This window comes from Paenibacillus sp. FSL K6-1558, from assembly GCF_038002565.1.
In the GTDB taxonomy this organism is placed as follows: domain Bacteria; phylum Bacillota; class Bacilli; order Paenibacillales; family Paenibacillaceae; genus Paenibacillus; species Paenibacillus polysaccharolyticus.
In genome coordinates this window covers 3,517,958-3,633,300 of the sequence record NZ_JBBOCV010000001.1, presented here as the reverse complement: position 1 = coordinate 3,633,300, position 115,343 = coordinate 3,517,958, and the positions used below count along the sequence as shown (strand labels likewise).

Here is a 115,343-nt window from a genome sequence, read left to right as displayed (position 1 = left end):
CAAGGCGGTTGGTATCCCGAATGAGCTACCGGAGCTTGACGAAGCTGTTTGTCAGGAAGTGGTGCAATTATGCGAGCAGGCCCTGATTACACGATTCGCTGAATTCCCTTCGCTCGGGAAGACGTATGTCGATGAGCAGTTGCAGCATTATCTGGTGCCTTTTTCACAGCGTTCCGCGAGCAAAGCCTTACGAACGATTGTGAGAGGAAGCCGTATCCCGATGGGGGAGGGCGACACAATTCGTTTCTTCAGCTGGTGGAAAGAAGGCGAGGTCGATGGTACACCTACAGGGCGTGTGGATATTGACCTGTCTGCGATCATGTATGACAAGAACTGGAACTATGTTGAACATATTTCATATACGAATCTGAAGTCTGTTAAATATAAGGCTGTCCACAGCGGCGATATTGTGACTGCACCTTATGGGGCGAGTGAGTTTATTGATCTGCATATCCCTTCGATTGTGAATTATGGCGGAAGGTATGTGGTGACCACACTTCACTCCTTCACCAGTCATCCGTACTGCAACTTGCCGGAATGTTTTGCAGGCTGGATGATGCGTAAGAAACCCGGCTCGGGCGAAATCTATGAACCATCCACGGTGGAGAACAAGATTGATATTACGGCTGATACGCAGATCGCAATTCCCGTCATTCTGGATCTGGTTGATCGTATGATCATCTGGACGGATCTGGCGCTGACAAGGTACCCGGACTATTACAACAATGTGGAAGGCAATCGGGGAGGCATCGTGCTGATGGGGAAAGCAATGACTTCATTACGCAAACCTCACCTGTATGACTTGTTCATGATGCATGCCAAGGCGAGAGGTGAACTGGTGGATACGAAGGAGCAGGCCGATACCATCTATGCGGTCGATGAAGGTGTGACACCGTATGATATCGAGCAGATTATGGCGGAATATCTGGCTTGATCTGTACAAGGACGGCATGATTTGGAGTGGATTGGGTAATGTGAGGTACTGTGTTGTGTTGGAAGTCCATGAGTATGTATGTGCAAGCACAATTAGCACAACTGGTGAAGAAGGAGCAGTCATAAGGCTGCTCTTTTTTAGGCTGGTTCAGAAGCTATGCAGGAACATATCAATGGGAGAGTCATGTTAACATGACTTCATTTGACGATGAGTTCCATTTTATAGTAACCTTGGCGTGACTATAAGGGGTTGTTGCTTTCTTTTTCAAAGAAATGCTCAAAGGAGTGATCTAGTCTACATGAATAATAATACAAGTCACAATAAAAGCCTGGATGCCATTCTCGACCAGTATGCATTTAACGAGCAGTCATCTTCCACTGAGTTGATCGAGTTCACATTAAAATCATTGCAGAGCTTGTTGCCACTCGCTGGCTTCAAGATTGTCAAATCCCGCAAAGCCCTGGAGATGAGAACGAAGGAATTGTTGATATCCATCTATTTGCAGGCCAATAGACATAATACAGCAGGAACGAGCATAGAAGTTATGCTGCACTGTAAAGTTACGCATATCAAGCATAAGTCCTACACAGGACTGCCGGAAAGTTACTATGAGCATTCGGAGATAAAGTGGTATGAATTATTGGGGAAAGAGGCATTCGAGGGCAGCCTCTTATCGATGATGGAGTACATTACACAACACGAGATTCCATTAATCGAGCAGCTTATATCTGATCCTCAAGGTGTGATAGGGGCAAAATATAAGGAACATAAAGAACATGAGGAATATAAGAACGATGCAAAGTTAAAAGACAAGATATTCAGCCCTTATTTTTACTATCGCTATGGGACAGATGCGCAATTTGAACAGGCGAGGCAGCGATACGTTGCGAGTCTAAGTGAAGTGCAGAAACAGCATTATGAAGAGGCCTTCATCAAGTTTCAAGAAGATGTAAACTGTCCGATTAAGCGTGGAGAAGATTGGGCATATTTGACGGTGGCCAAGAAGGAGGGGCGTGAAGTATGACTATTACCCCTGTCATTTTGGTGTTGTTTGCGTTGGTTAGCTATTTCTTTATTTACTTTATGTGTAAAGTGATTAATCCTCAGGCACCCAAAGGATATGTTATGTGGGCTGGAGTTTGTTTTGCAATTCTGACGGTGATGTTGTGTATTCTATTGCTTCTTCTCCATCAGCTGATCTAGAGATGCATAAGTTAGCTAAGATCCAGTCCCCGAAGCTTTGGACAGCGGCTAACGATCACAGATGACGCTATTTGCGTTTTTTCAGTGGAAAATCATCGTCTTTAATGCATTTTGGCCGAAATAGCGTCGCTGGAGATCGTTAGATTTCTAAATGTGTGAAAATCAGCCTAATAAGGTCACTGGTGATCGTTAGAGTTGAGCGTGTTGCCTTGGTTGTGTCTTAAACCTCACTGATATGGATTTTTTCACCTTTCAATCCTGCTGCGTCACTTTCCCTTCACAAGCTGCCCCGGCACGCCTGCGAGAAACTTCCTCCTCATTCCCCTACTGCTTCCACGCATTCGCTTCTTTCACCACTTCTGCACCGCCTGCAGACATGAACTCCTGTACAAACTCATCGAATTCACGGAGTGGTCGCTCACCTGTAATAAATGAGATATAGGCTTTGTTCTTCAATCGGATCAACGAATCGCTATATTTAGACAGTGCGGGTGTGGCGACCTCCAGCGCATTATAAATGCCGTTCTGATCGAGGTGTAACGTCGAAGCCCATTGTTCCCGTTCTCCCGTCTCTTTCAGCGGAACCGTCATGCCGATATTGGCACCAATCGTATTCTGATACCCGAACATGGTGTCATATGGCGGCATAATGACGATGTTTTTCGGCTCGCCCGGTGTCCAGACCCAGTGTTTATTTTGCACGCCATAGGTCATGCTTGTTGCTTTATCTGGATCAGGGCTTGCACTAACCTCATCCAAAATACGCAGGATCATCTCCAGCTTGCCAGGCTCTTTGACCGCATCCGCTCCGATGGCAGTGAAGCTCATTAACATGTCATTTCCTTTGGAGCCACGTTGTCCGTGAGGTCCCATGAAGGGTTGGCCTAATGTGACCCCAGCTTCAGGGAACTTGGCCGTTAATTCTTTTACATTAAAGGTTGCTTGGACTGGAATTTTCACCACTTTACCGTCACGTTCAACATGCCAATCCTCATAATCGCCATCCTGAATCCAGTGGTAGTAGTTACCCATCGAGGTCATCCCGATTTTACCGTTAATAAACGCATGAGACAGATGTTTGTAACCGCCTTTATTCTCGCCAGTGACAAACTCGGGATCGATTACACCGTCCTTGTACCATTTCCGCAGGTAGGTCAGTGCTTCCTTCATATCGGGCTGCAACGCACCAATAACTTTCTTCCCATCCTTCGTGCCGAAGTATAGTTGATCTGCAAAAACAATCTGACCGAAGGCTCCGAATACCACATTCATGCCTTCACTAGATAAACCATACGTGTCCTGGATGCCGTTGCCGTCGGGATCATCAAAGGTAAATGCATAGATAACCTTCTCGAATTCCGCCAGCGTCTGCGGAACGGACAAACCCAGCTTGTTCAGCCAATCCTGCCGATATACCACCGGTGTACGGTAGATGTTCGTTGGATTGATGACAGGAATGCCGTAATACTTCCCGTCTATAACTCCTGCATGTTCATAGGCCGGTGCTTGTTCATGGATAATACGCATGAGATTTGGGGCATATTGTTTCAACGTCTCTACCGGAATCTCGGCAAGCACCCCTTGCTGCTGATATTTCAACAAATCCTGCGGCTGACGGATACGGAAGAGGTCGGGAATGTTACCTTGAGCTAGCTTCATATCAAGAAGCGACTCATATTTGTTGTTTTCCATATTCCAGATGTCCAGATCTACATCAAATTGCTCTTCCACCTGTTTCAACATCTCGGCATCTTGCGGAACGGGCAGATTCTGATGCAACGTCCACGAGATGTGATATTTGGCTTTGCCCGAAGGAGAGGATGGCGTGCCGTTCAGTTCTGATTCGACTACAGCACTGGGTCCGGTCAGCAGATTACAGCCGCCAAGAATAACGCCCGCCAACGTCAGCAGTGCCGTAGTCAGAAACACTCGATAGCGATAAGGAACTTTCGCTCCTGCCTGCTGTTCCTTCACCTTCATCCGATCCATCCTCCTCATCCTTATGATCCGGCCTCGGATATTGCTGCCGAAGAGAGATTGCGTACATAGTTGCCCGGTGTACATCCGTACATTTCTTTGAAACGTTTAATGAAATAGGCGGTTGTGCCGTAACCAACCGAGCTTGCAACCCGGTCAATGGTCATGTTGTTGTTTTCAATCAACAGCTTGGCCTGCTCCATCCGCCTTGATGTTACATAGTCGGTGTAGGTGACACCCATTTCTTCCTTAAAGAGCTTGCTCAGATACTTGGGACTAAGGAATACTTTGCTTCCAACAGCCTCAAGTGAGAGGTCATCCGAAAGATTGGCTTCAATATATTGCTTCGCCAGCTCGATGGTGGAGACGGCTCGATCACTGTTACGATTCTCGGTTTCTTCTATAAATGTAGTGATTGATGCTGTCAGCCAGTTGCGGTATGCCAATATATCATGCAGATTTGTATATTCGTGATACAGATCAGGGTGTCCGAACTGCAACGGGTGCTTATAACGAACGTTTTTGGCTGCATCTGAGTAGATAAACACCATATTTGACAGGATAAAATGGCAATAATCCGCAGGGAATTCTCCTTCCCGCATAAGTTCAACCACTTGTTCGATGGTGCTTGCAGCCTCATCAAGTTGCCTGCTCTGAAGTTTGTCTCTGAACTTGGCAAGCAAAGTCTGCGGAATTTCATCCAGGCTGTGCTCACGCTGAAGCAGGGAGTGATCTTTCAGAATGTGCAGCTCTGGCAAAAGATAAGCATATTTCATCAAAGCTTGCGCTTCGTTGAAGCTCTGATGAATATCACGTAGATCCTGGACCCAACAGCCTGTAGACAGTTGAATGTCTGGTTGTAACTGCTGACGTGTCTCTGCGAGCAGCAGCTCGGCGAACTTGTCCAATAATGCTTCTGAAGCCACATCCGTACATAGAATGACGGCAAATCGCTTATCTGGCAGTTCTTCTGCAATGAGACGGCTATCTTGCAAGGACAAACATTCCAGCCCATGCATCAGTTTGGCAATGGTCTCAGGCTGTTTCGATGAGCCACTTTCAGCAATCGCTGAACCGGTATTCATCAGCATGCAGCAGTATTCCTTGTATTGTCTTGCGATACCGAGAGCAGCACGTTCCTCTTTCCATGGCCTGTGTTCCGGATTACCTTGCAAAAGGTTAAGCACAGCTTTGTGCCTTACAGCCGCACTGTTCGCATGTACAGTCTCTTCGAGATGATTCACTTGTTCTTTGAGATGAAGAAAGGCATTATCGATCATGCGAAATTCATTGGTAACCTGATGAGATGTAGTCCCAGAAAGATCCTTAATGCGGCTCACCAGTCGTTTGATCGGACTATAATTCGCGCGTACAAGCACAGCGGATAAAATCAGCCCAATTAACAGCGCAATGAGACAGATCCCAAGAATAAGTTTCTGGATCATGATGGACTGTTCATAGTAGTAGCTGGATGGCGTAGCACTGTAGATCATCCACTGAGTCGATGGTAACGTTTGATAGGAAACCACATATGGTGCATCGCCAATCTTCTCGTCGAAGCTACCTTTGGCGTGGCCTAGCTCAAGCGTCTTCTTCAGACTTGCGGTGTACATATCAGACTGTCCGGCACTTTGTTCTTGCAATCGACTCACTGCATTCCCGGCAGCGTTGACGATTACGGTATGTTGATACTGGGAAGGCATCATATTCTCAATGATTGCATTCACGGCTTCTTCTTTGACATCTATGGCGATAATGACATCACTGGTTTCTCCTGTTGAGCGAAAAGGATAGCTGTGCGCATACGTAAACAAACCATTGGTATTCTCGCTTGTCTGACTGGAGAAAATGTCCTTTGGAATATGACGTACTGGCGTCCACAGGCTGTTATGTTTACTGGTGCGCATCTCCTGAAGCCAGTCCGCATAATACACAGACCCTTCGCTCTGATCTGCTTTATAGCGCAGTCCATAGAGCGAGGAGAGCATAATATTACGTGCAGGATAATAGAGATGAATGCCTTGAACAATATCGGTATTGGCAGCAACCTTGGCTTTGAGCAGTTCTTGCAGGTCTACCACCTGATTTAATCCATTTCGATCCTCCTGATCGGCAAAGAGACGAATATTGGCTGATTTATTAAGAGAGAGGTCAACATACATCTGTTGCACCCGCTTGAGTACGGTTCCTTCAATAGTACGTGCTGTATTTTCAAGAATCAGCTGATTCTTATTTCTTAATTCTTCATTGTAACTGCGTGAGAAATAGATATAGAAAAATGAGCAGATCAGCAGCACAATAACGATGACGATTGAACCATAAGACAGGGCTAGTCCCGCCCATGCAGAGCTCCACTTTTTCATCAAACATTCCTCCCGGCCCAAATTATACACTACCCGAATTCAGTAAGGTTCACGATTTATATTAACTTGATGTAAAATGTTGAGGATTTATGATATTGCGTCGAAATTGATACAATGACGAAATTGTTTTATTGCTGGTTTTGCGGCCCCAATGCTACATTGAGACCGTACCGAGACCAACTATTAAACGATGGGAGTCGACAAATTTGAAAACGAAAGTGATCAAACGCAACAAGAAGAGATTGTTCGCCGCAGCGATGGGAGTCGTTCTTTTATCCAATACCTTTGCCGCAAGCAACGTGCTCGCTGCATCAGATGAGACAACCATTCCATTGCCACCTCAACCAGAGTGGGGATATTTTGTAGACACGTACAAAAATAACACGGGTGCAGGCATGACGATTAATGGCAACCCAGCCATAGGTACTCTCTCGGAGTTTCTTAAACTATGGACACCGGGAACGTCTTGGGACAATGGCATAGAGCAAAATAAATTGGTATTGGACCACAATATTGATTATGTTGTACATCGTGCTGAAACCCGCACAGCAAAAGATGAAGAAGATGCTTATTATACAGATCGAAGAAACCAGACGTATGGAGCAGTAGAAGGGCTGGGTGCTTTAACGGATGTATATCGTGAGATGTCGGGAACGGTCACTTCTATTACGTATATTCCACAAGAAGCATTAGCAATGAAGTTTACAGATACGAATGATTCCAACAAAGGAGGAGACTCCGACTCTGAGCTTGGTAGTATGGTAGATTTGATTGGTAAAGTGCGGGGGAACTATGCATCAACACAACAAGCAAAGATGTTTTACCAATATAAGCGACCTTTCCGTTGGAAAGATGAGTCTGTGATCGTGCCTACATTGGTTAAAGTACAAAGTGACACTCCAGCCAAAGATGGCGGATTCCCGAGCGGTCACACCAATGCCTCCTACCTTGCAGCAATCGCACTGGCATATTCTGTTCCTGAGCGATTTCAGGAATTAATGACACGTGCATCTGAAATGGGAGATGACCGGATTGTAGCCGGCATGCACTCACCGCTTGATGTTATGGGAGGACGTGTACTGGCGACGGCATTTGCAGCTTCGGCTTTGAATGATCCAGACAATCAACAGTTGAAACAAGATGCGTACAAGCAGGCACATGATATCCTGTTGAAACAAAATGGAACAGCAGAAGATCGGTTCACGGATTATCAGAAGAATAAAGAAGAATACACTCAACGTTTAACATATGGATTCCCGCAGATCGATTCAACGAACGAACCTGTTGCTGTACCTAAAGGTGCAGAAGTGTTGCTTGAAACAAGACAGCCTTACTTGTCCGACCAGCAACGTCGTGCAGTACTGGCGACAACAGCTATTGCTTCCGGTTATCCGGTATTGGATGATCCAGAAGGCTGGGGACGTCTTAACTTGTTTGCTGCTGCAGATGGATACGGCGCGTTCAATCATGACGTGAAAGTAACAATGGATGCGGCTAAAGGCGGATTCAATGCACAGGATGTGTGGAGAAACGATATTTCCGGTACAGGTAAATTGACGAAAGAAGGCAGCGGTACCCTGAAATTAAGAGGTAACAACACGTATTCCGGTGGTACAGAGATCAACGGAGGTACATTGGAAGGCGACACGCCTTCGGCATTTGGTACAGGTAACGTTACAAACAACAGCGGTACAGTGACCGAAAGTGTATACGGAAAATGGAACATTGATGGAAACTTCACTCAAGGATCAACAGGGGTGTTGGAACTGAATGTAGCGACAGCTTCAGATGTACTTGATGTGAAAGGTACGATTCAAGCAGCTGGGGAGCTGGATGTGAATTTTGGTAACGGTTATGTACCGGGTGCAGGTACGTTCACACTAGTTACTCATGGCACGAACCAAAGAACGGGTCAATTCTCCTCCGTTAACGTCCAAGGACTACCGTCAAAATACAGCACACAAGTTGTATATGAAAACAATCGTATTGCTTTAGTGATCACAGATACAACCAACACAGGAACTACACCAGGAAATGGTGGCGGCAGTTCTTCGACTGCACCATCAACAGGCACACAGCCTAGCCCAGGTACAACGACACCATCGACAGGAACACAACCTGTACCAGGCACAACGACGCCATCGACGGGCACACAGCCTAATCCAGGTACAACGACAAGTCCGTTCAAGTCTGGAGTTGTTAACCCGGATAGTTTGCTGAAAACAGTAAGCGATGCTATTGCGGCAACCCAGAATCAACAATTCGCCGTTCGTGATATCGCGAGTCACTGGGCTAACGAAAATATTAACATTGCCCTGAAACTGCGTGTCGTTAACGGTTATGAGAACGGATCGTTTAAGCCGAATGCTCCTGTAACACGAGCTGAATTTACAGCAATGATTGCACGTGCTTTTGGACTTAGTGAGAATAAAGCAGCAAATAGCTTCAAAGATGCAGGTTCTAACTGGGCTGCTGGATATATCGGGGCTCTCGCAGATAAGGGTGTAATCGGTGGATACACAGATGGCTCCTTCAAGCCGAATGCAACGATCACTCGTGCCGAGATGATTGCTATCATTGCCCGTGTTCTCGATCTGAATGCGCTGGCTACGGATGCTCCGACTAAATTCAGTGATGTAAAAGCCGGAAACTGGGCTGCTGAAGCGATTGAACTTGCTTCATCCGCGAAGCTGGTTAATGGATTGACAGCTTCCGAGTTCGCGCCAAACGGCAAATCAACTCGCGCTGAAGCGGTAACGATCATCATCCGTGCGCTGGAAAGCGACAGCACAATCAAATCACTGATTGCAGGTCTGTAATTCAAATCTCATCCCATCTCATCCTACTATGATCGATCAAGATTGCCGGGGCGGTTCGCATATGCGAGCCGTTTCGGTTTTTTTGTTGTGAATGATGCTGTAGACATCTATGTCATCCGAGTTTGTAGTAAAATATGGATTAGACGGATTTTTGCTCAATACGAACTTGTAATGGATACCAATAAGAAAAAGAAGTATTCATAGGGACGGGAAGCTTATCATTGTATGGATATGTAATATAATGGTATTATGGTAATGTAACTGTAAGAAAATCGTATCAAAAGGTGTTTTGGGAAAGGAGGTTAATACGGAAGTATTGCAACTATGAGGTACACATCAAACGATGTGGCACATCACAATCCACCGTAGAGGTTGAGCATACATCAAAATGTAAGCGCTTCATAATGTGATGATAAACAGGAGGGATATTGACGTGACTCAACGTTTCATTAAAAAGGGAATGAGTATGCTACTGTTCATCGCCATGGTTGCTTCCGTTTTTGCTTTTCCTGCTTCAAAGAGCCATGCAGCCACCATCCAGGTGACAGACAATGGTTCCCGAATTGAGGTGAATACCGGGTCCGGGCTTGTGTATGTGGTCAACAAAACAAATGGAGATATCATCTCGGCCAAGATGAACGGAACGGAGCTGAATAGCAATAGAGGCTCACACATTGGTTCAGGTTTGGGGTCTTCCGCTAATGTAACGTGGAATAAATCACCCTCGGGTTCAACGGTGTTGATCACCGTTTCAACCAACACGCTGACTCATTATTATGCTTCGCGCGGTGGTGAGAATATTATCTATATGGCTACCCATATTACGGCACAGCCGTCTATTGGAGAGCTTCGTTATATTTTCCGCGGCAATGGGAGTGTACTGTCCGGTGTGCCGGTGAACTCGAACAACCGGGGTAATACGGGGGCGATTGAAAGTCAGGATGTATTCGGATTCGCGAATGGACAGTCAGCTTCTAAATATTATGGTAATGATCAGGCGAAAGACCTGTCTGTTCGAGGGGTAACGGGCAACGGAGTTGGTGTATTCATGGCTTACGGCAACCGAGAGAAAAGCTCAGGCGGGCCTTTCTTCCGTGATATTCAGTTCCAGAGCGGTTCTGAGACGGAAGTCTATAATTATATGAACTCGGGACATGCCCAGACGGAGAACTGGCGTCTTGGTCTGCATGGGCCGTATGCCCTTATTTTTACAACTGGTGGCACTCCTGCGGCACCTGATTTTAGCTGGATGTCAGGATTAAATCTGCAAGGATGGGTGACCAGCCGAGGGAATGTGGTGTTGAATGGACTTTCTGGCATGGATGCAGGTTATGCTTATACAATTGGATTTGCGAACAGCAACGCTCAGTATTGGGCAAATGCATCATCGAGTGGGTCTGCAACCAAGTACGGCATGATTCCGGGAACATATGCCATGACGGTGTATAAAGGTGAGCTTGCCGTATACACGGAAAATGTGAACGTGAATGCGGGACAAACGACAACGGTGAACACCCGCACCATCAACAATGATCCGAGCAAAGCCTCCAGCATCTGGCGGATTGGGAACTGGGACGGGACACCGCGGGAATTCCTGAACGGACAGACGATTCCGATTCGTCATCCTTCGGACAGTCGCAACCCAAGCTGGGGGCCGGTAACGTATACTCCGGGCAGTGCAACGAATCGTTTTCCGGCTATTCAATTCCGGGGTCAGAACTCGCCTACAACGGTGAATTTTAACTTAAATGCAGCGCAGGCATCCTCCTCACATGTGCTGAATATCGGTATCACAGCTGCTTACAATAATGGCCGACCAAGTGTAACTATTAATGGACGCACATTAAGTAATCCAGCGCCTTCTGCTCAGCCGAACTCTCGTAGTTTCACCATCGGCACGTACCGGGGCAACAATACCACCTTTAGCTGGAATATTCCCGCATCACACTTTGTTAACGGTGCCAATACAATCACCATTACACCGATCAGCGGCTCCAGCGACCTAGGTAACTGGTTAAGTGCTGGTTGGGTTTACGATTGTGTGGAACTGCTGAATTAACGAAGGAAGCAATAGCTTGAGTAGCCTGACTGAATGGATAACATGGGGTCGGGCTACTTTTTTAGGCTTTTCAATGTTAAATGCCATTGCGATGTAGACCGTTTCCCTCTTCGCTGGAGAAGCGGTTCCGTATAGTGGTATAATTTTCAATACATAATGATGAGAAGAAGGAACGGAGGCACGATGATGAACGAAGAGTTATTGGAGCAACTGGAAACTTGGCATGAGCAAGATGAGTACGAGAAAATTGTAGAAGCAGTGCAGGAGATTCCTGCAGAAGAGAGAGACTACGAGCTGGTGAATCACTTGGGCCGGGCCCTAAACAATCTGGAACGATATGAAGAAGCTGTGGAGCAATTCCTGACCGTGGCCGAAGAGGGAGCAGATGACCCGCTCTGGCAATACCGGATTGGACTGGCTTATTACTATCTGGAACAATACGACAAGGCAGAGCAAGCTTTTGAACGATCCGACGAACTGGAACCGGGGGATGAAGATACGCTGGAGTTTCTGGAATGGATTCGAAACCGGGACGATGAGGAAGAAGAGGATGAGGACGCGGACGAGGGCGAGGGCGAGGGCGTAACGGGTGAAGATGACGAAGACGGTGAGTTGGAAAAAATAACAGCCAAAGAGCAACCGGTGGTGATCTCTTCTATACCTTTAGTCCATGATGATCCAGTACCCGTATCCGGTGAATTCTGGAATGACAGTGAATTGGCTCTGGAGCAGTATGTGTCTGATCTGCCAAGCGATGGCTTGATTGAATCGGTGGAAGAACAACTTGTATTCCGCTTGCCTGCCTCTTACATTGAGATGATGAAGGAACATAACGGTGGCATTCCGTATAACCGCTTTTTCCCCGTGACAAACGAAGAGTCTGGAGAAACCGGACATGTCGAGATTGAGGGGATATTAGGTATTGGCCGTGAGAAACGCCATTCGCTGTGTGGTGAAGAAGGAAGCTGGGCTGTGATTGAACGTGATGGTTATCCCGAGATTGGGGTGGTCATTGCCAAATCACCTTCTGAAGCAGGAGTTGTCATGCTGGACTACCGTTCTTTCGGCAATGATGGTGAGCCGGAGGTCGTGTACGTTGATAAAGAACAGCGTAAAATCATTCCCCTCGCACCGAACTTTGAGACGTTTATTCAAGGCTTAATGCGACCGGAGGTTTAATGCCTTTTATGCAATAATGTTATATAGAAGAGAAGCCGCAAGGGCTTGACCCTTGCGGCTTCTCTTTTGTAATGAAGAATAGCTCCACATAAATCTGCGCTGCACTTTTAAACTACTACGCCGGGAATCCGCCGCCTGGAGGCGGCCATGCGCCATAGAAACGGCGAAGCAGCACAATCTCGCCGAGATGATAAGAGTTATGTGAGGCGATATTGCGCAGTAATCCACCTTTGGTTTCGTCTGGGAAAAAGAGAAGCGGATCATTCAGTTGTGCGGTTTCTGCGATGGATACGGCTTGATCAATTCCGCCCAGGAATGCCTGAATATCCTCTTGCCAAGTTGCTTCATCCTGTGGGCCTGTCTCTACCGGCCAGCTCTCGCTTACGTTGGCTGGCATCTGCGGCTTGCGCCCCTCAACATGCTCCAGCATGAAATTCTGCCAGTAGTGCATATGTTTAACCAATTGATAAATGGTATAGGGCATAGCCTCATGCGTACGTCCCGCCAGCTCCACATCAATATCGGGCAGTGCTTTGGTTATGCGAATATGTCCGCGCTCCCCTACGAGGGATTTAACAAGGGCTTGTCCAAAACTCTGATTTACATCTGACATGTGTGATCTTCCTCTCTATAAGAACAGGCTCTGGCCTGTCATTATGTCCATTATACAATTAAATTGCAGAAAATTAAAAAGTGGAAACAGGGACCTGATTTGGAAAACACGTATGATATAATAGTATAAATAAAAATTAAGACCTCTGGGTCGAGGAGGAAGCTCCTGTGAAGGTCATTCTGGTTGATGATGAACGTCTTGCGTTGATCGGACTGCAAAAGTTATTAGAGAAAGAAGTAAGCGGCATTCAGATTGCTGCCAGCTATATGAATCCGGCTGAGGTGATGGCAGGTGTTGTGCTGCATCGGCCGGATGTGGTATTTCTGGATATCCATATGCCAGAAATAGATGGAATGGACTTGGGGCGGCGAATTCAGGTCGCGGTGCCCGGTACTGAGATTATTTTTGTCACCAGCTATGATCAATATGCAGTTCATGCCTTTGAACTTCAGGCATTGGATTATGTGATGAAGCCCGTGCAGACGGAACGTCTCAAGCGGACGTTGCAACGTGTGCGGGAGAAGCTTGCCGTCAGATGTGAACAGCGAGTGATGGATACAGAAGTTCCCTTGATCTGCTGCTTCAATCAAATAAGCTTTAAACTGCCAGGCAAAGAGCCGCAGATCGCCAAGTGGCGTACCAGCAAAGCTCAGGAGTTGTTTGCCTACCTTCTACATCATCGGAACCGGGTTATTTATCGCAGTGTGCTGCTGGACCTGATGTGGCCGGGAATGGAAGAAGAGAAGACAGCGCATCAACTCTATACTACGATGTATCATGTTCGTCAGACATTGAAGGCTTGTGGTATGGATATGATTACAATTCAAAGTGCGCATCTGGAAGCGGGCTACAAGCTTGAAGTGGGGGATGCTCAGCTGGACAGTGAGCAGTGGGAGCAGGAGATGAAAGCATGGAGGGAAGTGCAGCCCGGAACGGTTCAAGCTTATGAACAGGCATTATATCGGTACAAGGGCACCTATTTTGGACAATACGACTTTATTTGGGCTGAACCTGAGCGGGAGAGATTACGTTACCTGTGGTTGTACCATATGAGACAACTCAATCTCTATTATCTCAAGCAGGATGAGAACGAACGTGTAGTCGAGAACATGCAGCAGATTCAGCAGATGTTACCTGACGAAGAAGAAAGCTACTTCATGCTCATGAAACTATATGATGAGATAAATCATGACCTTGGTGTAGAAGAGCAATACCGGCTCTTAATGAGCAGAATGGAGCAGGACTTGGGCATTCCAATTAGTGAAGAGATTCGTCATTGGTATCGTGACTGGAAGCTGGGCTTAACTGAGCCGGGGCAAACGATGGGATGAAGGCACAGGATAAAGGATGGGTAAAGCGTTATCACTACATATGGATAATGTTGGTTATTTTTGCTGTATTGCTAGGTACGCGTTGGGTGTGGTTTCAGTTATTTCCGATTACGGATGAACATCGCGCCGTGAATGGCGTCATTGACTTGCGAGGGGGCGATCTGGAACAGTCTCCTGTGATGTATCTGAACGGAGAGTGGGAGCTGTACTCGCATGAACTATTAACGGGTCAGCAGCTTATGAACAAAGGGGAGAATGCCAAAGGAAAGCTTGTTCGGGTTCCAGGGGACTGGAGGGAAGAGCTTAAACCGGATGGGGGAAATTCACTTGGATATGCGACATATCGATTGCGTATTTTGACTGATCCACTTCAGACATCCGTGACCTTCTGGTTCAAAGATATCCGCAGTGCATCCGATGTCGAGATTAACGGAGAGAACGCTTATCGTATGGGACGAGTGACGGACAATGAAGTGAGCTATGTACCCAGGGGCACGGCTTTTACAGCCACCTATGATCAGGAAGGTACGACATCCATTGAACTGCTTGTTCGTGTAGCCAATTATGACAGCCCTTATAAGGGTGGGATTAGCAAACCTGTCCGTTTCGGCTCGGAAGCTGCTGTAGAATATGCGCGCTGGTGTTCCATTGGTTTTCAACTGGCGATCTTTCTTGTGCTGATGCTGCATGGAATGTACGCCTGTATTTTGTATGCTTTCAATCCGCAAGAGCGGGCCTTGCTGGTTTCAGCTATTCTTACATCTTCGGTTGGTTTCATTATTATGGCTGGTCATGATAACCTCTTGATGCTGTGGCTACCGATAAACTATACATGGGGAGTCAAGCTGCGGGTCATCTGTGTAATGTTGCAAAATTCTTGTATCCTGCTGTTATTCCAGAGACTGGCTCTCGTTCATATCCGAAAAAAATGGCTTCAAATTTATGCAGCTGTCACTTTAGCTTATATTGCTGTCATTCTGGTCGTGCCTATCAGCGTTGTTTATGCGATGAGTCATTACTATGTGATTAACCTGTTCACTATGATCTCAGCGTTCTGGTTCTTTTCAATTGTAGCAACGATGATCTTTAGAGTATCACTGGATCGGGATACGGTCTTCCTGCTTCTAACTGCTGGAGGTATTATATCGAACCTGTTATGGAGTGCAGCGGGGAGGTTCGGGGGCGACATGACCGTTTATTATCCGCTGGATATCGTTTTTGCGATTACGGGATTTTCGGCCTATTGGTTCAAAAAGTATTTTAGAAATGCCCACGAAATTATAGAGCTGAATAAGGAGCTGCAAAAAGGTGACAAGATCAAAGACCAGTTCCTCGCGAACACATCGCATGAGCTGCGAACACCGCTGCACGGAATCATTAACATTGCTCATAATGTCGTTATTCGGGAAAAAAGCAAGCTTGAAGCGCGCAGTGTAGAGGATATGGAGCTGCTTATTACGATCGGGCGCCGAATGTCTCATCTGCTTGGCGACCTGCTGGATGTTGTACGACTTAAAGAGCACCGTATTACACTGCAGTGTTCTCCGGTATCCGTGCAATCTGTTGTGCCTGGCATCATGACGATGCTGGGATACATGGTTGAACGAAAGCCGGTTCAGCTGCAAATGGACATTAAAGAAGGTTTCCCTCAGGTCATGGCCGATGAGAAGCGACTTGTGCAGATTATGTATAACCTGTTGCATAATGCCCTTAAACATACAGAGGGAGGTACGATTACGGTAAGTGCCGAGCTTATTGAGAGCCATGCTCTAATTCATGTTGCCGATACAGGTACAGGTATGGACGAGGAAACGCAAGCGCGAATTTTTCTTCCGTATGAGCAGGGTCCCTATGATGAACGGGACGGACAGGGCATCGGGCTTGGATTAAATATCTGCAAACAGCTTGTTGAGCTGCATGGCGGATCACTGTCCGTGAGTTCCATGCCAGGGGCGGGCTCAATTTTCAGCTTTGATCTGCGGCTGGCTCAGCCAGCCGAGCAGGAAGATCCGCAACCGCAGCTGGCTGAGCCACTGCCTGCCGTGTGGGAGCAAAGCTCCAAGATGATGGAGGAAGCATTAAACGGCTTTGTGTTACAGCATACTGCTTCAGAACATGCCGAATCCGCAGCGGCAGAAGAAATGCCCCCTCTTTTGCCAGAAGGAAAGTCATTCATTCTGGCTGTTGATGATGACCCGGTTAACCTTGAGGTGCTGGTCAGTATTCTTTCTAATGAGCCTTGTCTGATTACAACCGCTCGTTCAGGGCAGGAAGCGCTGGAATTATTAAATACACGCCAGTGGGATTTATTGATTACGGATGTAATGATGCCTTACATGTCGGGATATGAGCTGACCCGGAAGGTGCGTGAGCAGTTTTCCATGTCAGAGCTTCCCGTGCTGCTGCTCACGGCTCGAAGTCAGCCGCCAGACATTTATACCGGATTTGCGTCTGGAGCCAATGATTATATTACCAAACCGGTGGATGCCGTGGAGCTTAAATACCGGATACGAGCACTGACGATGCTGAATAAGTCTATCAAGGAGCGGCTGCGGATGGAAGCGGCCTATCTGCAGGCACAGATTCAGCCTCATTTCTTGTTTAATACGCTGAATTCACTGATGGTGCTGAGCGAGATAGATACGGATCATATGCGCAGGCTGGGAGAAGCTTTTTCATCTTACCTTCGCATCAGTTTTAACTACCTCAATACTGGAGAATTAGTGAGGTTGTCCCATGAGTTGGAGCTCGTCGAAGCGTATCTGTTTATCGAAAAAACACGATTTGAGGACCGGCTGTCTGTTGTCTTGGACATGGAGTCTAATCTCACGCTGCGTCTGCCTCCTCTATCCATTCAGCCTCTGGTGGAGAATGCGGTTAAACATGGTTTATTAAGCCGTACTGCCGGAGGAACGATATGGTTGAGCATTAACCGGTGTGAGGGTTACACCCGAATTGAGGTCAAGGATAATGGCAAAGGCATGCAACCTGAGCAAGTCGCCGCATTACAGGAAGCTTCCTGGAGCAGTAAAGGCGGGATTGGGATCGCGAACACAAACCGTAGATTGCTCCAGCGTTATGGCCGCGGACTAACCATTGTAAGTGAGCCGGGCGAGGGGACCACGGTATCTTTCGAGATTCCTGACAGTGAAACGGAATAACCCGTAGCTACGGAGTTTCGTTTCGGATCGAATAGCTAAACTCCTAACCTCCAAGGAATACTCACGTATGACCAGAATCGTTGAGCGGAAAACCTGCAGGTAGGAGACAAGGATAAAAAAGGCTGTTGAAGTCAAACTTCCAGCCTTTTTATGTTGTTTAACAGTGGAATGACACAATCCCCAAATTTTAAATATTTCTAATGTTTCTCTCGTATGTTAGTATATTTAACATCAGAAGCATGAGCCGTAGCAGTGTGGGCTTGTGAACGTTGCGATAGTAGGTGGATTAAGGGATGCGCAATTGGGTCAAAAACGAGAATGTGCAGATGGTTGCCGTTGCCTTGGCTACGTCCGTAGGTGCACAGTTCAAAATTAATCCCTTTCGGGAAGATTATTTCCGGATCGGCCTCGGGGTCAGCATTCTTTTGTTTTTGCTGATGATTATGCCCCATTTATCTTATATAAAAACAGGAATCCTGACGGGGCTAGCGAGCATAGCTTTCCAATCGGCTGATTTGATTCACCATATACACACCATCTCCGTACTAGAGAGCATGCAAGATAACCTTGGAGCAGGTTTATACTATGTGGTCTTTGCCTATGGGCTAAGCAAGCTCAAACACCGTTTTCATGAAATTCCCCCGCTATTGCTTGGTGGTATCATCACCGGTATAGATTTTTCCTCCAACCTGGTGGAGTTATTCGTGCGAGGTGTGCTGGGCGGGACGAATATTTTTTATATGCGTGAATGGCTGTATCTACTGATCGTGGGCGGTCTGCGGAGTTACTTTGTCATCGGGCTGTATAACAGTTTCGCGGTCAGACAGATTAGGCTCCTGCATGCAGAACAGGAAAAGCGGATCGAACAGATGTTAAGTGTGAATTCGGGACTGTACGGCGAAGTTTTTTACCTGAAAAAAGCGATGAATACTATTGAAGGTATTACGGCTAACAGTTATGAGCTATATCGTGATCTGCGTGAGCAGGACATGAACGAATACAGCCAGCGAACCCTGGGCATTGCTCAACAGATTCATGAAGTTAAAAAGGATTCGCAGCGGATTCTGGCCGGATTGTTGAAGCTTTATGATAACGAGAAGACGGTCAATATGAGTCTGTCGGAAGTGGTACATTTTGCAGGCAGGGCCAATCGGAAATACAGTGAGATGTTGCACAAACAGGTGAAGATCGAGATTGAACAACAATATGAAGGGGAGTCTCCATACTACATCCCACTGCTTACGGTCATGAATAACTTGCTGGCTAATGCGGTTGAAGCAATTGAGCAGGAGGGCATGATCCAAGTACGGGTGTTTGAACAGGATGCCGATGTGCATTTTGTGGTGACCGATTCGGGAAAAGGTGTACCTGACGCGAAGCGCGGGGTTATTTTTGAACCCGGTTATACGACCAAGTTTAATGAAGTGGGCATTGCTGCCACAGGTATTGGTCTCTCCCATGTACGTGATATCGTTCAGTCGCTGGAAGGACAGATTCAAGTAGAAGCCGCTCCATCCGGGCGGGGTACGGTGTTCACAGTCATGATCCCCAGGGTCAATCTAATGAAGGAGGCCGATGCCCATGACACTTTCGATCCTGATCGTGGATGATGATGTGGTGAGCCGCAGCATGCTACAGGATATCATCGAGAATTGTGGAACCGGGGAGCTTGCAGGCATGGCCGAGGGCGGTCTGGAAGGACAGCGTATGATTCTGGATCTCAAACCCGATGTCGTATTGATTGACCTGTTGATGCCAGATCAAGACGGGATTGAAACCGTGGCGAACATGAAGCAGAGCGGCTATAACGGCAAATTTATTATGATCTCACAGGTGGTCAACAAAGAGATGGTGGGAGCGGCCTACCAGAAGGGGATTGAGTTCTTCATTCACAAACCGATCAACCGGGTGGAAGTAGAGCATGTGCTCAATAAAGTGAATGAGCAATGGAAGTATGAGCGATATGTACAGGAGATCAAACAGTCCATGGCTCGCCTGAATCTGGTAGAAGCTCCAGCCCTGGCTCCTGCTCAGACCCGAACGGTACGAGATTCGGCGCGAAGCATATTAATGGATCTGGGCATCATCGGTGAAAGTGGGAGCAAAGATATCGTAGCTCTGATGGAGTACGCTATTGAGCAAAAGCAAGCCTCCGAGCTGCCGCCGCTGAAGGAATCCTATGAAGCTGTGGCTCAGAAGTACAAGCTAACGGCCAAGGAAGTGGAGAAGGAGTGCAAGGCTATGGAGCAGCGCATCCGCAGAACGGTTCTGACGGCACTGACAAATCTCGCCTCCATTGGGCTTACGGATTACAGCAATCATAAATTTGAGCATTATGCGCCGCTTTATTTTGATTTTCAGGACGTGCGTATGAAGATGAGGGCGATGGAAGAAGAGCAGGCGAGCGACAACAAGAGCAAGGTAAACATCAAGAAATTCCTGCAAGTGTTCTACATGGAGACAGTAGAGAAAATAAATAGCTAGAATAGTAAGTGAATGAAATCCATATCACAGCGCAGGTATATGTAAGTCAAAATTCTAGAGACCCTTTCTAAGGGTCTTTTTTTATTTGTGTTATATAAAGTTACATAAAACGAGGGTTTTCATATAATTATTTAGAGTTTTGTACAAAAAAGTAGTCAAAAACAACATTATGTTAATTTATTTTTCATATGTTGTTAATAAAATGTGTAGGATTGCGTAAGTTCTTGTAGGTGTAGAAATACAATACGTACATAAATACAAATGATCGATTCGGTCGATTCCAATCTAATCAGGAAAAGGGGTTTTTCCATGAAAAAGGTAGCATCCATCGTTATGGCGTCAGTTCTTGCTCTGGCACTTAGTGCCTGCGGCGCAGCAAAATCAGGAGAAGACAGCAGTGCCCAGTCTGCAAGTGGATCGGCAGTAACCAAATATACATTTGGTACGGATGCAACATATCCTCCGTTTGAGTTTCAGAAGGATGGAAAATACGTTGGGATCGACATTGACCTGATGAATGCGATTGCGGCAGAAGAAGGCTTTGAGGTGGAGATCAAGCCGATGGATTTCAAAGGTATCATTCCAGCCATTACAGCAAATCAGTTGGATGGCGCAATTGCAGGCATCAGCATCACGGATGAGCGTAAAAAGGTTGTAGATTTCTCCGAACCGTACTATCAAGCCGGACTGTCCTTAATCGTGAATGAGGATAACAACGACATTAAGAGTCCGCAGGATTTGAAAGGTAAAACAATTGCGATCAAAAAAGGAACGTCAGGTGCGAATCTCGCTGATGAATATGCGAAAACCTATGGCGCAACCGTGAAATATTTTGATGATAGCCCATCCATGTATCAGGAAGTAGCGAATAAAAACGCGGATGCGACACTCGAAGATTTCCCGGTGGTTTCTTATAAAATCGCTGTGGACCCTAACTCTAAACTTAAGATTGTTGGTGACCGCTTGAACGGTGACTTCTACGGAATTGCTGTAGCCAAAGGCGATGCTGAATTGCAGAAGAAGATCAATGACGGACTGAAAAAATTGCAGGCAAACGGCGAATACGACAAGATCGTTGAAAAATATCTAGGAACAGCAGCGAAGTAGAAAGGAACGGTGGTACGGATGGATTCCTCCTGGCAAGTCATACTGGACGCATTGCCTCTTCTGTTAGAGGGAACGGTCGTTACGTTAAAAATTGTTGTGATCTCGCTCATCTTTGCAATGGTGATTGGTCTGATCTCCGGCTTGATGAGCACTTCCCTGAATCGGTTGTTGCGACTGGTGGCTTCGCTTTATGTGGATATCATCCGTGGCACACCGCTTCTCGTGCAGGTATACTTCATTTACTTCGGTCTGCCGGTGTTTCTGGATATGCGTATTCCGGCCATGACGGCAGGCATTATCGCGGTTAGCTTAAATGCTGGTGCATACATCTCGGAGATTTTCCGGGCAGGGATTGAATCTATTGGCAAAGGGCAGCATGAGGCAGCAAGGTCACTAGGCCTAAGTCGTTTCAAAACCATGTGGCTCGTGGTACTGCCGCAGGCAACCCGGCGTATGATTCCTACTTTTGTAAACCAGTTTATTATTACGATTAAGGATACTTCGTTATTATCAGCGATAGGGATTGCGGAGCTTACACAGAGCGGGGAAATTATCGTTTCCGCGAACTTCCGGGCATTTGAAATCTGGGGTACAGTCGGTGTGTTCTATCTGATCATTATTGTGCTGTTATCACGGGCTTCCCGATTCATTGAAAGGAGGTATGCAATCCGATGATTATTGTAGAGAACTTAAGAAAGCAGTTTGGTGCGAACGAGGTGCTGAAGGATATCTCCACAACGATTCGGGAGCAGGAAGTAGTATGTGTCATTGGCCCTTCGGGGTCTGGCAAAAGTACTTTCTTGCGCTGCCTCAATCTACTGGAGGAGGTCACGTCAGGCAAGGTCATGATTGGCGAGGTGGAGGTTACCTCCCCGAAGACCAATATCGACGAGCTGCGCACCAATGTGGGCATGGTATTCCAGCAGTTCAATCTGTTTCCGCATCTGACCGTGCTGGAGAACATCATGCTGGCGCCCAAACATATCCGGAAGCTGAGCAAAGCCGAAAATGAGAAAAAAGCAATGGAACTGCTTGGTAAGGTAGGGCTGTCTCAGAAAAAAGATGCCTATCCCGATCAGCTGTCCGGTGGACAGCAACAACGTGTAGCTATTGCGCGCGCACTCGCCATGAATCCGAGTGTGATGTTGTTTGATGAGCCTACCTCGGCTCTTGATCCCGAGATGGTCGGGGAAGTGCTACAAGTCATGAAAAACCTTGCGCATGAAGGAATCACGATGATTGTTGTGACACATGAGATGGGCTTTGCCCGTGAGGTCGCGGATCGGGTGATCTTCATGGACGGAGGTTATATTGTCGAAGAAGGCACGCCAGAGGAACTTTTTCAGAATACGCGTCATGAACGAACCAAGGCATTCCTGGGTAAGGTGCTGTAACGCGCAGAAGAGAAGCCGGAAAAGGCTACCTTTTTCCTCCGATAATCAAAAATAAATGAACATATCCCTTACGGGCAAACCATGGACTTGAGCACATCTGATATGATGAACTTGAACAGGGTTGCTTGCAGGGGATTTTTGCTGTTGTGCATAATAATTATAAAAGGTATATATAAGTTGGAGTGTCCGTGTAAACATATAGATAGATTCATCAGTTGTGTCAGTACATATCACGACCAGGGAGGGCATGGGTTTATGGAGCGAATAACTCAGATGGATAAAGTAATCTTCCGAGCACATCTGATACAGGCTATCGAAGAGATTAGGGAGCGGGACCAACTGGAGTATGAAGAGATTGGCTTGCTCATTGAACCTGCTCCCGAACTGGACAAATCGCTGAACGGTGCAGACGAGATGATGCGGCTGGTTGTGCTTGCTCCGCAGAATGTAGAGCATCGGCAATTTACAGTGGATGAGGCCGTGGATCTCCTATGCTGGCATGCCCCGTTGGTTCCTCTATGGATTGATGTTTCATTGGTGGAAGTTGAACAGAAGCGGGCTATATTTAGACTGGTCTGCAGTCTGCGTCTGCGTAAACCCACACAGCTTCTTCATGCGGAAACAGGGCATGCTCCATTCCGGGTGGTAGTATCCGATAAGTGAGAATATAACCATGAATTGAACAGGAGGTTTCCTATGAGTAACAGCTCCAATGGAGAATTAGAGGTTATCGCTATTTCGAATGTACAGCATGTAAAAATACACGGTAGAACTACGACCGTGCGGTCACCATTGACCTTGTTTTGGACAGGTAGTGCAGTCGAATTGAACGTACAGGGTGCGGAATTTTGGGTTGAAATAGAATCTTCCTATGATCTGCTTGAGCCCTGGATCAGCATTGTTATCAATGGTGTTCCGGTAAGCCGTCAGATGTTAACCAGAGGTAGAGCCTGGATCTGTGTATTTCGTGGCATGAATCCCAATGCGGTCAAAAATGTGCGTATCATCAAGGATGTACAGGCGATGAGTGGTGACCTGAACAACAGTCTGCAGTTTCATGCGGTCAAGGCGGATGGCACGTTCCTACCTGTAGAAGAGAAACCTCTTAAAATCGAGTTTATCGGAGATAGCATCACCTCGGGAGAAGGAGCAATTGGAGCGAAGACAGAAGAGGACTGGGTACCCATGTGGTTCAGTGCACTGCATAATTATACGTTCATGACGGCTGAGGCCTTAGATGCAGAGTACCGTGTCATCTCTCAGAGCGGATGGGGCGTATTGAGCAGTTGGGACAACAACCCGAATGGCAATATTCCGGCGTATTATGAACAGGTCTGCGGTCTGCTGAAGGGAGAGCGAAATGAGCAACTTGGCGCGTTAGAGCCACATGATTTTAGCTCCTGGCAGCCTGATGTTATTGTAGTCAATCTGGGTAGCAATGACGATGGTGCATTCCAGTCTCCAGCGTGGACAGATCCAATCACAGGACAAGTGTACAAGCAACGCCTCAACGGAGACGGGACGTATCATGAGGCGGACTTGGCCAAGTTCGAGAATGCAGTGGAGCGCTTTCTGATCAAGCTGCGAAAAAATAACCCGCAAGCGCATATCATCTGGGCGTATGGCATGCTTGGATCTTCTCTGCTTCCCGCCATCTACCGTGCGGTGGATGCCTATCACGGGCAAACAAGAGATCGTGCTGTGTCGATCCTTCAGTTGCCAAATACGACCGAGGAAACGATGGGCGCAAGGTCACACCCTGGCGATCAATCACATCGCCGGTCGGCTGATGTTTTAACAGAGTACATTCGGCGAATTCTATAATATACAAGTTGTGTAAATGAACTCTCCAACTTATATAGATTCTCCCAATGGTTGTTATATACCCAAGGGTAACGAAGAAAGACCGCGCAGCAGGACGCTGTGCGGTCTTCTTCGAGTTGTTTTTATCGAGTCTGGTCGTTTAATTCTAATGAACCCTCTGTTGCAAGATGGCATTGCACCTCATAACGGATGGATATAATCTGTCCAAGCGTCTGGGTACGAATCGTTTTCAGCAGGGTCGGTACGGTGCCCATTGGAAATAAGGGAATACCTTCACCCAGTACTTTCGGGATAATAGCCACCTCAATCTCATCCAGTAATTGCTGCTCGATCACAGATTGAACAAGCTGGCCTCCGCCTAAAATCCAAACATCTCCCTCGAAAGACTGTTTCAGCTGGGGAATGAGTGTTTTTACGCTCTCGGTTGTGAATTGTACATGCGGTGCAGGTGGTTGTTCTGAGCGAGAAAGCACATAAGTCGGACGATCTGCATAAGGGAAGTCTCCCGGCATGGTAAGCACTGCCTCGTACGAGGAACGCCCCATAACCACACTGCCAATCGTTTCATAGAATGTGGCATAGCCGTTATCGCCGCCATCACCTTCCACATCAAGCAACCAATCGAACGTACCATCCAATCGGGCAATATATCCATCCAGGCTCATGGCAATGTAAAGAATCGTTTTTGAATTAGAAGTATTCATCGTTCATCGCTCCCTTCCTGTGATACCTGTAAGATACACCATAACTATGACAATACTTGACGTAGTTTAAATGCTTATTTACTTAAAGTACAGCCAAGGAGGGAGCCTGGAAGCATGGATAAGCAATGAACTACCGCACCGTTTATCCCTGTAGCGGGCTATATTTCATTTCATAGATTTTCTGGAGTATATGCAGGTTTTCTTCCTTCGCCGCATCGGACTCGGCATGTACATAACCCTCGACAAGTCTGTATCCGAACACGAACAGAATCATCTCGTGTACACAGTGATCGGCGAGTGGGGGAGCATCGGCATATTCCGCAAAGCCCTTATAATACGCAGGAACACAGCGCTGATAATATTCCACCATATGCTCAATATCACACTCATCGGCAACCAGGCTTGCGATATCCTCTCCAAAGTATCCCCACCCCGATGTATCCCAATCGATGAGTGCGATGTTTCCATCGGCATAGATCAGATTGGTCACCCAGAAATCCCGATGGTTTAACACAAGCGGCAACTGTTCGATACGAGCGAACATTTCGTCCGAGTCTTCATCCATATCGATCAACATTTGCTGGATATGGGGTGGGAATTCGCAGTCTTCAGAACGGATGTAATTATAAACGACAGGCCATGAGCGATAGTGCAGATACGTATTTTTCATGAGATCGGCATGGCTCAGGTTGTTCAGACTCTTCAGCACTGCGGGCTGTTCTGCGTATAGCTTACCTTGATAACGCCCTAATTCCAGCGCAGCCTGTTCAACCATGTCAACAGATAGATCAAGACCAGATACGCCATCGATATATTCCAGCCACAGCTGAAATTCATTTTCCTCGGCATTCATCTCCGCGTAATAACATGTGGGCCAGCGAAAGGTTTCCGAGAATGTTTTTTCGAGGTCAGACATGTACAGATCATATTCCCGGCGCCAGGAGCCGGGATCATTATAACGTTCCCATTGTTTCTGAACCTTCAGTACAAGTTGGTAAGGAAACTTTTGGCCATCTTCGGTTTCGGCTGTTCCTGTTACCAGATTGACGTTACCCACAGTTCCGCCATGTAGAGTGGTTGTATGATAGTCCGCTACAATAATGTTCTTCTTAAAATATTGGTTTAAAACATGAGTTAACGTTTGCATCTTTATTTTCGTCATCTTCGTCTTATTCATTTCTTCCGACCTCCGCTTTTGTTGGTTTGTTTACTCTGAATCCTGTTGATTTTGTTTTTTGCTCTTTTTTCGATGAGGTAGTTCGTTTTGTGTTGTACATACTTGTTCTCTGACTGCTGGGAAATATAATTCTCCCACCGTTCATGCTGTAATGAACCGTCCGCGAGTGCTGAGAGAACTGCACATCCAGGCTCGGTCTGATGGCGGCAATCAGTAAAGCGGCACTGAGCGAATAATGCTTCGACATCGGCAAAGCTTGCATGAATACCTTCGTCAGCATCGAAAAGCCCAAGCTCACGCATGCCAGGCGTATCAATAACCATTGCGCCCGAAGGCAACATAAAGAGTTGACGATGTGTTGTGGTATGGCGTCCACGGCTGTCGTCCTCCCGTATGGCCTGCACTCTCATGACGCCATTTTCAATTAATGCATTGAGCAGAGAGGATTTACCCACGCCAGACATGCCGAGAAATACAACGGTTTGACCTGGTGCTAGATAAGTGTCCAGTTCGTTTAGCCCCAAGCGAGTATGACTGCTGATCACGTGAACAGGTACATCGGAGATCCTTTGTTTAACTTCCGTGAGCATGGCATGATCTTCTGTAACGAGGTCTGCCTTGGTCAAAATGATGACCGGTTTACCACCGCTTTGTCTGGCTTGTGTCAGGTAACGCAGAATGCGATTCACATTGAAATCTTGGTTCAACGAAGTCAGGATAAATACGACATCGAAATTGGTGGCGACAACCTGCTCCAATATCGTTTTGGCATAGCCTGCAGCATGGCCTGCATAGTCTGCACGCGAGAATTTGGACCTTCGGGGCAGCACCTTAACAATCAGGGAATCACCGATATCGTTGTAGCGCAGCAGGACAAAATCCCCCACACAAGGGAAGTCGGTTGGCATATCCGCCTGATAATAAAATGAACCTTTCAATACTGCGGTGACTTCACCGAGCTCTGTCATGACCGTGAATTGCTCCCGCCGAAGTTCTGTGATTCTTCCAGGTATTAATCCATCGGGGACCTCTTCTGTTTCGATATATCCGTAGGTTTTTAAATTCATCGTGGGTATAAGGTTAGCTCCTTTAAATGTTGTTTTTGGACGCAAAAATGCCGCAAACAAGCAGCCTCTTAAGAAGCTACTGTTCTGCGGCATCAGGACGCAAAAAAGATACGACCTTCATCGTATCTACAAACAGCAATATTCACGAAAGGTTACTTTGGATGGCATAACAAAGAATACGGGAGTCGTCCCGCTTTTTTCAGATATGCCAGCTATTCGGTTTTAATACTGAACCACCATATTCGTATAAGTAGCAGCCATTTAAAACCTCTCCCTTCGTGTAAGGAACTTGCTTATCGCTAAGCTTCTTAACCATACCCTGTAATGGAAAATAATTCAATGTTAATTTTATGCAAATTTCAAAATTTTATAAACTACACTATTTATGTTTCTGACTCCGTGATAAGCGTGTGAATTTTGCTTAAATTCGATTTGAAGTAGGTTGTAAACGACCATTCCTTATAGTTGTGCGGTACTTCAATATCATCTATAGATTGTTTGGTCTTCACGGCTTCTGTCACCAGAGCCAGCATATCCTGAATATATCCTTTCACATCATGAAGCTCTTGCAGAGAGCATACATCTCCATGCCCGGGAATGATTGTCTCCACCCCAAGCTGCTCGATCTGTTCCAATATACGCCGCCACTCCTGCGGGTTGGCATTAGCCAAAACCGGATGGTGTTTGGACAGGACCAGATCTCCTGTAATAACGATTTTCTCTTCAGGAATATACAGGATGGTGTCACTCTGGGTATGTCCCCCACCAAATGTAAGGAGTTGAACGGTGCATTGACTACCGTGAATGACCATCTGTTGATTAAAGGTTATCGCGGGAACGGTATGTATCAGATCGGGGAGCATCTGCATAAACTCACGGTCACTGGCATTATCCCAGGCCATCTCTCGTTTTAACTTTTCATCGGTCTCTTGCTGCAGTTGTATTTCTTGTTGATGAATCGCCTGATTCATCTGCTCCGTATTCTCCCGATATTGAGCTATTCTTTGTCTTGAAAAGGTATCCATAATCTCGCGGGTAGCCGTTGTCGAGATGATGAGAGCTTCTGGTACAAACACTTGATTTCCAGAGGTATGATCACTGTGCCAATGTGTATTCACAACGTAGGTTACCGGTCTCCCTGTAATAGAAGTGGCTGCTTCTTTCAGGTCTGATGCGGCCTGCGGGGTTAGGAAAGTATCCACGACCATTGTTGCATCGCCCAGATCAATGATGGTTGCATTCCCTAAAGATCCTGTACCAGGAACTGCAATGGCCGCAATGACGTGATCCGTAACATGTTTTAATTCAAAATGCTTGGAGCCTCGAAAGGCTGCAATCCGGTCTCTCAAAATCCCCACTCCGATCTGTTTATTGAAATATATTGTAGAATTCATATTTTAATTTGAGTGGTAACTTCGGTTACATCTGTGTTTGTTGTATCAATCGTAGGATTCGGCGGGTTATACGTTGCCTACTGTTACATTCATAGTTCCCTGTTGATTTATAATCTGATGAACCATTGCGAGTAGCCGCACAGTAAGATCAGCTCTGAAATTCAGTCGATATCCACCGCGTACGCGGTCGACAAACCCAAGTTCAATGCACTCCGTAAGAACCTGATCCAGATGTATAGAGTCTGGCAGGTACGTTCGTAGTGTCTTTTCATCCAGTGCATACTCTGGCTTCAAGTCATCTATTTCTCGCAAGAGAATGAGTAAGACCAGGCGGACGTCATCCGATAACAAGTTGAGCGGGAATGCAGCTGCTGTCCTCAGCAATTCCACCGATTCTTTCAAGAATATCGGTGTAGCAATACAAGCAAGGCGATCTTTCGCCCAGAGACCTAAACCTGCTGGACCAAGGTGTATATGTACTAGAGATGGATTTCCACTTGAACTAACAGGTAGTGTAGAGGGATGCCCTTCGGTTAGTGTAATCATATGTTCGAGAAATGCGATTCGATCTGTTAACTCCATCTTATGGAGTGTCTCACGGATTTGAGGGATTAATGATATGAGTCCACCCTCACGTCCTAATAGGTAATCGGTCGAGCAATTAAACGTTTCTGCTATCTTTACGATCAGGGGAAGATCCGGTAAAGAATCACTATTCTCCCACTTGGAAACAGCTTGTGCTGACACGGATAAAAGCTTTCCTAACTCCTCCTGCGTCATGCCGCTAGACCGGCGGAGTTGTGCGATCTTTGTTCCCATTCCTTGCAGGTTGTTCATTGTGAGAAACCTCCTTGAACATGTTTTTCTATAGAATAACGTTTGTTCTTCATTTCTTGTATGGAGGCCTAGGTGAAACTTCAACCAGCCGTTGATATTTTGATATCGCTGGTTGATTGAGCATTAGCTTGGCGTGTACCTTCGGATGTTAAGGACGAGTGTAGATGATGAATTGTCCTTCTGCAGCAGATTCGCCACCTACCCAGCCTACAGGCAGTCCTTGATTTTTATAGATATTAAACATCTCTTCAAAATACGGATGTGGCTCCTTGCCTAACAATCGCGCTCTCGCAATCTGAAATAGATCACTGCTGATAATATCAGCAAGGTGGTTAAGTTGATCAGGCTTCAGGCCCAATTCCGGGGCCTGTCCCTCTAATTTTTTCTTCATTATGCCGTAGAAGTCTTGCTCTTCTTCATACAGAATAAATGCTCGGTCGAGGGATTTTTGCTCCTCTCCAGAGGCAGGTGGAATATCTCCTAAGGCGTCTGCGGTAATGTCCAGTAGAAAGTAACAAGGCGGCTCAACGTCTTCTTCCTGATAAAATATCAGGGCTTCCTCCAGATTCGTGAACGAATCTTGTGTCTCGAATGCTGTTCCAGTCACTGCACCGTCATGGGTAACCGAAAGGTAAGGCCCCTTCAATACATCGCCATGTTCTATGTAATCAATAATCTCACGTACATTTACAGGAAAGATTTCTTTACTGGTCATTGTTGGTCTCAACTCCCGACATTTAATGGTAGATGCTTTAATATTCTACATTTATGTGTGGAGAGCCTGCCTGCAAAGCAAAATCATTCAAGGATGCTATAACGTCTTCGCGTTCGTGGAATAGCCCGGATATGTTACAATTTTTCTATGACATAAAGTGACGTAGTTAAGGTGGGGATAGGATGAATCAACGCAGGCTGGCGATGATGCGCCTCATGGATTCCAGACATAAGTTCACGGCTCGGGAGCTGGCAGAACGATTCGAAGTATCGGTTCGAACCATCCAGCGTGATCTGGATGCATTACAGACGATGGGCTTTCCCCTATACACGGAGGTAGGTGTTAACGGTGGGTACCGTGTGCTGCCCAATCGCATTTTGCCACCTCTGCAGCTGACGCAGCAGGAAGCATTAGGTTTGTTTATGATGCTTGAATATTTGGAGATGGTTCCTGATTTTCCGTATGGTTCGATTCGTGGACATCTGGCAGAACAGTATTTCTCTACACTGCCTTCGGATGTACAGGAACGGATTGTAGGGCTACGGGAACACATAGCTTTTATGCAACATCCGGGTGATCACCACGATTCCCTTACATCGGATCTGTTAACAGCCGCAGTCGAGAAGAAAGTGATTTCATTTTTGTACAACGCTCGCAGTGGCTGGAAAAAGGTGACCGTCAATCCCATAGGCATCTATTATGAGCAGGGGTATTGGTACATGCCTGCACGGCATAACGATCGCGTATTGTTATATCGTGTGGATCGAATAAAGCAGCTTACAGTGCTGGATCAGATGGATGAATCTGTACCCACACTAAAAGCATGGCTGAAACAGGCAGCGCACACGGATGGCGAAGAGGTTGTACTGCAATTTACAGCATTCGGGGCAAGAATAGCCGCGTCGGATACATTATTCAAGACCGTATCAGATCAAGAGTGGCGCGGCGTTGTGCCACATTCGGAGTTTGCTTTTACAGCGCGTAGGCTACTCTCCTATGGACCCGAGGTCAAGGTGATATCTCCACCAGAATTGCAAGAGCAGGTCCGTACGATGTTGGAGCAAAGTGTAGCGCAGTATAAGGAGGATTAAAGGATATCAGTTTCCTATATGGAAGATATAGGAGTGTAATTTGAAATGCCGGGGCATGATTTTACGTAATTTTATATCGATTCAGCGAAAGGGGGGCTACCATGATTCGATTCATAATAGGTTTCACGACACGCTCTATGCAGAGTCCATGCGAGGAACAACGGCGGTTGTTTGCATAGAGCCTAATATCCATTCCCGCCATCATTGACACGATGAAGTCAAAAGTTTCTTCGTAAGACTCTGCTGCCTTAAAGATTAACTTTTTAAGGAGTGGAGTACGATGAAATATGTGAATGCGGATGCCGTCCTTCCGAAGGCATTGCTCGAAGAGATACAACGTCATCTTCCTGGTGGATTAATCTATATTCCGAGGCCTAAGGATACCCATAAGAAATGGGGGGAGAATTCAGGCGGTCGACAACTGATTCGGGAGCGGAACAACGAGATTCGCCAGAAGTTTGCTACGGAAGCAACGATCGATGAGCTTGCAGAGCAATATTGTTTATCCATCGAGAGTATTAAGAAAATTGTATATTGTAAAAAGCGAAGCGAAATAGAAATAGAAATGAAATGAGATTGGATGAAAAGGAAGTCACATTCGAGCCATCGGATGTGGCTTTTTACTATGTTTTTCAATGAGTAGACATGTGGATGTACAGAATGATTAGAAAACGAATATTACATATCTGTCCACCTCCAGCATTCGTACAATAGAGTCCAGAGAGCACGTTTACTTATATAGAGTAAGGAAGCGGCCGTAACCAGTGGAAGGAACGGTGATTTAGATAAACATGAACATCCAAGTGGAACTGACAAATCATGATAAGGCATATATCATCAAAAACATGTATCCGTTATACCTGCATGACCTGTCTGGACATTATGGGTTGCAGGAGGCACATCGACCGAATGTACATGGTATTTACGAAGCGAGTTCTGATTACCGAACATTACACGACCAATACGATGTACAAAATATATGGTGGGAAAAGCCGGACTGTCTCTATCCCTTCCTGATCATGGCTGAGGACAGACCTGCTGGATTTGCAATGGTGGCAACACCGCCTCACTGTGCGTCAGGCATCGATTTTTTCATGCATGAATTTTTCCTGTTGCAGCCGTATCGGGGAATGGGTATCGCGGAGAAGGCGGCTGTAATGATCTTCGCTATGTTTGAGGGCAACTGGGAGATATTCACCAATCCAGGGGAGAAAAACAAAACGGGTCAGCATTTCTGGCGCAAGACGGTAGCGAATTATACGCAAGGACTGTATGAGGAGAACGTTGCCATAACCGCAGATGCAGACGAGGATGGGCGCAAATTAATCTTTCATTTCTCGAATCATAGGTTCAATTGATGGGTAGACAGACTATTTCTTGTGAAGGAAATAGTCTGCTGAGCATGGAGAAAGGTGAATTTGAACATCATTGTTGCTTAGAAATTCAATCGCCCAAACGTAGCATCTGCTTTTGTAGTCGTATTGCTGGCGGCATTCACGGCATCCAGTTGCAACACATAATCATAATGTCGGATGTAATATCCCGGTTGGCTGTATGATTGCAAAGATACTTTGGTGCCATCTGCCCAGCCGGGGCTGATCAGGAACGTGGCATCGCCTTTATATGCAGTGGTGTTTGTGAAGGCTTCAAGTACAATTTTATTACTCGCATTACGCTTCAGGAAATAACCAGGGTAGTTGATTGCCTCCAGCGAAACTGGCAAGACCCGGTACAACGCGGAACTGGGCATCCAGAGCGGGGGTGACATTTGCATCAATGCGAGCAACATAGTTGGCGTGACGGATCATGCGATCCGGTACATTGTGTGAAGCGAACTGGCTGTAGCCTGTAGCTTCAGGCGTGGATGGGCCCAGCATTTTGACTTCATGCAGTGTTGGGGTGTACCAGTTGCCCGGATTGTTCCACAAGACAGCGTTAACCATATTTATTCGCACATAGCGGGCCGTGAAATGCACCGCATCCGTGGTGAAACCATATGTCAGATTATTGGTGCGATCCAGCGTGGAGTAGTTTACACCATCGTTGCTAATCTCGATTTTGTATTTGTAATACCCCTCGGAACCTTTATACATAAACCACGAAGTATCAATCTCCGTAATGGTCTTTGGTGCTCCAAAATCGACCTGCCACCACGCAGGCCAACTGTTGGAAGAAGCCACCCATGAGGTCTGATAGTTACCGTCATTGACAAGGGAAGGCGACGAGCCAGAAGCCGTCGAGCTGGCGGAGGCTGTCTTGCCTTGGGCATGATTGACGAGAGCAGGTAACGTGATCTGACCTGTTGCTGCATCAATATTCCATGTGGTATACCATTCCATTGACGCCGTTCCATTGCCGTCATTCAGCGTGAGGGGCAACCAGATATGTTTGTGCTCGCCCAGATTCATTGGATTCCAGCGATCCGCCATATAGATATACGAAGTGGTGCTGCTGCCCTGAATCGTGGCAATATCATGGATCTGGGAGCCGAAGGCAGACGGGTTGCCATAAGGCGTTAGTGCAGACCATGGCCCGGTCATTGAAGTAGCTGTAGCGTATGCACCCTGATTCGGATACCAGCCAGCGGCCTGGGAGGTGAAGAGATAGTAGCGGTTTCCTTTTTTCACAACAGCCGGGGCCTCGCGGTATGCATTCTCGAACAACCATCCTTCGAAAGATTGTATCCCTGTATAACTTGCATTCATTTTAAAAACAGCCATCGTATCATTCGCACCGCCGTTTTTACGGGAGGCCGTTACGAGATAACCTGTGCCGTCCGTGTCCACAAAAACAGTCATGTCACGAGATTCATAATCAAGCGGGCGGAAGCTGCCTTCATACGTAAATTTGCCATTGGGTGTACTGCTTGTGGCTACCGCAACGCGGCCGAGATTATAATCTGTACCGTTCTCATAATGAGCCCAGAGTACATACTGCTTGGTGGAGGCATTATAGATCACTTTGGGACGTTCAATCTTGCTGGAGGCGAGTTCCGTCGCGGAGTCTTTGGTCAAGATGGCATTGCTAAAGGTCCAATTTTTCAAATCCGTTGAGGTGTAGACGTTTACGCTGTCAAACTTACCACCCACCGCGTGTTCACCATACAGATAATACATTGAGCCTACCTGCAGGATATTACCGCTGTTGGCGTGAATGGGATTGCCAGCCGTATCAAGCCAATCGGTACCATTGGTAATTGCTACACTTGCCGCGTTGCTTCGTTCAGGATGTAGACCAAACATCGTTAATGCGAGTGTGAAAACCAGAAGCCAGACCGTCTTACGTTTTCCCATTACGTACACCTCCATATAGATTAGAAAATAATTAAAGCGCTTTCAAATCTATTGTAGTTGATTTACAATATTTAGCAAGTGAACAATTCAGAGATTGCTGAACAGAGCAACATCTGATGGAGAATAGGCGGCAAGAGCATGAATTCCCTCCCCAATGGTTTGATGATATGAAGCCAAAGATCAGATGAAGTCGTATGTAAATGGTAGTATGTTTGTAGGAAGATGAAGGATAAACACATATAGGTGCTGGAGGTGCTAGATTGCTATGAATGATGCCGTATGCTATGAGGTGAAATCGATAGAAGACTACATAGCGATGATTGAAGAGTTACCGAATGGTCAGGAGGGGTATTATTATCGCGGAGAAAACAGGCGATATGCCACTCAATCCTCGTCTTTACTTCGATCAGGAATAGCGCGATTGCTTCGAGATAACCCGGAATATTATGTGGATGCAGTAAATGATTATGTCCGAGATATGGCAGATCAAGCGGGAGAGTGGGAGCGCGAGCATGTGTTAGCCTGGTGTCACCATGAGGGTCTGCCTACGAACTTGCTGGAACTTACAGCGTCTCCGCTACGTGCGTTGTACTTTGCCTGTTTGAGCCGCACCGATCATAGCGAGGAGCCGAGTCAGGCGGGGTACGTATACGGTTTTGCGAGAGAGAATACAGCCGACGTGACTGAACTCATATTGGAGAATGTGAAAATGAAGACATCTCGTTATAACTTGATTGAGGATATGGGCGATGACCCGCGATGGATAAATCTGCTGTCGGATCACGATACAAAGGGATTTCACAAGCCTGATCTGGCCCAAATGCCTTACCTAATTTATCAGGCACCGTATAAGTATAGAGGCTCAGACGAACCGAATGGCCTATATTTCTATCAGTTGTTTCAGACGGTTTCCTCATCGTGCAGTCCGGAGCTTTCTTTTGAAATCATGCAACAGCAGTACACACCTGCGCTGATCGTTAAAGTACTCAATCAAACAGAGATTCGAGAGCAGCTTCATCACCGTTTGGGACTGTACAAGTGATTGAGGTATCGCCCGAATATAAGAGCAAGATTGTGATTGTCGTCTCGTGATATAAATGTCCTGAGCCTTTGAGAAGGTCAGATTATTCATTGAAGGGGATGACGTTATGAACGAGACATGCAGAAGACTGGAAGGGCAAGTAGCCGTAGTAACAGGTGCGAGCAGAGGTATTGGCCGGAGTATTGCGATCCGCCTGGCACAGGAGGGGGCATACGTTCTTGTGCATTTTGCAACAAGGCAGGCGGAAGCGGAGAGTGTGGTGCGGCACATCATAGACCGTGGTGGACAGGGGCAGGCCATAGGAGCTGATTTAAGTACGCTGGATGGCATTCATGCATTGTTTTCCAAGATCGATGCTGCTGTTCAGAAGCATGGGCAAGAAGGCAAGTTGGATATTTTGGTGAATAACGCTGGCATAGGACAGATCCTTAGCCTGGAGGAAACGACGGAAGAATCTTTTGAAGATGTCATAAGAATTAATGTAAAAGCACCGCTATTTGTGACACAGCAGGCCGTCTCTCGGCTTCGGGATGGAGGGTGTATCATCAATATATCCTCTTTTGTTACACGCGTATCTTCCCCAGGAGTGTTTGCTTATAGTATGACCAAAGGGGCCATGGATACGTTCACGAAGCTGCTAGCCAAAGAACTGGGAAGCCGCCAGATCAGGGTTAACGCCATACAACCAGGTATCATTAACACCGAGATGAATGAAGGAACACTTGCGAACCCACAGGGACAGGCGTATGCAGCCGGGCTCTCTGTAATGAATCGCTGGGGAGAACCCGAGGATGTGGCTGATATCGCTGCATTTCTTGCCTCGGCGGATAGTCGCTGGATGACAGGACAATGTCTGGATGCCAGTGGTGGCTCACACTTATAATTTCTGACCATGTATTTCTTGGATTGGAGGAGAAACGGTTATGGATCGCTTTGTGATCAATGCGAAGGCTCTAGTGGTCTTGCAGAAAGAGGACGGAGACGCGGTTCTGGTCAAAGGCGGGATCACTGCTGATGGTTTCGAAGTCTTATCGACCTACCCTAAAGGCTGGCTGACATTTGCCTACTTCAAGGATCATCAGGGTATATGGTGGTTCAATGCACGTACGAACAAGGCCAGTTTGTTCAGTCAAGATACGGAAGCGTTCCGCGTCTTGCATGAGGATTACAGCTCTGATTCGCAGCATGTCTATCTGGAGGACAAGCCCGTCTCTCCCTCCGATCCAGGCAGCTTTGAGCTGTTGCCAGGGACGCCTTATTTTGCAAAGGATAAACATCAGCTCTATGTCAAAGACAGCCAGCATTTTCATGTGTTCAATGACATTGATACAAGTACAGTCATTGCGCAGCATGATTACTGTACGGATCGGGATCATTTGTTTCACTTGTCGAGCGGCCTTCGTTACGCCAATGAATATAAACATGAGATCGTAGATTGGCTCCGGGAGCATTACCCAGATATACCGGGCTGGTGGCAGACTGACTACGCTCATCATGCGGATAATGTGGTGCAGCTTACGGGAAATTGGTATGCTACGGCTACCTCCGTATTCTATCGGACGGAGTCTGGCAGTGGGTACAGGCGAGATGCTAAAGAAACTTTTAATTTGGTTCGCGGCGCGGATCGAAGTTCATTTGAACCGCTAGACGAACAGTTTGCGCGTGATCGGAATCGGGTTTATTTTCAGTGGCGTATCATCCGTGAAGCAGATCCGAAGAGCTTCGAGTCACTTGGAGGCCGATTTGGTCGAGACAAGCAGCATGTTTATTATAACGGGTATCGTGTTGAGGGAGCGGACGTATTCACATTTGAATTGTTAGGCGGTACGGAGCATCTGGGTTTATCCAGAGATCAGAACGACGTATATCATGCGCAGTATGCGCGTACGAGTCAGCCTTTCGGTCATCCTGATGATGTACTTCAACGGATCAAGGGAGCGGATGCGGCAAGTTTTGAAGTGCTCACACCATCCGGTAGTTGGGCTGTAGATGCGAATCAGGTATATCTGTGGGGCATAGTCAATAAAAAGATAGACCGTGCTAGCTTTACTCATTTGCTCGAAGCTGATCCCCAGAGCTGGGCCAAGGATCGAAATAGTCTATATAATGCGAATGGCAAACGTACCGTAAAAGGCATCGATGGAGCATCTTTTGTCATGTTAAACCCATATTGGGGCAAGGATGATCAGGCTGTGTTCAGTTTTGTGACAGGAGGGGTATACAAGACGGCGGATGCTGGAACCTTTCAGGTGACGGATGATCAAGGTAGTGCGGAGGATAAGCTGTTTCGGTATTCTATCCACGATGGAGCGGTGCGTAAGAAGAAAAAGTAGATCTGAATATTACGGTGTAGGGATTTAAAAATGAGATAAGATCTATAGTCATCCTAGATGGAATGGCATTTGTTATATGTAGATAAAAAACCAGGGACAGACTTCAAAAGTCTTTATCCCTGGTTTTGATTTGAGTTCATAAGCGAAGAAATGGATTTGTTTCTTCTTTCGTTGTTCGTTGTTTCGTTGCTTCTTCGTTAATTTTTGTGACCTTTACGTACCTTAAGCTGCATACGTTTAATCGTAGTATGTTGCATGACTTCCAGCACGAGCGGTCCTTTACCATTCAGAATTTCCACATCCGTCACGTTATCCAGAATCGTGATAATCCCGATATCGTCCGCGCTTACGCCTTCAATCTTCGCAATCGTTCCTACAAAGTCAACCGCACGAAGTTTCTTCTTCTTACCTCCGTTGAAGTTCAGCTTCATGATCTGCTGGTTCAACTGCTCACGCTTGTCCTTTTTGCGCTCAGGTGCGATCTTGAGGCGTTTCTCGAATGTTTCCCGGTAGCGATCTACCTCATCTTCTGAAGGTGCTTTGACCACAGGAATCTCAAATCCAATGTAGGATTCGATCTCTGCAAGACGTCTGCCATCCTTTGGCGTGACCAAGGTGAAGGCTCTTCCTGTTTTACCTGCACGGCCCGTGCGGCCTGTGCGGTGTACATAGCTTTCTTTTTCAAGCGGGATATCATAATTGATGACATGGGTGATGTTCGTGATGTCAATTCCACGTGCGGCAACGTCAGTGGCGATCAGATAACGGAATTGTCCTCGTCTGAAGGCATTCATCACTTCAATTCGCTCATCTTGCTCCATACCGCCATGGATACGATCTGCCGGATAGTCCAAATCAGCCAACACGCGGAACAGCTTATCGACATTCTCTTGTGTGCGACAAAATACAATGCAGCTGTCCGGGTTTTCTGTAATCAACAAGTCCTGAAGCAGTGCAGTTTTGTTCACTTCCGACGTGCGAATCACGGCATGTTCAATCGTTGCTGTAGTCAGTCCGCTAGCCTTAATCTCGATTTCTACAGGAGTGTTCATGTATTGACGGGACAGCTTCGCCACATCTTCCGGGAACGTTGCGGAGAACAGCATGGTTGTCCGTTCCTGCGGTAACGCCTGAATAATCGCTTGTACCGTCTCAATAAAGCCCATGTTCAGCATCTCATCTGCTTCGTCAATGACCAGATATGCGATGCGATCCAGCGGCAGCGTGCCCCGTTCAATATGATCCAATACTCGGCCTGGTGTGCCCACAGCCACATGGGTCCGTTGTTTCAGCTCGGCTTTTTGAATGTGAAAAGGAGATTGTCCATACAGCGCAGTTGCTTTGATACGTTTAAAGCGACCAATGTTGGTGATATCTTCGTTGACCTGCAAGGCCAGCTCTCGTGTTGGAGTCAGAATCAGAGCCTGCGGTTTATTTTCGTTCCAGTCCACCAGTTCGCAGAGCGGTATACCGTATGCGGCTGTTTTGCCGCTGCCTGTCTGTGATTTCACAACAAGGTCTTGATTCTCAAGAGCAACGGGGATAACACGGGTCTGAACTTCGGTGGGATTCTCGTAACCCAGGCTGTCCAGTGCTTTGACGATCTCTTCCCCCAAGCCATAATCTTTAAAATACTGCTTACTCATCGTTTACCTCTTTTGCGTTTAGTTTTGAAATGCAGTCTGCTCACGTTATTTTGGTCTCGGTAACCATGTGAATGATCTTACTTACCAGCATTGCACCGTACATGTAACATATACCTGCCTATTATACTCTATGTGCACGGGAAGCGCGTGGAAAATAAAGAGACTCACCTTCTGAATATCGGAGCACCCCTATATACCGGTGAAGGTAGTTACGGTCATTGTCCGCACCCGCATTATTCTAACGATCTCAGATGAGCTTATTTGAACGATATAGGGCTTTCTGAAATTGTAACGATCACCAGAAAGCTTATTTTGCTGAAAATACGATAAGAACATCCGATCTCACTTCATTTTGCCCAAATAAGCTCTCCTGAGATCGTTAGAAAATAAAAACGCGTAAAATCGCTTAAATAGCGTTTCTGGAGATCGTTAGATGTGCAACGTTCCACGTGAAACGATTTGTATCATTCCACAAAGAGCTTCCTCGAAAGTGAACTCAAAATAATAAAAAGACGATACCTCCATCATTACATGGGTGTACCGCCTTGATACATACAGTGTTATTTTAGAATACTCACATATTTGTCGTAAACGTATGCCATCTGTCCATTCAGCTTCACTTTGACCCAGCCATAGGCATGGCCTGTGCTAACTACTTCAAGTATCGTACCTTGTGGTACAGAAGTAATCACTTTAGATTTGGAGGATGCACCCGCACGTACATTCAGATGAGTGGCTGTAACCCTCGCTTGTTTGCCTGGAGCTGTGACACTTGGCTTGCCATTGTCCGAAGAAACAGGTGGTTTACCTGGTTTCGGAGTACCTGGTTTTGGCGCTCCAGGTGTAGGAACCGGAGTTGGGTTCGGCTTCGCTGGAGTTACCGGTTTCTCCGGTGTAGGTGCTGGAGATGGGGAACCCCCGCCATTGTCTTTACCTTCTACTGCTTTGCGAGCCTTGTTCAACTTCTGGTAGAAAGCACCTTTCGTTTTTACGCCTTTGAATTGTGCTGCATCTATCCCTGCTTTGGAAGAGAGAGCTTCAATCTCGTCCGAAGTTACAGCATCCAAAATATTAATGGAGGCAATATTGGTGTACTTGCCATCTTCCGTTGTCGGCACAGTCATAACGCCAGCATTAACCAGTTCCACGACATCTGCACGCTCCGGTGCAGTCAGGTCTACGCCAGTGATTTTCCAATGTTGCTGAATCTTCGGTTCGTAGACACCTTTCATCACGTCTTTCAGATATGCGATAGACAGATTACGGATCGTACCTTGAATCTCACCAAAGGCTGAAGCATCCTTGGAGGACCATAGTTGCTTGAATGTACGTCCTTCAAGCGCCCCGCCTTTGGCAATGAGTGCTTCCATCCGATAAGCATTCATACCGAGCTTGAGCGTATCACCCTCCTGAACGGCTTTTCCATTACTGTATTTCAAATTCGTGATTCGACTGCCATATGGCTTGGTCAGATCAATCTCATAGGTCACACCGCCGAAGAAATCATCGGTGCTATATTTGGAAGCACGTCGCTTTGGATCAAAGCTGATGGTTACATCCCCTGGGCGAGTGGAGTTAAAGTATCCCGCAGCCCATTCCATGTAATCCTTCAGATCTCGTCCAGTCACTTCATATACCGTCACTTCACCAAAAGTGTACTGGTAGTTAAACGCAATATCTTTTTTCTTGATCGGGCCAACGTCCAGCTTGGCTTTGTCATTATCGATCTGATGGGCAACAACGTCAGCATCACTGTAATGGAGCATAACTTCGGTAAAAAAATCAGACAGCGGCGTTTCCTGAATCTGCACGGCAGGGATGCCTTTGATCTCATCCGCCGGAACCAGATTCATTCCTTTCAGTTCCGCGACCACGATATTAGCATCGGCACGAGCGAACTCGTGGAACGGATGCAGTGTTTTTTCCAGAGAAGGATCGGAAACTTCATAAGTGCCGTCTGTTTTTTTGACAGCGAGTGCCTTGGCTTCCTTGCTCTTCAATACAACCTTGCCGTCCTTTTTGGCAAATGTCAGGTCAATACGTGACATGTGTGTACCATATTTGTTGGGTTCAGAGATCAGCACGCCGTTTACCGTCTGTGATTCAATCAGCTGATGCATATGTCCGGCGAAAATAGCAGCCAGTTCCGGGTTGGCATTGGCGATGTCCGTGACGCCGGTTCCCGGTTTGCCGTTCTCGTTATCCAGTCCCATATGCATGAGACCAACCATCACATCCACTTTGCCTTTCAGCTCAGCAATGGCTTTGCGAGTCTCTTCTACAGGGTCTTTGACAATGACACCATCCAGGTGATCGGTTCCTTTTTCAAACTCGGTAATCATCGGGGTGTTCATACCAATCACGCCTACTTTGATACCATCGCGCTCAATAATGGTATATGCAGGCATGTAACGGTCGCCGTTTTCTTTGAAAATGTTACCGACAAGCGCCTGGCCTTTGAACTGAGAAGAGATTTTCTCCAGCACGTCCAGGCCAAAGTTGAATTCATGATTCCCCATAACCCAGGCATCATAGTTCATTTCGTTCATGGCCACCATCATCGGTGACTGGGGCTGATCATTGAACAGCTCAGCTGAGTTGTCCTGAATCATATCTCCCGCATCGAGCAGGATGGTGTTAGGGTTCTCAGCACGAACCTTTTTTACCATCGTATAGAGCTGTGTCATGCTTCCGGCAGGGTTGGGGCCGTCCAGTGCGTAGTCCCATGGCATAAAGCGACCATGAATATCAGATGTGCCAAGCAAAGTAATCTTAGTCTCTGGATTTGCTTCAGCTGCGTGAGCATCTTCCGCAGCGAGCGGCGCGAGTAGCACGGAAGTGCCTAATAGAATGGATAATGACCAACTAGCGAAACGTTTTAAACCATGTGTACGCATGTGTAATCTCCCTTGTGTTCTAATGTGTGTAATGATATCTATCAATCCATACTAGAGAAACATCAAGGTAATGTAAACGCTGATGTAACATATATGTTCGATACAGTTGCGTAAAGCAGGGAAAAAAGATAAAGCAATAGGAAGTATACTTTTCAAAGTAAATAGTATGTTTTATATGTGTATAAAACCAAAATTATCCATTATGATGTCCTTGTAAGCGCTTTATAAAATAAACCAAACCAAGGAGGAATATTATGTTGAAGTCCAAATGGTTTAAGACGGTAGGTACGCTTGCTCTGGCAGGTGTGCTGGCCGCGTCAGTCGCGGTGGGCAGTGTCAGTGCCGGATTGGCTAAAGGCAGTAAATTCTTGGGGAATATTATAGCTAACCAGGTACCAAACAATTTCAGTCCGTACTGGAATCAGGTGACGCCGGAGAACTCCACGAAGTGGGGTGCGGTAGAAGGTACGCGTAATGTGATGAATTGGGGCCAGGCAGATATGGCTTACAACTATGCGAAAAACAATAAAATGCCTTTCAAATTCCACACCCTTGTTTGGGGAAATCAGGCACCTAACTGGATGAATGGCCTTTCTGCAACAGATCAGAGAAACGAAGTAATTCAATGGATCAGAGCTGCAGGACAACGCTACTCTCAGTCGGAGTTTGTTGACGTAGTCAATGAGCCGTTGCATGCAAAGCCAGCCTTCCACAATGCGATTGGTGGAGATGGACAGACGGGCTGGGATTGGGTCATCTGGTCATTCCAACAAGCAAGACAAGCCTTCCCGAATTCCAAGTTGCTGATCAATGAATACGGCATTATCGGTGACCCCGCGAAGGCAGATCGATATATCCAAATCATCAACCTTTTGAAAAACAGAGGTCTCGTTGATGGCATCGGTATTCAAGCGCACTACTTCAATATGGACAATGTATCCGTGAACACGATGAACACTGTTCTGAACAAACTGCAAGCAACTGGCCTTCCAGTGTATGTATCCGAGCTGGACATGACTGGCGATGACAATACCCAATTGCAACGTTACCAACAGAAGTTCCCTGTACTGTGGAAGCACCCGGCTGTTAAAGGTGTTACGCTGTGGGGTTACAACGAAAACCAAACTTGGACTAGTGGTTCCCACCTGGTAAGAAGCAATGGCACAGAGCGTCCTGCAATGCAGTGGCTGAAAACCTACATGGCGAACAATCCATAAGCCCAGGTACAGACCTTGGAGTTGGCATTTGTATAAACTTTAGTAAAAGTACAATCACAGGCAGAATGGATTCACTCTACCCGTTTAAATCAGTTAACATGCATTATCCCCTCAAAAAAGATCCTGTCCCACTACGATGTGGGACAGGATCTTTTAACTTGCATCGGTATCATGCCATGTTTGCGTTTCTTGCCGTCCATACGGTGTTTTATTTCGCTGTAATCACCATGCTGTTAAAGGAATCGGCTTCTAACTGCACATGAATCGTGTGTCCTTCGGTGAACGTCAAGTGAAGGTCATGGCGATCCGGGAACGGATTGTTAACAACGATAACGAGGCTGTTATCCGGGTTGCGGAAAGCAACGGCTTTGCCGCTCCATGCTCCAGACAGACCCAGCCGGCGAGCGCCGTTAACGATATGATGAGCAAAATGTTTCATGACATAATACTCTGGATTACGAGTGACGTCCTTACTTGCAGGATCAACAGTGATCATTGAATTCTGCTCCCAGCCCCAAGTACTTCGTCCTCTAGGCTCTAGCACCATATTCCAATAGATATAGGCGTTGACGCCGTTACTGAAATAGTGCTGGTAGAGGTTATACACGTGCTTGGCGTAGTTCCAAGAGTTGTTCCCATCCCCGCACTCATTCTCGGTCTGCATGTAACGAAGCTCCGGGTAACTTGCTACAGTACGTTGAATGGCATGTTTGCCCGCCCATTGGTATCCAACCCCTTTTATATAGGAGTAGGCTTTGGGATCGCTGAGCACCAGTCCGGCATATTCATCGAATCCGGTTGTTTTCTTTTTCATCAGTTCTTCCCACGGATCAGGCGCATTAATCGTACCCAGCCAAATTTCGGTGTCCAGCCCATGTTTATCAAAAGCCGGCCCTAGATAATCAGCGATAAATTCACGCAGCTGCTCGCCTGTCCACATGCAGGAAGGAAACTTCTGATCTGCGATCACTTCATTCTGCACATGTACCTGATGAATTGTAATGCCCGCTTCACGGTAGGCTTTAACAAACTTCACAAAATACAAAGCGTAGGCTTCGAGAATGTCCTTTTCCCAGCGCAGTGTTCCGTAGTTGTAAGCTTTGGGGAACTTCATCCAGGTTGGCGGACTCCATGGCGATGCGAATAACTGCAAATTCGGGTTATAACTCAAAGCTTCCTTGATATAAGGGATCAGATATTTGAAATCTCGTTCGATGGAAAAATGGTCCATGGCCACATCTCCGTCTACTTCGTTGTGGCTATACCACTGCTCTGCATAATCACTCGCGCCGATAGGCAGGCGACAGATCGTAAACCGATGCTCCCCTTCCGGGTGGAACAGGGAATGCATGACTTCGTGTCGCTGCTCGTCACTTAAATGGGCCAAAGCCAAATAACCAAGCTCATTGAAGCAACCACCGAACCCTTCAACAAGCTGATGCTGTTCACCGGTTAATTTTAAGTTAGCGCTTTCATTGGTGGCTGAAAAAGATAACTGGTTCCACGGCTCTGTAGGTGTAGTCGAAAATCCGTTAAACGTAAATGTCATATGATGATCCTCCTCGTAGGCTGGTGAGTAATCCTTTTGATTACGTTTAGTATACCAACTTCCACTGCAAAAGCAGATGTGCTAATCCGTGCAATATTTACCCTAATCCAAGGTGGTTCGTTTGGAAATGAATCATTATGGAGTGGGAGGGAGTGGCTCACTACACCCATAACACTTATGTTGGCCACAATTAAGGGATCATCATAAGTTAGCACGATATACCCTATTCCTCAGAGTATAGAAAAAATCCCCACCAGCAATGCGGCGGGGATATGGTTATTTGTTTTCAAAGATCAGAATCGTTTTACTCTTGGCGATATATCCAACGGTTGTATGAAGCTGCTCTGAAATAAATCGAATGGGAACATAGGCATTGCCATCCTTCATTAACAGCGGAGCATCATTCATGATGAGTTCATCGTTAATGGTAACCTGCTTGTTGCTTACGCCCCAGCGAATGATTTGATCCTCTTGGGTAATGACTGCTTCGCGTGTACCGCTGTTCCAGTTCACACGAGCATTTAAATGCTCGGATACAAAGCGAAGAGGCACATACGTCCGGCCTTCATTAATAAAAGGAGCTGCATCAAGTTCGTACGCACGGTCGCCCACATATGCCGTGGCAGACCCTTCGATCAGGCGTTGAAAACGCCCCTGTGGCGTACGTTTCTGCTCTCTGACATTCATCTGGTTGAGTAGCTGCATCGTGTGGCTACCACTTGTCACATCCAGATAATTGTTATGTACAGTCAGCCCGGCAGCAGCTGTCTCTGTCATCACATTTGATGTGCTTAAGGACATAGAAGTGGAAGCAGAGATGTTTTCTAAACTTGGTACATCTGAGTTATCCGATGAGAAGGATAATTCGGAGATTGGTGTCAGATCCCATATCCGGTTATTGGATAGCTTCAAGACGTTTAGTTTGGTTAACTTGCGTAGCGGCTCCAGATTATAGATCTGATTGGACTCCGCATTCAGCTCCGTTAAGTTTGTTAATGTTGCGATGTCGCTCAGTTGCTGGATCTGGTTACCCGAGATATCCAGTTTCCGCAGTTCTGTCATGTGGCTCAGGGGTGCCAGGCGAGATATGTGGTTACCTGCCACATTCAGCTCATGCATGGTATCTGGCAACTCTGTGAGAGCATCAAGTGCCGAAATATGATTGTTCGCCACATTCAATTGCTTCAACTGAGCCTGTTCCGCAAGTGGTGTAAGATCGGTTATATCATTATTTGAGATTTCGAGCCATTTCAGCGAATGTAGCTCTGTTAGAGCATTCAGGCTTAAAATCTGATTGCCGCTGGCATGCAGTGTATGTAGTCTGGGAAATTCTCGCACAACGTCAATGGAGGATATCGAATTGTTACTGATATATAGACGTCCCAGTTGCTGTAATGCAGCAAGAGGCTGAATGGTTGTAATGTAATTGTTTCGGACGTCAATCTCGCGAAGCTCCGTCAGGTGTTCCAGTGGTGTGAGATCGGTAATTTCATTACCGTACAGACGCAAATGGGTCAAATTCACGGCATGTTCCAGCCCGGAAAGACTCTGAATGCCTGCATTGCTCAGATCCACCACACGAAGCTGCTTCAGATCTTTAGATGTGAGGGGTTCACCTACAGGAATATTTAAAATTAGCTTGAGTCCTTCCTCTAGCGCAGAATCTTTAATGAGGGAATGATCCGAATCCGTGGTGGTGTATGCCATTGCTTGCCCCGCCGTACCTATACTTAGAATACATATCAACAATACAAGTGTGATTCTCTTCATTACATGCCTTCCCTCCAAATCATAACGTCTCTAGCTTATTAACCCATCTTGGGATTATAGGAACAGTAATTTTATAACGTTTATCTATCTATACTTTTATTCTATATGACAAGGGCCATGCCCTGCACTTTTTCAGCATAACTTTGTGTAAATTATAAAAATTTGCATGGTGATCAACATATTTGCATCACACTGTATTCAACCTCTTGATGAAAAGGGTAAGGATGTACAGAGGTTATATGCGGAGAGGGAGATGTATCGATGAGGAAAGCAATGATCATTAGCAATCCGTCGTCAGGCAAGGAAAAAGCAGAGCATTATGTATCCCAGGTTCGGTCTATTTTGGAAGCAAGTCAATATGCAGTAGTGGTGAACGAAACAGCCGGGGAAGGCGATGCTACCCATTACGGTCTACATGCCTGCAAAGATGGGTGTGATCTGGTCATCTCGATCGGGGGAGATGGCACATTACATGAGACGATTAATGGCATGCTGGATCAGGAACATCGTCCTCTTCTAGGTATCGTTCCACTGGGTACGGTGAATGATTTTGCAAGGGCGTTACATATCTCTCTTGACCCGGAGGAAGCGATCGAGCAGTTACGTTCGGAACAGACCCGGTTGGTCGATCTCGGCATGGTGAATGGGCGACTGTTTGCCAATGTGGTGGCTGCCGGCTCCTTGGCGGAGGCGTTATTCTCTGTTTCGTCCGAGGAAAAATCAAAGCTGGGATCATTCGCTTATCTGAAAGAAGGATTGAAGGATCTGGTAAACACACCGGCAAACGTTCTGAAGATCGAATATGACGGGCAATTCTGGGAAGGAGAGTCACCGCTTTTTGTGGCGGCCCTTACTAACTCGGTCGGAGGATTCGAAAAATTGTCACCGGATGCAGATGTAGACGACGGACTGATCCACTGCTTTGTGATTCAAAATATCGGTGTATTCAACAGCGTGACCTTAGGCACTTCTTTGTTCTTCGGCAATCTGAAGGAGCATAAGGATGTGCACTATTTTACAGCCAAAGAAGTACATGTTCGCTCCGACGAAACCATTCGTACGAATGTGGATGGAGAGGAAGGCCCTGCTTTACCGATTGATATCCGTGTATTGCCTGGTTATATGAAGGTGATCGTGCCGGAAAAAGATTAACGATTACTGCCCAAGGCTGGGCGGTTTTACTTATAACAAATCATTTCTCCATATAAATGTGGGGAAAGTCTATTGAAACCGATTGCAGATATATGTCACAATCATAGACGGAAGACAGGCATGGACATACATATATGGATATGTATCAGGGTCTCATGCACACAAACTATTTTTGAATATGGAGGGGAAACATCTTGAGAACCATTAAACTGGGCAGCAGTGCACTCGATGTGCCTGTAGTTGCTGTAGGCTGTATGCGAATCAATTCATTAGACAGTAAGGACGCGGAGCATTTTGTACGTTCTGCTATGGAAATAGGCGCGAATTTCTTCGATCACGCTGATATTTACGGCACAGGAACATGTGAGGAGATTTTCGCCGATGCTGTGCAGATGAATCCCCAGGTTCGTGAAAATTTGATTCTTCAATCCAAATGCGGCATTCGCAAGGGTATGTTTGATTTCTCCAAAGAGCATATCCTGAATTCGGTGGATGGCATTCTGCAACGTCTAAGAACGGAATATCTGGATGTGTTGCTCTTGCACCGCCCGGATGCACTTGTTGAACCGGAGGAAGTGGCTGAAGCATTCGATCAGTTGGAGCGTGAGGGAAAAGTGCGCCACTTCGGCGTGTCCAACCAGAATCCGAACCAGATCGCATTGCTCAAAAAATATGTCAAACAACCTCTGGTAGCCAACCAGCTGCAGATGAGTATTACCAACACGACGATGATCGATAGCGGCATCAACGTGAATATGGAGAATGACGCTGCGGTGAACAGAGATGGCAGCATTCTGGATTACTGCCGTCTGCATGATATTACCATTCAACCGTGGTCTCCGTTCCAATACGGATTCTTCGAGGGTGTCTTCCTTGGCAATGAGAAATTCCCGGAATTGAATGCAAAGATCGATGAGATCGCTGCGAAGTATGACGTGAGCAATACGACCATTGCGATTGCGTGGTTGCTTCGTCACCCTGCCAAGATGCAACCTGTGACAGGCACAATGAATATTGGACGTCTGCAAGATTGTGTGAAAGCAGGTGAGGTTCACCTCACTCGTCCAGAGTGGTATGAAATCTATCGTGCTGCAGGGAATGTACTGCCTTAGGTCACATTAGATTGAGTATGGAATAACACCGTGAAATACGCTGAATACGTAATGATATTCGGACAAATGACACGAGCCTGTCTGGCTCGTGTTTTTTTGTGCAGTTGGGTCTTGGAAGAACAGACCATTTCGATATAAAATATAGATACATATTTTATCGCTCTAAAAGGATTAAAATGTAATTAATACAAATTAGTTGAAATTATTTTATTGTAATGCAAGTATATATTACATATAATTACTTTTGCATGTACCTGTAATCTCGCTTTTTGTGTTTTTATTTTGGAGGGTGGTGTTCCCTTGAAGCCGACAACAACCACGATACGCGATCATTTAGCAAGCTATCTGAAGCGTGAACAGATGTCGATCAGTTTATTTTCAGAGCTGTCCGGAATTAATTCTGGCACACTCAGCAACATTTTGAATAAGAATCGACCTATCTCCATGCAGCAGCTGGACCGTATTACGGTAGCTATGAAGCTTGCAGCGGGCCATTTCTATGAGTTGTATATTGATGAGTGCTTTGTGCACGCAACGCCGGATTGGCGGAGGTTAGGCCCTTTTCTGCATCGATGTGCTGAACTGGATAAGCTGGACTGTATCGAAGAGGTCGTTCGTCTGATGATGGATAATCTTTCGTATATCCCGATGTTATTTGATGTGGCGGAGGAGTTCTATCATGCTGGTAAATGGAAACCGGCAACTCTCTTATATGAAACAATCGCTGAAAGTGAGAAGATGCAACATTCCGAGCGGCTTGCGCTCTGTCAGTATCGTCTGTTCAAGCTCGGACTGTCGAATGATCAGCAGCGGAATGTTATTATTGCGGCTCAATTTGAATATTATGTGGATCGACTGGATGAACGCTATCAACTGGATGCATTAAATGAATTGATTAATGCGTTTGCCTCACTTCATCGGTGGAGTAAGGTGCAGGAGTTATCAGAGAAACTGCGGGTGAAGGCAACCATTCACTATGAATTGAATGGGAGAAAGAAAGCGGAAGAAACGAAACGACCTATCATTTTTTATGTTATGTATGCTTATTTGGCATCGGGAAGTGCGTATTTCCATTTAGACAACTATGAGATGGCCCTCAAATATGTTTCGTTATACACCGATTCCTCTTGGGTCAAAGGTCCGGATCATGAAGAAATGGTTGTTATTCAACAATTTCAGGAATGGGCTGAAGGGAATCGTTATATATATCAATTAATGGCTGGACAGTTCGAAATTCTTCCTCAGTATCTGGCCTACATTTCAACAAAAGAGAACGAGATCTTTCCTGCGCTATGTGATATTGTTACTGCGGCAAATCGATACGATATGGATATCGATGATGTGTTAGAAGAGTATGCACCGCATTTTACTTATCAGGAGCAACGGAACCGAATTGGAAAAGTCAGCAAGCAGGTTACGGATGATCGTTACGTCCGATTATTGGCTGGATTGGGCAAGTATTATCTGAAGAGGGATCACTTTGCACAAGGTTTAAATTTTGTTCTGGATAGCTTAAGTTTTGCTATTGAAATTAGTGATGGACGAGGTATGCTTAGAAGTGTCGGACTATTCGAACAATACAGGGATTACGCGTCCGATACTGCTATACAGCAATACAAAATCTTGATTGGTGAGGTGCAAAAAATCAATGAAGAAAAAACTGGCTTTGCTGATAGTTACTTGTAGTATCGCGGTGAACATCCTGCCGACCGTTACCGGGCCATCTCCAGTCAAGGAAGATACCCCTCCTCCAATCTACCGAACGAATGATCACGGTTTAGGGACATAAGCCTGAGCCACAGAACGCTTCTGAATAACTCAGAGGCGTTCTTTTTTGTATGTATAAACGGTCCAGTAACGCATAGAAGAGCATATCTGTCATACCCTCATTAAACTACCGATTGGCATAATAAGCTAAAATATGACAAAAGGAGGGGGTGCTATGGATCGTATGGAATTAAAATCACAGATCGAAGACGCGAGACAACAGCTACATCAGATACAACTGCAATATGGCAGTCTGCTTCATCCTGAAGTGATCAGACAATCCGTAGTACTTGACGCTCTCCTGAACCAATATAACCGAATCCGTGTGGAGAAGTTGATCAATTAACAAGGGTCTATTTACATTTATGTTCTTGTATACTATAGTTAGTTACATGAGTAACTAACCGACTAACTAATTAAGAAAAGAAAAAATTGACCCCCATATAAGACACACGCAAATCATTATTATGTATGAAAGTTGGAAACAGATGAAATCGACCTTGGATGAATCCCAGCCTATTTTTCATCAGATCGCCATGATGATCATGGATGATATTGTGGAAGGCAGATTGAGAGTGGAGGAGCAGGTTCCCTCGACGAATGAACTATCACGCTTTTACAATATTAATCCGGCTACGGCGCGAAAGGGGCTACAGGAGTTGGTAGACAAAGGCATCATATACAAACAGCGAGGTGTGGGAATGTTTGTTGCCAAAGGAGCCAGAGAAGCCTTACTTGTTGAACGAAAGCGACATTTTTACGAAGAATACATCAAGCCTTTACTTGAAGAAGCCGGACGTATTCGGATGGACGAGGACATGATTATTGATCTGATTCGCGGTAAGAAGGATAAGGAGAGTGAAATATGATTCATATGGAGCAGGTATGTTACAGCTATCAAAAGAGTAAACCCTCTATTCTGAACAGTGTCACCCTGCATGAGAATGAACCTGTAATTGGTGCAATTTGGGGAAGGAACGGTGCTGGTAAAACGACGCTAATGAGTCTGCTCGCCGGACACAACCGTCCTGACAGTGGCAGCATTCAAATTATGGGTCAGGACCCGTACAATAATCTGTCTGCTCAAGGGCATCTATGTTATATCCAGGAGAATCATCCGCTCGGTAAAAACTGGACAATGAATGATCTGGTCAGCATCGGATCACATTTCCATTCACAATGGGATCAACAACTTGCCAAGCGGCTCATCGATGTTTTTGAACTGCCGTCCAAACAGAAAATGAGTAAATTTTCGAAGGGCATGAAGACAGCTGCTCAAATAATTCTGGGGCTGTGCAGTAACGCCAGTGTGACGATTATGGATGAGCCTACGAATGGACTCGATGCCGAGAAACGAAAACTTTTCTATGAAGCATTATTGGAAACGTATGAAGATAACCCTCGTCTGGTTCTGATATCAACACATCATATCGAAGAGGTACAGCCTTTGTGTGAAACCCTGATTGTGGTACATCAAGGTAAAGTGTTATATCATCACCCCATGGAGGAGATGCGCGAACGAGGAGTTCTTCTAACAGGGTTAATTCAAGATGTGGAGATAGCCTCTGCAGGTGCTAATATTATTGATTCTGCTCGCATGGGTACAACCGGCAAAGTGATGATTGATGATATGTATTCGAAGGAATGGGCAGCCAAGGCTGGGCATCATGGGCTTTCCATTGAAAAAGCAACGCTCCAGGATTATCTGGTGAATGTAACGCGGAAGGAGGAGGTGAGAGCATGAATGCAGTAAAAGGAACGAATCGGCTAATTTTAGATGACATGCGTTTATATATGCTGATCTTTACATCCATTGCGCTTGGGTTGACAGCAGTCTATGTCGCGATTGGTTTTCTGTTTCACGTCAGTTATTCCTCGCAGTTGTTCGGGCCGATGTATGGAGGAATCTGTACTTTTGCCATTGCAGGTCTGATCACGTTATACCCGGTAGCCATTGGTATGGGCAGTACACGGATTCAATTTATGAAATCATTCTATACGATGGGAGCCTTTATGGTTGTAGGCACGATGGTCATTCTGCATTTGATCTATGGGGTTGTTCATCTGCTGAACGTCGGGGGATGGCTACAGGTCACGTTGTATCAACCGGGAATGCTCTATTCTTCGAGTTATCTTGTGTTCCCATACCTGTGGATTGACATGATGCTGGGGCTCTTGGTACTCGGTCTATCTGTTTTCTTGACGGTTTGCTGGATTCGGCTGGGCCTGCGTAATTTCCTGATTCTGTTGTTTGGCTTTGGTCTGGTGCTGTCGCTGGTGATTGCATTTGGAGATATGAGACAATTCACGCTCTGGATTGTCTATCAAAATCGAATGCTCGTATTCACTGTGCTGGGTGTAATCGGTGGCGCGCTGCTTCTGTCCACCTATCCCATGATGAAGCATGCTCCGTTGGTACGCAAAGGCAGCAAAGACTAACTGTGATGAATTACAGAGTTTAAGCCGTTAGGGGAACGCAAATGAGGATGTTCAGTAATAATCACACCAGTAATTAGACACGAGGGATAAGAAAAACACGAGGACGTATGCTCGCCTCGTGTTTTTCTTTGTCGTCTCTTATGGGTTGTACTTTAATCTAAGCGTGAGCTTGCGGTTTGAATCCTTCCTCTTCAAGATACTCGCCAGCCTCGCCGCGTGATTCAAAAGCCATCTCCAGCTCCGAACCAGCATATACACACCACATATCATTGTCATATTTTAAAGTAAGTGTGTGTCCCTCTTCATTGATCCAGATACCACCGCTTGATGACAGGATAACCGGGGCAGATTCTTTAGGGGATGGTACGTTCTCAGTCACTTCAACTGCGTCTGGATTATGAGACATCGCTTTGAGTGTTGCATCCAGCAATGTACGCAGATCTGCTTCGGAGTAATCACGGACATTGACGAACCCTTTTGCATCCGTCTCGTAGTTTGGCAATAACCCTGCATAGATATAGCCGTTACCGTTCGGGTGAATATGGAGTGCTACAATTTTTTTCTCGTAGGCACTGTCCTCGTAGTGGAAATTCACACGACCCAGAGAAACATTTTTACGCTGCAGCTGTGGGTACGACTCCAGAATTTCAAGCTTTTGTTCAACGTTAAGCATATGTGCCTCCTGTTACTGTTAGGTAGTGGGATTATACCACAGGTGAAGGCTGGAAACATCCTATCTTCTCTCCGTGCGGGACGGCGTGGTATGAACACACCTCATCAGTATAATCCTTATGCTCCTGTTAAAATACGTTGCCCAAGTGCTTTCAGGTTCTCCATAACTTGCAGATAAGGATAAGGCCCGTAGCTGATTCGTGCTACCCCTAGTGTGGCCAAATGTCTCGGTGAAGGTTCGTTGGAGGTTACCATCACGTTGACGGGGATTGGCGAACAGTCACATAGTTCCTGAATCCAATGCTGATCCTGTAAACCTGGAATGAATATACCGTTTGCCCCTGCTTCCGCATATGCCTCGGACCGTGCAATTGCTTCGTTAACTAATACTTCATCATGTTTCTCAGCAACTTGTTGCAGAAATAAATCGGTGCGTGCATTGATAAAAAGGGGAATGCCTGCCTCGCTTGCAGCTTCGCGAGCAGCGGATAATCTCAGACATTGTTCTGTGACGCTGTACAGGCCTTCACCATGTGGCAACTGGTCCTCGATATTAATACCTACTGCCCCATGTTCAATAATTTGCAACACGTTTTGCTTCACTTCTGACACGGACCTGCCATACCCTCCCTCTATATCGATGGTTACAGGCAGATCTACGCTCTTTGTAATACGTGAAAGATTAGCAAGCACCAATTGGAACGGAAGGGCTTCACCATCCTGTTCCCCATGAGCGGCGGCAACAGACCAGCTTCCCGTAGCAATAGCTTTGGCACCTGTAGATTGAATGGTCTGCGCGCTCCCGGCATCCCACACGTTCACCAGTACGAGTGGTTGTCCCTTCACATGATATTGATGAAATTGTTCAGCTTTTTCTTTCTGTGTGCAATGGTTGTTTTTCATTTTGGCTCACTTCCTTTATAGAAATAGATAAGGTGCTGTTACTGAAAATTCCTACTGTAATGACATCTGTCTCTCGTGCTGAAGCAGCCAATTTTTCCGTGTCAGTCCACCTCCATATCCGCCCAATTCACCACTTGCGTTAATCACACGGTGACACGGAATAACAATAGCTAGCTGATTTGCCCCGTTCGCTTGGGCTACGGCCCGGCATGCAGAAGGTTTTCCAACGGCTTTTGCGATCTCCTGATAAGATCTCGTTTCCCCGGCCGGAATGGCTAATAACGCATCCCATACCTGCTTCTGAAATGGTGTTCCTAAACAGAACAACGCCGTGTCGAAAGCTGTCCTTTTGCCGTCGAAATATTCATTTAATTCCCGTTCAATAGATTGAATAGGTGCTGTTGTGCCAGGTACAATCGCAGATTCGGTGCGCTTGCGCAGGCGTTCCACCTCGCGTTCCAGCCCTCGGCGATCAATGAATTCGATTAAATATAAAGCCTGCTCATCCGCTATAGCCATCATGGGGCCAAGTCTGGTATCGATCCAGGCTGCCCTTAGTACCCGTTCGTCATCTACATGTGTAGGTGCGGCTCCCATAATTCTTGAAAAGGCATCCCGGAATCCACTGCTGGATTCATATCCGGTGGAGAGTTGGCTATCAATGACAGTGCGCCCTGAACGAATATGTTTCAGTGCTAGTCCCATACGCCGTGCGCGAGCGTATTCGACAAAGGTCATCCCGAATCTTTTTTTGAACTGACGGCGAGCAGTAGATTCATCAATGGATAGTGCCTTGAAATCTTGCCCTTTCCAGCGTTTTTCCGGCTCTTTCTCAACCGCCTCCACCAGCATGCGAACCACATCCGAAACATGATTGGGGTGAGATAAAGGCCGGCATCGCTGGCATGGTCGAAAGGACGCAAGCAGGGCTTGCTGAGCGGTTTCATAAAATTCGCAGTTCTCAAATTTAGGTTTCCGAGCCGGGCAGGTGGGACGACAGAACACCCCTGTTGTTTTAACACCGACATAGAATAAACCTTCATATTCTGAATCCTTAGCGATCAGTGCCTGGTAATACTGTTCCTTTAGATCTGCAGAGATCATAAACCGCACGTCCTTACTCCAGTAGAATCACAATCTTTCCCTTATTATAGGGCAGAATCACACGTCCCATCGCCGAAAATCAGGCATCTATTCTCGAATTGAAACTTTTGTTCAGTCGGCCCGAGCATTGTTCAGAATTTGTTTAGAATGAAGTGATAACATAGACCTATGTATACGATTAAAAGCTAGTAATATGTGCCTATTTGTCTTTAGAGAGAGATAAAAATTATGTTGTTAAGTGAAGTTATATAGGCAAGCGAGTTGAAGATTGACGAAAAAGGAAGATAACAATCGGGGGTCAGATGGAAATGAAGTATTCCACGTACAAAAGCATTCATGAACCTGAGCAGGTTCTAAGAACCAAGCCGGAATTCTCATATGAAAAACACGCTTCAAGGCTCTTTCTACGAGATCAGATCACACGCCCGGCGATGATTAAGCTACTCATTACGATGAGCGTATTTATTGCTGGTTGCAGTGTAGTATTCAAGGCATCGGCGGGAGATCAGCCTTTGCTGCTGAATGAACAGGTTGTTGTATCTTCGGGGGATACACTATGGAGTATATCTCTTGCGAACAAACCGGATCAGATGGATACTCGGATTTATGTCGAAGCGCTCAAAGATACAAACCAGTTGTCGCACGGTACCATTCAGACAGGACAGGTGCTGGAGTTGCCGCAATTCCAACATTAATGATAAGAATTGATACACGTCTGATTCCCATCTTTTTGCATGGAAACTCATACACTCATCACTACAAAAGAACAAGTGCAGTCTGGAATTTTAAAATCATTTACATATTATGGAGCTTCATGAGGGACGATATGGTGTAGTGATGAATAAGGTTCTAATCTGTGTGTGTGAATTATGCAAGAAGAACGAAGGGAGAAGATGGAGTATGAAACAGGGGATCAAGAGATCTGCACTGTATACTGCTGTGTTATGTATGGTCATTATTATTAGCGCCTGTGGCGCCAAAAATAATAAAGAGTCTGTACAGGAGCACGCTTACCCGCAATCCAAGCAACCGATCGAGGAAGCTGGACAGGGATCTATACCTAATGCAGAGGCCAAAAACAAAAATGATCAGAATAGCGCAAAAGGTGAAGAGGGCAAGATGCAGACGCAGTCTAACGCTGCGGCAATGTCAGAGGATATTGATATTGTCATTGATCAATCGGATAAACCGAGTGAAGGCAACAGCTTTGATTTTGCGATCAAACAAGTGCCCAAAGGTTACAGCCTAACGGAAATGCGCTGGACATCCAACACGGTAACGATTGTGAATACGATGCAGGAAGCGATAGAGCATGGCGGGAACGGAGAGGACGGTTTTTATTTTAGCGGCAATGGACAGTTTTCAGGCTTTATCTATTCGGACGAGATGAAGGGTGAACGCGGAAAAGCCACATTTGTATTCACCAATGATGAGGGTAATATGCTTATGGCCGAGAAGGAGATTCAGTTGAAGTAAACAAAGAAAACCCAGGAGACGGAGAAACATAAATCATTGGACGGATAAATATAAAACGGGAAAAGCAGCCAGAGGGCTGCTTTTTTTGATGTTCATCATCGTTAGCTTAGAAGTTGTTTTTTTACGATGAATAATAGACCGTTTCTACATAAATTCAAAGAAATAACGAACGACATGGAACATGACCGGCGAAGTGTAGGTGAGACTGTCGACCCTGCTGAGATAACTTTTTTTGAGTGCATCCGACTTGTTGTCATCCCCGATGAGCAGATCCCGTTTCAGCACAGATACGGTGAGGCTGCCGAAGAATCCGGCAAGGCCAATCAGTGCCCCGATAAACAACGAAAATGGCCAATCAAATGGTGTCAGGTAGGGATAGATGAAATAGGAGGCCGCCGTCGTGACCAGGAATGCACACACAAACCCTTCCCAAGTGATAAAAGGATTGGCTGTAGGCACCACTTTTCGTTTGCCCAGATAAAGAGATACGAGATAGTGCACCACATCATTAAGCTGTGTTAGCACAACGAGGAACAACACCAGTTTCGATCCGTACTCGGGTGAGGCAAACGGAAAATAAGCGAGATGACTTAATCCAAACACCATGAGCATGAGTCCCCACTGGGTGGAGCTGACACTACGCAGGAATCCGATCGTTCCCTTGTTGATCAGACGTGGCATGGGCAAGACGAGAAATACATAGAGCGGAATAAAGATGATGAACATGCCATACCACCCAATGTATATCCAGTAAAACTGCACCGGGATCGCGAGATATGCCCATAGAAATAGACGGCGGTCGGCTTTGCGGGTGTTACGGATCATGGAGAAGTATTCCTTCAGCGAGAAAAATGCCAGCACCATGAGCGAGATCAGCGAGACAATGGAATTAAACAGGGTAGCAAGGCAAAAGATGGCCAGCATGCCCCACCAGGTTTTAATTTTTGTTCCAATGCCCGAATAATCCTTATCGGGCTGCAGTTTGGCAATCACTTTGTACACAATATGTATAACGAGTAGAGCTACGAAAATCAGAGTTAATGTCAGTAGAGAGCTGTTCATGTACGAAGATCACCTGCTTATTCAATGTGAGATTCCATTATAGGGTACCTATGTTATTATGAAGGAATAGTGCCAACTTGATAAGGGGAAATATGAGGATGACCGATGAACGTTCGATTTATATTTTGCTGACGAATACAGGTACGTTGTTTACAAGAGTCATTCAGACTTACACCAAAGCACCGTATAATCACGCTTCCATCTCGTTCGACCGGGAATTAACGGAATTGTACAGCTTCGGTCGCAAACATCCGAGCAATCCGCTGAATGGTGGGTTTGTGAAGGAAGATATCCAGACAGGGACGTATAGTAAATATCCGAATACGACATGTGTCATCTACGAGCTTCAGGTTACGGAGCGTGAAGTGGAAAAAATGAAACGAGTGCTGCACATTTTCATTCGCAGCCGCCAGAAATATATGTACAACCTGCTGGGCGTTCTTGGTATTACACTCAAGGAACCAGTAGAGTTCAGCAACTCCTATTTTTGTTCACAGTTTGTAGCCGAAATCCTGCAACGCTCAGGCATCAAACTGTGGAACAAGCTACCTGCACTTGTGACACCGGATGATTTTCGCCAGTGCGAGCAGTTGAAGCTGGTGTATGAAGGGAGACTGCGTGAATATCAGGTAAATCCGGACCGTTAACAAGAAGTTTCGCTTAAATTTTTTTTGAAATGATGAATTTTGACGAAAAATATGAAGGAATCCACTCTGTTTTCAACTATGGAGTGGATTTTTTTCCTTTTATTATCATTTCTTGTTTAGAATCTGTTTATTGTTGTGTTCTAAACTAGGTCTAAAGATACAAGTATAAGGATCAAACATGAAATGAGAGGAGAGCGAAGCCTTGTTCAGAAAGATAGTAAGTTTTATGTTGGTGGCTATGATGTTGCTTCAGATTGTAAGTCCTGGAGGTGTGGTAAGTGCTCGATCTTACCCATACGAACTTTTAAACATGGAGAGACAAGGGTATGATGATTCCAACCCTGGCGAAAAAATAGCTAATGTTCGTCATTTGCTTGAGGAAGGAGAATTGTTACAGCTGCCTCAAGGTTACGCAGCATTAAGCGAGGATCAAAAGAATGAGATTGCCAGAGGTATGATTATGCTGATTCCACTAGATGTGCAATATGATAGTGACAATCATGCTGTATATGCATTTAATCTGATTTATAACGTCAGTGTAATGCCCGGACAGTTCGAGATTGAGACCTTAGGCCAAAAAATGGAATATGTATACAATTTGCTAGGGAAGTGGAACTCCTATTTCCCCGGTGTCGACAAGGCAGAATGGACACAAGCTGCATTTCGTTATATGCATCTGAATGGTGCGGATTGGACGATGTTTATTGATAATATATTGCTATACAATATTGTTTTCAAAAACAGTTCTGTTACGATCTACCATAATAGCCAGCTCGCAATGTTATATGAGAAACTTAATGATTACAAAGAGATAAATAAAGCAACGGATATCAACAGTATGAATGAGGCGATCGACTCACTTTTTAAAATATATTTAACCTATCTTCCACAAGTAGGGGTGACCGAAGGCGTCCGACCATTTGTATTTAATATGAACAAGATGTTCACCCTTAAGAACGACGACGAAAAAAATGAACTTGCTCAATGGATGCTTGATCACAAGCAAGATGGATATGAAACGGTATCCGATGTGCAAAAAGCATTTGATGAGTTCTTTGAACCAGGACTGAGAAAGTTTAACGAATTAATAAAAACAGCGGATAAAGGCAACGCAAATGACTTTATAATTGATGCTGTTGAACTACTGAGCGATAAAAACTTCATAGCTACGCCTGATTTCAAGCAATTATCCTCAGAGGATCAGAAGGCTATCGCAGTATATATGCTTAATTTAGATCCACCAACCAGTGAAGGGTACGCCAATAAAGAGCAAGTTGAATACCTCGTGCAGCTAGCTTTAAAGGCGGTTGAATTCATTCATGACATCGGTGGACCGGATGAAATGAGTTCTCTTGATGAACTATATGCGAAGCAGATGCAACAAGTTAACTATCTGGATCAACCTGCTCCTGACAGTATGTTCTATCAGTTTGTTGGTAAATATTCTGAATTCTCAGGCATTGAAAAACGTATCACAGCGGCTATGCTTGAGCTACAACTTAAAAAGGGTCCGTCGTCTGTATTCAAATTATTAACTTCTCTCGATGATGAAGCAAGGTTCACCCCCTTAATTAACAAGGCGCTGACCACTAATGAAATGTTGGGTTCGATGTTCCAATTGAGACAAATTCAATCGGAGATTGCGGACTACAACAAAAACCTAGAACATCCTAAAATGAGCTTTCCGATAGATGTAGAGAAAATAGATGGAATCAAGAAAGATATACAAAAGTCAAATGCACTGGCAGATCACATGATTGCGGAGCGGCCAGATGGGGGGTACGAATCCTTTGTTCAAATCCAGACCTCATTTGACAAATTTTTCTCCAGTGATAATAACACGGATGTATTGTCTGTCTTGAACGCTGCGAGGAAAAGTGGAAATAAAACAGCCATGCGCGAGGCTATGGAAGATCCGGCTTTAGAAATTAAATTTCCTGACGGCTACGAAAATTTAAACCCACAGGTTAGAGATTTCATTGCAGGATTCTTGATCCAATACGTCAGTGAAGATTACGAGAATAAAAATCAGGTTCAACTCATGATTGAACTTGGCATGTTGGCACAATCTGTTTGGGAACAAACGGAGCTTACTGCTTTGAGCAATAAACTGGATCTACTTGCACAAAAGATGGTAGATATATCAGAGTACTTTAACGACCAAGAAGCAGAAGAGTATGGAAGCATTGGTCAAAAATATTTGAAACTCACTAATAAAGTAGACAAAAATGTTTTTGCTTATAAATATCTGTATTCGATGGCCTATGAAAAGTTGGAAGGACTCTACCAAGGAGATATCGTGGAACCAATGGTAGTGTTAGGGCTTTTGACTGTCCCGTATCAATCTATTGAAAAGGCCACCAAAATTGATCCAATGAGTCAGTGGCTCCAAAGTGCTATGGAAGCTCAAATGGAGGGTGAAGCTTTCTTCGAGAAATATGCTTTTGATCGTACGGGTGCCCTCGACCTGTCCAAAAGAGCAGAGCTTAGCGTGGAAGATCAAAAGGAATTGGCACAATGGGTACTTGATGAACAAGACAGCTATGAGGATATTGGCAATTTACAATATGTAATTAATCGTTTCTTCACTGCCCCTAATGTAAAAGGGGACGACGTTAAAAACGAAATAACAGGTCTGAATGATACGATGGAAATTTCATTCGATGGCAAACTGAATTGGATTGATCTGGCTTCCATTCAGAAGTTGGATTTTAGCGGTAACAAAACAGTATGGGTTCGTCATAAAGCCTTTAGTGATGAGTTGCCAGGACGTGCTGTAAAAATTGTCTTTACAGCCAACGGTGACAGCGGTAATGGGAATGGTTCCACACCTAACCCGGGCAACAACACAGGTGGTAGCGGTGGCAGCGGATCATCTGCACCAGTGACGTCCACACCTGCACCAACGACCAAGCAAGAGCAGATTGTCGTAGATGTGAACGGTGTTGACGGCACAAACTTGACCAAAACCCCAATCACACGTACAACCGAAACCAACGGTACGGTTAAAGATTTGGTCAAAATGACAGATGCGATTGCCAAGGAATCGGTTGAAAAAGCAAAACAATTGGGTAGCAATACGGCACGCATTGTGATTCCAGATACGAAAGATGCCGTGTCCGAGACACGGGTCGAAGTCCCAAAAACAGCTGTCAAAGATCTAAGTGACGGTTCGATGAAACTGGAAATTTCGACCGAAAATGCTGTAATCTCCATTCCAACGAAGTCCATTGCTGGATTCGATCAAGACTTGTACTTCCGCGTGGTTCCACTCAAAAAGGAATCCGAGCGCAAAGACTTGGAAGAGCGGGCGAAGAAAGAGCAAGTAATTCAGCAAGTTGCTCCAAATACGAATGTTCGTGTACTGGCTCGTCCAGTAGAGATCGAAACGAATATGCAGAGCCGTGAAGTGACGCTGACTTTGCCACTGGGCAACAGCCTGCCAACCGATGCGGCAGCTCGTCAGCAGATTCTGGATAACCTGGCTGTGTACATTGAACACAGTGATGGCACGAAAGAACTGTTGCGAGGCAAACTCGTGAAACTGGCTAATAACAGCGAAGGCATTGAGTTTACGGTAACCAAGTTCAGTACGTTTACACTGGTTGTCGTAGATGGGCTGAAAGCCTCTCAAAAGACGAATGAGCCATACATCCAAGGTTTCGGTGCCGATTTCCGTCCAGATGCGTTCGTTACACGTGCACAGATGGCTGCAATGCTGGCTCGTAATCTGCCGGGTGAAACAGCAACAGCTACGGCGGCGGGTACAACCTTTGCCGATGTAGCCGCAACACATTGGGCAACGAGTGAGATTCAAAAGGCACAGGCCGCAGGTATCATGAACGGTCTCAGTGACACAGCGTTTGTACCGGAAGGTTCGATTACGCGTGCACAGATGGCAACAATCGCGTACCGTTGGTTGCAGAAGCAACAAACGAACGCTGTAACAACAACGGATACCACAGGAACAGCACCAGAAGCCACTTCCTTTACGGATGTAGCCGCTGATCTGTGGGCAGCCGATGCGATTGCCTATGTGCAGTCCACTGGTCTGATGACGGGTTACAATGATGGTACATTCAAACCAGACAGCAAACTTACCCGTGCAGAAGCGGTAAAAGTGCTGAACGTCCTGTTCAAACGTACACCGCTGACGGGAGTGGCCACGCCATCCTTTAGCGACGTGCCAGCAACACACTGGGCCTACACAGATATTGAAGCTGCAGCACAGAAGTAGTTTTTTTAACTAAAAAGATGGAAGCAGAAAACCACCCGAGGGGGTGGTTTTTTGTTTATCTATTGAGATTGAAGTAGCATAGGGACTATGGAAATCATGAATAATGTTTTCACAGTATACTATAACGTAAACGAGCATGAGAGGTGAAGGGATGAAGCTCAATACATCTGTTTCTATTATTGTGGTGATCGCGGTTGCTTTAGGCTTCACACTCGGTTGGTATCTCCATCCGAGCAGTGAACCGGAAAAATGGGAGCCAGATCTGATACATCTTTATCGCGCTGAAGAACAGAAATCAATTAATAAAAAAGAAGATCCGCAACTTTTTGATCAGCTTCTCTCTTTAATCGTATTTGAAAAAGGAGATATGATGTCAGGTGGCAATGCTCCGTTATCAGAAGATGAGGTCAAAGATATAAAAAAGAGTGGCGCCATAGAATATGTCTATAATGAACCAATTACAATACAGATAAACAATGGCAATGACTCTGCAGAAAAAGTGGAATTCACATCGATCCTTTTTCCTGTAGATGATAAGTGGAATGGTGCATGTTACATTCAAACAACGGATTCCAAATATTTGTATTTTGAATCAAGGCCAAGTTTATCTTTTATACTCAGACATATGTAGGTTTCAAAAGAGCTGTCCCCAAAGCCATTCATCGGCTGGGTAAAGCTCTTTGTTGTATATGCTTATTCATAATGGATTGATCTCAATCTCATATCTGCTGCTAAATTTATTCTGCTAAGATCCGACATCTTTAAGTCTATGCTCAACAAGGCTAGTCCTGCTGTTCCGGTATTTCTGATTTTTGTTCATACAGCTTACCCTCTCGCAGCCGATCCACGAATCCTTGAAGCCAGACATAGTATTGCTCTGCATGCTGGAGTTTGTGCAAATCTCGTAATGCCTCTTCCCGTTCTTGTGCAGTTGTATGTTTCGCTAGAATCATGGTTGTCAGGTCAGGGATCACCTCGCGGATGCCTTCCAGCATCACATCCACTTCCCGCTGCAGCTTTAATCCGAAGAAATTTTGAAACGTGCGAAAGAAGTCAGTCTCCGCCACATATTGATCCTGCCGCTCCTTTTTCTCGTCCAGCTTATAGATCATTTGAGACTCGGTTAACGAACGAACGGCATAACTCATGTTGCTTTTACTCATATTCATAGAGGTCTTCATCTCTTCCAGCGTCATCGGACGGTCTTCGAAATACATCACACCATACAATTTACCAAACGTATGATTAACCCCATAGAGATCCATCGTATTGGCAATCGCCTCGATGACTCTCTCCCTCAGTGCAGACCGATCAGGTAACGATAAATGATTCGGGTTCCCAACAATTTCTTTTCCCACAATGTCACCTCGGCAATAGAATAAACGTTTCCACGAACATATTCATATTTTACATGACTCCTTCGAATTTTAACACAACCCCGAAATAGATTTTTCAATTCGAATGTACAATCATTTTTGTACAGAAGATTAAACAAGCCAATATACATCTATAAATTGCCAATTGTTAAAGAAAATTTGGACAATAAGGAGTGGGAGAATTGCGTTTGAAATGTTGGAGGGAGTCGGAGGCGGTTCTATTCACGTTGCCTGCTCTAATCCCGCTGTTGATTTTCTGGCTGGGGCCTCTGGGATACATCGTATATCTCAGTTTTACGGACTGGGACTTCATGAGCCCGGACAAGCTGTTCGTCGGGTTGGATAACTACACGTACCTGCTAACGAACTCTGAATTCTATCGATCTTTGAAAGTGACGCTGTTGTTCGGACTCGGGAGTGTGATCCCTACGATTGTGGGAGGACTTGCACTAGCGATGCTGATGAATAGCAAAATGAAATCATCCGGTATTTTTCGCACATTACTCTTCTCACCATGGGTGACACCAACGGTTGCCGTATCCATCGCTTGGTCATGGATTTTTGAACCGCAAGTGGGACTAGCCAATCTGATGCTGGGCTGGGTAGGAGTATCACCGATTGGATGGCTCCGCGATATGGATTGGGCACTTGTTGCAGTATTGATTGTAACCTTGTGGAAGTCCATTGGTTGGGCGATGGTGTTCTATCTGGTAGCTCTAAGGAATCTGCCTTCCGATCTGCTTGAAGCAGCCTCGATTGACGGGGCGGGAGCTTGGGACAAGTTCAGAAGCATTACGTTGCCGCTGATCTCACCAACGACCTTTTTCCTTTCGATCATTCTGACTATTCAATCGCTACAGGCTTACGACCAGATTAACGTCATGACTCAAGGTGGACCTGCTGGATCAACTCGAACCTTGCTGTATATGTACTATCAGTCTGCTTTTGAATCGTTTAACGTCGGAGAAGCTTCATCGATCGCTGTAGTTATTATTCTGATCTGCGTGCTGTTATCGGGAGTTTCCTTCCTACTTGGCAGACGCCTGGTGCACTACTAATGACAATGACCATGCCCAAAAGTAACACTAGCCAAATGAAGCCCAGAGAGATGCATAAGGCATCCCGTAAAAAAGTAAAAATCAGTGCCATCCTTCGCTATCTGGTGCTAGCTATTATTGCACTTGCCACTGCCTTTCCGTTCTATTGGATGGTCATTAGCGGATTCAAAACAAATGATGAAATCTGGCAGTTCCCGCCGACCTTCTGGCCGGAGACATTTCTGTGGCAGAACTACGTGGATGCCTGGAACGCCGCACCGTTTGCACGGTACATGCTGAACAGCACCGGGGTCGCCATAGCGATCTGTCTGCTCCAGATTGTGAACTCCAGCATGATGGCATATGCCCTGACTCATATGAGATTCCGCCTCAAAGGAACGTTGACCGCCATCATTCTGGTGGGTTACATGATCCCGAGCACAGCCGTATATCTGCCAGGTTACTTGGTGTTAAGTGAGCTGAATCTACTGGATTCCTACACGGGCCTGATCGTATCCAACTGTGTCAGTGTGTTCTCCATTTTCCTGATTCGTCAGGCCTTTATGCAGGTGTCTCATGAACTCGTAGAAGCCGGACAGCTGGACGGGGCATCACACTTCCGCATTCTCTGGACGATTATTGCACCGCTCGTTCGCTCCAGCTTCGCCGTGATGGTGCTGATTACATTCATCGAACAGTACAACAACTATTTCTGGCCAATGCTTATCACCAAAAATCCTGACCTACAGCTGGTATCTGCCGGGCTGCGAAGTTTCTTCGTGGAAGGCGGTGCCTATGGACTGGCTTGGCCGCAGATTATGGCTGCAAGTGCGTTTACCATCGCACCTTTACTTATTCTTTTCGTGTTCACCCAGAAAACGATTATGCAGAGTGTGAACATGACGGCTGGCGTAAACAAGAATTGATATGCTTCACCTTTTGTCTAATAAAGTCACCCAAAAACAGGAGGAACAACAATGAATTGGAGCAAGTCAGGCATGACTTTGAAAAAGAAACTGAACCTGAGCTGGAAAGGTGGCATGTCGCTGGTACTCGCCGCAAGCTTCGCTTTAATAACTGCTTGTGGAACACAAGCCCCGGCAGAATCGAATTCAACAGCGGCTGCTAGCGGCGGCACGGACACTCAGGCCAAAGCGCCGGTGGAGATTGAGTTTTGGTATGGTCTGGGCGGTAACCTGGGCGACAATATGAAGAAGAAAATTGATGCTTTCAACGCTTCGCAGAATGAAGTGGTTGTAAAAGGGATTGTACAAGCTGATTACACGGAGACTGAGCAGAAACTTCAAGCGGCCATTGCGTCCAAGAAAGTACCTGCTGCCGTTCTGAGTGCCAATATTGACTGGGCCCGCAAAGGTTATTATGTACCTATGGATGAGATGATCGCGGCTGACCCGAACTTCAAAAAAGACGATTTTATTCAAACGTTCCTGGAACAAGGGAATGTAGATGGCAAGCAGTTCTTTTTACCGATGTATGGCACGACTCAAATTATGTACTACCGTATGGATACGTTCAAAGAGAACGGAATTGACCCGGCAAGCCTGACGACATGGGAGAAATTTGCCGAGGCTGCCGCGAAGATGTCCAAAAAAGAAAATGGAAAAACCACTTTCTACGGCTGGGAGCCAATGTGGGGCAGAGATAACATGATCGATGCTGTTATGGGCAAAGGCGGCAAAATTCTGAGTGATGACGGTAAAACGGTGATGATCGACTCCCCTGAATGGATCGAGACATGGGAACTGTTCCGTAAATGGATCAACGAAGACAAAATTATGGGCATTCAATATGGCGGTCAAGGCTGGGAGTATTGGTACAAGACTATTGACGATGTGATGAAAAATAAAGCGGCTGGATACACCGGTTCAAGTGGTGACCAAGGCGATCTGGATTTTAAAATCGTTGCGGCCATGCAACAGCCAGGCTGGGAAGGCATTGGCGAAGGTAAACCTGTAGCGAGTGCAATTCTTGCAGGTATTCCGGCAGCAGCTAGTCCAGAGCAACAACAGGCAGCGTATAAATGGCTGACGTATTTCTCCAAAACCGAGAACACCGCTTCATGGTCGATGAACACAGGTTACATTGCGGTACGCCAATCTGCACAGCAAGATCCAGACTTCAAGAAATTCAGCGAAGAGCATCCACAGATTACGGTGCCATTGCAACAGGCAGCACATGCTTCAGCTCCATTCCGTGATCCAACAGGCGGCAAAATTAATGATGCCTTGAAAGAAGCAGCGGATAAAGTGCAGATCAACAATGTTCCTGCAGAGCAGGCGCTGAAGGAAGCCAAAGAGAAAGCACAGAAAGAACTGGATCGCATTGCAAAATAATTCATTGTAATACATGAAGTTTGCATCCCCTCTCATGTATAAGCTTTAGTGCCTAAGCAAAAAGGGCGGTACACCACGTACCGCCCTTTCCATTCATTACGATCACAGACAAGGAGTTTAGTCCATGCAAGAGAATAGAGTAGACGATAGAACACAGATGCAGGTTGAAGCCATTCTGTTTGATAAGGATGGGACGTTGCTTGATTTTACAGGCATGTGGGGGTTCTGGACAGATTGTGTGTTGAATGATTTCAGAGAACAACTGCTTATTCGTGGTCTAGAGATGGATGAAGCCGATCTTCCAAAGATCTGGGGCACGTTTCACGATGAACAGGGACGGATGAACGGTTATGATGTCCGGGGCCCGCTCGCCATGGGTACGATGGATGAAGTATATGCCGTGCTGACGTGGCATGGATATCGTGCAGGACTCAGCTGGGCAGAAGCCAAAATGATCGTAAGAGCATGCCTCGCACAGGCCGAGGAAGCGATGGAGGTACATCGTCCGGCGCATCCGCTACCCGGTGTGAGAGAGTTTTTGGAGCAGTCTCGCGAGCAGGGGTTGAAAATGGGCGTAGTGACAGCCGATGAAACGGCAAGTGCAGTCAAACATCTGCAATGGATGGGGCTGGACGCATACTTCGATGTCATCATTGGAACGGATCTGGTAGACCGCGGAAAACCGTTTCCCGATATGTTGCTACTTGCTTGTGAGCGACTCGGTGTACAGGCGCAGCAGGTCATGGTGATTGGGGACACGGACGGGGATATGGAGATGGCGAGAGCTGCTGGAGCAGGCTACAAGATTGGCATTGGTGAGTCTGGGAAAATACAACTGGCGGATCGCACAATCCAGACGTTCCATGAATTGTTCTCCGGTGGGTTAGGCCGATGACGAGTAGTCAGACTTATCTGGGCTGGGTGTTGCTGGCACTTGCCATTGGTCTGGAACTGAGTGCCACGATCTTACTTAAAGTGTCGGATGGTTTCTCCAGATTGTGGCCTTCCGTGATGATGTTTGTTTGTTACGCCGCAAGCTTCACCTTTCTGAATTATGCCGTTAAGTATATGCCGCTGGCTGTGGCCTATGCGATCTGGTCAGGCGTGGGGATCACGATGATTGGCGTGGTGGGGCATTATTTCTTTGGTGAACGACTGCGGCTGACGTCGATGGTATGGATCGGTTTTATTTTGATAGGCATTATTGGACTGAAATGGAGTGATTCGTAATGAGTACTACTGAGCAGCCACTGGCTACCTTCCAGGTGATCACAGACACACATGTACGGGACAAGGCAGATCATATTCATAACCGGCATCTGGAGCAGGCGCTTGCGGATATTGCCTCTTACAGCCATGGAAGCAGTGGCATTATGCATGTGGGTGATGTAACCGACCGCGGGTTGCCGAGCGAGTATCGGGAATGGCAGCGAATCTGGGAGCAATATGCGGAGAAGTTGCCGGAGATACGTTTCACGGTGGGTAATCATGATATTGGTGCAGTCATCTGGCAGAAGCCGCCCCTGGTTCTGCTTGAGATGAATGAAGGCCAGGTAGCGGGGATCTTGGAGCAAGATGCGGAGTTAGAGCATCCGGTGAAACAGACTGCGGAGGAGTCAGCGGCGCTGATTCAGCAACTGGCTGGCAACCAATTCGTGCTACCAGGGCAGACCGCACATGAAGGGGAAATTCACGCAGACATATCCGCTAGAGCTGAAACCATTACCGTTGCGGGATTATGGCATCGGCGTTTGATTGATTTTGAAGCGGCGACAGGAATGAAGGGAACGTACCACGATCATTGGATCGATGGATATCATTATATCTTCCTTGGTACGGAGCAGCCGCATCCGAAGGACTGTGAGATGTCGTCTAAACAACTGGAATGGCTGGATGCGAAGCTGGCTGAACAGGCTACGCCAGATCATCCCATTTTTATCTTTATCCATCAGCCGTTAATGGACACCGTTGCGGGATCGCTTCAGGCACAAGGCTGGTATGGCGTGAATCAGGATGCAGAACTGAAGGCCGTGCTGGCCAAGTACCCACAAGCAATTCTGTTCTCTGGACATACGCATTGGCAACTGCAAGCACCGCATACGATGTACGATGGTGCAGGCCAAATGCCAACCATGTTCAACGCCTCCTCTGTTGCCTATCTATGGACGGATGAGGATGATCATTTGGAGGGTAGCGAAGGGTTGCATGTAGAGATTTACAAGGATCGAGTCGTTGTGAAAGGGCGGGACTTCACTGCCGGGAAATGGGTTGAAGGTGCTGAGTATACAGTGCGATATCCAGTAGTGGAGAGTTGAATAATAGCGATATAAGCAGAGTTGTGTATAAGCATGACTCTTTTTTTTCCATGTTTACTGTAATCTCATTACTAATAAATATTGTATTTTTTGGAATATACGTCTTATTATAAATGTATTCCGTTGGGAGATTGGATAATCGTTTTGGTAAATGAATTTATTTTTAATACTTTTAATTTTCTACTCAAAAGCATAGTTGCTCTTGCTGAAAAATTTTATAGTACGGGATATACATTCGGAGAATTTTTAGATCGAATTTTTTAATCCAACTCAAAAGAGGGCATGACCCAATGTATCCATTTGGGCAAAGTTGTAAATGGGTATGCCGAAGATTTATACTCAAATATATACACATGGTTAGCCCTCATAAAGCTCTAATCATGGTTACCAATGAATGTATTTAATCACGGAGAGGATGTAGAAGCGGAATGCGAGAACTTCAGGTTCAAACGAAATATGGTACGGTTCAAGGCGAGCTTTTACACGGTGCAAGTGTATGGAAGGGTATTCCATATGCGAAGCCGCCAGTAGGAGAGCTGCGTTTCCGAGCTCCGGTACAGCCCGAGTCATGGGAAGGAATCAGACAGGCGACCGAATTCGGGCCTGAGAATATACAACCGCGTCGGGATTCAGAGTGGATGGGCGGGCAGAAGCCGCCAGAGTCAGAAGATAGTCTGTATCTAAACATCTGGGCACCCGAAAAAGAAAGCAGTCACCCCCTTCCCGTTATGGTCTGGATTCACGGGGGATCGTTTGTTACCGGATCAGGCAGTCTGCCTGTATACGATGGCACACAACTAGCCGTTCGTGGCGATGTTATCGTGGTGACGATTAACTATCGTCTGGGGCCGCTAGGATTCCTGCATATGGCTCCGCTGGGTGATTCCTATGTATCCAATGCAGGCCTGCTGGATCAGGTAGCTGCGCTGCAATGGGTGAAAGATAACATTACTGCCTTCGGCGGTGATCCGGGTCAGGTTACGGTGTTCGGCGAATCAGCAGGTAGTATGAGTATTGCCGCATTAATGGCGATGCCAGCAGCCAAAGGGCTGTTCCAACGTGCCATCATGGAGAGTGGTGCTTCGCAGCTCATGCCGTCTGAGCAAGCTTCGGCTTTGCGTGAGGGCATGTTGAAGGTTCTTGGTGTGGACCGAGACAACCTAGCTAAGCTGAACAGCATTCCGGTAGAGCAGATTATGGCGGCAGCAGAAACGGTGAAGCAGCAGAGCGGAGCAGGCATGGCCTTGTTGTTCCAACCTGTGCTCGATGGTGAGACTTTGCCTCAAATACCACTTCAGGCTGTTAGTGAGGGTTTCGCACAGGATGTCTCTGTACTTATCGGCACAACACTGCATGAGGGATCGTTATTTATTCAGCCGGATGTACCATTCTCGAACGAAATTGATATGGTGCAGGGTGTCGACTTCATGACGCCGGATCTGGAGAATCGCGCTGCTATCGCGGATAGTTATCCGAAGACAGCGGATGGACAAGCTCAAGTCATGACGGATATGTTCTTCTGGCGGTCAGCACTACAGTATGCATCTGCACAGCAGAAGCATGCCCCGGTGTGGATGTACCGTTTTGACTGGGTGATGCCGGAGCATCCCCTTCTGAAAAGAGCGATCCACAGCATTGAGATGTTCTTTGTATTTAACACGCTGGATACGCTGAAATTCATGAAGGCTGTGCCGGATGAAGCGGCTAAAGCGCTTGCTCTCAAGGTACAGGATGCCTGGATTTCCTTCGCGAAAAACGGCAAGCCGGAGACAGCAGGAATCGAATGGCCTGAATATCGTGAGAATCGGGCGACACTCATTTTCAACCATGAGATCGAGGTTGTGCATGACCCGGAGGCGTCCAAACGCGAACTGCTGGGGGTTAAGTAAGACATCCTTCATTTCACAAGTCTGATGTTATGCAGAGAGTTCAACAACTTTACAGATTTCAGTATTAATTTCGATATCAGATTCGGTATCCGAAAATTCAAAGGCGGCCTCATGGATTCACCATGAAAGGCCGCTTTTTTGCCTATGTGATCGTCCCTGTAAGAGAGAGTACACTTGATTTATTATTTACGCGAGGCTCGCGTACGGGAGACTTCGTCGAAGTAGAAGGAACGTTTTCCACCCGAGAATATCACGACCAACACATGGATAAACAGGATGATATACACGAGAAAGTACACCATGTTGATACCGAGCGAAATCCAGACGAGATAAGGCTGAATGACATCATCTCGATAGTTAGGGTATGCATATTTACTTACCAGTTGAATAACCGTTAACAGAAGCCACGGAGCATAGATAGCAATCAATCGTTTCAATAGTGTTGAAAGCGTCGGAGTACCCGTTTGACGATCGACATATCGGAACCGGAGAACGGCAGAGCCTGGTGTAACTCCGCTTTGAACCCATGGGATAAAGAACAGAACAATAACCATCGCCGTGGACGTATTTAGTACATCCTGGATATCGTTGGACAAGGTGAAGATTGACATGAGATTGGCGATAATCACCACCACAATACCATCGATCAGCAGTGCAAGTAACTGTGGCACAGGATAGACGCGGTTTTGCTCCACGATTTGCTCACTCTTGGCTTGAATACTCTCACGTGACGGGAACAAGGCCAACACTAGCGGGGCTGCGAAAAATCCAATCACTGCACCGGAGGTGTTCAACATCAGATCATCCACATCAAACAGTCGGTAAGGACAACTGAAATATCCGTATAACCCGGTGAGTTGGGTGACTTCGAAAAATAAGGAAAGCCCGAAACCAGCGACGAAGGCATGTTTCCAGAACGCCCTCTTTTGCCAGAAATACCGGATATATACCCCCAGTGGCATGAGCAGTAATACATTGAACAGCACTTGCAGGAAAGCTCGGCCCTTAATCATGTTGATCCACGTAGAGGGTTGAGACCAGATGATCGGTGTTTCCCTCATAATGTCTTTCACGAACATAAAGGGTTGAAGGTTGTAATACACCGCATTCGCTGCGTGGCCAGCACAGTTATTTCGAGTCGCGGGAAGCGGCAGGATCACCAGGCAGTAAGCAGCCATGAGGAAGAAAATAAAAGAAAAGCTGACGGCAAACCGGGACCAGCTAAAGAAGCCGTCTTTGCGATAACCATAGATTAACCACGGCACCAGCAAAAACATGGAAGCAATGACAAAGATGATAAACGCGGTCTGAATGGGGAAAACATAGGATGACATAAGCAGAAACTCCTTTGGCATGGAAATATAAGCAGAGGACAATGTCCGTAAGGTTTATAAAATGATTTCGTCTGTTTGGATACTTATATATTAAGCGGATTTCCTTAAAGCAAGGGTAGAATCAAGTTTAAATTTGGTTTAAATTCGGTGTAGGTGGAACCTTCCATATAAGTTAAACCGTGTTGCAGTGATCCATCGTATGGAACAAACGGCCCAAATCCCGTATACTTGCATGTAAGCCAATTTTAGAATGGAGAGTTTAATACATATGTCTACTTTGCCTAATTGTCCGAAATGTAATTCGGAATATACGTACGAGGACGGAAATTTGCTCGTTTGCCCGGAATGTGCGCATGAATGGTCTTTGGAAGCAGATCAAGGGGACGCTGAGGAATCCAAAGTTGTGCGTGATGCCAATGGAAATGTACTGAATGATGGGGATACTGTTACGGTCATTAAAGACCTCAAGGTGAAAGGCAGCTCACTCGTCGTGAAACAAGGAACCAAGGTGAAGAATATTCGTCTGATCGATGGAGATCACGATATTGATTGCAAGATCGATAGCTTGGGCGCGATGAAGTTGAAGTCCGAATTTGTGAAAAAGATCTAGGCTGCTGTCGTTCAGGGACTGCACTGTACGTGAGTTCAAATATACTTGTCTTCATCCATGAAGAACGTTCATTTCTGCATTGCTGTGGAAGTGAACGTTCTTTTTTGGCTGTGCTGAAAGAAGAAGAATGAACCTTTGAAGGATCGGCTTTGTCTATAGATTTGAAAAGGCTGATGCAGAGAAAGGAGGAGAGTTGTTTGACTGAAAAAGAACTGTTCGAAATGTACAACAAAGATGTGTACCGGACGTGTTACTACATGCTCCATCATGCGCAGAATGCGGAAGATGTATGCCACGACGTTTTTGTTACCGTCTTCCGTCAGGATTGGAGGAAGGTAGATTACATGAAAACATGGCTGATGAAAATCACAGTGAATCACTGCCTTAATTTTATGAAAAGAGAGCATGCATCCAAGCAACGGGAAAAAAGGCTTTTTATGCTCACGCCGCAACGAACGGTTGATCCGGTTGACGAGGTGGCTCAGCATGCGGAGGATTCGGATCTCTGGGAACAATGGGTTCAGGAGTTGCCTGAGAAAATACGTTCAGCCATTCTGCTACGCTATATGAACGAATTCAGTTTATCGGAAACGGCCGAAACGCTGGAAGTTCCGCTGGGTACGGTGAAGTCAAGAATATATAAGGGAATTCGTCTGCTGAGGAAAAAATGGGAGAAGGCCAGCAAACAATATCAGAAAGGGGAAGTGTACAGTGAAACAAACAGAAAAAAGATTGTCTCATCATCTGAAAAATGATGCGGATATCCATTATCCCGATTTTAATGCCATGTGGGATCAGATCCAAAAGGATCAAGAACGTTGCCCTGAGCTTCATGCTTCAGCGAGGAAAGAAAATGTACGTCGGAACCCGAGATGGAAAAAAACCACACTGATCGGAACAGCAGCCGTTGTTCTTATGGCGACACCTGTATATGCAGCAGTCCACTATGACTGGTTTGACCTGTTGGATCACCGGAGTGGTATCCAGAATGCGCTGCAAAATGGACTTGGACAGAAACTGAATCAATCGGTGACAGTCGGCGGGGTAACATTAACACTCGATACTGCCTTTACTGATGATAATCGTACCGTTATTTTGTATACCTTGAACCCCGGTAAGTACAAAGGGGATACGGTAAGATTCCCTTCGATCGGCCTGCGGGATGAGACGGGGAAGCAAATCGAAGGCAGGTATTATCATGATTTTGATCAGGCGAACGGAGTATACAAAGGTTATTTTGAAACGGAGTGGACACCGTCAGCAAAAGAGGCCAATGTTGATTTCACAGTAAATGGAGTCCAGGTGTTGGCTCCCGAGGAACAGGCAATTAACCTGGATCTTTCCCAGCGGCAGTCACAAGGGTTTGATATTCATAAAGACGGCTTGGGTAAACTTGCAGTGAGTGTGTTCAACGAGAAAGATAATCAAGTGATGCTGTCTACATCGTTAACGTTTGACCAGTCTGATGTCCGTGAGTATGCTTATCCTTTTTTGAAGATTTATGATCAGAAAGGACAGACATTAGATTCGGTTGCACCGAGTATAAGCGGTAAGCCAGGAGCGCATGGTGAATATATATCAGAACAGTTCTATAACCTGGATACGTTAAATCAACAAGCCTCATCTTATGTACTCGCGTATCATAAAGAAGAAGGTAGAATGGATCAGCCCCTGAATATCGGTATACGATTAGATAAAACGGAGATGCTTAGCGGCACGAGCAAAAGAGTGTTGAATCTCCCTCTGGGCCAGCAATCGGATGGAGTACTCGTGAAGGAGGCCATCATTACGCCGACACAAATCCGGGTGATTCTTGCTCAGGATCGAGCCATCTTGCAACTGCCCTATTTGAAATATGATCTGGATGTGAATGGTACCCGGTTGCAAGGTGCCGTATGGCCGTCAGATCATTCAAATCAAATGGAATTGCGCTTTGAAGTAAACCCAGGTCTGAAGATTAATCCGGATACCCCAATGACTCTGTATGCCCATCATCAAGTTCAATATATTGAGGGTGAGTTCGAGCCGGTTACTTTACCTTCAATTGGTGAGAAGCCACAAGTTGTGGATTCAAAACTTGGCGGTTATACAATCCATTGGACATATTACCTTAAGGACGGGGATTTGTACGTGGAGAGGTATAGTGATGATCCGCATTTCGGGGGGATGAATCAGACATTTATGCTCTTAAAGGGTGAACGAAGCTATGGTATGCCCACCAAGACCCAGTTTGCAGGCGACGGAGACAATCAGGGCATTGATCGGTATGAGAAGTATACATCGGATACGGCCGTTGTATATCCATGGATGTACAGTATAGAAGAACCGGAAGCTAAAATAGCTGTACCATTAGTGGAAGAGATGCAAAAATAAGAAGGGTTGATGTAATACGGTTTGTATTTTATAAATGAGTGAACTATTCTGGTTTATTGTGAATTTAGAGTTGACAGTAAATATTTAGGAGAACTATACTTGGTAAAATTAAAATAACAAACGCAATGATCAGGAGTATTAAGGTATATGGCTTGGTTCAGAGAACTGTCAATTCGGTGAGAGACAGTCCAGCCTGTCCCCAACTCACCTGTGAGCGGCAGGATCGAATGCGTTCCACGTAGATTCTGACGAGTAACCTCCGTCATCAGGTCATGAGATGTTATGGAAGGATAGGTTGGTATAATCCTGTCTATGAACAAAAAGAGTGGTACCGCGAAGGTCAGACCTGTCGCCTCTTAGCTGAGGTGGCAGGTCTTTTTGATGTTCTGTCAAGCTTAATTCCAGAGAAAAGGGCAGGTGTACAAGAGATGGACAGAGATCGAGAGCGCATTATTCAATATTATTCCGGTTTTGATGAGTGGGGCAGGCTGGAGCGTGAACCCATTGAATTCATCATTAACATGCATTATATTCGCGAACATCTTCCGCCAAGCGGTCTGATTCTGGATAACGGTGCTGGACCAGGGAAATATGCGATGGAACTCGCCAAACGGGGATACCAGGTTACGTTATCGGATCTTACACCTTCATCCGTAGAACAAGCACGAGAAAAGGCCGAAGCGTTTGGGCTGACACAGCAGTTTGAGGGATTTCATGTATTGGATGCGACTCATCTGAACGGGATTGCCGATGAAACCTATGATGCGGTGCTTATGCTGGGGCCGCTGTATCATCTGCAACAGGAAGAAGCGCGGGAGGCGGCAGTGCGTGAACTTTATCGGGTAACAAAACCGGGAGGCGTTGTATTTGTGGCGGTACAGACCCGGATGCGGATGAGCATCAACTCACTGCAATCGCCGCATCATTGGAGGCCCAATGACAGCATGGATGCGATCCGGTCTTTTGTAGAAAGAGGCACATTTGATCATCAGGATCAGGGCCGCTTTACGGGAGCATACTATTTTCATGTGCAGGATGTTGTGCCGTTCATGGAACAGCAGGGCTTCGAGACTGTTCAGCTGATTGGTTCCTCCAGCCTTAAAGCAATGATCACGGATGAACAGGAGTACTATTGGAAGGAACGGGGCGAGGAGCAAGAACTGCTTCAATACTTGATTGAGGCGGCCAAAGACCCTTCCATTCTGGGAATCTCGTCTCATCTGCTGTATGTCGGAAGGAAGTTGTAGAAGAAAAGTACCCTCTGGAAACAGAGGGTACTTGTATTTCTGCTCAAAATAGTCCAATATAAAGGTATATAACAAAAGGTGATCTACTTACAATAGGTTAGATGAACGACGGATCGCTTCATACACAGGGAGGAACATATCATGGAAATCGGAATTAGTACATTCGTGGAAACAAACCCGGATGTTAATACAGGAGAAGTAATTAGCCACGCGCAGCGTATTCGTGATGTTGTGGAAGAAATCGTTTTGGCAGATCAAGTGGGTCTGGATGTGTACGGTGTAGGGGAGCATCATCGTTCGGACTATGCGGCTTCATCCCCGGCAGTCATTCTTGCGGCGGCAGCTTCGCAGACGAAAAACATTCGCTTGACCAGTGCGGTAACCGTGTTGTCGTCGGATGATCCAGTACGTGTGTTCCAGGACTTTGCGACATTGGACGGTATTTCAAATGGACGTGCGGAGATTATGGCAGGGCGTGGCTCATTCATCGAGTCCTTCCCATTGTTCGGCTATGATCTGGGCGACTATGATGAATTGTTCGACGAGAAATTGGACCTGCTTCTGAAACTGACGGAGTCGGAAAAAGTAACCTGGTCAGGCAAACATCGCCCTTCCTTCAACAACCTGGGCATCTATCCGCGTCCAGTGCAGGAGAAGCTTCCGGTCTGGATTGGCAGCGGCGGTAATCAGGAATCGGTTGTCCGTGCAGGTCTGCTCGGATTGCCGCTGGTGCTTGCCATTATCGGTGGTCGTCCAAAACAATTCGCACCTCTTGTGGAGCTGTACAAAAAAGCAGCCGCACATGCCGGACACGACGCTTCCAAGTTAACCGTTGCTTCCCACTCTCATGGCTTTGTTGCCGATACAACCGATGATGCGGTAGAGAAGTTTTTCCGCCCTGCACAAGCGGTAATGAACCAGCTGGGACGCGAACGCGGATGGGGACATTATGGCAGAGAAACATTTGATGCGGCACGTAGCCTGGAAGGTGCGCTGTACGTAGGGGATGTGGACACCGTCGCTGAGAAAATCATCTATCTGCGCAAAGAGGTTGGCATCACCCGTTTCATGTTGCATACACCACTGGGTACACAGCCGCATGATGAGGTTATGCACGCGATTGAACTACTGGGCAAAGAAGTAGCGCCGAAAGTTCGTGAGGAAATTGCACGCTGGGAAGCGGAAAATCAGGAAGCACGCTAAGCCGGCTGTAGATGATAAAAATGATCTAAATTGATCTATTCAGTACACCGAAATAGAGTAGCAAAAGAAAAAGGAGCCTGTCCTAAGCGTATTACGTACGCGAGCGGACAGGCTCCTTTTACGTTTAATTTTAACCGTTTCTACATGCAGCAATCTTGTATTTATCCATTCGCAGATTTGTTCACAAGAGAGCCTATAACCATAGCTAACGTATGATCATAGAGGGTTTTGGCGGCTTCTTCGTTTTCAATATGTCCTCCCAGGTACAGATGTATCACACCATGTAAGGGAGCCCAGATCATGCGCACCGCAAGCAGGGGATCTTGCACCTGAATCATTCCTTGTTCAATGGCTGACTCAACTAACCCAGACACCTGCTTTAGTGCAGTCGCTGTTCCCTGTAACGTCTCTCCGTCCGGTTTGAATTCGGAAAAAGAACCTCCAAACATCAGCTGATAGAAGCTGGATTGAGAAATGCCGAAGTCCCAGTAGACGTAGGCCAGATCACGGAAATATTGTTCGAACGATGCTTGCCGGGGAACAGCTTCAAAATGCTGAGCCATAACAGAGCATCCCTCTAAATATAGATGTTTGGCTAACCCTTCTTTTTTGCCAAAAAGGTTATATATGATCTTAGTAGAGCATTCCATGCGTTCGGCTACGCGGCGTACCGTGACGGCTTCGGGTCCATGCTCTTGTAATAAAGCAGCAGCAGCATGCACAACATTTTGCCGAAGATTATCCGAGTGCTGCAGTCTGGCTTCCTGAAAAGTTGTTACCGTATGTGCAGATTCCGTGGAACCCGAATGTGTATCCTTCATTGATTTCATCCTCATAACCGTATTGTTGTTAAACAGAGACTGCGACGTTTCCTTTGCTTAAGGTCATTCTACTGTTTTACGCCAGATCACGTCAATTTAATTGGATTCTTGAAAGTAAGCACTACATTCTGAAGTTGAGTTAAACAGATTGAATTTGACAGGATCATGAATATTGGTTACGATGATTCTATAAAGAAACAGTGTTTCCAATAGAAAACATGTGTTTATATTCATGCAAAGGGTGGATGAGAAATGATAAAACAACATCAATGGGCACTTATTACAGGAGCTTCTTCAGGAATAGGTGAAGTTTTTGCACTCGAAATGGCTTCGAAGGGTAACCATGTTGTGCTAATAGCAAGAACGGAGTCTAAGCTGGAACAATTGGCAGAACGAATCAAACGTACATATCAAGTAAGGGCAGAAGTGATCGTATCGGATCTCTCCGAATTAGACGCGCCACAGAAGGTATATGAGGAATGTCAGACACGGGAAATACAGATTGATATCTTGATCAATAACGCTGGATTCGCTACTCATGGTTACTTTGAACAATTGTCGGGTTTGCGGCAACAGGATGAGATTATGTTGAACGTATTAGCTTTGACAAACATGACGCATCTTTTCTTGCCAGGCATGTTAGAGAAGGAGAATGGCACGGTTATTAACGTGGCTTCGACGGCAGCTTTCCAACCCGATCCGTTTATGGCGGTGTACGGGGCGACAAAGGCATTTGTACTTTCTTTTACAGAGGCGTTATATGAAGAAAACTGGAAGCGTGGGGTTCAATTTTTGGCACTATGTCCGGGTTCAACCGAGACGCCGTTCTTTGATGTGGTAGGTGCTAGTGAAGCTTCTGTAGGCAAACGGGATACACCTGAGCATGTCGTGGCAGTGGCCATGAGGGCGCTGGAGAAAGGCAAGCCATATGCAGTACCAGGAACCCGGAATTACTGGACAGCACAGTTCTCCCGCCTCATGCCACGCAAGTCCATGCTGCGCATTGTCGGAAGCATGTTAAGACCACGATTCTAAGATTGCAATTTAAAGCTACAAGCCTGAATTAAGCATAGAAGATGAACATTTTAGGCCAGAATGCCCTTGGCCCGAGCTTCCTTAATCCAGCTTGGAAATTCATTGAGCAGACGATCATACAATTCTTCATCGCTGATTTTCGAGATGTCGTCTAGTGCGAAGAAGTTAGCGTTATCAATGAAACGCCCTTCCATCTCATCGAGATTTTCCAAAACACCGTAATTGGCTCTACCTAAACCAACGAATTGCCAGAACAGATTTTTGGTTGAGCTTTCGGTAATCAATCGCTTGATTTTTCCTTTTTGACTAACCCCGCCATCGCTAAAAAAGATAATATACGTTGGAATCTTTACATTGGGTTCCTCGATGGTGTACTTATGAATGACATCTTGCATTACAGGAGGTTCGTTATTGGTACCGCCTTTGCTACCCAGCTTATATGTACGTTCAATATAATTCTCGAAATCTTTGGCGGTAACGCTAGGGGCACGTAAGAAGTCTTTGGCGAAGAACCATACGTCTAATTCTCCGTTATCATCAAATGCGGATGCAATCGCCAGTATCCGCTCAAAGGCTTCTTGCACGATGCCTTTACGATAAAGATGGTACATGGAGCCTGATGCATCGAATACAACGGCAACACGTGCCTGAATAGGTTCAACCTTTTTCTTTTGGAGAGACAGGGTTACTTTATGCTTGAGCAGATCGATTTTGGTTAAGTTCAGTGGTGGAGGGCTCGGGACTGATTCAGCAACAGGTAATGTGGTTTGGGAAGAGGCTGCTGCCACTTCAGCTTGTGCTGTGAGCAGAGCTTGTTCGGCTTCCGAGGCTTCGTTACTTTCAATCTCTACCCCGAAGGATTCTGCCAGCGGCTGTAATCCACCAAAGAAACCACGTCCGATGGCCCGAACTTTGAATTCGTCACGATACTTGTAAATTTCAATGAAAATAAGCGCTGTTTCTTCCGTGGCCTGCGTAATCTCATACGTAATCTGCTGGGAACCCGCTTGAACAACCGCCTGGCATGTACGAACATCGGCGAATGTATGTCCCGCATCAAGTGTAGCCGTGAACACACATTTTTCTACAGAGGCCTGCCGCAATTTATGCGTATCCAGTACAAAAGTAGACTGCCATTCCTCTATCTGTTGCAAACGAACGCTGTTATGCGGGTCAGCCTCCTGATTGTAAAATACAAAATAGTCGTCCGATGGAACTTTTCCTGCTTCGTTTACCATGAAACAGCTAACATCCAGGGCAGAGGGGGCGGATGTGCACTTGATCGTCACCTGAAGCTGAGCGCATTCGTTGATGTTGGTATTCTGGCCTGTGTTTAATTGTATAAACGAATCTGTCATAGTCGGCTGCGCCTCTTTTCTCCAAAATAGTGGTGGAAAACAAACAGTAACAAGATAGATTCTGAACCATATGTTTCCACAAGTCAATGATTTCAGATATGCGCCTAGCCCTCCTCTGACTCGTACTTTTCCCGATGATTTTTCATCATTTTCACGTAGTCGGGATCTTTCTTCGCTACCTCCCACTGCGCTTTGAAAATGGCTGCTGCTTCCGCCTTCACCGGATCGTTCTGATAAGGCAGGATCGAGCCATCCTGCTTCGAATATTTGCGCCCGCCTTTATGATTGGTATAACGTCTCGCCCGAGTGTATCCCATCTGTAAAAACTTGCGAGCCATATCCATGCCAATGAAATCCCCCTTTTTCTTATACTGCAAAAATAGTTCATAGATCTTCTTCGATGACTCTGTCGCAATCTCAGGTGTTTTGAACCGCCAGTGCGGCAGAATCTCGCTTTTGTAGGGTTCCACCATGAGTACCCCTTGCTCGCCCCGGCCAACGGTATATAATTCAGGCTGCTTGCGCAGATCGAGTTCCTCGTAATTAAGACTGTAGTCAAATTTTTTCATCGGGATATCCTCCTTAGGAAATGGTTCGTTTACGCTCCCCACATGATCGTTGTAGGGTGACGTTATTGTGCCCTTTTTCCTTTTTACCCCGATTCTGATGTAACATGCGCGGTTAATGGGGAATAATAGAAGGAAATGTCAGGAGGGATAACGCGATGGGCATGTCGGGTAGATATGTGGTAGTAACCGATGAGTTGTTGAATTCCATTCAATCGGGAGAGGTTAGTGTGCATGATTGTCAGGTTGATCTGGATATTGATAAAACGTGGCAGATGCTACAGTTGACGTTGAATGGTAACCTCGTAGATGGAGAACCTCCGCTAAGTTATGTTGTGCCGCTCGCTAGTCAACAGTATTTGGGGAACTATTCGGATATGGATCTATTCTTGATTAATAACAAGCAGGTTCTTGAGGCTTATATGGCATTGGAGCAACTTACCCCTGAGGATGTGAGGACGCGTTTCAGCTTGGACAAGATGCTAGCTGAAGGGGTATATCCCGTAATGGAAGGTTGGGACGAAGAAGAGACTTTTCAGGAGATCGTGCAAACGATTGATCAGATACAGGCTTTGTTTCAAGTGACCGTAGAGAACGGCAACGGGATTATCTTTTACGTGTTCTGAAAGGGCTCTTTCTAAAGGGATGAATTCCGATCTGTGTGCATTTATGGTTTGGAACAATGTTTGATTCATATGCCATCCGGTTATTGATACACACAAGGCAGTGCCTTGATGATATTCCGCTGAAGAGAGGGAGAGCGATTATGACACAAAATCAGAACGAAGAGAACAAAGCGATTCAAGACGATGAACCGGATCAATTCGAGACCCCTGTAACACCGGCAGATGAAGTGGAAGAGGAAGGGTCTACGGAGGATCAGGAGCAGGAATAGTCTGAAAATAATACATGAAACAGCATGTTTCCACGCGCATGTTATGACATATGAGTGATAGAAGAACCAGAAGGCCGGACGTGTTCCGGCCTATTTGGCCTATTTTTATGCGTATCCGTTTACATTGCTTCCAAGTGCCCTCATAATAAGGAATGAACCATATTTTGCTAAGGGGGAGATCCCAATTATGAGCCGAAAGTTAAGACAATGGATGGCAGTACCGCTTGTCCTGTTACTGGTTATTCTTACAGGTTGTCAGGCCGTGGGCGGAGTAGATGTTGGCCAAGCCATGGTCAATAACACCAATGTAAAATCCGGTGAAACCAAACAATCCATGCATATTAACATAGAACCGGACAAACAATTCGCAACCGACGAAGACCTCGAAATGATTAAACGAATCAATTCCATTTCACTCAACATTGATCATGCCAAGATGAAGGATACGAACACGGCATCGATCAAAGGATCAGTGAGCATCGAAGGAACGAAATTGCCTTTCCATCTGTCTATGGACAAGTCGGGCATGACCATCGATGTCGATGGTGCACAGAAACCGGTTTACATATCTCTGGATACACTTGGGGGAGCAGAGACGATGCTGCTTCCTATAGATACAAAAGAGCTGGAGAAACAGATGCAAGAGCTTTCTCCAAAGGTATTAACTTTTGTCATGAAACATCTGTCCAATCCGAAAAACATATCCGTTACCCCTGTTCAGGAAGCCGTTAATGGTGAAACATTGTCTCTGAACAAGCTGCATATGGAGATTAACGGTGAAGAGCTGCTTGCGATGGTTAAGCCGTTCCTGACAAGTATTTCTAAGGATGAGCAAGGTCTCAAACAGTTGATTGGAGACTTGTATGATGTACTGTACCCTGTATTTGAAAGTTATATGGGCTTGGAAGGTATAGAAGGAGAAGGTATGGAAGACGATGAGATGACTTCTATCTTGCCAAAATCGAAGGAGGAAGCAGTTACATCCATCTACGCCATGATCAAAGAAGGCTTGGACAGCATTCTGGTGAACTATGATCAGGAACTGAACAACCTGCTAAAAGATACACCGGAGCTGAAAACAGTATTTGGCCCTGAAACCAAATTGAATATGGACTTTTTCCTGGATAGTAAACTCGATATTCGCAAACAAAAGATGTCTTTGAAGGTGGCTGTGCCTGCATCAGAAGACTTGCCAGTGCGTTCTGTAACGGTTAGCGCAGACAGTGAGCTATGGAATATCGGCGGCGTAGTCACTGTGGATGAAGTGGATGCTTCCCGTGGTGTGATGGAACTGACCGAAGGGGAAGTTACACCGGGTCAGGTGCTTCGAAATTTTGATCCAAACTCATTTGTCTATCAACTCCTGAAAAATGAGATGAAGATTACAACCAAAAGTATCTTCCTCTATCCGGAAGACGAAGAAGTTGGAGCAATAACGGTCAAAAATACAACCTTTGTGCCGCTTCGGTATCTGTCCGAGCAATTGGATGCAGACGTGAAATGGACGAAAGGCTCGAAACAGATCGTTGTCATTGACGACATCACTGGAGACGAGATCGTACTGACGGTAGATTCTCCGAAAGCAACCGTTGCGGGGCAAGAAGTCACGATGGTGGAATCCGCCTTTGTTGGCAAAAACGGCAAGACTTATGTGCCGCTACGTTTCATGGCAGAATCACTTGGAGCCACGATTGAAAAAGAACAAGATACAGGCTGGATTTTCATTGATCGTCCATAATACAATGTGGATCGTTATAAACGATGCGTGAATTGAAAGGGGATTTCAGGGAATGCCAGATTTCTCGTAATGATGTAGAAAAGAACAAGGCGCAAAAATTCCGTTAGACCAACACGGGATACGTCTGTCCTTTTTTGACCCATTACGAGGAGCTTCGGCGTTTGATCTGAAAGGATGAAACGACAAGGGGATACCTCTATTGGAGGTGCTCCTTTTTGTCGTGTCATCACAAAATAATCCCTTAGAGGTGTTCTATATGAATCATCGTTTCACGATTGTTGCTAATTCAGTAATGTTACGTCCCTTTACCTTGCAAGACCAATCCGCGCTGGCAACCTTGACACATCAGCCTGAAATTACCGACCTGTTACCCGATTGGAAGATGACAGAAGAGCAATTAAGTGAATTTTTGCAGTTTGTCGTAGGGAGTTATGAACAGTATGATCCTCAGGATGTACGGATTATGCTTGCGGTCATTCATCAGGAGAGTCAGCAGTTGATCGGTTGGTGCGGTGTGTTTCCTAACGATATGCTTGATCCGTATGATCGTGAGGTAGCTTATGCCATTTCACGCGATCACCGCAACAAAGGTTATATCACGGAGGCGGTACGAGCGTTGACAGCATATCTAATCGAACATACGTCGTTAAACCGGATTGTGGGCATTGTGAAGACATATAATCCGGCTTCTCGCAAAGTGCTGGAGCATACAGGCTTCCAGTATGTGAATCGGAGACGTCTGTCTGATGGGGAGGTCTATGATTATTTTGAACTTCATAGCACGGATTCCAATGGTAAAGCCACTGGGCGGATTAAACCCAAACCATTATCGATAAACCTGCGCCGAGCAGAACACGAAGATGCCGTTGTGCTGACAGACATCTGCACACGTGCTTTTGATCATGCCATACATGTCTGGGCGAATGGAGAGCAGGACTTGGATAGCAATCTTTGTCCTCCGGGTTATAATGCTGTTCGCTTACATGAGTATGTCATTCGTGAGTGGGACTACTATGTAGTGGAAGCAGATGGTTGTGCAATCGGTGGACTCAGCATCAATCTGCTGGGATATGAAGTCGCAAGGCTGGATAAAATCTATATCGACCCTGTCTGCCAAGGGCGAGGTGTTGGATCACAAGTGATTCGTCAGATGGAGGCCGCTTATCCTCAGGTTCGGCATTGGAAGCTGGAGACTTCTGGCCGGCAACGGGGAAATCACCATTTTTACGAAAAGCTCGGTTATGTTCGTATGTATGCCTCTGACGAGGAGTACGGTTATGAGAAGAAGATCGATGGCGGGAGCGGGCAGCGTGATCCAGTGAAGGAGCGAGAACACGTTCAGGCGAACCTGGATTCGATGTGGTACAGCGCCAGTACAATGAAGAACAGCCGCATTACCGATTGTAATCTGAGTGGAAGCAAACTAACGAACCTGAATATGACGGAAATGTTGCTGGCAGATTTACGTTTAACAAACACCAAGTTGGAATTCTGTGCGCTGGGCGGGGTTCAGTTTCAGGATACACATCTTGGTGCAGACCGTGTGCCAATGCATTGGAGACATTGTGATTTGGGAGACAGTCGTTTTGTCGACTGTGATTTTTCAGGTGTTGAGCTTGAAGCTTGCCAAGTGGCAGGAATGAAAATTAATGGGATTCCCATCGAGAAATTAATGGAGGCATATGAGTTGTCGAAGCCATGTTAGAGTCCAATTTGAAAAGGGTATTGAAGTATGGATGATCTAAAAAATCATTAGGAGGTCTATACCATGACAGAACGGTTCACCAATAAAGTTGTCTTGATTACAGGAGGTGGCTCGGGGCTTGGCCGGGCGGCTGCAGTAGAGGTCGCGCGAGAAGGGGCAAAGCTATCTCTGGTGGATGTTAACATGAAGGCACTGGAGGAGACCAAGCGGGTAATTTCGGAAGAAGTGAACGGAGCTGAGTTTCTGTTGATCGAGGGAGACGTAGCCGATGAAGAAGCCGTTAAGAAATATGTTCGGGATACCGTGGACAACTTCGGACGCATCGATGCATTTTTTAACAACGCGGGCATTGAGGGCAAACAGAATCTGATCGAAAACTATGAAACCGAGATGTTCAACAAGGTAATCGACATTAATTTAAAAGGTGTATTTTATGGCTTGAAACACGTGTTGCCTGTGATGAAAAAGCAAGGCGAAGGCTTTATCGTCAACACCTCCTCCGTGGGTGGTATTCGCGCTGTGCCTAATCAGATCGCTTATGGGGCAAGTAAACATGCCGTTGCAGGCATGACCAAGGATGCTGCGATTGAATATGCAGAGCATGGTATTAGCATCAATGCAGTAGCTCCAGGAGCCATTTTGACAGACATGGTTATCGGTTCATTCAAACAGATTAACCCAAATGACTGGGAGTCGGCGTCCAAAGAGTTTGTAAAGGACAACCCGGCCAAACGTCTGGGTGATCCCAAGGAAGTCGGACGTCTGGTCGCATTCCTGCTGTCCGGTGAATCGCCATTTATCAACGGAGCCATCATTCCGATTGACGGTGCACAATCTGCCAAGTACTAAATCAGTCAGGATAAGATCATAAAAAACATAAATATGCCCTTCCGAGCCACATTAGCGCTTGGAAGGGCATATTTTGTTGTTTAGATTTCATCGAATGACATTTTTACTGAATCCGGTGCTGCCAGCCGTATAACCCATCCTCTGATAAAATGCATGCGCCGCTTCACGATCCGCACGATTGCCGCTGTTTAGCGACAGAGAGTCCGCCTGCTGTTCGGCCGCCCACTGCTCAGCTGCGAGTAGAAGCTGACGGCCGATACCAGAGCTGCGGTAATGTTCATGAACAACCAGTGCCATGATGCGGCAATGTCTGCCGTTCTTTTCATATGAATAGGATGTCTGCAGGCCAATCAGTCCCACTATATGTCCGCGCACTTCGGCTACCAACGTTGTAAAATTCGCATCAGCAGCGATATGAGCGTATCTTTCCTGCATCTCGGCGTAGGTTGTGGGGTATCCCAGTTGATCCATGAGAATAACCATGTCCTGTACATCCTGTTTGGTGCTATGCCGAATATTTACATCTAGACTCATACACGCGACAACTCCCCGGAACGTTCTTTAAGAGACAGATCAATGATGGTGTCGAGCAACTTGGCAAAAGAAATCCCGGCAGCGGCTGCACTTTTGGGTAGCAGACTGTTCCGTGTAAGCCCCGGTAAGGTGTTTACCTCCAGCACGTAAGGCACCCCATCCCGAATGAGCATATCCACCCTAGCGTAGACACTGCATTTGAGAACGTTGTAACAAGTTAACGCTGCGGCTTCTACGCGCTGATGCAGCTCAGAAGGTAATTGCACGACCTGCTCATCCGCACCGTTATCATCATACTTGGCAGCATAATCAAAAAAGGCAGCATTGGCACGAATCGAGATCACGGGTAGCATTTTACCGTCTACAATGGCGCAGGTAATCTCTTCACCCTCAATATATTGCTCAATCATTACACTGTCATCCCAGGCAAGAGCAGCCTCTACTGCGGCAGGCAGGGCTGATGGCTCATGAACGATCTGTGTTCCAATGCTGGAACCGCCTGAGTTGGGCTTGACGACCACCGGGTACGTTAAGTGCTGGACAGCCACAGAGGACAGATCTTGCATTCGATTCACTTGAAGCCAGTCTCCCGTGAGTACTCCTGCTTGCCGCATGAGCTGTTTGGACATGTCCTTATCCATGCATACGCTACTTGCAAGTACGCCGCAACCTGTATAGGGAATGCCTAGGGATTCAAGCGTGCCTTGCACCGTGCCGTCTTCTCCGTATTTTCCGTGCAGGGCAAGCAAGGCTACATCAATTCCATCCGATTTATCGATCAAATCGCGTTTGGAATTCAGCTCAATCGGTATGACCTTGTATTTACTTCTGTCCAGATTCGCAATCATCTCCTGTCCGGTGAGCAGGGATATATCCCGCTCTGAAGATGTACCGCCCATAATAACGCCGACTTTCATGTGAAAATCCTCCCCTAATGTTATTAAATCAATTCATCATGCTCGCAACGGTTTCCCCGATGATACGGATGCCTTTGCGGATGTTCTCGTCACTGACTCTGGAGAATCCAAGCCGCATGGTGTGAAGCCCTTGACCCGGCTCCAGATAAAAGGTATCTCCGGGAGTAAAGGTTACCCCGTTTACTTTACAGGCAGCTAGCAACTCTCTTGTTCGCACTTCTGGTGGAAACTGCACAAACAGATGCAAACCGCCTGCTCCGGATATTTGACACATCGGCAGATGCCGTTTCAGACAATGCACAGCGAGTTCATACTTTCGCTTGTACTCTGTACGAGCCCGTTTTAGATATTTTTCAAAATTGCCGTTGCTTAAATATTGATATAACAGAGACTGATCCAGAGTAGACGTATGAATACTGCGCGCCCGCTTCATGCTTTCCAGATAATCGATCAATGTAGCATCCGCGATAATCCAGCCCACACGCAGTCCGGGAAACAATACTTTGGAGAAGCTGCCGAGATAGACAAGGCCGTTACCCTTACCCATACTGGCAATCAAGGGTGAGACATGGGAGCCGGAATAACGAAGCTCTTCGTTAAATCCATCCTCAATGATCGGAACTTGATATTCGTTCATTAAACGTATAATTTCAGTTCGTTTTGCAGGCGAAGTCACGATTCCGGTCGGATTGTGATACGAGGGCACAAGATATGCCAGATCATATGCACTTCCAGCCAGCTGTTGCTCTAGCTGCTTCAGATCCAGGCCATCCGGTTCCATATCGATACCGGTTAGTTGAAACTGGTGCAACTTCAGGTTTTTGATCGCCGTGTGATGTGTAGGGTTCTCACAGAGTGCTTTACCGCTCTTCTTGCGCAATGCCCCAAGGACCAGGTCAAATCCTTCCGTAAACCCGTTCGTAATCAAAATATCCTTACCCGTAAGGTCGACCCCTTTGTTTTCCATGTAGTTCATCAAATAATTCATGAGCGGTTTATATCCTTGCGCGTAGCCGTAATTAAGTAAAACTTCTCCTTCAAGTGACATGCGATCCAGGAAGGCCCGTTTCACATTTTGAAGATCAAACAGTTTTTCATCCGGCGCGATGCTGGTAAAGGAAATTTCGCCGCGCTCGGCTCCTGAGCCATGTTTCATCAGATCATATTGCTCTGCCTGGATTGCATAATCACTTACCTCTGCCGTCCAGTCTAGTTGCCAATGGATTGCATTGGTCTGCTGCGTTTCAATAAGTGTGCTGACGTAATTACCCTTACCTTTGAGCGCATAGATCAACCCTTCTTCTTCAAGCTCTGCGTAGGCGAGCAGAATGGTGCTTCGGCTTACCTTCATCAACGTGCTCAGCTCACGGGTTGAAGGCAGTTTCTGATTGGGTTGCAAACCGCCTTTTAACATTAATCGTTTCAAATAATCTTTGACTTGTATATATACAGGGCGGTCCTCCGTCAATTGCAGATCGGAATACATCCCATCACTCCCTCTACTGGTATCTTGCCATATTATAAACCCAGCAGAAAGAACCACGATACCTCTGTTTCGTAGCTAAGGTGGCCTGAGTTGTACGCACAACGGGAAAAAGCCCTGGCTCATATGCCGGGCTGGAGGTGAAGCCTGTTCAATTCTAAGGGTGTAATACTATTCTGTTCTAGCTACAGTTGAATGTTCTGACTAGTCTCTAGAAATACCTGTCTATATAATTCTAAGTGGATCAACTTCCTATGCTATATGCTTTGTCTATATTATTCTAATTCTAGATGATAAACTTGATGCTGTAATAAAAAGAAATCTTAAAAGGCTAATTATTGCCACTCAATGCTTGCTGCAATAGGTTTTCGTAAAGATGGTGATTCTACAATCTACTTCAAAGCTACGGTTCTTACTAACTGTACTCTTCTCGTGTGCACGTCACCGAATTCAGTATGAAAAAGATGAAAAATGGTAGGCTCTATAAAACGAGCGTGGATACAAAGACATATGTCTTAGTGCCCAAATTCTTCCTCATACCCCTATAGTACCACTTTGAATCAGGGAAGTTAACCTTTTTTTTGAAATATTTGTCGCAAAAGCGAAAATTCCGTGAAATCTACTTCTTTTAACTCGAAATGGTGTCGGATTATGATATGTGTTAGGATGTATTTCTATAGAATATAAGGAAGTGAAATGGATGATTCAGATTACGGTTCCTACACCAGATGTGACCATTACCAAGCAGGAAAATCCGCAGTTAAGCCACATTTATGGATTTACTGATTTTCACCTGATTACGCGCGAGCAAGGCGGAATTTACATGTTTTATAATGCCGCAGGTGAGTTGTTATTTGTCGGGAAAGCGCGAAAATTAAGACCGCGAATCAAAAAGCATTTTGAAGATACGGTATCTCCAATGAAGAATCACCGCGACGAAGTCACAAAGATTGAAGTTTGTTTGGTAGAAGATCCAATGGATCGTGAAATTTATGAGACCTATATCATTAACACGATGCGGGCGAAGTATAATGTAGACAAAGTTCTATATAAGTAAGTAAACAAGTTTATTTAAGGTGCACAAGCAAGAAAGTAAGCTTGAAATGCATTTAGGACATATGTCCTAGGTTCGTGTGCAGGTGGACAGGATGTGATCCATGGATTGCATCCAACTCCATTTCCTTTGCAAATATAGTTCTACGTAACAAATATTGAAGCTAAAAAGTTCGCTTTTCAAGGAAGTAGCACTAGAAAATGGGTTTCACAGATTTACCCAATACATAAGAAGAGGTGATTGTGTTGATCGGTCGTAGCGGTAATCCTACACTTAAGGACAGCACGTTTGAGAACAGAGGATATGGAGAGGATCGGTACCAGAACTACATGACGATTAACGGCACGGTGAACAAAGCGTTCATCACGTTGATCATTTTGCTGGGCAGTGCATTTGCAACATGGATGATGTTTTTCAAAGGACAGGAAGTGATGCCGCTTGCATATGGCGGGTTAATTGTCGGTTTTATTTTGGCGCTAATTATTTCGTTTAAACCGGTGGTATCTCCATATCTTGTACCGATCTATGCGGTAGCAGAGGGGATGTTCCTGGGTGCACTTTCGGCAAGTTATGAGTCTTTGTACAACGGAATTACGTTACAAGCAGCTTTGCTAACCATGGCGGTGTTTGTTGCCCTGTTAACAGCCTATAAAACGCGGTTAATCAAAGCAACAGAGAACTTCAAGTTAGGCGTAGTGGCTGCAACGGGCGGTATCATGATTATGTATTTGCTTAGCTTTGTGCTCGGTCTGTTCGGCATCACGGTTCCATATCTTCATGAGAACAGCCTGATTGGTATTGGCATCTCGGTTGTGATTGTCATTGTTGCTGCGCTTAATCTGGTACTGGATTTCGACTTTATTGAAGGTGGTGCAGAACAAGGGGCACCCAAGTATATGGAGTGGTACGGTGCCTTCGGGTTGATGGTCACGCTAGTTTGGCTTTACATCGAAATTCTTCGTCTGCTCAGCAAACTGCGGAGCCGCGACTAATCTTACCGATAAGTAATATGTGTTTACAGATAAAAGGAGTGAACCGCCGGGGATTTATACCACCGGATGGATTCGCTCCTTTTTTAAGCTTTACAGGTCTTTCTCTGAAAATTAAACCAATACAGCGTATAGGCTCTCCAGCGTCACGATCTCGGGCTGGCTTGGCAAATCGCCTTCTGTAGCACAGGCAGCGAACATATGCTGTTCATCCAATGGGTGACTGTAGAAGCGATGCCTAAGGATCTGCCCGTCTTGGTTGCATCTCCAATCAGGCTCTCCATGTTGCTGAACATGGGGCAGAATAGCGAAGGAACTCAGCGGCATGGACAACCCCATGCCTACAGCTTTAATGTAGCTCTCTTTTAGCGTCCACAGGCGATAGAAGGTATGCAGCTGTTGATCGGCAGGCTGTGCTGCCAGATACGTATTCTCTTGTGGCGAGAAGAAACGCTCTGCGATCTGCAGGTCAATCGGTGCTATTTTCTCCACATCGACACCGAGTTCATCTTTACCTCCAGCAATCAGTGCAATCCAATCGCCGGAGTGCGAGACATTAAATTGTGCATCAGCATCGTGAGTAAGGGCGGGTTTTCCATATTTGTTACGGGTAAACGTAATCTCTCTATGTCCCAGGCCGGTCAATTTGCTTAACTTCACACGGGTCAGCACTTCACCTAGCACTGACCGATATGCATCTGCTTGATGCATGAAGCGTGAAGCCTGTGCCCGCCGCTCTTCAGAAACGAATGACAGAAAAAGATCCCAATATGGTTCAGGTACAACGGAGGGCACTTGCAGTACTTGTATCGTTATCATCATTTATCACCTGACGTTGTATTCGGCATGGATGACAGGCTTTCCTCTATATTTATCCTTATCTCGCGTTTTTCTCCAATGGATCAGGCTAGTTGTGTTTTTTTCCATTCTTCATGCGCAATCTGTATCCGTTCCCACATCTCCCTACGCTCTTGTTCCGTATAAATCACTAACGGTTCATAGAAAAGCTTGGTTAGTATGTCTTTCCACTCATTGTAATTTCGAATTTCTGACTTGCTAATGCCTTCGATTCCATGCGTTCGAAGCACGCATCCCCTAAGCTCATAGCTGTGGCCTGTATCTCTCTGACGGAGCAGAAATGCGTTATGCCAGGGTGAATCCACGGATTGGCTGTAGAATTCATGCTTGGGAATAAACTCTTCCAGACGGGTAAGCTCCTCGGGATCATAATCCACTCCCATGCTTGGTCCGTTAGGCTCGTATTCAAGCCTCCATCCACCAGGAACAACGGAAGAAGGCATCAATGTATACGTAAACGGTGCGGGTCCATAGGCTCCGTAACGGAGAGGGAGCGGATCAAAAGGCATGCCTCCCAGACCGACATCTACAATCCAACGTTCCACATTCGGGTCCGCATCTGGCAAAGAGACGGACAGACCGAGATGGAACGAGTTCACACGTGGCTGTTCTCCATGCGGCTGAACGCCCGCGCGGTGCCAGTGCACCGTATATCCCAGGGAATGAAGTAAAACACTGAATGCGCCGTTCAAATGGAAACAGTAGCCACTGCGTCCTTGCAGGATCAACTGCACGGATTCTTGCAGATCGATGCCTGCAGGCCTACCTGCAAAAATATCGACCGTTTGCCAAGATAGATGATGGATATGTGCCTGTTGCATCTCGGCAAGGAATTCTAAAGTGGGTTTCTTGATTGTATCTATGCCTATCCGTTTCAGATAAGCGTTTATTTCAGCTGGAGTTAATGTAACATTCATCTCGATCACCTCAAGTCATATCATGGGCTGCAGGGGAAATGCCTCAAACGCTACTGCCCTGAATTCATTGTATAAGTGAGCATCTGAAATGCACACACAAGTTTATTATGATTGTACCGGTACAATTCTAATGATACTCATAGTGGAAATAGGGTACACATATATATTTTGCGCACGTTTATAATAAATGATAGTTTGGTTTCTTTTTCCGGGGTATGTTAACCGTTTGGAGTGGAAATAGGTTAGAATAGAGATAGATAGCAGGATTAGGAGATGGAAAACATGGCTAATGATGAAGTGATTTTGACACAGGAAGGCTTGGAAAAGCTGGAGGAAGAACTGAAGGAACTGAAAACGGTGAAGCGCAAGGAACTGGCAGAACGACTGAAGCTTGCGATCAGTTACGGGGACCTGAAGGAGAACAGCGAGTATCATTCAGCCAAAGATGATCAGGCATTTATGGAGACCCGCATTCTGATTCTGGAAAAGATGTTAACCAAAGCAAGAGTCATCAGCTCAGATAATATGGATTCCAATAAAGTAAGTATTGGTTCAACAGTGATATTGAACGACCTTGAGTTTGCTGAAAAGATCGAGTATCAGCTGGTCGGTCCAGCGGAAGCGGATGTATCCAACAGCAAAATTTCTTATGAGAGTCCATTAGGCAAAGAGCTGATGGGCAAAGAAGTAGGAAGTGTGATTCATGTCAATGCTCCAATGGGTGTAATCAAATATGAGTTGCTAGAGATCAAAATCTAGACAGCATCGAGCGAAAACAATACACATATGCGGGACAATACCCTGCGATATACAGACCATCTTTCAAAAAGGGGATGTTTCAGAGGCTATGCCAAGAGCTGTCTGAAACATCTTTTTTTTGTGTTTTCCCAAGTTAACTCAGGGTTCATTGTTGATGGGTGATGGTTAAGTTTCAGGTTATTTTCCAATACTGAATTCATCCTGAAATCATCTCCAATATGGTGAATTTTCGACAAATACTGATTTTTGCATGACCTGACACCCCGAGTAGTATATAATTACGGGAAAACTTTAAAGTGATGGAGTAGATACAATGAATTTGAGTAAGTCTGATCTAGACCCAAACAACGCTGGCAAAGGGGAACGCTTCTCGCGTGCCGGTTTTATTCTTGCGGCCATCGGTAGTTCCGTAGGTCTCGGTAACATGTGGAAATTCCCTTATATTACGGGCGAAAATGGGGGAGCAGCTTTCTTCCTGCTCTTTATTATCTGTCTTTTGCTGATTGGTTTGCCTGTCTTGCTTGCCGAACTTGCTATTGGACGAAGTGGACGGGGGAGCGCAGCAACTGCTTTTATTAAAGCAGGTGGACATAAAGGTTGGTTAGCGGCTGGTTTACTGCAAGTATTAACGCCTTTTATCATTCTGTCCTTCTACGTCATCATCGCAGGATGGACATTACAATATGCTGTAACTTCGTTCAGTGGCACGTTGTTTAATAATCCGGATTATGGCGCACAATTCGGCAGTTTTGTCGGCGGTTATATGCCGATTGTATGGCAGTTGGTTTCTGTCCTGATCACAGGCTGGATTGTAGCGAAGGGTGTATCGAACGGAATTGAGAAGTTTAACAAAATTCTAATTCCAGCCATGCTGGTTCTGTTAATTGTGTTGATGATTCGTGCCGTTACGCTGCCTGGGGCAGGTGCTGGAGTTTCCTTTTTCTTGAATCCGGACTTCTCCCAGCTTACAACGGAGTCGGCATTGGTTGCGCTCGGACATGCCTTTTTCTCGCTGTCGCTGGGTATGGGTATCCTCGTAACGTATGGTTCGTATGTGGATAAAAGCCAATCCCTGGGTGCGGCAACAGTTGCTGTTGGTGCGGGCGACTTGCTCTATGCCTTTATCGCGGGACTGATCATCTTCCCGACGACGTTCTCTTTTGGCATTGCACCAGACCAAGGGCCGTCCCTGATCTTCATTGCGCTGCCTGCAGCATTCTCGGCAATGCCGCTAGGATTCCTGTTTGCCGGATTATTCTTTGTTTTGCTGGCAATCGCAGCGTTGACATCAGCAGTTTCACTGCTTGAGGTTCCCGTAAAATACTTCATGGAGCGTCTTTCCTGGAGTCGTAACCGTGCCGTTTGGGTCATCTCTCTCGCTGTTTTCATCGTAGGGCTACCTTCCGTGCTGTCGCTCGGACTGTTCCCGGAGTGGAAGATCGGATCGAAGAGTGTGTTCGACTGGATGGACTTTATGGCGTCTAACATTCTGTTACCTGTAGGTGGATTGTTAGTTACGATCTTTGCGGGATACTTCTGGAAAACGGCTGCTGAGGCAGCTGGTCTGAGCTCCGGCTGGTTCCGCATCTGGCTCTTTATGCTTCGTTATGTCGCACCTGTTCTGGTTCTGCTCGTTCTGTTGCATACGTCTGGCATTATTCACTTCTAGGTCGTCTGCGCAGATTTACCAAGCATAAAACCTCTTGGAAGAAATGCAAAAGTCCTTGTGTTCCCTTGTTAATTTTGGGACAATACAGAGTAGAGGTTTTTTGGGTAAGACGACCGATGAGCCATATGTTTTTTGCGAAAAGAGGTTTATACCATGATTAAATCATCCATATATGGATTAACATTAGAGCAATTACGTACCTGGCTGCCCGAGCATGGGCAGAAGAAATCCCGTGCTTCTCGCATCTGGGAGTGGTTATACCAGGAACGGGTTCATGATTTTAACGGCATGTCCGATGTTCGTCAGGAATGTTTGGATGTGCTCTCTGAGCATTTCACCTTGAATTCAATGAGTGAACATGTGAAGCAGGAGTCAGCAGACGGTACGGTGAAATTCCTGCTCCGGTTGCAGGATGGCAACCTGATCGAGACGGTGCTCATGCAGCAAAAATATGGCTTAACTGTCTGTGTTACCACACAGGTCGGATGTAATATTGGCTGTAGCTTCTGTGCCAGCGGGCTGATCAAGAAGAGCCGTGATCTCTCCGCAGGAGAGATTGTAGAACAGATCATGCATGTACAGCGGCATCTGGATGCAGCGGGTCAAGGTGAGCGCGTCACAAACGTTGTGGTAATGGGCATTGGTGAACCATTTGATAACTTTGAACATATGAGTAACTTTATCGAAGTGATCAAGGATCGCAAAGGTTTAGCTCTCGCAGCGAAGCGAATCACGGTGTCCACAAGCGGATTGCCGGATAAAATCAAGGAATTTGCAGACAGCAGTCTGCAGGTGAACCTTGCGATCTCACTGCATGCGCCGAATAATGAGCTACGTACACATATCATGAAGATCAACCGGGCATTCCCGATTGAACAATTGATGGATGCGGTGGATTATTATTTGGAGAAAACAAACAAACGCATCATGTTTGAATACATTTTGCTTCGGGATGTGAATGATCAGCGGGAACATGCGGCTGAACTCGCAGAACTGCTGTCCAGTCGTAAGAGCATGGTCAGCGTGAATCTGATTCCATACAATCCGGTGGATGAGCATAGCCAGTACCAGCGGAGTACGGAAGAGAGTATCCTGGGATTCTATGATACGCTGAAGAAGAACAACATCAACTCTACGGTACGTATGGAGCATGGTACAGACATTGATGCGGCTTGCGGACAGCTACGTAGCAAGCAGATGAAAAATGCGGAAGCTAAAGCAGATGTAAAAACAGCTGCAAAACCAGATGCCAGCCGTCTGGCTTTGGGATAAAAAACACAACAAACGCCTCTATGTACTCACTGACGAAGTGAAGATAGAGGCGTTTTCTTTGAGTTGCAAGCTAATTTCGAACGGAGAGATCATGTCTCTTAGTTCAGCTTTTTTGTCATCAGCAGATGGGGAATGCCATCCTCCATGAATACGTCGGAAGCAGGAGCATAGCCAAGACGTTCATAGAAGCCGGAGGCTTGAACCTGTGCGTGCAACTTGGCTTTCTCTAATCCGTCCTTTCTGGCCATCTCCTCCAGCTTGTTAATTAATACACGGCCCAGACCATGCTTGCGGTAATCCAGCATCACGCAGATGCGTTCCAGCTTGGCTACTTGCTCTACGATTCGTAGTCTGGAGGAGGCGGCAGGTACACCATCCACATAGAGCAGGATATGGCGTGCTTCTGTCCCTAACGCATCAAAGGCATCGAATTCATCGGAGGCAGATACGCCTTGCTCCTCCACGAAAATGGCCATACGAATGGCAAAGCACGCATCAAGCAGTTCCGGGGTGTTTGCTTCAACAACAGTTATATTCATGAATCGTTCTCCTTTACCTAGTCGGATGGAATATCGGAATGGAATTGAAAGTGATACACTGAACTAGTGTAGTTATATCATCAATTATGTTGCGAATGCAACAATTTTATAGGAGTGTGAACTCTGTGACAGAACCGAAAGAACCTAAATTAGCCAACGAACCGACTCAGCCGAACGATGAATCGCAGGAAGTACATGAACTGAACGAGCCTAAGGAAGTGTTGCGCGAAATTGGCATGATTGCCCGCTGTCTGGATTCCATCAGCAATGTGGAGTTTCAGCATTTGAACTTGTCCCGAGGGCAGTATTTGTATTTGTACCGTATTTGCGAGAACCCCGGTATTATTCCGAATCAGCTGGCTGAACTGATCAAGGTGGATCGTACAACGGCAGCGCGAGCAATTAGCAAACTGGAATCTGACGGATTCATTGTCAAACAGCCAGCATTGGGTAATAAGAAGAATAAGGTGCTGTATCCAACAGAGGCTGGACTCGAAGCCTGGCAGTTCATTCGCAAAGAAGGTGTACATTCGGATCAGGTAACGTTGAATGGTCTGACTCAGGAAGAGATTGAGACAGCAATCCAGCTGCTACGGAAGATGAGACATAACATCGAGGTCGATTGGAAATTTGTTAAAAAGGGCGGTCGCCGCCCATACATGGATATCCATGATTAAGCGCACACTGTGGATAAGGCCTACTTCCAAAAATGTAAGAAGTGGCTCAGTTGCTCCGTCATATATTCCCGTCAGGAGGAATGGTGTGAAGTTTATTTTCCGAAAAAAGCGTTCATGGTACATATTACTTGCGATTGTTGTAACTGTAGCGATTGTAGTGCTATGGAGGGAGCGGTTTGTGATGGAGAAGGTGTCCCCTACAGTCGCCTTTGTTAAGGAACATATGACGAATCCGAATGGCACACTTGCAACCTATTTGCAGGACGCAGCGTCGGAGAGAGCGGACATCGTTGCTGGCCGAGAGGCACTGTCGGAGTCGCTTGGATTGTGGATGCAGTATGCTTTGGCAAGTGATAACGAAGATATGTTCGAGCAGGCCTACAAGCAACTCCAGACATACTATGTGATCAGGCCCTACATCTATATCGCCTGGAAGCTTGATCCTCAAGGGAAATCCCATGTGGCAACCAACGCGTTGGGTGACGATCTGCGGATTATGGGGGCTCTGTTGCAAGCGGCAGACAGGTGGAAACAAGGCAGAGCAGACAAACTGGCGACCGCATCGGCCCTTTCCCGAACATTAACGCAGCGAACCGAGCAACAGGGGTACCTGGTTGATTTTTATGATTTCAAAAGTGGACATTCCACGGACACCTTAAGTCTGGTCTATGTGGATTTGCTCGCCTTGCAAGCGATGAGAGACCATCAGATGCTGGAGCCGGACGTTTACAGCAGGTACGAGGATATACTGCATAAAATGCCTGACGATGGATTATTCTATCCGAAGAGCATGAATGTAAACACCAAGGCTTACACCTACGATGACAAAGTTAATCTGATTGATCAGCTCATCGTTGCCAATCATGTGATGGAGATGGGGCACAAACCCGACAAGCTGATTGCTTTTCTGAAAAAAGAGTTCGGCACTCGGGGCAAGCTCCCCGGACAGTATGATCGTAGAACACAGAAACCAGCCGTAGATTATGAATCGGCATCGGTATATGGTCTATCCATCCTGCTTGCTGTTCGCTCAGGTGATCCAAATTGGGCAAAGCAGCTGTATCAACATATGATCACACTGCGAGGGCAAGACACACGATATCCGGGCGGTTACGTATTTGACGGAAACACCCACCTGTTTGATAACTTGTTTCCGTTGCTTGGTGAAACTTATTTATATAATTTTCTTAAAAAGTAAATTTTTATTTATATAATCCAAGATTATATGTTACTATATTATTTTCTTTAATTGTCGATTTTTGTTGAAGTTTCGGTTATAAAAAAAGAGGTGTTGGCACCGAGTCATTCTGAAATTCGATGCAGAGAAGGAGGACTATGAGAAATAACGCACCTACCCAGCGTCTGGCCTGGGGTTACGCAATCTTGATTAGTCTCGCCATCGTACAGCAGTTCTTTGTATATCTCCACTTGTACATGAATCAAAGCTACACCAAGCTGGATGTTGTACTTAGCATAGCGTCACTAGGGGCGCTAGCCGCGGGGCTTTTGCTTCCTGTTGGTGTATCCGTCGTACTGATATTTATATACTTGGTCACTTATTTTGTGTGGCTCGTGACTTTCGCAGAACCCAATGCGCTCGTGTTTTCCTGGTGGCTACTTATTCCGGCGAACACGGCAATCGCTGCTTATATCAAAAGAAGACTTGTGCGTAGTGCACGGGTGATTGAACGTCTGGAGCAGATGAAGGATCACAATCCAGAGATCGATCTGGATACAACGCTGGGCAATAAGGAAGCGCTTGGAGATACATTGGTTAAACAGAGCAACCTTGCCAGACGTTATTCAGACTGCTATGGATTCAGCATCGCCATGTTTAAGATTGAATTTCTGCCGCTTGTGCAGGAGTCACTTGGTTCAGTTCGGTATTCCCAATTCCTGCTTGAGATCTCACAGTCGATTCAGAAGCAAATTCGATACGAGGATCACAAATTTTTTGTGGACAGCGGACGATTTGTCATTTTGTGTCCGATGGTCAATGTGGATTACTTACCGATGTTAACCCGCAGGATTAAAAAAAATATTATGGATATGGATGTGCTCGATAAAAAGGGGAACCAGCTCCAGACCATTATCAAATCAGGCGCACTGGTTTTTCAGAAGGAACAATTCAGCAAGTATGACAATCTGGACGCTGTTCTTGCCGCGTTGGAACGAAACACGGAGACGGATTTAATCGGGGAATATATTTAACCGAAAGGAGCGAGGCTTATGGATTATATGTCCTGGTTTATCCCGATCTGTATTGCCGTCAGTTGTATTTTTGTGGTGTTTACCATCGGATTAACGATCGCCACGCTCCGATTTCGCTCTAGGGTAATTCGAAGGTATGATCGGAGGAAAACGGATGGCTGATTTCATTCTGATCTTGTCGATATTCAGTATTTGGATCGCTGTGTTCGAATCGATCGTCATTATGGCCGGGGCTATTCGTTTTATCCACAAGCAGGAGAAGAAGGGCATTCAGATTCCGGAAAATATGGATCATTATCCGAACGTCACGGTTATGGTACCTGCTCATAACGAAGGTCTGGTCATCGTGGCAACAGTGGAGCATATTTTGCGACTGAACTATCCTGAGGATAAGGTGCAGGTGATTGTCATTGCAGATAATTGCACAGATGACACAGCCGATCGGTTAAAATCGTTCCTTGGACAGACCAGTTATGTGCACCGTAACGTCACGGTACTTGAACGCAAAGGTACGGGGGGGAAATCCGGTGCGCTGAACGACGGACTGGAACTGGCCACCGGCGATTGGATCTGTATATTTGACGCAGACGCTGCTCCAGAGCGAAATTCACTGATGTTCCTCGCACAAAAATCACTGGAGAATCCTGAACAGTACGGGGTTGTTTTTGGCCGAAACAAAGCACGTAACCGTGGGCAAAACTTCCTCTCCAAATGTATTAATCTCGAAATTATAACGTCTCAGCGTGTCTACCACACCGGGCTGTGGGAGCTGTTCAAGCTGGGGACCATTCCGGGCACGAATTATATTATTAAGACAAGCCTGATCCGGGAAATCGGCGGCTGGGATGTGACCGCCATTACGGAAGATACGGCGTTGTCGTTTGAAATTATGAACCGGGGCCAGTTGGTTGCCCTAGCGCCGCAAGCGGAAGCATATCAGCAGGAGCCAGAGCAGCTTGGTGTATACATGAAACAGCGTGAACGCTGGGCCAAGGGGAACTACCAGGTGGTCCTGGATAACATTCATAATCTGTTCAACCGTTCTAGCTGGCGCAATAAATTGCTTGTTCTCTACTATGCGGTCAGTTACTTCTGGTTTATGTTGGCTATTATTGTGTCAGACATTATCTTTGTGGTGAACCTTGTTTATCAGGTTATCGCAATATTCAAACCGGAGGTCAGTTCTCCATTCCAGTTTGCTGGGGACGCATACGTCTACCTGGTCATTGGTTGGGCACTGATGTATTTCATCTATGTTCTACAGATCAATCTGGCACTGGCAGCGGATATCGGGCAGAGCAACACCCGGAATTTTATCTACGCATGTGTATCCTATTTCACATATGCTCAGCTCTTTATTCTGATCTCGATCCGGGCCTTCTACAATCTGCTGATGGACAAGATTCGTAAACGCGAGAGCAAATGGTACAAGACCGAGCGATTTGGCTAGGAATTAAACAACTCAAACCAAAGTAGAAGGCTGTTTGCGGAGTGAGCTCCGGCAAGCAGCTTTTTTTATGGTGAGAGATGCTTTAATCCGGTATACTTTTACAGAATATAGCCCGCAGCAGGGTGAACCACACTAGTGTATAACTCATAGAATGGGGGTCAGTGCAGATATGAGTGAAAGAGGTTCTGATTTTTACGATAATAATGAGGTATTTGAGACGTATATGGAACGCCGACAAGGCCAGGATAACGCCAATGATACGTTGGAGAGACCGGTTATGCTGGAGTTGGTCGGGGATGTTACGGGTAAACATATTCTCGATCTCGGCTGTGGAGACGCAAAATTTGCGGTAGAACTACTTGGCGAGAGGTATAATGGCTTGTCTTATACAGGTATTGAAGGTTCAACGAATATGGTTCGGGCTGCCCGCAAGTCCGTTCAGGGATTGAATGCCCGGATCGAGCAATCTTATCTCGAAGAGTGGACGTATCCTGTACATTCATATGACCTTGCCATTTCAAGACTGGCGATCCACTACATCGAGGATGTTGAAAGCCTCTTTCGTAAAGTGTATGGGGCACTTAAAAAAGATGGAACCTTTGTTTTTTCGGTAGAGCACCCGGTGATTACTTCAACGCTGCAACCCTCCGGAACACGAACCAATTGGATCGTAGATCAATACTTCGTCGAGGGGTATCGGGAGCAGCAGTGGCTTGGGGGTTCCGTCCAAAAAATGCACCGTACCATTGAATCGTATTACATGGCCCTGCAAGAAGCTGGATTCCGAGTGGAGCAATTGCGTGAATCAGCACCTAAGCGTGCAGAATTCGTCAATGAAGAGACGTATCAGCGCAGACGGCGTATTCCGCTTTTTCTGTTTCTCTCCGCACGGAAGTAGGCTAAGGAAGAGGCAAACATAGAATCGAAGTTATGCTCAGATTGGCGAAAGTTTTACACAGAAAACCGTGGATAACACAATATATAGGAGTAGAAAGCCCAAAAACTATCCACATGTGGATAAGTATTTGGGTTTTGCTGTTTATTCCGCCTCACTCTGTTCCTTTTGGATACAGATAATTCTAACCTTTAGATGCTGCTGCCCGTACATAAACTCGTTCACCATGCTGATCTACTTCTACTGGGGCTTCAAAGAAATCACTTAATACGTCCTGTGTCATGAGATCAGCGGTTAATCCACACCCAAAAACTTCACCCCGACGGAGTAAAAGGCTGTGCTTGAAGACGGGCAAAATTTCCTCGGTATGATGCGTTACATAGATCAGCGAAGGTGAGTCTGAACGTGCTGTCAGTTCACTGATGCTGTCCAGTAGACGCTCTCTGGAAAATAGATCAAGCCCATTACAAGGCTCATCCAAAATGAGCAGCTGTGGATTCGCCATCAGGGCACGGGCAATGAGCAATTTCTGCTTCTCCCCCTGCGAGCAAGTGCGATACTCACGATCCCACAGATGCTGGCAGCCCAGCGTTTGCATCCAGTGCATCGCCTGATTCAAATCTTCGTCTGCCAGTTTGTCGTACAGACCGATCGTAGCGTGTTTCCCACTAATCACGACATATTGCGTGCGGTCAGAAGCGTATAGTTTCTCTTGCAAGGAGGAGCTCACCCAGCCAATCGACTTTCGAAGCTCCCTCAGGTCTACACTGCCATATTCATGACCGAGTACCGAGATGTTGCCTTCCGTAGGCCACAGGTAGCCGGTAATCATATTGAGGAGCGTTGTTTTGCCAGAGCCGTTCAGGCCAAGCAGCGCCCAGTGTTCGCCTTTGTCTACACGCCAGCTGACATCGTTCAGCAAGGTGAGAGGGCCTCTTTTCCAAGTCACATGCTGTATATCAATGATCATTGAACCATCCCTTCTCTCTGATACATATCGCGCCTCCGCTTCTCAACTTATTGTATTGGAACTGTTATGGAAGTATCAATAGCTTGCTAAGCTTTAGCGGATCGATCACTGCGCAAGAATACAGCACACACGCCGATCAGGGGCAAAAAGGAACACAGCCGGATGACGAATGAAATGCTGGTCACATCGATCAGAGAACCGATGACAACCGAACCCAGTCCAGCCATACCAAATGACAGGCCGAAGAACAGTCCAGATACTGTACCAATGTGACGCGGCAGCAATTCCTGAGCGTAGACAATAATAACACTGAAGCCCGACATCAGGATTAATCCGATGATACCGCATAGCACCATAGACAAGACAGGGCCTGCATAAGGAAGCAGTAGTGAGAACGGAGCGGTACCAGCAATGGAAAACCAGATCATCGGTTTGCGCCCGTAACGATCCGCGAGTGGCCCGCCAAGCAAGGTTCCAATCATGCCTGCGAATTGAAGGATAAACAAGCAGAGCTGTGCCTTCGAGAGTGGCAGATGATGCACAGCCGTGTAATAAAAGGCGTAGTATCCTGTCATAGCTGCGATATAAACAAACTTCGAGAATAACAGTAGAATGAGAACACTCATGGATATGACAATTCGTTTTCGACTCACGGGCTGAGGCGTTGCTTCTGATTCATGTAGCGTGTGCTGTACGGATTGTGTCCGATGGGGGCGTGAGGCGTTCAGCTTATTCTTGTACCAACGGCTGACGGAAGCTTGGATAAGGATGCCGATAAGTGCAAAGGCCATTAGCCACAGAAATTGTAACTGACCATGCGGAAGCAGTACAAAAGCAACCAGTAGGGGGGCAATAGCTTGTCCGGTATTCCCGCCAACCTGAAAGATGGACTGTGCCATGCCGCGCCCTCGACCGGCAGCCAGATGGGCAACACGTGAGGATTCGGGATGAAGAATAGATGAGCCGATACCAATCAGTGACGCGGATATGAGTAGCATCCATAACGATGACGAAAAGGCAAAGCCCAGAATCCCGAACAGGGAAAATATCATGCCGCCGGGCAGCAGAATAGGCATGGGTTTGCGATCGGATATATAGCCGATCAGTGGTTGTAGCACCGAAGCAGTAATGTTTAGTGCAAAGGCAATCCAGCCCATCTGTGCAAAGCTGAGATGCATGGCTTGTTGGAACAGCGGGAAGGCTGACGTAACAACCGTTTGCATGGCATCATTCAGCAGATGGGCGAAACTCACCCCTGCAAGGGCCCAGTTCGCTGCGTGGTTTAGTTGAATTTTGTTTACGGCGGCTTGAGCCATCATAGATCACCTCGGATATTTTTATCCATAATAAAAGATAGCTAGAGAGCTTGTCTTTGTGAAAAGTGCTTGGAATCTAAGCACGATTTGCTATAATGTCAGCAGGTGAGAAACGATGGAATTAAATATGACATTCAATGGTTTAGAGTTATGGAAAGCTTCTGGCGGGTTCGCCAATGAACCTCATATGCATGATGACTGGTATCAGGTAACCCTGTCCATTAGAGGTCAATGCTTGCTGGTGCAGGAACAACAGACGTATACATTACAGGCTGGATTCGGAATCATCGCCCATCCCCGGACGGAGCACTTTTTTGAGATCGGTTCGGACGCAGCCGTCATTGTCATCAAGTTTCGTAATCTACCAAGAGGATTAGCAGACCGCGGTTCAAGATCAGTTCATTCTGAATTACAGATCACCCAAGCCTTCGATCCTGCAGAGATCAGCAGACTGTTCCGAGGATGGCATGTGACTGGGCTGGAGGATGAACCGGACCCGTTGCTCATTCAGGAAACCGAGCTGTCTGTAGAGCAGTATCTTGAACGCATATTGTCTGGACCCGAGCATTCGCATATAGAAGCAAGAGAAGCTGGTTCCATATGGTCCGGGAGCCCAGAGGGGCTATTACTTTCTGGCAATAATCGTCCATATTTCCTTGGAGTTAACGGGAGTAATTTGGGCATAGATCCTCATATGCAGCGTGTATTAGAGTATATTCACAGTGACTTCACAAACCCGATGGACATCGACTCCATGGCAGCGGTAGCACATCAGAGCAGGTATCATTTTATGCGCTCGTTCAAAATGCTGACAGGTTCAACGCCGTACCAGTATCTACTGAATTTACGTGTGGAGGAAGCCGTTCGTTGTCTGCGCAATACAACCGAATCAGTGACGGAAATAAGCTTTGCATTGGGATTCTCACACGTCAGTCAGTTCTACAGAGCGTTTCAGCGCGTTAAGGGTGTAACACCGATGCAATTTCGCAATCAGTTATGATACGTCGTTGTAATACATGTTGGGGCGGAATAGCAACGCTATTTCTGTCCTTTTTTCTTTTCCCAATGCGGGTACCATGCAATATTCACGTTTGCTCCTCGGGGCATGGCGTTATAAAAATTAAAGGGTATTCCTGATTTTGTTGTTGCTAAACATTCAAGACTCTGCTAAGATGAGAAAAAGTTTATGAAAGCGTATACATTTAAATTAAAATTACAACGTTGTAATTATGGGGGATGTAAGATTTGAAAAGGTATAGTTGAGGCATGAACGAGACTGAATAAATGCAATTTTTCTTGTGATTATGCGGTATAGTATAGGTCGTTACAAAATTGGAGTTAGCCTAATATCAGATGTATTACAGGGGAACAGATTTTTTTTATCAAAAAATTCAAACGTTGTAATTTTGGAACGAAGGGGAGTGTTTACGTTGAAAAAACGCATGTCCACGCTGTTCAGTCTGATTCGGCGGGATAAGTATTTGTTGCTGATGTTCTCACCAATCTTTCTGTATTATCTCATCTTCATGTATCTGCCCATGCCGGGTGTATTGCTTGCCTTTCGCAACTTTATACCGGGTCAAGGCATGTTCAGTGGCGAATGGGTGGGGCTGCGCTGGTTTGAGCAGTTCGTCAACTCGATATACTTCTGGCGGCTATTGCGTAATACCTTTTTACTGGCCTTTCTGCCACTCTTGTTCGGTTTCTCCATCCCCATTCTATTTGCAGTCTGCATCGTAGAGATTAAGAATCGAACCTTTAAACGCTTCGCGCAAACCGTAACTTATCTTCCTCACTTTATCTCCACCGTTGTGGTGGCCGGCATTATTATCAACTTCCTATCACCAACAGACGGTATCATCAACACTCTAATCGCAAGACTCGGTATGGAAAAAATAAACTTCATGATGGATGCCAGCTGGTTCCGTACCATTTTCACAAGTTCAGACATCTGGCAGAGCTTTGGTTTCAGCTCCATCATCTACATCGCAGCCATTATGGGCATTGACCCCGAGATGTATGACTCCGGCAAAATCGACGGTGTGAATAAATTCCAGGAATTGTGGCATCTAACCCTGCCAAGCATCAAACCAACCATTGTTATTCTGTTGCTACTGTCGCTCGGCGGTATCATGAGCGTAGGCTTTGAGAAAGTATACCTGCTCTATAACGGAGCCACATATGAAACGGCAGATGTACTGTCCACTTATGTGTACCGTATGGGGATCGAGGGTCAGAACTATGGCTTCGCCACAGCTATTGGACTATTCAACTCCATTATCACCTTTATCCTTGTTTTTGCAGCCAATACCCTGACTCGCCGCCTGACCAAAATGTCACTCTGGTAAGACACACACTGATCCAAAGGAGAGCCTGTATGCAAAAATCGAGAAGTGACCGATTATTCTATGTCTTCGTCTACCTGCTGACCATTCTGGCGGTTGTAGTCACCTTATATCCATTCCTGTACGTGGTCAGCATTTCCTTCAGCTCGGTGGATGCCATCGATAAACAAAAAGTGGTGCTCTGGCCTGTGGGGTTCACTCTCTCAGGATATAAGATGGTACTGCAGTACAAGGAACTGTGGGTTTCCTTCTATAACACGGTCTGGTATACCGTTGTGGGCACGTTGTTGAACATTGTAGCAACTTGCCTGGCTGCATTTCCTTTGTCGAGACAGCAGTTTTTTCTACGGCGCAAGCTGAACTTTTTTATCGCTTTCACCATGTATTTCTCAGGTGGACTCATTCCGGTCTACATGCTGATCACATCACTCGGTCTGTACAATACTCGCTGGGTGATGGTGCTACCTGTACTGGTGATTACGTTTAACGTAATGATCTGCCGCTCGGCCTTTGAAGGCATTCCGAATGAAATTTTTGAAAGCGCAAGCATTGATGGAGCGAATGAGATGACGATGCTGTATCGTCTCGCTGTTCCGATTATCAAGCCTACACTAGCCGTGCTGACGCTGTACTACGCCGTATTCCACTGGAACAATTTTTTCTCAGCCTTGCTGTATCTAGGCAAACAGGATATGCAGCCGCTCCAGATGTTCCTGCGAAGGGTGCTGATCATGGCTTCGCCAGAAGTTATGCAGAAGATGGGTGGTACGATGACATCCGGTGCACTGGCGGTTTCATCGCTGCAAGTTCGTTATGTATCTATTGTGGTCAGCATTCTGCCGATCGTAATGATCTACCCGTTTATCCAACGGTACTTCGTTAAGGGCATTACCCTCGGAGCCGTGAAAGGATAGAGTGCATTACCAAGCACCACAGTCATTCAAGCAAGTCATTCAAGGGAGTTCAAAAGGGTTCATACCAAGGAGGAATGATGGATGAAAGTCAAAGGGGCAGGAAGAAAAAGTGTAATTGCGGCGATACTTGCGATCAGTTTGGCGGGTTGTAGCGGGGGAACGGGTGCAGGAACCGATGCGGGGAAAACACCTGAGAGTACAGAAAAAGCCTTCAATTATACCGGCGCTGGGCCGGTAACGGATCAACCGGATGCGAAGCTGTCAGTCCTGGCAACGAACGCATGGACAACCAACGTGGATCTGTCCACCGCAGCCATCGTTAAGAAAATTGAGAGTAATGCGGGTGTGAAAGTAGATTGGGATCTGATCCCTCCTCAAAACTATGCGGATGCGGTCAATCCGAGGCTGGCTGCCGGCACAGGGCTCCCGGATATCGTGTACCTGCCGGATCAGGATCAATTAATGAAGTACATTAACAGCGGTCTGTTCATCCCGATTAATGACCTGGTAGAGAAGTATGGCGTTAATCTCAAAAAAATATATGAAAAGTCGCCATCCGTGAAAGCCAGTTTAACCACGCCAGATGGTAAAATGTATTATGTTCCACAACAAACGCTGACGCGTAACTACATGCCTGTGTTCATGGTGAATGAGCGTTGGCTCAAAAAGCTGGGATTATCTGAGCCAACTACGCTTGATGAGTTCACAGCGATGCTGCGCAAATTTAAAACAGATGACCCGAACGGCAACGGCAAAGCCGATGAGATTCCATTGTCCATGGAATCGAAGTTTATCCCTATGGCCTTCGGTCCAGCCTTTGGACTTGATCTATCGAACAATTTCTATGCAGACGATCAAGGCAAAGTGCACTTCAGCTATTATGAGCCAGCCTACAAGGAATACCTGACTTACTTGAATGGTCTGTACAAAGAAGGTCTGCTCGGGGTGGACTACGCGAGCACTACAAGCGACCAGGTTACTTCACGGATCTCGCAAGACGTAACGGGAGCGACGTTTAACTTCAGCTGGTATATGTCGATGGTTTACAGCCCGCTCTTCAAGGATTACAAGCCCGAAGAGCCGATCATCAAAGGTATTCTACCATTAAAAGGGCCACATGGAGATCAGTTCTACATCGGACGTACACCGGTTAGTGGTATCTTCGGCATCAGTAAAGATAGCAAAAATCCGGAACTGGCTTTCCGCTTCCTGGATTATGCAGTCAGTGATGAAGCACAGACATATTACACTTGGGGCATCAAGGATGATACGTATACAGAAGAGAATGGCGTGAAGAAATTCACGGATAAAGGTAAAGACAATGAATATATCCAAAAGCTCGGAATTGGCCCAGTCAACCTGCCAAACATCCAGTCCACGGATTCAGCGGATTCGATCGTTGCACCTTGGCATGCGAAGCTGGACAAAGAATTAGAGAAATATGTGCGTGAGCCGTTCCCGTTTGTGTATGCTTTACCGGATGAAGCGAGCGTAGAGAGCATGTCCATGCCTGACATTACCACATATGTAGAAGAGATGAATTTCAAGTTTATTAGTGGTGATGCAAGCCTCGATCAGTTCGACAAGTACATCGAGACACTCAAAAGCATGAATGTTGAACAGGTGATCGCGGGCAGACAGGCACAGTATGATCGCTATAAAGCTGCACAGAAATAAGAAACAGGTTTCAGGCATATGAGAGGTGTTGATTCAATTTGATTACCATTAAAGATATTGCCAAACTGGCGGGGGTGAGCTACAGCACGGTATCGAAAGCGCTGAATGATGATCCCCGGATCAAACCGGCGACCAAACAGAAGGTGCTCGCGGTAGCGGAGAAACACCAATACCGGAAAAATATGCTGGCCCGGCAACTCTCCACCGGCAGAAGCAATATCATCGGTTTTGTGCTGGACGAACTGAGCAATCCATTGTTCTCCAACATTTCGGGTAGCCTGCATACCGAGCTGAAGAAGCGAGGATATCAGATGATTCTGGTTGTGGCCGATGACGGGGTGGACGTGTTCAGCCAGCTGCGTGTCGATGGTTGTATCCTGTGGGACTATGCGCTGGACAATCGGGATGCATTTTGGAAAAAGTTTGCGACCCTGAACATGCCATGTTTTGTACTCGGTACAGATGAAGCCCCGAACTCTCCTTACATCAAGATTGACCGTAAGGAGGGGCTATACAAGGCAGTGGAGCATCTGAAATCACTCGGTCACAGCCGAATTGGATTCATCGGTAACTCACAGCATGTGAAGCTGGAGGGATATCGGGAAGCCTTGCAGCGCACAGGACTGGCTTTTAATGAGGACGATGTGTTACCCGCGCATTCTTCGTGGGAAGACGGGTATTTCGCGATCCGGAATTATACGTTTGGTGCGGAGTCCCCCACAGCGTTTATCGGTCTGAATAACCTCGTGACGCGGGGAGCGCTTCGGGCATTGCTCGAAGCAGGCTACAGCGTGCCGCGTGATATCTCGATTATCGGTTACGACGATCTGCCGGATATGCAGTATGCCGAAGTAGCATTGACCACCATTGGTCCGCCGCTGGATGAACTGGCTGCTCAGGCGGCAGAGCTTATTGTCTCTCTGATCCGTGACGAGCAGGTGGATGTGCCAGTCGTTATCCAGCCGAAGCTGAATCTTCGTAATTCAACAGCAATATGCCGGCAGTAATGCCGGCTTTATAGAAGCTAGTTCAGCTCTAAAAGTAGTAAGTGAATGTATAATTGAATGAAGAACTATCCCATGTTGAGTTATTATTTTACACACCAACGGAGAGGACAGAAAAAACCTGAAAAAGTGAAGCGTTCGCCTTTATCACCGGATTTTCCCTTTAATAAAAGGGAATCGAAAAAAATCTGGTGATAACAGCGATTGGAAGGTTATGTATTCGAACCAATACAAACTACTAGGAGGTAACGCGATGCAGGTACAGACGCAGTTATCCTGGTCTGAGCGAATTGCAGCAACGATTATGCAGCAATGTAACGAGGATGGTTTCCATGCATTCCCTTCAGGACGATGGGCATACGTGGAAGGCATGACGTTAATGGCTATGGCACGAACAGGAGAAGAATACGGCAAGCAGGAATATATCGATTTTATGAAAAGACATATGGATCTGTATGTACAGCCAGATGGATCTATCGGAACCTACTCCCTGGAAGAATATAATCTGGATCAGATTAATCAAGGGAAGAACCTGTTTGCATTACTTGATGATGCCGAGGATGGGCGCTACGCAGAAGCTGCTCATCTGCTCGCAGCGCAGCTCGCAGGGCAGCCTCGTACATCCGAGGGTGGCTTCTGGCACAAAAAAATCTATCCGTTCCAGATGTGGCTGGATGGACTGTACATGTCTTCTCCCTTTCTCTCCCAATATGCGAAGACGTTTCAGCGGCCAGAGTTATTTGACGAAGTAGCTCATCAGATTCTGCTGGTCGAGCGCCAGACACGTGATCCACGTACCGGATTGTTATACCATGGCTGGGATGAATCGAAGGAGCAGATCTGGGCAGATTCCCTGACCGGATGTTCCCCGCACTTCTGGAGCCGAGCTATGGGCTGGTATGCCATGGCCATCGTGGATAGTGTCGAACATTTCCCGCTGAATCATCCTAAACGGGGTACGATTATTGGTATCTTTGAGCGTATGTGTAATGCTTTGGTACGAGTACAAGAGCAGGAGAGCGGACTATGGTTCCAGGTGCTGGATCAAGGGTTCCGCAAAGGAAACTATCTGGAGGCTTCAGGCTCAAGCATGTTTGTATATGCAATTGCGAAAGGTGTACGTTTGCGTTATCTGGAACCTCACTTCAGAACTGCGGCGGAAAAAGGGTGGCAAGGGCTTACGTCCAAGTTAATGGAGGAGACCACTGAAGGCGTTCGGTTGAATGGCATCTGCCACGGAGCAGGATTGAGTCTGGATCGTGATGGCTCGTACAGCTACTATGTTAGCGAGGCTATTGTAAGCGATTCCTTTATGGGAGTTGCTCCGTTGTTGCTGGCCGCACTGGAAATGGAGCGTTTGCCATGACGGAGCAACGCTCGGCAGCGGATCTCGTGTTGGAGTCATCTACTCCCTGTATTACGGTTGCTTCTGACGGATCAGGAGATTATACAACCATTCAGGCGGCAGTGGATGCTCATCCAGATCATGGTACTCAAGGCCTTCCGATCCGAGTGAAGGCGGGCGTGTATGTTGAGAAGCTGCACATGGATAAGCCGGGCATCCATCTGATTGGTGAGGGCGCCGAGCAGACGATTATCACCTATGATGACCATGCACTCAAGCGATTTCCCGACGGTTCACAGTATCATACATTCCATTCGTACACAGCGTTTATCGGGGCTGATGATTTCAAGGCGGAAGGCATCTCTTTCGTGAACTCGGCTGGGCCAGGTAGCGAGGTAGGACAGGCGCTAGCAGTCTATGTGGATGGGGATCGTGCTGTGTTCCGCGGATGCCGTTTTATCGGTCATCAAGATACGATCTTTACTGGACCATTGCCTGAGCAACCGCTGGACCGCAGTTATTTCGGTGGGCCTCGTGACGGTGCCGAGCGCAGGAAGTTAAGACAGTACTTCGAGGATTGTTATATCGAAGGGGATATCGACTTTATTTTTGGCTCGGCTACGGTTGTGTTCAAGGGTTGTGAAATCTTCACGAAGAGTCGCTTGACGGAAGCGGAGGTTGCAGAAGGACATGTGAATGGCTGGATTACAGCGGCTTCTACACCAGAGGATGTTCGTTACGGATATGTGTTTGTCGAATGTGATCTGACCAGTAATGCCCCTCCGCAATCGGTGTATCTGGGCAGGCCGTGGCGTAATCATTCCAAAGTCTGTTTCCTGAACTGCTGGCTCGGTGCGCACGTGAAACAGGAAGGCTGGCATAACTGGAACAAGGTCGAAGCGGAAACCACAGTTAATTATGCCGAATATAAAAGTGCCGGGCCAGGAGCCGGACGTGCAGATGTGCGCGTGCCTTGGTCTCACATACTGACGGAGGAAGAAGCAGCCGAGTATACGTTGCCCCTCGTTTTGTCAGGGGAGGATGGCTGGGATCCATTTGAATAAGCCGAGGCTGTGTCTAAATTTCGAATCG

101 protein-coding genes (1 of these 101 cut by a window edge) are annotated in these 115,343 nt (G+C 46.3%); 69 read left to right on the top strand and 32 right to left on the bottom strand.

The genetic code is table 11. The features are described 5' to 3' along the window. The 3 genes from MHI38_RS15645 to MHI38_RS15635 form a co-directional block, all read left to right on the top strand. Positions 1–934, top strand: partial view of a TerD family protein gene (locus tag MHI38_RS15645; protein ID WP_341181406.1) — the end only. 1,220 nt of this gene lie to the left of the window's left edge; the window shows 934 of its 2,154 coding nt (coding positions 1,221–2,154); its start codon lies off the left edge, out of view; its stop codon occupies positions 932–934. A 298-nt stretch (positions 935–1,232) separates the two neighbouring features. Continuing rightward, positions 1,233–1,958 (top strand): hypothetical protein, encoded by a 726-nt coding sequence (locus MHI38_RS15640; RefSeq protein WP_339834085.1) that lies wholly within the window; start codon positions 1,233–1,235, stop codon positions 1,956–1,958. Beyond that, on the top strand, positions 1,955–2,137 hold the full coding sequence (locus MHI38_RS15635) for a hypothetical protein (protein WP_339834082.1): 183 nt from the start codon (positions 1,955–1,957) through the stop codon (positions 2,135–2,137). Before MHI38_RS15640 ends, MHI38_RS15635 begins: the two co-directional genes overlap by 4 nt. 324 nt (positions 2,138–2,461) lie before the next feature. Here the strand turns inward: MHI38_RS15635 and MHI38_RS15630 are convergent, their stop codons facing one another. Together MHI38_RS15630 and MHI38_RS15625 are read right to left on the bottom strand one after the other, a co-directional pair. Continuing rightward, on the bottom strand, positions 2,462–4,117 hold the full coding sequence (locus MHI38_RS15630; RefSeq protein WP_341181405.1) for an extracellular solute-binding protein: 1,656 nt from the start codon (positions 4,115–4,117) through the stop codon (positions 2,462–2,464). 20 nt (positions 4,118–4,137) lie between these two features. Continuing rightward, complete coding sequence (locus tag MHI38_RS15625) at positions 4,138–6,477, bottom strand: AraC family transcriptional regulator (RefSeq protein ID WP_341181404.1); 2,340 nt, start codon at positions 6,475–6,477, stop codon at positions 4,138–4,140. A 221-nt stretch (positions 6,478–6,698) separates the two neighbouring features. Between MHI38_RS15625 and MHI38_RS15620 the strand changes: the two genes are divergently transcribed. The 3 genes from MHI38_RS15620 to MHI38_RS15610 all read left to right on the top strand — a co-directional run bounded on the left by MHI38_RS15620 (position 6,699) and on the right by MHI38_RS15610 (position 12,534). Beyond that, positions 6,699–9,296, top strand: a complete 2,598-nt coding sequence (locus MHI38_RS15620; RefSeq protein WP_445667233.1) for an S-layer homology domain-containing protein — start codon at positions 6,699–6,701, stop codon at positions 9,294–9,296. Between the two features lie 433 nt (positions 9,297–9,729). Continuing rightward, positions 9,730–11,355: a rhamnogalacturonan lyase B N-terminal domain-containing protein gene (locus MHI38_RS15615; RefSeq protein WP_339834067.1), complete on the top strand. Its 1,626-nt coding sequence runs from the start codon at positions 9,730–9,732 to the stop codon at positions 11,353–11,355. 186 nt (positions 11,356–11,541) lie between these two features. Continuing rightward, a complete protein-coding gene (locus MHI38_RS15610) occupies positions 11,542–12,534 on the top strand; it encodes an SMI1/KNR4 family protein (RefSeq protein ID WP_339839753.1) in 993 nt (330 codons plus the stop codon). A gap of 115 nt (positions 12,535–12,649) precedes the next feature. Here the strand turns inward: MHI38_RS15610 and MHI38_RS15605 are convergent, their stop codons facing one another. Then, a complete protein-coding gene (locus MHI38_RS15605; RefSeq protein ID WP_339834064.1) occupies positions 12,650–13,147 on the bottom strand; it encodes a DinB family protein in 498 nt (165 codons plus the stop codon). Between the two features lie 167 nt (positions 13,148–13,314). Here MHI38_RS15605 and MHI38_RS15600 point away from each other — a divergent pair, with 167 nt between their 5' ends. The 9 genes from MHI38_RS15600 (at position 13,315) to MHI38_RS15560 (ending at position 24,448) form a co-directional block, all read left to right on the top strand. Then, positions 13,315–14,478, top strand: a complete 1,164-nt coding sequence (locus MHI38_RS15600) for a response regulator (protein WP_154889825.1) — start codon at positions 13,315–13,317, stop codon at positions 14,476–14,478. A gap of 179 nt (positions 14,479–14,657) precedes the next feature. Beyond that, the gene (locus MHI38_RS15595; RefSeq protein WP_445260125.1) at positions 14,658–17,639 is read left to right on the top strand and encodes an ATP-binding response regulator; all 2,982 of its coding nucleotides are present in this window, start codon (positions 14,658–14,660) and stop codon (positions 17,637–17,639) included. A gap of 293 nt (positions 17,640–17,932) precedes the next feature. Further along, positions 17,933–19,249 carry a sensor histidine kinase gene (locus MHI38_RS15590; RefSeq protein ID WP_090923444.1) on the top strand — a complete coding sequence of 439 codons (1,317 nt, stop codon included), beginning with the start codon at positions 17,933–17,935 and terminating at the stop codon, positions 19,247–19,249. After that, the gene (locus MHI38_RS15585) at positions 19,221–20,123 is read left to right on the top strand and encodes a response regulator (RefSeq protein ID WP_253499067.1); all 903 of its coding nucleotides are present in this window, start codon (positions 19,221–19,223) and stop codon (positions 20,121–20,123) included. The genes MHI38_RS15590 and MHI38_RS15585 overlap by 29 nt, the downstream gene beginning before the upstream one ends. A 309-nt stretch (positions 20,124–20,432) precedes the next feature. After that, positions 20,433–21,230, top strand: a complete 798-nt coding sequence (locus tag MHI38_RS15580) for a transporter substrate-binding domain-containing protein (RefSeq protein ID WP_341181402.1) — start codon at positions 20,433–20,435, stop codon at positions 21,228–21,230. Positions 21,231–21,248: 18 nt separating this feature from the next. Next, positions 21,249–21,905 carry an amino acid ABC transporter permease gene (locus tag MHI38_RS15575; RefSeq protein ID WP_090923441.1) on the top strand — a complete coding sequence of 219 codons (657 nt, stop codon included), beginning with the start codon at positions 21,249–21,251 and terminating at the stop codon, positions 21,903–21,905. After that, positions 21,902–22,624: an amino acid ABC transporter ATP-binding protein gene (locus MHI38_RS15570; RefSeq protein ID WP_090923440.1), complete on the top strand. Its 723-nt coding sequence runs from the start codon at positions 21,902–21,904 to the stop codon at positions 22,622–22,624. Before MHI38_RS15575 ends, MHI38_RS15570 begins: the two co-directional genes overlap by 4 nt. Positions 22,625–22,879: 255 nt before the next feature. Continuing rightward, entirely contained in the window at positions 22,880–23,287 is a 408-nt protein-coding gene (locus MHI38_RS15565; RefSeq protein WP_341181401.1) for a hypothetical protein, read from the top strand. A 33-nt stretch (positions 23,288–23,320) separates the two neighbouring features. Next, positions 23,321–24,448 carry an SGNH/GDSL hydrolase family protein gene (locus tag MHI38_RS15560; RefSeq protein ID WP_341181400.1) on the top strand — a complete coding sequence of 376 codons (1,128 nt, stop codon included), beginning with the start codon at positions 23,321–23,323 and terminating at the stop codon, positions 24,446–24,448. Between the two features lie 122 nt (positions 24,449–24,570). Here MHI38_RS15560 and MHI38_RS15555 read toward each other — a convergent pair whose 3' ends face one another. The 6 genes from MHI38_RS15555 to MHI38_RS15530 form a co-directional block, all read right to left on the bottom strand. Continuing rightward, a complete protein-coding gene (locus MHI38_RS15555) occupies positions 24,571–25,152 on the bottom strand; it encodes a dihydrofolate reductase family protein (RefSeq protein ID WP_090923430.1) in 582 nt (193 codons plus the stop codon). A gap of 142 nt (positions 25,153–25,294) precedes the next feature. Beyond that, the gene (locus MHI38_RS15550) at positions 25,295–26,329 is read right to left on the bottom strand and encodes a phosphotransferase (protein WP_341181399.1); all 1,035 of its coding nucleotides are present in this window, start codon (positions 26,327–26,329) and stop codon (positions 25,295–25,297) included. Further along, positions 26,326–27,396 (bottom strand): ribosome small subunit-dependent GTPase A, encoded by a 1,071-nt coding sequence (gene rsgA, locus MHI38_RS15545; protein WP_341181398.1) that lies wholly within the window; start codon positions 27,394–27,396, stop codon positions 26,326–26,328. Before rsgA ends, MHI38_RS15550 begins: the two co-directional genes overlap by 4 nt. A 383-nt stretch (positions 27,397–27,779) precedes the next feature. After that, positions 27,780–28,790 (bottom strand): MBL fold metallo-hydrolase, encoded by a 1,011-nt coding sequence (locus MHI38_RS15540; RefSeq protein WP_341181397.1) that lies wholly within the window; start codon positions 28,788–28,790, stop codon positions 27,780–27,782. A 66-nt stretch (positions 28,791–28,856) separates the two neighbouring features. Next, positions 28,857–29,627 carry a helix-turn-helix domain-containing protein gene (locus MHI38_RS15535; protein WP_341181396.1) on the bottom strand — a complete coding sequence of 257 codons (771 nt, stop codon included), beginning with the start codon at positions 29,625–29,627 and terminating at the stop codon, positions 28,857–28,859. Positions 29,628–29,775: 148 nt separating this feature from the next. Continuing rightward, positions 29,776–30,342, bottom strand: a complete 567-nt coding sequence (locus tag MHI38_RS15530) for a hypothetical protein (RefSeq protein ID WP_154959509.1) — start codon at positions 30,340–30,342, stop codon at positions 29,776–29,778. 182 nt (positions 30,343–30,524) lie between these two features. Here MHI38_RS15530 and MHI38_RS15525 point away from each other — a divergent pair, with 182 nt between their 5' ends. The 3 genes from MHI38_RS15525 (at position 30,525) to MHI38_RS15515 (ending at position 32,791) form a co-directional block, all read left to right on the top strand. Continuing rightward, a complete protein-coding gene (locus MHI38_RS15525) occupies positions 30,525–31,433 on the top strand; it encodes a helix-turn-helix transcriptional regulator (protein WP_154959510.1) in 909 nt (302 codons plus the stop codon). A 280-nt stretch (positions 31,434–31,713) separates the two neighbouring features. Next, positions 31,714–32,007 (top strand): CD3324 family protein, encoded by a 294-nt coding sequence (locus MHI38_RS15520; RefSeq protein WP_154889854.1) that lies wholly within the window; start codon positions 31,714–31,716, stop codon positions 32,005–32,007. 217 nt (positions 32,008–32,224) lie between these two features. After that, complete coding sequence (locus tag MHI38_RS15515) at positions 32,225–32,791, top strand: GNAT family N-acetyltransferase (protein ID WP_308723275.1); 567 nt, start codon at positions 32,225–32,227, stop codon at positions 32,789–32,791. Between the two features lie 77 nt (positions 32,792–32,868). Here MHI38_RS15515 and MHI38_RS15510 read toward each other — a convergent pair whose 3' ends face one another. Both MHI38_RS15510 and MHI38_RS15505 read right to left on the bottom strand, forming a co-directional pair. Further along, the gene (locus tag MHI38_RS15510) at positions 32,869–33,156 is read right to left on the bottom strand and encodes an AbfB domain-containing protein (protein ID WP_341181395.1); all 288 of its coding nucleotides are present in this window, start codon (positions 33,154–33,156) and stop codon (positions 32,869–32,871) included. Next, complete coding sequence (locus MHI38_RS15505) at positions 33,104–34,675, bottom strand: family 43 glycosylhydrolase (protein ID WP_341181929.1); 1,572 nt, start codon at positions 34,673–34,675, stop codon at positions 33,104–33,106. Before MHI38_RS15505 ends, MHI38_RS15510 begins: the two co-directional genes overlap by 53 nt. A gap of 316 nt (positions 34,676–34,991) precedes the next feature. On the opposite strand from MHI38_RS15505, the gene MHI38_RS15500 reads away from it, so the two are divergent. From MHI38_RS15500 to MHI38_RS15490, 3 genes are all read left to right on the top strand, one after another. Continuing rightward, on the top strand, positions 34,992–35,768 hold the full coding sequence (locus MHI38_RS15500; RefSeq protein ID WP_341181394.1) for an FRG domain-containing protein: 777 nt from the start codon (positions 34,992–34,994) through the stop codon (positions 35,766–35,768). A 106-nt stretch (positions 35,769–35,874) separates the two neighbouring features. Beyond that, positions 35,875–36,651, top strand: a complete 777-nt coding sequence (locus tag MHI38_RS15495) for an SDR family NAD(P)-dependent oxidoreductase (protein ID WP_154889862.1) — start codon at positions 35,875–35,877, stop codon at positions 36,649–36,651. A gap of 40 nt (positions 36,652–36,691) precedes the next feature. Continuing rightward, positions 36,692–38,101, top strand: a complete 1,410-nt coding sequence (locus tag MHI38_RS15490; RefSeq protein ID WP_154889863.1) for a DKNYY domain-containing protein — start codon at positions 36,692–36,694, stop codon at positions 38,099–38,101. Between the two features lie 197 nt (positions 38,102–38,298). Here the strand turns inward: MHI38_RS15490 and MHI38_RS15485 are convergent, their stop codons facing one another. Together MHI38_RS15485 and MHI38_RS15480 are read right to left on the bottom strand one after the other, a co-directional pair. Then, a complete protein-coding gene (locus tag MHI38_RS15485) occupies positions 38,299–39,747 on the bottom strand; it encodes a DEAD/DEAH box helicase (RefSeq protein WP_221787537.1) in 1,449 nt (482 codons plus the stop codon). A gap of 560 nt (positions 39,748–40,307) precedes the next feature. Continuing rightward, positions 40,308–42,644: a 5'-nucleotidase C-terminal domain-containing protein gene (locus MHI38_RS15480; protein ID WP_341181393.1), complete on the bottom strand. Its 2,337-nt coding sequence runs from the start codon at positions 42,642–42,644 to the stop codon at positions 40,308–40,310. A gap of 254 nt (positions 42,645–42,898) precedes the next feature. On the opposite strand from MHI38_RS15480, the gene MHI38_RS15475 reads away from it, so the two are divergent. Beyond that, complete coding sequence (locus MHI38_RS15475) at positions 42,899–43,861, top strand: endo-1,4-beta-xylanase (RefSeq protein ID WP_154889866.1); 963 nt, start codon at positions 42,899–42,901, stop codon at positions 43,859–43,861. A 208-nt stretch (positions 43,862–44,069) separates the two neighbouring features. Here MHI38_RS15475 and MHI38_RS15470 read toward each other — a convergent pair whose 3' ends face one another. Further along, positions 44,070–45,410: a glycoside hydrolase family 30 protein gene (locus MHI38_RS15470; protein WP_341181392.1), complete on the bottom strand. Its 1,341-nt coding sequence runs from the start codon at positions 45,408–45,410 to the stop codon at positions 44,070–44,072. 276 nt (positions 45,411–45,686) lie between these two features. Next, positions 45,687–47,180 carry a leucine-rich repeat domain-containing protein gene (locus MHI38_RS15465; RefSeq protein WP_341181391.1) on the bottom strand — a complete coding sequence of 498 codons (1,494 nt, stop codon included), beginning with the start codon at positions 47,178–47,180 and terminating at the stop codon, positions 45,687–45,689. 261 nt (positions 47,181–47,441) lie between these two features. Here MHI38_RS15465 and MHI38_RS15460 point away from each other — a divergent pair, with 261 nt between their 5' ends. The 7 genes from MHI38_RS15460 to MHI38_RS15430 all read left to right on the top strand — a co-directional run bounded on the left by MHI38_RS15460 (position 47,442) and on the right by MHI38_RS15430 (position 53,650). Then, a complete protein-coding gene (locus MHI38_RS15460) occupies positions 47,442–48,332 on the top strand; it encodes a diacylglycerol/lipid kinase family protein (protein WP_341181390.1) in 891 nt (296 codons plus the stop codon). Between the two features lie 194 nt (positions 48,333–48,526). Next, a complete protein-coding gene (locus MHI38_RS15455; protein WP_090921150.1) occupies positions 48,527–49,444 on the top strand; it encodes an aldo/keto reductase in 918 nt (305 codons plus the stop codon). A gap of 300 nt (positions 49,445–49,744) precedes the next feature. Continuing rightward, entirely contained in the window at positions 49,745–51,130 is a 1,386-nt protein-coding gene (locus tag MHI38_RS15450; protein ID WP_308722561.1) for a helix-turn-helix domain-containing protein, read from the top strand. 256 nt (positions 51,131–51,386) lie between these two features. Then, positions 51,387–51,557 (top strand): aspartyl-phosphate phosphatase Spo0E family protein, encoded by a 171-nt coding sequence (locus MHI38_RS15445; protein WP_090921152.1) that lies wholly within the window; start codon positions 51,387–51,389, stop codon positions 51,555–51,557. Between the two features lie 142 nt (positions 51,558–51,699). Then, complete coding sequence (locus MHI38_RS15440; RefSeq protein WP_154890329.1) at positions 51,700–52,080, top strand: GntR family transcriptional regulator; 381 nt, start codon at positions 51,700–51,702, stop codon at positions 52,078–52,080. Then, positions 52,077–52,955 carry an ATP-binding cassette domain-containing protein gene (locus MHI38_RS15435; RefSeq protein WP_154889870.1) on the top strand — a complete coding sequence of 293 codons (879 nt, stop codon included), beginning with the start codon at positions 52,077–52,079 and terminating at the stop codon, positions 52,953–52,955. Before MHI38_RS15440 ends, MHI38_RS15435 begins: the two co-directional genes overlap by 4 nt. After that, positions 52,952–53,650: a hypothetical protein gene (locus tag MHI38_RS15430; RefSeq protein ID WP_341181389.1), complete on the top strand. Its 699-nt coding sequence runs from the start codon at positions 52,952–52,954 to the stop codon at positions 53,648–53,650. Before MHI38_RS15435 ends, MHI38_RS15430 begins: the two co-directional genes overlap by 4 nt. A 157-nt stretch (positions 53,651–53,807) precedes the next feature. On the opposite strand, the gene MHI38_RS15425 is transcribed toward MHI38_RS15430, so the two are convergent. From MHI38_RS15425 to MHI38_RS15415, 3 genes are all read right to left on the bottom strand, one after another. Then, complete coding sequence (locus tag MHI38_RS15425) at positions 53,808–54,323, bottom strand: hypothetical protein (protein WP_154889872.1); 516 nt, start codon at positions 54,321–54,323, stop codon at positions 53,808–53,810. Positions 54,324–54,439: 116 nt separating this feature from the next. Then, positions 54,440–55,225 carry an isocitrate lyase/PEP mutase family protein gene (locus MHI38_RS15420; RefSeq protein ID WP_154889874.1) on the bottom strand — a complete coding sequence of 262 codons (786 nt, stop codon included), beginning with the start codon at positions 55,223–55,225 and terminating at the stop codon, positions 54,440–54,442. 51 nt (positions 55,226–55,276) lie between these two features. Then, complete coding sequence (locus MHI38_RS15415; protein ID WP_154890330.1) at positions 55,277–56,329, bottom strand: bifunctional transcriptional activator/DNA repair enzyme AdaA; 1,053 nt, start codon at positions 56,327–56,329, stop codon at positions 55,277–55,279. 308 nt (positions 56,330–56,637) lie between these two features. Between MHI38_RS15415 and MHI38_RS15410 the strand changes: the two genes are divergently transcribed. Both MHI38_RS15410 and MHI38_RS15405 read left to right on the top strand, forming a co-directional pair. After that, complete coding sequence (locus MHI38_RS15410) at positions 56,638–57,024, top strand: LysM peptidoglycan-binding domain-containing protein (protein ID WP_308722564.1); 387 nt, start codon at positions 56,638–56,640, stop codon at positions 57,022–57,024. Positions 57,025–57,229: 205 nt separating this feature from the next. Beyond that, positions 57,230–57,805: a hypothetical protein gene (locus MHI38_RS15405; RefSeq protein ID WP_090921166.1), complete on the top strand. Its 576-nt coding sequence runs from the start codon at positions 57,230–57,232 to the stop codon at positions 57,803–57,805. Between the two features lie 144 nt (positions 57,806–57,949). Here MHI38_RS15405 and MHI38_RS15400 read toward each other — a convergent pair whose 3' ends face one another. Continuing rightward, the gene (locus MHI38_RS15400) at positions 57,950–58,867 is read right to left on the bottom strand and encodes a phosphatidate cytidylyltransferase (RefSeq protein WP_154889878.1); all 918 of its coding nucleotides are present in this window, start codon (positions 58,865–58,867) and stop codon (positions 57,950–57,952) included. Between the two features lie 98 nt (positions 58,868–58,965). Here MHI38_RS15400 and MHI38_RS15395 point away from each other — a divergent pair, with 98 nt between their 5' ends. The 3 genes from MHI38_RS15395 to MHI38_RS15385 all read left to right on the top strand — a co-directional run bounded on the left by MHI38_RS15395 (position 58,966) and on the right by MHI38_RS15385 (position 64,382). Then, a complete protein-coding gene (locus MHI38_RS15395; RefSeq protein WP_154889880.1) occupies positions 58,966–59,514 on the top strand; it encodes a hypothetical protein in 549 nt (182 codons plus the stop codon). A 202-nt stretch (positions 59,515–59,716) separates the two neighbouring features. Further along, positions 59,717–63,751 carry an S-layer homology domain-containing protein gene (locus MHI38_RS15390; RefSeq protein ID WP_341181388.1) on the top strand — a complete coding sequence of 1,345 codons (4,035 nt, stop codon included), beginning with the start codon at positions 59,717–59,719 and terminating at the stop codon, positions 63,749–63,751. Positions 63,752–63,902: 151 nt separating this feature from the next. Next, the gene (locus MHI38_RS15385) at positions 63,903–64,382 is read left to right on the top strand and encodes a hypothetical protein (RefSeq protein WP_154889884.1); all 480 of its coding nucleotides are present in this window, start codon (positions 63,903–63,905) and stop codon (positions 64,380–64,382) included. Positions 64,383–64,533: 151 nt separating this feature from the next. Here the strand turns inward: MHI38_RS15385 and MHI38_RS15380 are convergent, their stop codons facing one another. Beyond that, a complete protein-coding gene (locus MHI38_RS15380) occupies positions 64,534–65,109 on the bottom strand; it encodes a GbsR/MarR family transcriptional regulator (protein WP_154889886.1) in 576 nt (191 codons plus the stop codon). Between the two features lie 200 nt (positions 65,110–65,309). Here MHI38_RS15380 and MHI38_RS15375 point away from each other — a divergent pair, with 200 nt between their 5' ends. From MHI38_RS15375 to MHI38_RS15345, 7 genes are all read left to right on the top strand, one after another. Beyond that, positions 65,310–66,185: a carbohydrate ABC transporter permease gene (locus tag MHI38_RS15375; protein ID WP_154889888.1), complete on the top strand. Its 876-nt coding sequence runs from the start codon at positions 65,310–65,312 to the stop codon at positions 66,183–66,185. Positions 66,186–66,235: 50 nt separating this feature from the next. Then, positions 66,236–67,090 (top strand): carbohydrate ABC transporter permease, encoded by an 855-nt coding sequence (locus MHI38_RS15370; protein ID WP_221787513.1) that lies wholly within the window; start codon positions 66,236–66,238, stop codon positions 67,088–67,090. Positions 67,091–67,141: 51 nt separating this feature from the next. Beyond that, complete coding sequence (locus MHI38_RS15365) at positions 67,142–68,518, top strand: ABC transporter substrate-binding protein (protein WP_341181387.1); 1,377 nt, start codon at positions 67,142–67,144, stop codon at positions 68,516–68,518. Positions 68,519–68,642: 124 nt separating this feature from the next. Then, positions 68,643–69,413: an HAD family hydrolase gene (locus MHI38_RS15360; protein WP_339833923.1), complete on the top strand. Its 771-nt coding sequence runs from the start codon at positions 68,643–68,645 to the stop codon at positions 69,411–69,413. Then, a complete protein-coding gene (locus tag MHI38_RS15355; protein ID WP_090921184.1) occupies positions 69,410–69,748 on the top strand; it encodes a DMT family transporter in 339 nt (112 codons plus the stop codon). Before MHI38_RS15360 ends, MHI38_RS15355 begins: the two co-directional genes overlap by 4 nt. Next, positions 69,748–70,833: a metallophosphoesterase family protein gene (locus MHI38_RS15350; protein ID WP_341181386.1), complete on the top strand. Its 1,086-nt coding sequence runs from the start codon at positions 69,748–69,750 to the stop codon at positions 70,831–70,833. Before MHI38_RS15355 ends, MHI38_RS15350 begins: the two co-directional genes overlap by 1 nt. A gap of 428 nt (positions 70,834–71,261) precedes the next feature. After that, complete coding sequence (locus tag MHI38_RS15345) at positions 71,262–72,722, top strand: carboxylesterase/lipase family protein (protein ID WP_339833917.1); 1,461 nt, start codon at positions 71,262–71,264, stop codon at positions 72,720–72,722. A 182-nt stretch (positions 72,723–72,904) separates the two neighbouring features. Here MHI38_RS15345 and MHI38_RS15340 read toward each other — a convergent pair whose 3' ends face one another. Then, on the bottom strand, positions 72,905–74,056 hold the full coding sequence (locus MHI38_RS15340; RefSeq protein WP_339833914.1) for a VanZ family protein: 1,152 nt from the start codon (positions 74,054–74,056) through the stop codon (positions 72,905–72,907). Between the two features lie 268 nt (positions 74,057–74,324). On the opposite strand from MHI38_RS15340, the gene MHI38_RS15335 reads away from it, so the two are divergent. The 5 genes from MHI38_RS15335 to MHI38_RS15315 all read left to right on the top strand — a co-directional run bounded on the left by MHI38_RS15335 (position 74,325) and on the right by MHI38_RS15315 (position 79,489). Next, a complete protein-coding gene (locus tag MHI38_RS15335; protein ID WP_090921192.1) occupies positions 74,325–74,666 on the top strand; it encodes a zinc ribbon domain-containing protein YjdM in 342 nt (113 codons plus the stop codon). Between the two features lie 197 nt (positions 74,667–74,863). Further along, positions 74,864–75,421 (top strand): RNA polymerase sigma factor, encoded by a 558-nt coding sequence (locus MHI38_RS15330; protein WP_339833909.1) that lies wholly within the window; start codon positions 74,864–74,866, stop codon positions 75,419–75,421. Next, positions 75,378–77,039: a DUF4179 domain-containing protein gene (locus tag MHI38_RS15325; RefSeq protein WP_339833906.1), complete on the top strand. Its 1,662-nt coding sequence runs from the start codon at positions 75,378–75,380 to the stop codon at positions 77,037–77,039. Before MHI38_RS15330 ends, MHI38_RS15325 begins: the two co-directional genes overlap by 44 nt. 428 nt (positions 77,040–77,467) lie before the next feature. Next, positions 77,468–78,286: a class I SAM-dependent methyltransferase gene (locus tag MHI38_RS15320; RefSeq protein WP_154889904.1), complete on the top strand. Its 819-nt coding sequence runs from the start codon at positions 77,468–77,470 to the stop codon at positions 78,284–78,286. A gap of 141 nt (positions 78,287–78,427) precedes the next feature. After that, on the top strand, positions 78,428–79,489 hold the full coding sequence (locus MHI38_RS15315; RefSeq protein ID WP_090921199.1) for an LLM class flavin-dependent oxidoreductase: 1,062 nt from the start codon (positions 78,428–78,430) through the stop codon (positions 79,487–79,489). Between the two features lie 161 nt (positions 79,490–79,650). Here MHI38_RS15315 and MHI38_RS15310 read toward each other — a convergent pair whose 3' ends face one another. Beyond that, complete coding sequence (locus MHI38_RS15310; RefSeq protein WP_154889906.1) at positions 79,651–80,310, bottom strand: TetR/AcrR family transcriptional regulator; 660 nt, start codon at positions 80,308–80,310, stop codon at positions 79,651–79,653. A 252-nt stretch (positions 80,311–80,562) separates the two neighbouring features. On the opposite strand from MHI38_RS15310, the gene MHI38_RS15305 reads away from it, so the two are divergent. Beyond that, positions 80,563–81,345, top strand: coding sequence for an SDR family NAD(P)-dependent oxidoreductase (locus MHI38_RS15305; RefSeq protein ID WP_154889908.1), 783 nt, complete (start codon positions 80,563–80,565; stop codon positions 81,343–81,345). 50 nt (positions 81,346–81,395) lie between these two features. Here the strand turns inward: MHI38_RS15305 and MHI38_RS15300 are convergent, their stop codons facing one another. Both MHI38_RS15300 and MHI38_RS15295 read right to left on the bottom strand, forming a co-directional pair. Next, the gene (locus tag MHI38_RS15300) at positions 81,396–82,703 is read right to left on the bottom strand and encodes a VWA domain-containing protein (protein WP_308722574.1); all 1,308 of its coding nucleotides are present in this window, start codon (positions 82,701–82,703) and stop codon (positions 81,396–81,398) included. Positions 82,704–82,807: 104 nt separating this feature from the next. After that, complete coding sequence (locus MHI38_RS15295) at positions 82,808–83,272, bottom strand: DUF4385 domain-containing protein (RefSeq protein ID WP_154889912.1); 465 nt, start codon at positions 83,270–83,272, stop codon at positions 82,808–82,810. 155 nt (positions 83,273–83,427) lie between these two features. On the opposite strand from MHI38_RS15295, the gene MHI38_RS15290 reads away from it, so the two are divergent. From MHI38_RS15290 to MHI38_RS15270, 5 genes are all read left to right on the top strand, one after another. Then, the gene (locus MHI38_RS15290) at positions 83,428–83,895 is read left to right on the top strand and encodes a DUF1877 family protein (RefSeq protein ID WP_154889914.1); all 468 of its coding nucleotides are present in this window, start codon (positions 83,428–83,430) and stop codon (positions 83,893–83,895) included. A gap of 140 nt (positions 83,896–84,035) precedes the next feature. Then, entirely contained in the window at positions 84,036–84,164 is a 129-nt protein-coding gene (locus MHI38_RS15285) for a hypothetical protein (protein ID WP_261769298.1), read from the top strand. Between the two features lie 187 nt (positions 84,165–84,351). Next, complete coding sequence (locus MHI38_RS15280; protein ID WP_308722575.1) at positions 84,352–85,902, top strand: copper amine oxidase N-terminal domain-containing protein; 1,551 nt, start codon at positions 84,352–84,354, stop codon at positions 85,900–85,902. Between the two features lie 256 nt (positions 85,903–86,158). Continuing rightward, positions 86,159–87,607: a GNAT family N-acetyltransferase gene (locus MHI38_RS15275; RefSeq protein WP_154889918.1), complete on the top strand. Its 1,449-nt coding sequence runs from the start codon at positions 86,159–86,161 to the stop codon at positions 87,605–87,607. 63 nt (positions 87,608–87,670) lie between these two features. Beyond that, positions 87,671–88,456 (top strand): glucose 1-dehydrogenase, encoded by a 786-nt coding sequence (locus MHI38_RS15270; protein WP_154889921.1) that lies wholly within the window; start codon positions 87,671–87,673, stop codon positions 88,454–88,456. A gap of 87 nt (positions 88,457–88,543) precedes the next feature. Here MHI38_RS15270 and MHI38_RS15265 read toward each other — a convergent pair whose 3' ends face one another. The 3 genes from MHI38_RS15265 to pdxR are packed head-to-tail and all read right to left on the bottom strand — an operon-like array spanning position 88,544 to position 91,393. Next, on the bottom strand, positions 88,544–88,990 hold the full coding sequence (locus tag MHI38_RS15265; protein ID WP_308722576.1) for a GNAT family N-acetyltransferase: 447 nt from the start codon (positions 88,988–88,990) through the stop codon (positions 88,544–88,546). Continuing rightward, complete coding sequence (locus tag MHI38_RS15260; protein WP_308722577.1) at positions 88,987–89,907, bottom strand: D-alanine--D-alanine ligase; 921 nt, start codon at positions 89,905–89,907, stop codon at positions 88,987–88,989. Before MHI38_RS15260 ends, MHI38_RS15265 begins: the two co-directional genes overlap by 4 nt. 28 nt (positions 89,908–89,935) lie before the next feature. After that, on the bottom strand, positions 89,936–91,393 hold the full coding sequence (gene pdxR / locus MHI38_RS15255) for a MocR-like pyridoxine biosynthesis transcription factor PdxR (RefSeq protein ID WP_154889925.1): 1,458 nt from the start codon (positions 91,391–91,393) through the stop codon (positions 89,936–89,938). A gap of 697 nt (positions 91,394–92,090) precedes the next feature. Here pdxR and MHI38_RS15250 point away from each other — a divergent pair. Both MHI38_RS15250 and MHI38_RS15245 read left to right on the top strand, forming a co-directional pair. Continuing rightward, positions 92,091–92,447, top strand: a complete 357-nt coding sequence (locus tag MHI38_RS15250; protein ID WP_090921395.1) for a nucleotide excision repair endonuclease — start codon at positions 92,091–92,093, stop codon at positions 92,445–92,447. Positions 92,448–92,689: 242 nt separating this feature from the next. Further along, positions 92,690–93,436: a Bax inhibitor-1/YccA family protein gene (locus tag MHI38_RS15245; RefSeq protein ID WP_090921397.1), complete on the top strand. Its 747-nt coding sequence runs from the start codon at positions 92,690–92,692 to the stop codon at positions 93,434–93,436. A 111-nt stretch (positions 93,437–93,547) separates the two neighbouring features. On the opposite strand, the gene MHI38_RS15240 is transcribed toward MHI38_RS15245, so the two are convergent. Both MHI38_RS15240 and MHI38_RS15235 read right to left on the bottom strand, forming a co-directional pair. Next, the gene (locus MHI38_RS15240; RefSeq protein WP_341181385.1) at positions 93,548–94,252 is read right to left on the bottom strand and encodes a 4'-phosphopantetheinyl transferase family protein; all 705 of its coding nucleotides are present in this window, start codon (positions 94,250–94,252) and stop codon (positions 93,548–93,550) included. Positions 94,253–94,335: 83 nt separating this feature from the next. Continuing rightward, positions 94,336–95,208 carry an arylamine N-acetyltransferase family protein gene (locus MHI38_RS15235; RefSeq protein ID WP_341181384.1) on the bottom strand — a complete coding sequence of 291 codons (873 nt, stop codon included), beginning with the start codon at positions 95,206–95,208 and terminating at the stop codon, positions 94,336–94,338. A gap of 282 nt (positions 95,209–95,490) precedes the next feature. On the opposite strand from MHI38_RS15235, the gene greA reads away from it, so the two are divergent. The 3 genes from greA (at position 95,491) to rlmN (ending at position 98,908) form a co-directional block, all read left to right on the top strand. After that, positions 95,491–95,967, top strand: a complete 477-nt coding sequence (gene greA, locus MHI38_RS15230; protein ID WP_090921402.1) for a transcription elongation factor GreA — start codon at positions 95,491–95,493, stop codon at positions 95,965–95,967. 313 nt (positions 95,968–96,280) lie between these two features. Then, positions 96,281–97,636, top strand: coding sequence for a sodium-dependent transporter (locus tag MHI38_RS15225; RefSeq protein WP_221790048.1), 1,356 nt, complete (start codon positions 96,281–96,283; stop codon positions 97,634–97,636). A gap of 153 nt (positions 97,637–97,789) precedes the next feature. After that, entirely contained in the window at positions 97,790–98,908 is a 1,119-nt protein-coding gene (rlmN, locus tag MHI38_RS15220) for a 23S rRNA (adenine(2503)-C(2))-methyltransferase RlmN (protein ID WP_341181383.1), read from the top strand. 98 nt (positions 98,909–99,006) lie between these two features. Here the strand turns inward: rlmN and MHI38_RS15215 are convergent, their stop codons facing one another. Further along, positions 99,007–99,447, bottom strand: coding sequence for a GNAT family N-acetyltransferase (locus tag MHI38_RS15215; protein WP_341181382.1), 441 nt, complete (start codon positions 99,445–99,447; stop codon positions 99,007–99,009). A 236-nt stretch (positions 99,448–99,683) separates the two neighbouring features. On the opposite strand from MHI38_RS15215, the gene MHI38_RS15210 reads away from it, so the two are divergent. The 5 genes from MHI38_RS15210 to MHI38_RS15190 all read left to right on the top strand — a co-directional run bounded on the left by MHI38_RS15210 (position 99,684) and on the right by MHI38_RS15190 (position 104,683). Then, positions 99,684–100,124 (top strand): MarR family winged helix-turn-helix transcriptional regulator, encoded by a 441-nt coding sequence (locus tag MHI38_RS15210; RefSeq protein ID WP_341181928.1) that lies wholly within the window; start codon positions 99,684–99,686, stop codon positions 100,122–100,124. 85 nt (positions 100,125–100,209) lie between these two features. After that, positions 100,210–101,322: a glycosyl hydrolase gene (locus MHI38_RS15205; protein WP_341181381.1), complete on the top strand. Its 1,113-nt coding sequence runs from the start codon at positions 100,210–100,212 to the stop codon at positions 101,320–101,322. 137 nt (positions 101,323–101,459) lie between these two features. Beyond that, a complete protein-coding gene (locus MHI38_RS15200) occupies positions 101,460–102,335 on the top strand; it encodes a diguanylate cyclase domain-containing protein (protein ID WP_341181380.1) in 876 nt (291 codons plus the stop codon). Positions 102,336–102,489: 154 nt separating this feature from the next. Beyond that, on the top strand, positions 102,490–103,785 hold the full coding sequence (locus tag MHI38_RS15195; protein ID WP_090921414.1) for a glycosyltransferase family 2 protein: 1,296 nt from the start codon (positions 102,490–102,492) through the stop codon (positions 103,783–103,785). A gap of 169 nt (positions 103,786–103,954) precedes the next feature. Beyond that, positions 103,955–104,683, top strand: coding sequence for a class I SAM-dependent methyltransferase (locus tag MHI38_RS15190; protein WP_090921416.1), 729 nt, complete (start codon positions 103,955–103,957; stop codon positions 104,681–104,683). A gap of 181 nt (positions 104,684–104,864) precedes the next feature. Here the strand turns inward: MHI38_RS15190 and MHI38_RS15185 are convergent, their stop codons facing one another. Then, positions 104,865–105,650, bottom strand: coding sequence for an ABC transporter ATP-binding protein (locus tag MHI38_RS15185; RefSeq protein ID WP_341181379.1), 786 nt, complete (start codon positions 105,648–105,650; stop codon positions 104,865–104,867). A gap of 86 nt (positions 105,651–105,736) precedes the next feature. Beyond that, complete coding sequence (locus MHI38_RS15180; protein ID WP_341181378.1) at positions 105,737–106,966, bottom strand: MFS transporter; 1,230 nt, start codon at positions 106,964–106,966, stop codon at positions 105,737–105,739. Between the two features lie 115 nt (positions 106,967–107,081). Between MHI38_RS15180 and MHI38_RS15175 the strand changes: the two genes are divergently transcribed. The 7 genes from MHI38_RS15175 (at position 107,082) to MHI38_RS15145 (ending at position 115,315) form a co-directional block, all read left to right on the top strand. Further along, positions 107,082–107,966, top strand: a complete 885-nt coding sequence (locus MHI38_RS15175) for an AraC family transcriptional regulator (protein WP_341181377.1) — start codon at positions 107,082–107,084, stop codon at positions 107,964–107,966. A 430-nt stretch (positions 107,967–108,396) separates the two neighbouring features. Beyond that, positions 108,397–109,314 carry an ABC transporter permease gene (locus MHI38_RS15170; RefSeq protein WP_418792713.1) on the top strand — a complete coding sequence of 306 codons (918 nt, stop codon included), beginning with the start codon at positions 108,397–108,399 and terminating at the stop codon, positions 109,312–109,314. Between the two features lie 29 nt (positions 109,315–109,343). After that, entirely contained in the window at positions 109,344–110,225 is an 882-nt protein-coding gene (locus MHI38_RS15165) for a carbohydrate ABC transporter permease (protein WP_090921438.1), read from the top strand. A gap of 81 nt (positions 110,226–110,306) precedes the next feature. Continuing rightward, positions 110,307–111,902, top strand: coding sequence for an extracellular solute-binding protein (locus MHI38_RS15160; protein WP_090921452.1), 1,596 nt, complete (start codon positions 110,307–110,309; stop codon positions 111,900–111,902). A gap of 38 nt (positions 111,903–111,940) precedes the next feature. Further along, a complete protein-coding gene (locus MHI38_RS15155) occupies positions 111,941–112,909 on the top strand; it encodes a LacI family DNA-binding transcriptional regulator (protein WP_341181376.1) in 969 nt (322 codons plus the stop codon). Between the two features lie 250 nt (positions 112,910–113,159). Further along, positions 113,160–114,272, top strand: coding sequence for a glycoside hydrolase family 88/105 protein (locus tag MHI38_RS15150; protein WP_154984308.1), 1,113 nt, complete (start codon positions 113,160–113,162; stop codon positions 114,270–114,272). Next, the gene (locus MHI38_RS15145) at positions 114,269–115,315 is read left to right on the top strand and encodes a pectinesterase family protein (protein ID WP_341181375.1); all 1,047 of its coding nucleotides are present in this window, start codon (positions 114,269–114,271) and stop codon (positions 115,313–115,315) included. Before MHI38_RS15150 ends, MHI38_RS15145 begins: the two co-directional genes overlap by 4 nt. Positions 115,316–115,343 lie beyond the last annotated feature (28 nt).

Excerpts from the sequence above, each read along its gene's own strand:
- MHI38_RS15640 (WP_339834085.1), top strand. The coding sequence starts at position 1,233 with ATGAATAATAATACAAGTCACAATAAAAGCCTGGATGCCATTCTCGAC.
- MHI38_RS15635 (WP_339834082.1), top strand. The coding sequence starts at position 1,955 with ATGACTATTACCCCTGTCATTTTGGTGTTGTTTGCGTTGGTTAGCTAT.
- MHI38_RS15630 (WP_341181405.1), bottom strand. The coding sequence starts at position 4,117 with ATGAAGGTGAAGGAACAGCAGGCAGGAGCGAAAGTTCCTTATCGCTAT.
- MHI38_RS15625 (WP_341181404.1), bottom strand. The coding sequence starts at position 6,477 with ATGAAAAAGTGGAGCTCTGCATGGGCGGGACTAGCCCTGTCTTATGGT.
- MHI38_RS15610 (WP_339839753.1), top strand. The coding sequence starts at position 11,542 with ATGAACGAAGAGTTATTGGAGCAACTGGAAACTTGGCATGAGCAAGAT.
- MHI38_RS15605 (WP_339834064.1), bottom strand. The coding sequence starts at position 13,147 with ATGTCAGATGTAAATCAGAGTTTTGGACAAGCCCTTGTTAAATCCCTC.
- MHI38_RS15595 (WP_445260125.1), top strand. The coding sequence starts at position 14,658 with ATGTATCTGAACGGAGAGTGGGAGCTGTACTCGCATGAACTATTAACG.
- MHI38_RS15590 (WP_090923444.1), top strand. The coding sequence starts at position 17,933 with ATGCGCAATTGGGTCAAAAACGAGAATGTGCAGATGGTTGCCGTTGCC.
- MHI38_RS15585 (WP_253499067.1), top strand. The coding sequence starts at position 19,221 with ATGACACTTTCGATCCTGATCGTGGATGATGATGTGGTGAGCCGCAGC.
- MHI38_RS15580 (WP_341181402.1), top strand. The coding sequence starts at position 20,433 with ATGAAAAAGGTAGCATCCATCGTTATGGCGTCAGTTCTTGCTCTGGCA.
- MHI38_RS15575 (WP_090923441.1), top strand. The coding sequence starts at position 21,249 with ATGGATTCCTCCTGGCAAGTCATACTGGACGCATTGCCTCTTCTGTTA.
- MHI38_RS15570 (WP_090923440.1), top strand. The coding sequence starts at position 21,902 with ATGATTATTGTAGAGAACTTAAGAAAGCAGTTTGGTGCGAACGAGGTG.
- MHI38_RS15565 (WP_341181401.1), top strand. The coding sequence starts at position 22,880 with ATGGAGCGAATAACTCAGATGGATAAAGTAATCTTCCGAGCACATCTG.
- MHI38_RS15560 (WP_341181400.1), top strand. The coding sequence starts at position 23,321 with ATGAGTAACAGCTCCAATGGAGAATTAGAGGTTATCGCTATTTCGAAT.
- MHI38_RS15555 (WP_090923430.1), bottom strand. The coding sequence starts at position 25,152 with ATGAATACTTCTAATTCAAAAACGATTCTTTACATTGCCATGAGCCTG.
- MHI38_RS15550 (WP_341181399.1), bottom strand. The coding sequence starts at position 26,329 with ATGAATAAGACGAAGATGACGAAAATAAAGATGCAAACGTTAACTCAT.
- rsgA (WP_341181398.1), bottom strand. The coding sequence starts at position 27,396 with ATGAATTTAAAAACCTACGGATATATCGAAACAGAAGAGGTCCCCGAT.
- MHI38_RS15540 (WP_341181397.1), bottom strand. The coding sequence starts at position 28,790 with ATGAATTCTACAATATATTTCAATAAACAGATCGGAGTGGGGATTTTG.
- MHI38_RS15535 (WP_341181396.1), bottom strand. The coding sequence starts at position 29,627 with ATGAACAACCTGCAAGGAATGGGAACAAAGATCGCACAACTCCGCCGG.
- MHI38_RS15530 (WP_154959509.1), bottom strand. The coding sequence starts at position 30,342 with ATGACCAGTAAAGAAATCTTTCCTGTAAATGTACGTGAGATTATTGAT.
- MHI38_RS15525 (WP_154959510.1), top strand. The coding sequence starts at position 30,525 with ATGAATCAACGCAGGCTGGCGATGATGCGCCTCATGGATTCCAGACAT.
- MHI38_RS15520 (WP_154889854.1), top strand. The coding sequence starts at position 31,714 with ATGAAATATGTGAATGCGGATGCCGTCCTTCCGAAGGCATTGCTCGAA.
- MHI38_RS15515 (WP_308723275.1), top strand. The coding sequence starts at position 32,225 with ATGAACATCCAAGTGGAACTGACAAATCATGATAAGGCATATATCATC.
- MHI38_RS15505 (WP_341181929.1), bottom strand. The coding sequence starts at position 34,675 with ATGTTTGGTCTACATCCTGAACGAAGCAACGCGGCAAGTGTAGCAATT.
- MHI38_RS15500 (WP_341181394.1), top strand. The coding sequence starts at position 34,992 with ATGAATGATGCCGTATGCTATGAGGTGAAATCGATAGAAGACTACATA.
- MHI38_RS15495 (WP_154889862.1), top strand. The coding sequence starts at position 35,875 with ATGAACGAGACATGCAGAAGACTGGAAGGGCAAGTAGCCGTAGTAACA.
- MHI38_RS15490 (WP_154889863.1), top strand. The coding sequence starts at position 36,692 with ATGGATCGCTTTGTGATCAATGCGAAGGCTCTAGTGGTCTTGCAGAAA.
- MHI38_RS15485 (WP_221787537.1), bottom strand. The coding sequence starts at position 39,747 with ATGAGTAAGCAGTATTTTAAAGATTATGGCTTGGGGGAAGAGATCGTC.
- MHI38_RS15480 (WP_341181393.1), bottom strand. The coding sequence starts at position 42,644 with ATGCGTACACATGGTTTAAAACGTTTCGCTAGTTGGTCATTATCCATT.
- MHI38_RS15475 (WP_154889866.1), top strand. The coding sequence starts at position 42,899 with ATGTTGAAGTCCAAATGGTTTAAGACGGTAGGTACGCTTGCTCTGGCA.
- MHI38_RS15470 (WP_341181392.1), bottom strand. The coding sequence starts at position 45,410 with ATGACATTTACGTTTAACGGATTTTCGACTACACCTACAGAGCCGTGG.
- MHI38_RS15465 (WP_341181391.1), bottom strand. The coding sequence starts at position 47,180 with ATGAAGAGAATCACACTTGTATTGTTGATATGTATTCTAAGTATAGGT.
- MHI38_RS15460 (WP_341181390.1), top strand. The coding sequence starts at position 47,442 with ATGAGGAAAGCAATGATCATTAGCAATCCGTCGTCAGGCAAGGAAAAA.
- MHI38_RS15445 (WP_090921152.1), top strand. The coding sequence starts at position 51,387 with ATGGATCGTATGGAATTAAAATCACAGATCGAAGACGCGAGACAACAG.
- MHI38_RS15440 (WP_154890329.1), top strand. The coding sequence starts at position 51,700 with ATGAAATCGACCTTGGATGAATCCCAGCCTATTTTTCATCAGATCGCC.
- MHI38_RS15435 (WP_154889870.1), top strand. The coding sequence starts at position 52,077 with ATGATTCATATGGAGCAGGTATGTTACAGCTATCAAAAGAGTAAACCC.
- MHI38_RS15430 (WP_341181389.1), top strand. The coding sequence starts at position 52,952 with ATGAATGCAGTAAAAGGAACGAATCGGCTAATTTTAGATGACATGCGT.
- MHI38_RS15425 (WP_154889872.1), bottom strand. The coding sequence starts at position 54,323 with ATGCTTAACGTTGAACAAAAGCTTGAAATTCTGGAGTCGTACCCACAG.
- MHI38_RS15420 (WP_154889874.1), bottom strand. The coding sequence starts at position 55,225 with ATGAAAAACAACCATTGCACACAGAAAGAAAAAGCTGAACAATTTCAT.
- MHI38_RS15415 (WP_154890330.1), bottom strand. The coding sequence starts at position 56,329 with ATGATCTCTGCAGATCTAAAGGAACAGTATTACCAGGCACTGATCGCT.
- MHI38_RS15410 (WP_308722564.1), top strand. The coding sequence starts at position 56,638 with ATGAAGTATTCCACGTACAAAAGCATTCATGAACCTGAGCAGGTTCTA.
- MHI38_RS15405 (WP_090921166.1), top strand. The coding sequence starts at position 57,230 with ATGAAACAGGGGATCAAGAGATCTGCACTGTATACTGCTGTGTTATGT.
- MHI38_RS15400 (WP_154889878.1), bottom strand. The coding sequence starts at position 58,867 with ATGAACAGCTCTCTACTGACATTAACTCTGATTTTCGTAGCTCTACTC.
- MHI38_RS15395 (WP_154889880.1), top strand. The coding sequence starts at position 58,966 with ATGACCGATGAACGTTCGATTTATATTTTGCTGACGAATACAGGTACG.
- MHI38_RS15385 (WP_154889884.1), top strand. The coding sequence starts at position 63,903 with ATGAAGCTCAATACATCTGTTTCTATTATTGTGGTGATCGCGGTTGCT.
- MHI38_RS15370 (WP_221787513.1), top strand. The coding sequence starts at position 66,236 with ATGCATAAGGCATCCCGTAAAAAAGTAAAAATCAGTGCCATCCTTCGC.
- MHI38_RS15365 (WP_341181387.1), top strand. The coding sequence starts at position 67,142 with ATGAATTGGAGCAAGTCAGGCATGACTTTGAAAAAGAAACTGAACCTG.
- MHI38_RS15360 (WP_339833923.1), top strand. The coding sequence starts at position 68,643 with ATGCAAGAGAATAGAGTAGACGATAGAACACAGATGCAGGTTGAAGCC.
- MHI38_RS15355 (WP_090921184.1), top strand. The coding sequence starts at position 69,410 with ATGACGAGTAGTCAGACTTATCTGGGCTGGGTGTTGCTGGCACTTGCC.
- MHI38_RS15350 (WP_341181386.1), top strand. The coding sequence starts at position 69,748 with ATGAGTACTACTGAGCAGCCACTGGCTACCTTCCAGGTGATCACAGAC.
- MHI38_RS15345 (WP_339833917.1), top strand. The coding sequence starts at position 71,262 with ATGCGAGAACTTCAGGTTCAAACGAAATATGGTACGGTTCAAGGCGAG.
- MHI38_RS15340 (WP_339833914.1), bottom strand. The coding sequence starts at position 74,056 with ATGTCATCCTATGTTTTCCCCATTCAGACCGCGTTTATCATCTTTGTC.
- MHI38_RS15335 (WP_090921192.1), top strand. The coding sequence starts at position 74,325 with ATGTCTACTTTGCCTAATTGTCCGAAATGTAATTCGGAATATACGTAC.
- MHI38_RS15320 (WP_154889904.1), top strand. The coding sequence starts at position 77,468 with ATGGACAGAGATCGAGAGCGCATTATTCAATATTATTCCGGTTTTGAT.
- MHI38_RS15315 (WP_090921199.1), top strand. The coding sequence starts at position 78,428 with ATGGAAATCGGAATTAGTACATTCGTGGAAACAAACCCGGATGTTAAT.
- MHI38_RS15310 (WP_154889906.1), bottom strand. The coding sequence starts at position 80,310 with ATGAAGGATACACATTCGGGTTCCACGGAATCTGCACATACGGTAACA.
- MHI38_RS15305 (WP_154889908.1), top strand. The coding sequence starts at position 80,563 with ATGATAAAACAACATCAATGGGCACTTATTACAGGAGCTTCTTCAGGA.
- MHI38_RS15300 (WP_308722574.1), bottom strand. The coding sequence starts at position 82,703 with ATGACAGATTCGTTTATACAATTAAACACAGGCCAGAATACCAACATC.
- MHI38_RS15295 (WP_154889912.1), bottom strand. The coding sequence starts at position 83,272 with ATGAAAAAATTTGACTACAGTCTTAATTACGAGGAACTCGATCTGCGC.
- MHI38_RS15290 (WP_154889914.1), top strand. The coding sequence starts at position 83,428 with ATGGGCATGTCGGGTAGATATGTGGTAGTAACCGATGAGTTGTTGAAT.
- MHI38_RS15285 (WP_261769298.1), top strand. The coding sequence starts at position 84,036 with ATGACACAAAATCAGAACGAAGAGAACAAAGCGATTCAAGACGATGAA.
- MHI38_RS15280 (WP_308722575.1), top strand. The coding sequence starts at position 84,352 with ATGAGCCGAAAGTTAAGACAATGGATGGCAGTACCGCTTGTCCTGTTA.
- MHI38_RS15275 (WP_154889918.1), top strand. The coding sequence starts at position 86,159 with ATGAATCATCGTTTCACGATTGTTGCTAATTCAGTAATGTTACGTCCC.
- MHI38_RS15270 (WP_154889921.1), top strand. The coding sequence starts at position 87,671 with ATGACAGAACGGTTCACCAATAAAGTTGTCTTGATTACAGGAGGTGGC.
- MHI38_RS15265 (WP_308722576.1), bottom strand. The coding sequence starts at position 88,990 with ATGAGTCTAGATGTAAATATTCGGCATAGCACCAAACAGGATGTACAG.
- MHI38_RS15260 (WP_308722577.1), bottom strand. The coding sequence starts at position 89,907 with ATGAAAGTCGGCGTTATTATGGGCGGTACATCTTCAGAGCGGGATATA.
- pdxR (WP_154889925.1), bottom strand. The coding sequence starts at position 91,393 with ATGTATTCCGATCTGCAATTGACGGAGGACCGCCCTGTATATATACAA.
- MHI38_RS15250 (WP_090921395.1), top strand. The coding sequence starts at position 92,091 with ATGATTCAGATTACGGTTCCTACACCAGATGTGACCATTACCAAGCAG.
- MHI38_RS15240 (WP_341181385.1), bottom strand. The coding sequence starts at position 94,252 with ATGATAACGATACAAGTACTGCAAGTGCCCTCCGTTGTACCTGAACCA.
- MHI38_RS15235 (WP_341181384.1), bottom strand. The coding sequence starts at position 95,208 with ATGAATGTTACATTAACTCCAGCTGAAATAAACGCTTATCTGAAACGG.
- greA (WP_090921402.1), top strand. The coding sequence starts at position 95,491 with ATGGCTAATGATGAAGTGATTTTGACACAGGAAGGCTTGGAAAAGCTG.
- MHI38_RS15225 (WP_221790048.1), top strand. The coding sequence starts at position 96,281 with ATGAATTTGAGTAAGTCTGATCTAGACCCAAACAACGCTGGCAAAGGG.
- rlmN (WP_341181383.1), top strand. The coding sequence starts at position 97,790 with ATGATTAAATCATCCATATATGGATTAACATTAGAGCAATTACGTACC.
- MHI38_RS15215 (WP_341181382.1), bottom strand. The coding sequence starts at position 99,447 with ATGAATATAACTGTTGTTGAAGCAAACACCCCGGAACTGCTTGATGCG.
- MHI38_RS15210 (WP_341181928.1), top strand. The coding sequence starts at position 99,684 with ATGATTGCCCGCTGTCTGGATTCCATCAGCAATGTGGAGTTTCAGCAT.
- MHI38_RS15200 (WP_341181380.1), top strand. The coding sequence starts at position 101,460 with ATGAGAAATAACGCACCTACCCAGCGTCTGGCCTGGGGTTACGCAATC.
- MHI38_RS15195 (WP_090921414.1), top strand. The coding sequence starts at position 102,490 with ATGGCTGATTTCATTCTGATCTTGTCGATATTCAGTATTTGGATCGCT.
- MHI38_RS15190 (WP_090921416.1), top strand. The coding sequence starts at position 103,955 with ATGAGTGAAAGAGGTTCTGATTTTTACGATAATAATGAGGTATTTGAG.
- MHI38_RS15185 (WP_341181379.1), bottom strand. The coding sequence starts at position 105,650 with ATGATCATTGATATACAGCATGTGACTTGGAAAAGAGGCCCTCTCACC.
- MHI38_RS15180 (WP_341181378.1), bottom strand. The coding sequence starts at position 106,966 with ATGGCTCAAGCCGCCGTAAACAAAATTCAACTAAACCACGCAGCGAAC.
- MHI38_RS15175 (WP_341181377.1), top strand. The coding sequence starts at position 107,082 with ATGGAATTAAATATGACATTCAATGGTTTAGAGTTATGGAAAGCTTCT.
- MHI38_RS15165 (WP_090921438.1), top strand. The coding sequence starts at position 109,344 with ATGCAAAAATCGAGAAGTGACCGATTATTCTATGTCTTCGTCTACCTG.
- MHI38_RS15160 (WP_090921452.1), top strand. The coding sequence starts at position 110,307 with ATGAAAGTCAAAGGGGCAGGAAGAAAAAGTGTAATTGCGGCGATACTT.
- MHI38_RS15150 (WP_154984308.1), top strand. The coding sequence starts at position 113,160 with ATGCAGGTACAGACGCAGTTATCCTGGTCTGAGCGAATTGCAGCAACG.
- MHI38_RS15145 (WP_341181375.1), top strand. The coding sequence starts at position 114,269 with ATGACGGAGCAACGCTCGGCAGCGGATCTCGTGTTGGAGTCATCTACT.